At 67.9% G+C, this 112,643-nt stretch carries 105 protein-coding genes and 1 tRNA gene; 69 read left to right on the top strand and 37 right to left on the bottom strand.

The window, feature by feature from the left end; genetic code table 11:
• Positions 1–4: 4 nt before the first annotated feature.
• The 29 genes from MKD50_RS14190 to cyoD all read left to right on the top strand — a co-directional run bounded on the left by MKD50_RS14190 (position 5) and on the right by cyoD (position 27,397).
• Positions 5–1,009: an NAD(P)H-quinone oxidoreductase gene (locus tag MKD50_RS14190; protein ID WP_240073960.1), complete on the top strand. Its 1,005-nt coding sequence runs from the start codon at positions 5–7 to the stop codon at positions 1,007–1,009.
• A 69-nt stretch (positions 1,010–1,078) separates the two neighbouring features.
• The gene (tpiA, locus tag MKD50_RS14185) at positions 1,079–1,822 is read left to right on the top strand and encodes a triose-phosphate isomerase (RefSeq protein WP_256461659.1); all 744 of its coding nucleotides are present in this window, start codon (positions 1,079–1,081) and stop codon (positions 1,820–1,822) included.
• Positions 1,823–1,874: 52 nt separating this feature from the next.
• On the top strand, positions 1,875–2,249 hold the full coding sequence (gene secG / locus MKD50_RS14180) for a preprotein translocase subunit SecG (RefSeq protein WP_252667382.1): 375 nt from the start codon (positions 1,875–1,877) through the stop codon (positions 2,247–2,249).
• Positions 2,250–2,436: 187 nt separating this feature from the next.
• Positions 2,437–2,521: transfer RNA gene (locus MKD50_RS14175), tRNA-Leu, on the top strand.
• A gap of 166 nt (positions 2,522–2,687) precedes the next feature.
• Positions 2,688–3,047, top strand: a complete 360-nt coding sequence (locus MKD50_RS14170; protein ID WP_010809131.1) for an NADH-quinone oxidoreductase subunit A — start codon at positions 2,688–2,690, stop codon at positions 3,045–3,047.
• Positions 3,048–3,053: 6 nt separating this feature from the next.
• Positions 3,054–3,536, top strand: coding sequence for a NuoB/complex I 20 kDa subunit family protein (locus tag MKD50_RS14165; protein ID WP_011297145.1), 483 nt, complete (start codon positions 3,054–3,056; stop codon positions 3,534–3,536).
• A gap of 1 nt (position 3,537) precedes the next feature.
• Positions 3,538–4,137, top strand: a complete 600-nt coding sequence (locus MKD50_RS14160) for an NADH-quinone oxidoreductase subunit C (protein ID WP_115708774.1) — start codon at positions 3,538–3,540, stop codon at positions 4,135–4,137.
• A gap of 9 nt (positions 4,138–4,146) precedes the next feature.
• Positions 4,147–5,400, top strand: a complete 1,254-nt coding sequence (locus tag MKD50_RS14155) for an NADH-quinone oxidoreductase subunit D (RefSeq protein ID WP_115706415.1) — start codon at positions 4,147–4,149, stop codon at positions 5,398–5,400.
• 185 nt (positions 5,401–5,585) lie between these two features.
• Complete coding sequence (gene nuoE, locus MKD50_RS14150; protein ID WP_010809128.1) at positions 5,586–6,083, top strand: NADH-quinone oxidoreductase subunit NuoE; 498 nt, start codon at positions 5,586–5,588, stop codon at positions 6,081–6,083.
• 1 nt (position 6,084) lies between these two features.
• Positions 6,085–7,380, top strand: coding sequence for an NADH-quinone oxidoreductase subunit NuoF (gene nuoF, locus MKD50_RS14145; RefSeq protein ID WP_092314050.1), 1,296 nt, complete (start codon positions 6,085–6,087; stop codon positions 7,378–7,380).
• Between the two features lie 12 nt (positions 7,381–7,392).
• A complete protein-coding gene (nuoG, locus tag MKD50_RS14140) occupies positions 7,393–9,759 on the top strand; it encodes an NADH-quinone oxidoreductase subunit NuoG (protein ID WP_252667381.1) in 2,367 nt (788 codons plus the stop codon).
• A 21-nt stretch (positions 9,760–9,780) separates the two neighbouring features.
• Positions 9,781–10,845 carry an NADH-quinone oxidoreductase subunit NuoH gene (nuoH, locus tag MKD50_RS14135; protein ID WP_115679827.1) on the top strand — a complete coding sequence of 355 codons (1,065 nt, stop codon included), beginning with the start codon at positions 9,781–9,783 and terminating at the stop codon, positions 10,843–10,845.
• Between the two features lie 71 nt (positions 10,846–10,916).
• The gene (gene nuoI / locus MKD50_RS14130) at positions 10,917–11,408 is read left to right on the top strand and encodes an NADH-quinone oxidoreductase subunit NuoI (protein WP_022534067.1); all 492 of its coding nucleotides are present in this window, start codon (positions 10,917–10,919) and stop codon (positions 11,406–11,408) included.
• Between the two features lie 175 nt (positions 11,409–11,583).
• Positions 11,584–12,228: an NADH-quinone oxidoreductase subunit J gene (locus tag MKD50_RS14125; RefSeq protein WP_115706417.1), complete on the top strand. Its 645-nt coding sequence runs from the start codon at positions 11,584–11,586 to the stop codon at positions 12,226–12,228.
• Positions 12,229–12,244: 16 nt separating this feature from the next.
• Positions 12,245–12,550: an NADH-quinone oxidoreductase subunit NuoK gene (gene nuoK, locus MKD50_RS14120; RefSeq protein WP_029044763.1), complete on the top strand. Its 306-nt coding sequence runs from the start codon at positions 12,245–12,247 to the stop codon at positions 12,548–12,550.
• A gap of 58 nt (positions 12,551–12,608) precedes the next feature.
• Positions 12,609–14,696 carry an NADH-quinone oxidoreductase subunit L gene (gene nuoL / locus MKD50_RS14115; protein ID WP_115706418.1) on the top strand — a complete coding sequence of 696 codons (2,088 nt, stop codon included), beginning with the start codon at positions 12,609–12,611 and terminating at the stop codon, positions 14,694–14,696.
• A gap of 27 nt (positions 14,697–14,723) precedes the next feature.
• Entirely contained in the window at positions 14,724–16,190 is a 1,467-nt protein-coding gene (locus MKD50_RS14110) for an NADH-quinone oxidoreductase subunit M (protein ID WP_115706419.1), read from the top strand.
• A gap of 18 nt (positions 16,191–16,208) precedes the next feature.
• Positions 16,209–17,684, top strand: coding sequence for an NADH-quinone oxidoreductase subunit NuoN (nuoN, locus tag MKD50_RS14105; protein WP_240073964.1), 1,476 nt, complete (start codon positions 16,209–16,211; stop codon positions 17,682–17,684).
• 13 nt (positions 17,685–17,697) lie between these two features.
• Positions 17,698–18,006, top strand: coding sequence for a DUF2818 family protein (locus MKD50_RS14100; protein WP_115662595.1), 309 nt, complete (start codon positions 17,698–17,700; stop codon positions 18,004–18,006).
• 44 nt (positions 18,007–18,050) lie between these two features.
• Positions 18,051–18,713 (top strand): NUDIX domain-containing protein, encoded by a 663-nt coding sequence (locus tag MKD50_RS14095; protein WP_240073965.1) that lies wholly within the window; start codon positions 18,051–18,053, stop codon positions 18,711–18,713.
• 117 nt (positions 18,714–18,830) lie between these two features.
• Positions 18,831–19,286, top strand: a complete 456-nt coding sequence (locus MKD50_RS14090; RefSeq protein ID WP_252667380.1) for a DUF1178 family protein — start codon at positions 18,831–18,833, stop codon at positions 19,284–19,286.
• Between the two features lie 93 nt (positions 19,287–19,379).
• Positions 19,380–20,582 carry an acyl-CoA dehydrogenase family protein gene (locus MKD50_RS14085; RefSeq protein WP_252667379.1) on the top strand — a complete coding sequence of 401 codons (1,203 nt, stop codon included), beginning with the start codon at positions 19,380–19,382 and terminating at the stop codon, positions 20,580–20,582.
• A gap of 13 nt (positions 20,583–20,595) precedes the next feature.
• A complete protein-coding gene (locus MKD50_RS14080; RefSeq protein ID WP_252667378.1) occupies positions 20,596–21,714 on the top strand; it encodes an acyl-CoA dehydrogenase family protein in 1,119 nt (372 codons plus the stop codon).
• 156 nt (positions 21,715–21,870) lie between these two features.
• On the top strand, positions 21,871–22,314 hold the full coding sequence (locus MKD50_RS14075) for a MaoC family dehydratase (RefSeq protein WP_115706425.1): 444 nt from the start codon (positions 21,871–21,873) through the stop codon (positions 22,312–22,314).
• Positions 22,315–22,346: 32 nt separating this feature from the next.
• The gene (locus tag MKD50_RS14070) at positions 22,347–22,823 is read left to right on the top strand and encodes a MaoC family dehydratase (RefSeq protein ID WP_115706426.1); all 477 of its coding nucleotides are present in this window, start codon (positions 22,347–22,349) and stop codon (positions 22,821–22,823) included.
• Between the two features lie 605 nt (positions 22,824–23,428).
• A complete protein-coding gene (cyoA, locus tag MKD50_RS14065; RefSeq protein ID WP_115706427.1) occupies positions 23,429–24,391 on the top strand; it encodes a ubiquinol oxidase subunit II in 963 nt (320 codons plus the stop codon).
• A gap of 14 nt (positions 24,392–24,405) precedes the next feature.
• Positions 24,406–26,379: a cytochrome o ubiquinol oxidase subunit I gene (cyoB, locus tag MKD50_RS14060; protein WP_240073969.1), complete on the top strand. Its 1,974-nt coding sequence runs from the start codon at positions 24,406–24,408 to the stop codon at positions 26,377–26,379.
• Between the two features lie 5 nt (positions 26,380–26,384).
• Positions 26,385–27,029 carry a cytochrome o ubiquinol oxidase subunit III gene (cyoC, locus tag MKD50_RS14055; protein WP_018005463.1) on the top strand — a complete coding sequence of 215 codons (645 nt, stop codon included), beginning with the start codon at positions 26,385–26,387 and terminating at the stop codon, positions 27,027–27,029.
• The gene (gene cyoD, locus MKD50_RS14050) at positions 27,029–27,397 is read left to right on the top strand and encodes a cytochrome o ubiquinol oxidase subunit IV (RefSeq protein ID WP_115706428.1); all 369 of its coding nucleotides are present in this window, start codon (positions 27,029–27,031) and stop codon (positions 27,395–27,397) included. The genes cyoC and cyoD overlap by 1 nt, the downstream gene beginning before the upstream one ends.
• 66 nt (positions 27,398–27,463) lie before the next feature.
• Here cyoD and MKD50_RS14045 read toward each other — a convergent pair whose 3' ends face one another.
• Entirely contained in the window at positions 27,464–29,518 is a 2,055-nt protein-coding gene (locus tag MKD50_RS14045; protein ID WP_240073971.1) for a gamma-glutamyltransferase family protein, read from the bottom strand.
• Positions 29,519–29,972: 454 nt separating this feature from the next.
• Between MKD50_RS14045 and urtA the strand changes: the two genes are divergently transcribed.
• The 13 genes from urtA (at position 29,973) to ureG (ending at position 41,631) form a co-directional block, all read left to right on the top strand.
• On the top strand, positions 29,973–31,229 hold the full coding sequence (gene urtA, locus MKD50_RS14040) for an urea ABC transporter substrate-binding protein (RefSeq protein ID WP_115706430.1): 1,257 nt from the start codon (positions 29,973–29,975) through the stop codon (positions 31,227–31,229).
• A 101-nt stretch (positions 31,230–31,330) separates the two neighbouring features.
• Entirely contained in the window at positions 31,331–32,983 is a 1,653-nt protein-coding gene (urtB, locus tag MKD50_RS14035) for an urea ABC transporter permease subunit UrtB (protein ID WP_252667377.1), read from the top strand.
• Positions 32,983–34,182 carry an urea ABC transporter permease subunit UrtC gene (gene urtC / locus MKD50_RS14030; RefSeq protein ID WP_252667402.1) on the top strand — a complete coding sequence of 400 codons (1,200 nt, stop codon included), beginning with the start codon at positions 32,983–32,985 and terminating at the stop codon, positions 34,180–34,182. Before urtB ends, urtC begins: the two co-directional genes overlap by 1 nt.
• Entirely contained in the window at positions 34,179–35,027 is an 849-nt protein-coding gene (urtD, locus tag MKD50_RS14025; protein WP_115706433.1) for an urea ABC transporter ATP-binding protein UrtD, read from the top strand. The genes urtC and urtD overlap by 4 nt, the downstream gene beginning before the upstream one ends.
• A gap of 2 nt (positions 35,028–35,029) precedes the next feature.
• The gene (gene urtE / locus MKD50_RS14020) at positions 35,030–35,722 is read left to right on the top strand and encodes an urea ABC transporter ATP-binding subunit UrtE (RefSeq protein WP_252667376.1); all 693 of its coding nucleotides are present in this window, start codon (positions 35,030–35,032) and stop codon (positions 35,720–35,722) included.
• Between the two features lie 27 nt (positions 35,723–35,749).
• The gene (locus tag MKD50_RS14015) at positions 35,750–36,619 is read left to right on the top strand and encodes an urease accessory protein UreD (protein WP_252667375.1); all 870 of its coding nucleotides are present in this window, start codon (positions 35,750–35,752) and stop codon (positions 36,617–36,619) included.
• Positions 36,620–36,658: 39 nt separating this feature from the next.
• A complete protein-coding gene (locus MKD50_RS14010; RefSeq protein WP_018005472.1) occupies positions 36,659–36,961 on the top strand; it encodes an urease subunit gamma in 303 nt (100 codons plus the stop codon).
• 50 nt (positions 36,962–37,011) lie between these two features.
• The gene (locus tag MKD50_RS14005; protein ID WP_115706436.1) at positions 37,012–37,623 is read left to right on the top strand and encodes a HupE/UreJ family protein; all 612 of its coding nucleotides are present in this window, start codon (positions 37,012–37,014) and stop codon (positions 37,621–37,623) included.
• Positions 37,624–37,634: 11 nt separating this feature from the next.
• Complete coding sequence (locus tag MKD50_RS14000) at positions 37,635–37,940, top strand: urease subunit beta (protein ID WP_062797820.1); 306 nt, start codon at positions 37,635–37,637, stop codon at positions 37,938–37,940.
• Entirely contained in the window at positions 37,940–39,655 is a 1,716-nt protein-coding gene (gene ureC / locus MKD50_RS13995) for an urease subunit alpha (RefSeq protein WP_252667374.1), read from the top strand. Before MKD50_RS14000 ends, ureC begins: the two co-directional genes overlap by 1 nt.
• Positions 39,656–39,671: 16 nt before the next feature.
• Positions 39,672–40,295, top strand: a complete 624-nt coding sequence (gene ureE, locus MKD50_RS13990) for an urease accessory protein UreE (protein ID WP_252667373.1) — start codon at positions 39,672–39,674, stop codon at positions 40,293–40,295.
• Positions 40,295–40,987, top strand: a complete 693-nt coding sequence (locus tag MKD50_RS13985; RefSeq protein WP_252667372.1) for an urease accessory protein UreF — start codon at positions 40,295–40,297, stop codon at positions 40,985–40,987. Before ureE ends, MKD50_RS13985 begins: the two co-directional genes overlap by 1 nt.
• 14 nt (positions 40,988–41,001) lie before the next feature.
• Positions 41,002–41,631, top strand: a complete 630-nt coding sequence (gene ureG / locus MKD50_RS13980) for an urease accessory protein UreG (protein WP_240073983.1) — start codon at positions 41,002–41,004, stop codon at positions 41,629–41,631.
• Here ureG and MKD50_RS13975 read toward each other — a convergent pair.
• Entirely contained in the window at positions 41,628–42,047 is a 420-nt protein-coding gene (locus MKD50_RS13975; protein ID WP_240987598.1) for a helix-turn-helix domain-containing protein, read from the bottom strand. The genes ureG and MKD50_RS13975 overlap by 4 nt on opposite strands.
• Before the next feature lie 296 nt (positions 42,048–42,343).
• Between MKD50_RS13975 and MKD50_RS13970 the strand changes: the two genes are divergently transcribed.
• Positions 42,344–43,189 (top strand): hypothetical protein, encoded by an 846-nt coding sequence (locus MKD50_RS13970; RefSeq protein WP_252667371.1) that lies wholly within the window; start codon positions 42,344–42,346, stop codon positions 43,187–43,189.
• A gap of 35 nt (positions 43,190–43,224) precedes the next feature.
• Here the strand turns inward: MKD50_RS13970 and MKD50_RS13965 are convergent, their stop codons facing one another.
• Both MKD50_RS13965 and MKD50_RS13960 read right to left on the bottom strand, forming a co-directional pair.
• Positions 43,225–43,917: a glutathione binding-like protein gene (locus MKD50_RS13965; RefSeq protein ID WP_115706444.1), complete on the bottom strand. Its 693-nt coding sequence runs from the start codon at positions 43,915–43,917 to the stop codon at positions 43,225–43,227.
• A 166-nt stretch (positions 43,918–44,083) separates the two neighbouring features.
• Positions 44,084–45,346, bottom strand: coding sequence for an acyl-CoA dehydrogenase family protein (locus MKD50_RS13960; RefSeq protein ID WP_252667370.1), 1,263 nt, complete (start codon positions 45,344–45,346; stop codon positions 44,084–44,086).
• A 178-nt stretch (positions 45,347–45,524) separates the two neighbouring features.
• Between MKD50_RS13960 and MKD50_RS13955 the strand changes: the two genes are divergently transcribed.
• Together MKD50_RS13955 and MKD50_RS13950 are read left to right on the top strand one after the other, a co-directional pair.
• Positions 45,525–46,463, top strand: a complete 939-nt coding sequence (locus tag MKD50_RS13955) for a LysR family transcriptional regulator (RefSeq protein WP_012352371.1) — start codon at positions 45,525–45,527, stop codon at positions 46,461–46,463.
• A 253-nt stretch (positions 46,464–46,716) separates the two neighbouring features.
• Complete coding sequence (locus MKD50_RS13950; RefSeq protein ID WP_252667369.1) at positions 46,717–47,931, top strand: CAP domain-containing protein; 1,215 nt, start codon at positions 46,717–46,719, stop codon at positions 47,929–47,931.
• 19 nt (positions 47,932–47,950) lie between these two features.
• Here the strand turns inward: MKD50_RS13950 and MKD50_RS13945 are convergent, their stop codons facing one another.
• The 3 genes from MKD50_RS13945 to MKD50_RS13935 form a co-directional block, all read right to left on the bottom strand.
• Positions 47,951–49,147, bottom strand: a complete 1,197-nt coding sequence (locus tag MKD50_RS13945) for a hypothetical protein (RefSeq protein WP_252667368.1) — start codon at positions 49,145–49,147, stop codon at positions 47,951–47,953.
• Positions 49,144–49,758 carry a sigma-70 family RNA polymerase sigma factor gene (locus MKD50_RS13940; protein ID WP_115706586.1) on the bottom strand — a complete coding sequence of 205 codons (615 nt, stop codon included), beginning with the start codon at positions 49,756–49,758 and terminating at the stop codon, positions 49,144–49,146. Before MKD50_RS13940 ends, MKD50_RS13945 begins: the two co-directional genes overlap by 4 nt.
• A 76-nt stretch (positions 49,759–49,834) precedes the next feature.
• The gene (locus MKD50_RS13935; protein WP_252667367.1) at positions 49,835–51,553 is read right to left on the bottom strand and encodes a vWA domain-containing protein; all 1,719 of its coding nucleotides are present in this window, start codon (positions 51,551–51,553) and stop codon (positions 49,835–49,837) included.
• Positions 51,554–51,755: 202 nt separating this feature from the next.
• Here MKD50_RS13935 and ggt point away from each other — a divergent pair, with 202 nt between their 5' ends.
• Complete coding sequence (gene ggt, locus MKD50_RS13930; RefSeq protein WP_252667366.1) at positions 51,756–53,636, top strand: gamma-glutamyltransferase; 1,881 nt, start codon at positions 51,756–51,758, stop codon at positions 53,634–53,636.
• A gap of 184 nt (positions 53,637–53,820) precedes the next feature.
• Here the strand turns inward: ggt and MKD50_RS13925 are convergent, their stop codons facing one another.
• The 4 genes from MKD50_RS13925 to MKD50_RS13910 form a co-directional block, all read right to left on the bottom strand.
• Positions 53,821–54,897: a phosphotransferase gene (locus MKD50_RS13925; protein ID WP_252667365.1), complete on the bottom strand. Its 1,077-nt coding sequence runs from the start codon at positions 54,895–54,897 to the stop codon at positions 53,821–53,823.
• Positions 54,898–54,953: 56 nt separating this feature from the next.
• On the bottom strand, positions 54,954–55,682 hold the full coding sequence (locus MKD50_RS13920; protein WP_252667364.1) for a histidine phosphatase family protein: 729 nt from the start codon (positions 55,680–55,682) through the stop codon (positions 54,954–54,956).
• A 73-nt stretch (positions 55,683–55,755) separates the two neighbouring features.
• On the bottom strand, positions 55,756–56,535 hold the full coding sequence (locus MKD50_RS13915) for an oxepin-CoA hydrolase, alternative type (RefSeq protein ID WP_240074005.1): 780 nt from the start codon (positions 56,533–56,535) through the stop codon (positions 55,756–55,758).
• Positions 56,536–56,586: 51 nt separating this feature from the next.
• Positions 56,587–58,110, bottom strand: a complete 1,524-nt coding sequence (locus MKD50_RS13910) for a 3-hydroxyacyl-CoA dehydrogenase (protein WP_252667363.1) — start codon at positions 58,108–58,110, stop codon at positions 56,587–56,589.
• A gap of 187 nt (positions 58,111–58,297) precedes the next feature.
• Between MKD50_RS13910 and MKD50_RS13905 the strand changes: the two genes are divergently transcribed.
• The gene (locus tag MKD50_RS13905) at positions 58,298–58,942 is read left to right on the top strand and encodes a glutathione S-transferase (RefSeq protein WP_240074009.1); all 645 of its coding nucleotides are present in this window, start codon (positions 58,298–58,300) and stop codon (positions 58,940–58,942) included.
• A gap of 137 nt (positions 58,943–59,079) precedes the next feature.
• Here the strand turns inward: MKD50_RS13905 and MKD50_RS13900 are convergent, their stop codons facing one another.
• Positions 59,080–60,252 (bottom strand): pyridoxal phosphate-dependent aminotransferase, encoded by a 1,173-nt coding sequence (locus MKD50_RS13900; protein WP_240074010.1) that lies wholly within the window; start codon positions 60,250–60,252, stop codon positions 59,080–59,082.
• Positions 60,253–60,325: 73 nt separating this feature from the next.
• On the bottom strand, positions 60,326–60,874 hold the full coding sequence (locus MKD50_RS13895) for a PIN domain-containing protein (protein WP_252667362.1): 549 nt from the start codon (positions 60,872–60,874) through the stop codon (positions 60,326–60,328).
• A 49-nt stretch (positions 60,875–60,923) separates the two neighbouring features.
• Between MKD50_RS13895 and yaaA the strand changes: the two genes are divergently transcribed.
• Both yaaA and MKD50_RS13885 read left to right on the top strand, forming a co-directional pair.
• Positions 60,924–61,709, top strand: coding sequence for a peroxide stress protein YaaA (gene yaaA, locus MKD50_RS13890; RefSeq protein WP_252667361.1), 786 nt, complete (start codon positions 60,924–60,926; stop codon positions 61,707–61,709).
• 38 nt (positions 61,710–61,747) lie between these two features.
• Positions 61,748–62,881, top strand: a complete 1,134-nt coding sequence (locus MKD50_RS13885) for a M14 family metallopeptidase (protein ID WP_115706456.1) — start codon at positions 61,748–61,750, stop codon at positions 62,879–62,881.
• A gap of 82 nt (positions 62,882–62,963) precedes the next feature.
• Here MKD50_RS13885 and MKD50_RS13880 read toward each other — a convergent pair whose 3' ends face one another.
• The 3 genes from MKD50_RS13880 to MKD50_RS13870 all read right to left on the bottom strand — a co-directional run bounded on the left by MKD50_RS13880 (position 62,964) and on the right by MKD50_RS13870 (position 65,899).
• Positions 62,964–63,761: a BspC domain-containing protein gene (locus MKD50_RS13880; protein ID WP_371925344.1), complete on the bottom strand. Its 798-nt coding sequence runs from the start codon at positions 63,759–63,761 to the stop codon at positions 62,964–62,966.
• A 249-nt stretch (positions 63,762–64,010) separates the two neighbouring features.
• Positions 64,011–64,898 carry an N-formylglutamate amidohydrolase gene (locus tag MKD50_RS13875; protein WP_115706457.1) on the bottom strand — a complete coding sequence of 296 codons (888 nt, stop codon included), beginning with the start codon at positions 64,896–64,898 and terminating at the stop codon, positions 64,011–64,013.
• A gap of 14 nt (positions 64,899–64,912) precedes the next feature.
• Positions 64,913–65,899, bottom strand: a complete 987-nt coding sequence (locus tag MKD50_RS13870) for a tripartite tricarboxylate transporter substrate binding protein BugE (RefSeq protein ID WP_252667360.1) — start codon at positions 65,897–65,899, stop codon at positions 64,913–64,915.
• 130 nt (positions 65,900–66,029) lie between these two features.
• Between MKD50_RS13870 and MKD50_RS13865 the strand changes: the two genes are divergently transcribed.
• Positions 66,030–66,938 carry a LysR substrate-binding domain-containing protein gene (locus tag MKD50_RS13865; RefSeq protein WP_252667359.1) on the top strand — a complete coding sequence of 303 codons (909 nt, stop codon included), beginning with the start codon at positions 66,030–66,032 and terminating at the stop codon, positions 66,936–66,938.
• Positions 66,939–67,045: 107 nt separating this feature from the next.
• Here MKD50_RS13865 and MKD50_RS13860 read toward each other — a convergent pair whose 3' ends face one another.
• The 3 genes from MKD50_RS13860 to MKD50_RS13850 are packed head-to-tail and all read right to left on the bottom strand — an operon-like array spanning position 67,046 to position 69,757.
• On the bottom strand, positions 67,046–68,221 hold the full coding sequence (locus MKD50_RS13860; protein ID WP_115706460.1) for a vWA domain-containing protein: 1,176 nt from the start codon (positions 68,219–68,221) through the stop codon (positions 67,046–67,048).
• Positions 68,222–68,250: 29 nt separating this feature from the next.
• On the bottom strand, positions 68,251–68,853 hold the full coding sequence (locus tag MKD50_RS13855; RefSeq protein ID WP_115706461.1) for a GNAT family N-acetyltransferase: 603 nt from the start codon (positions 68,851–68,853) through the stop codon (positions 68,251–68,253).
• Positions 68,854–68,869: 16 nt separating this feature from the next.
• Positions 68,870–69,757, bottom strand: a complete 888-nt coding sequence (locus MKD50_RS13850; protein WP_115706462.1) for an AAA family ATPase — start codon at positions 69,755–69,757, stop codon at positions 68,870–68,872.
• A gap of 543 nt (positions 69,758–70,300) precedes the next feature.
• On the opposite strand from MKD50_RS13850, the gene MKD50_RS13845 reads away from it, so the two are divergent.
• Both MKD50_RS13845 and MKD50_RS13840 read left to right on the top strand, forming a co-directional pair.
• Positions 70,301–70,648 (top strand): c-type cytochrome, encoded by a 348-nt coding sequence (locus tag MKD50_RS13845; protein WP_115679871.1) that lies wholly within the window; start codon positions 70,301–70,303, stop codon positions 70,646–70,648.
• A 10-nt stretch (positions 70,649–70,658) separates the two neighbouring features.
• Positions 70,659–71,057: a c-type cytochrome gene (locus tag MKD50_RS13840; protein ID WP_018005503.1), complete on the top strand. Its 399-nt coding sequence runs from the start codon at positions 70,659–70,661 to the stop codon at positions 71,055–71,057.
• A gap of 75 nt (positions 71,058–71,132) precedes the next feature.
• On the opposite strand, the gene MKD50_RS13835 is transcribed toward MKD50_RS13840, so the two are convergent.
• Complete coding sequence (locus MKD50_RS13835) at positions 71,133–72,083, bottom strand: FAD:protein FMN transferase (RefSeq protein ID WP_371925346.1); 951 nt, start codon at positions 72,081–72,083, stop codon at positions 71,133–71,135.
• Positions 72,084–72,453: 370 nt separating this feature from the next.
• Here MKD50_RS13835 and nosZ point away from each other — a divergent pair, with 370 nt between their 5' ends.
• The 6 genes from nosZ to MKD50_RS13805 all read left to right on the top strand — a co-directional run bounded on the left by nosZ (position 72,454) and on the right by MKD50_RS13805 (position 80,653).
• Positions 72,454–74,394, top strand: coding sequence for a TAT-dependent nitrous-oxide reductase (gene nosZ, locus MKD50_RS13830; RefSeq protein WP_252667357.1), 1,941 nt, complete (start codon positions 72,454–72,456; stop codon positions 74,392–74,394).
• A gap of 69 nt (positions 74,395–74,463) precedes the next feature.
• Positions 74,464–77,070, top strand: coding sequence for a 4Fe-4S binding protein (locus tag MKD50_RS13825; protein WP_252667400.1), 2,607 nt, complete (start codon positions 74,464–74,466; stop codon positions 77,068–77,070).
• Positions 77,067–78,353 carry a nitrous oxide reductase family maturation protein NosD gene (locus MKD50_RS13820; RefSeq protein ID WP_252667356.1) on the top strand — a complete coding sequence of 429 codons (1,287 nt, stop codon included), beginning with the start codon at positions 77,067–77,069 and terminating at the stop codon, positions 78,351–78,353. Before MKD50_RS13825 ends, MKD50_RS13820 begins: the two co-directional genes overlap by 4 nt.
• Positions 78,328–79,275 carry an ABC transporter ATP-binding protein gene (locus tag MKD50_RS13815; RefSeq protein ID WP_240074042.1) on the top strand — a complete coding sequence of 316 codons (948 nt, stop codon included), beginning with the start codon at positions 78,328–78,330 and terminating at the stop codon, positions 79,273–79,275. Before MKD50_RS13820 ends, MKD50_RS13815 begins: the two co-directional genes overlap by 26 nt.
• The gene (locus MKD50_RS13810; RefSeq protein WP_252667355.1) at positions 79,272–80,108 is read left to right on the top strand and encodes an ABC transporter permease; all 837 of its coding nucleotides are present in this window, start codon (positions 79,272–79,274) and stop codon (positions 80,106–80,108) included. The genes MKD50_RS13815 and MKD50_RS13810 overlap by 4 nt, the downstream gene beginning before the upstream one ends.
• Entirely contained in the window at positions 80,108–80,653 is a 546-nt protein-coding gene (locus MKD50_RS13805; protein WP_115706468.1) for a nitrous oxide reductase accessory protein NosL, read from the top strand. The genes MKD50_RS13810 and MKD50_RS13805 overlap by 1 nt, the downstream gene beginning before the upstream one ends.
• A gap of 55 nt (positions 80,654–80,708) precedes the next feature.
• Here the strand turns inward: MKD50_RS13805 and aroG are convergent, their stop codons facing one another.
• Together aroG and MKD50_RS13795 are read right to left on the bottom strand one after the other, a co-directional pair.
• Positions 80,709–81,788 carry a 3-deoxy-7-phosphoheptulonate synthase AroG gene (aroG, locus tag MKD50_RS13800; RefSeq protein ID WP_115706469.1) on the bottom strand — a complete coding sequence of 360 codons (1,080 nt, stop codon included), beginning with the start codon at positions 81,786–81,788 and terminating at the stop codon, positions 80,709–80,711.
• A gap of 165 nt (positions 81,789–81,953) precedes the next feature.
• A complete protein-coding gene (locus tag MKD50_RS13795; protein WP_240074043.1) occupies positions 81,954–82,145 on the bottom strand; it encodes a hypothetical protein in 192 nt (63 codons plus the stop codon).
• A 155-nt stretch (positions 82,146–82,300) separates the two neighbouring features.
• Here MKD50_RS13795 and MKD50_RS13790 point away from each other — a divergent pair, with 155 nt between their 5' ends.
• Positions 82,301–83,356, top strand: coding sequence for a class I SAM-dependent methyltransferase (locus MKD50_RS13790; RefSeq protein ID WP_240074045.1), 1,056 nt, complete (start codon positions 82,301–82,303; stop codon positions 83,354–83,356).
• 126 nt (positions 83,357–83,482) lie between these two features.
• On the opposite strand, the gene tldD is transcribed toward MKD50_RS13790, so the two are convergent.
• The 3 genes from tldD to MKD50_RS13775 form a co-directional block, all read right to left on the bottom strand.
• Positions 83,483–84,943 carry a metalloprotease TldD gene (gene tldD, locus MKD50_RS13785; RefSeq protein WP_252667354.1) on the bottom strand — a complete coding sequence of 487 codons (1,461 nt, stop codon included), beginning with the start codon at positions 84,941–84,943 and terminating at the stop codon, positions 83,483–83,485.
• A 95-nt stretch (positions 84,944–85,038) separates the two neighbouring features.
• Positions 85,039–85,866 (bottom strand): carbon-nitrogen hydrolase family protein, encoded by an 828-nt coding sequence (locus MKD50_RS13780; RefSeq protein WP_252667353.1) that lies wholly within the window; start codon positions 85,864–85,866, stop codon positions 85,039–85,041.
• Between the two features lie 17 nt (positions 85,867–85,883).
• Entirely contained in the window at positions 85,884–90,215 is a 4,332-nt protein-coding gene (locus tag MKD50_RS13775; RefSeq protein WP_252667352.1) for a YhdP family protein, read from the bottom strand.
• Between the two features lie 261 nt (positions 90,216–90,476).
• Between MKD50_RS13775 and glnE the strand changes: the two genes are divergently transcribed.
• The gene (gene glnE, locus MKD50_RS13770; RefSeq protein ID WP_501993630.1) at positions 90,477–93,347 is read left to right on the top strand and encodes a bifunctional [glutamate--ammonia ligase]-adenylyl-L-tyrosine phosphorylase/[glutamate--ammonia-ligase] adenylyltransferase; all 2,871 of its coding nucleotides are present in this window, start codon (positions 90,477–90,479) and stop codon (positions 93,345–93,347) included.
• A complete protein-coding gene (gene rrtA, locus MKD50_RS13765; protein ID WP_115706474.1) occupies positions 93,337–93,981 on the top strand; it encodes a rhombosortase in 645 nt (214 codons plus the stop codon). Before glnE ends, rrtA begins: the two co-directional genes overlap by 11 nt.
• A 3-nt stretch (positions 93,982–93,984) precedes the next feature.
• Here the strand turns inward: rrtA and MKD50_RS13760 are convergent, their stop codons facing one another.
• The 4 genes from MKD50_RS13760 to MKD50_RS13745 all read right to left on the bottom strand — a co-directional run bounded on the left by MKD50_RS13760 (position 93,985) and on the right by MKD50_RS13745 (position 99,018).
• A complete protein-coding gene (locus MKD50_RS13760; protein WP_252667350.1) occupies positions 93,985–95,613 on the bottom strand; it encodes a rhombosortase-dependent MprA family serine protease in 1,629 nt (542 codons plus the stop codon).
• A 150-nt stretch (positions 95,614–95,763) separates the two neighbouring features.
• A complete protein-coding gene (locus tag MKD50_RS13755; protein ID WP_252667349.1) occupies positions 95,764–96,210 on the bottom strand; it encodes a hypothetical protein in 447 nt (148 codons plus the stop codon).
• 68 nt (positions 96,211–96,278) lie between these two features.
• Complete coding sequence (gene recN, locus MKD50_RS13750) at positions 96,279–98,033, bottom strand: DNA repair protein RecN (RefSeq protein WP_252667348.1); 1,755 nt, start codon at positions 98,031–98,033, stop codon at positions 96,279–96,281.
• Between the two features lie 67 nt (positions 98,034–98,100).
• A complete protein-coding gene (locus tag MKD50_RS13745; RefSeq protein WP_018006940.1) occupies positions 98,101–99,018 on the bottom strand; it encodes an NAD kinase in 918 nt (305 codons plus the stop codon).
• Between the two features lie 114 nt (positions 99,019–99,132).
• Here MKD50_RS13745 and hrcA point away from each other — a divergent pair, with 114 nt between their 5' ends.
• From hrcA to MKD50_RS13730, 3 genes are all read left to right on the top strand, one after another.
• Positions 99,133–100,167 carry a heat-inducible transcriptional repressor HrcA gene (gene hrcA, locus MKD50_RS13740; protein ID WP_115706478.1) on the top strand — a complete coding sequence of 345 codons (1,035 nt, stop codon included), beginning with the start codon at positions 99,133–99,135 and terminating at the stop codon, positions 100,165–100,167.
• A 106-nt stretch (positions 100,168–100,273) separates the two neighbouring features.
• Complete coding sequence (gene hemH / locus MKD50_RS13735; protein ID WP_252667347.1) at positions 100,274–101,389, top strand: ferrochelatase; 1,116 nt, start codon at positions 100,274–100,276, stop codon at positions 101,387–101,389.
• Positions 101,386–101,781, top strand: a complete 396-nt coding sequence (locus tag MKD50_RS13730) for an RNA-binding S4 domain-containing protein (RefSeq protein ID WP_252667346.1) — start codon at positions 101,386–101,388, stop codon at positions 101,779–101,781. The genes hemH and MKD50_RS13730 overlap by 4 nt, the downstream gene beginning before the upstream one ends.
• Before the next feature lie 62 nt (positions 101,782–101,843).
• On the opposite strand, the gene MKD50_RS13725 is transcribed toward MKD50_RS13730, so the two are convergent.
• Positions 101,844–102,017 (bottom strand): hypothetical protein, encoded by a 174-nt coding sequence (locus MKD50_RS13725; protein ID WP_172582621.1) that lies wholly within the window; start codon positions 102,015–102,017, stop codon positions 101,844–101,846.
• A 275-nt stretch (positions 102,018–102,292) separates the two neighbouring features.
• Here MKD50_RS13725 and grpE point away from each other — a divergent pair, with 275 nt between their 5' ends.
• Positions 102,293–102,868 carry a nucleotide exchange factor GrpE gene (grpE, locus tag MKD50_RS13720; RefSeq protein WP_240074055.1) on the top strand — a complete coding sequence of 192 codons (576 nt, stop codon included), beginning with the start codon at positions 102,293–102,295 and terminating at the stop codon, positions 102,866–102,868.
• 104 nt (positions 102,869–102,972) lie between these two features.
• On the top strand, positions 102,973–103,404 hold the full coding sequence (locus tag MKD50_RS13715; RefSeq protein ID WP_240074057.1) for a thioredoxin family protein: 432 nt from the start codon (positions 102,973–102,975) through the stop codon (positions 103,402–103,404).
• Positions 103,405–103,417: 13 nt separating this feature from the next.
• Here MKD50_RS13715 and MKD50_RS13710 read toward each other — a convergent pair whose 3' ends face one another.
• Both MKD50_RS13710 and MKD50_RS13705 read right to left on the bottom strand, forming a co-directional pair.
• Positions 103,418–104,713 carry a phospholipase A gene (locus MKD50_RS13710; RefSeq protein WP_115706483.1) on the bottom strand — a complete coding sequence of 432 codons (1,296 nt, stop codon included), beginning with the start codon at positions 104,711–104,713 and terminating at the stop codon, positions 103,418–103,420.
• A 133-nt stretch (positions 104,714–104,846) separates the two neighbouring features.
• Positions 104,847–105,278 (bottom strand): DUF1841 family protein, encoded by a 432-nt coding sequence (locus MKD50_RS13705; protein WP_252667345.1) that lies wholly within the window; start codon positions 105,276–105,278, stop codon positions 104,847–104,849.
• 94 nt (positions 105,279–105,372) lie between these two features.
• Here MKD50_RS13705 and MKD50_RS13700 point away from each other — a divergent pair, with 94 nt between their 5' ends.
• Both MKD50_RS13700 and MKD50_RS13695 read left to right on the top strand, forming a co-directional pair.
• Positions 105,373–106,311: a DMT family transporter gene (locus tag MKD50_RS13700; RefSeq protein ID WP_115706485.1), complete on the top strand. Its 939-nt coding sequence runs from the start codon at positions 105,373–105,375 to the stop codon at positions 106,309–106,311.
• An 88-nt stretch (positions 106,312–106,399) separates the two neighbouring features.
• Positions 106,400–106,987: a malonic semialdehyde reductase gene (locus MKD50_RS13695; RefSeq protein WP_252667344.1), complete on the top strand. Its 588-nt coding sequence runs from the start codon at positions 106,400–106,402 to the stop codon at positions 106,985–106,987.
• Positions 106,988–107,060: 73 nt separating this feature from the next.
• Here the strand turns inward: MKD50_RS13695 and MKD50_RS13690 are convergent, their stop codons facing one another.
• From MKD50_RS13690 to MKD50_RS13680, 3 genes are read right to left on the bottom strand one after another with little or no spacing between them, the layout of a single operon-like run.
• Positions 107,061–107,786 carry a Coq4 family protein gene (locus MKD50_RS13690; RefSeq protein WP_252667343.1) on the bottom strand — a complete coding sequence of 242 codons (726 nt, stop codon included), beginning with the start codon at positions 107,784–107,786 and terminating at the stop codon, positions 107,061–107,063.
• A 16-nt stretch (positions 107,787–107,802) separates the two neighbouring features.
• The gene (locus MKD50_RS13685) at positions 107,803–108,783 is read right to left on the bottom strand and encodes an alpha/beta fold hydrolase (protein ID WP_252667342.1); all 981 of its coding nucleotides are present in this window, start codon (positions 108,781–108,783) and stop codon (positions 107,803–107,805) included.
• Positions 108,780–110,333 carry a flavin-containing monooxygenase gene (locus tag MKD50_RS13680; RefSeq protein WP_240074069.1) on the bottom strand — a complete coding sequence of 518 codons (1,554 nt, stop codon included), beginning with the start codon at positions 110,331–110,333 and terminating at the stop codon, positions 108,780–108,782. The genes MKD50_RS13685 and MKD50_RS13680 overlap by 4 nt, the downstream gene beginning before the upstream one ends.
• 84 nt (positions 110,334–110,417) lie before the next feature.
• Here MKD50_RS13680 and MKD50_RS13675 point away from each other — a divergent pair, with 84 nt between their 5' ends.
• Entirely contained in the window at positions 110,418–111,095 is a 678-nt protein-coding gene (locus MKD50_RS13675; protein WP_252667341.1) for a TetR/AcrR family transcriptional regulator, read from the top strand.
• Here MKD50_RS13675 and nth read toward each other — a convergent pair.
• On the bottom strand, positions 111,064–111,708 hold the full coding sequence (gene nth, locus MKD50_RS13670) for an endonuclease III (RefSeq protein WP_115706490.1): 645 nt from the start codon (positions 111,706–111,708) through the stop codon (positions 111,064–111,066). The two genes, MKD50_RS13675 and nth, sit on opposite strands and share 32 nt — an antisense overlap.
• Positions 111,705–112,544, bottom strand: a complete 840-nt coding sequence (gene rsxB, locus MKD50_RS13665; protein ID WP_256503728.1) for an electron transport complex subunit RsxB — start codon at positions 112,542–112,544, stop codon at positions 111,705–111,707. The genes nth and rsxB overlap by 4 nt, the downstream gene beginning before the upstream one ends.
• Positions 112,545–112,643 lie beyond the last annotated feature (99 nt).

The following is a 112,643-nucleotide window of genomic DNA, read 5'->3' as shown; positions in this document are numbered from 1 at the left end:
AAGCATGCAAGCCATCGAGATCCGCGAATACGGCGCCCCCGAAGTCCTCCAGCTGACCGAGCGGCCCGATCCCGTGCCCGCCGCGGGCGAGGTGCTGATCCGCGTGGCGGCCGCCGGCGTGAACCGCCCCGACGTTTTCCAGCGGACCGGCAACTATCCGGTGCCGCCGGGTGCCTCGGACCTGCCCGGCCTGGAAGTGGCGGGCGTGGTGGTGGGCGGCGACCTGTCGCATGCCGATAACCGCTTTGGCCTCAAGGTGGGTGACCGCGTCTGCGCGCTGGTGCAGGGCGGCGGCTACGCACAGCTGTGCACAGCGCCGCTGGCGCAGGTATTGCCGGCCCCTGACGGCCTCAGCGATATCGAAGCAGCCGCGTTGCCGGAAACCTTCTTCACGGTGTGGAGCAATGTGTTCGATCGTGGCTACCTGGGCCAGGGCCCGCGCGGCAAGGACGAAACGCTGCTGATCCAGGGCGGCTCCAGCGGCATCGGCACCACCGCGATCCAGATCGCCAAGGCGCTGGGCTACAAGGTGTTCGTCACCGCCGGCACCGACGACAAGTGCAAGGCCTGCGAAGACCTCGGTGCCGATCGCGCCATCAACTACAAGACCCAGGACTTCGTTGCCGAAGTGGCCACGCTGACCGGCGGCAAGGGGGTCGACGTGATCCTCGACATGGTCGCCGGCCCGTACCTGGCGCGCGAGCTCAAGTGCATCGCCGACGATGGCCGCATCGTCATCATCGCGCTGCTGGGCGGCGCCAAGGCCGAGATCCCGCTGGGCGACATCCTGCGCCGGCGCATCACCGTGACCGGCTCGACGCTGCGTCCGCGCCCGGCATCGTTCAAGGGCAAGATCGCCGCGGCGCTGCACCAGCAGGTCTGGCCTCTGCTGGCGGCCGGCAAGATCAAGCCGGTGATCCACCAGGTGTTCCCGGCCGCGCAGGCGGCCGACGCGCACCGGCTGATGGAGTCGAGCGAGCACATCGGCAAGATCGTGCTGACCTGGTAAATCGGCGGGCGTAGCGCCTTGCCCCTGCCACACGCTACAATAGCGGGTTTGATTTGGGAGGGGCACCTCGTGAGACAAAAGCTCGTCATCGGCAACTGGAAGATGCACGGCAGCCTGGCTGCCAACGCGGCACTGCTGGAAGGCATCAAGGCTGGCGCTGGTGTGGCCGGCGCGACGCTGGCGGTCTGCGCGCCGTTCCCCTATCTTGCACAATGCCAGGCGCTGCTGAATGGCTCCGAAGTGGCCTGGGGTGCACAAGACGTATCGGCGGAGGCGCGCGGCGCCTTCACCGGCGAAGTGGCGGCGTCCATGCTGGGCGAGTTCGGCTGCAGCTATGTGCTGGTCGGCCACTCCGAGCGGCGCACCTACCATGGCGAGACCGACCAGGCCGTCGCGGCCAAGGCGCTGCGGGCACTGGAGTTCGGCATCGTCCCGGTGGTTTGCGTCGGCGAAACCCTGGCCCAGCGCGAGGCGGGCGAGACCGAGGCCGTGGTCGGCCGGCAGTTGCAGGCGGTGCTGGAAGCGCTGACCGTGGAGCAGCTGGGCCGGGTGGTGCTGGCCTATGAGCCGGTGTGGGCCATCGGCACGGGCAAGACCGCCACCAGCGCGCAGGCGCAGGCGGTGCATGCCTTCCTGCGTGGCCAGGTTGCCGCGCGCGATGCGGGCGTGGCCGGACGCATGGCAATCTTGTACGGCGGCAGCGTCAAGCCCGACAATGCGGCCGAACTGTTTTCGATGACCGATATCGACGGGGGCCTGATTGGCGGCGCCTCGCTCAAGTCGGAAGATTTTCTCGCGATCGGCAACGCCTGAATGCCGGCCGTTCCGATCGACCGATCAGGCAAGTAACGCTTATTTAAATCAAATGGCAATCTTCAAGACTTTGTTGGTGGTGCTGCAGGTGTTGTCGGCGCTGGGCGTAATCGGCCTGGTGCTGATCCAGCATGGCAAGGGCGCCGATGTGGGCGCGGCCTTTGGCTCGGGCGCCTCCGGCAGCCTGTTCGGCGCCACCGGCTCGGCAAACTTCCTGTCGCGCACCACCGCCGTGCTGGCCACGCTGTTCTTCGTGTGCACGCTGGCGCTGACGTTGCTGGGCAACTACAAGCCCGCTGCGTCGCTGGGTGTGATGGGCGCCGCCCCGGCCTCGGCGCCCGCCACGGCAGGCGCATCGGCCCCGGCCGCAGCCCCGGCTGCTGCTGCAGACGCTTCTTCGCCCGCAGCCCCCGCTGTACCGAAATAATCCGTTTGCCTTGCAGCGGATTCCTGAGTTTTTTTGCAGTTGTGCGTTGAACAAAGCAAGAAATTTGGGTTAGAATGCAAGGCTTGAAACGATTCCCCAGCGATGGGTTCCGCGCAAAGACGAAAGCCTTTGTAACGGACCTGAAGGGCCTCAAAACCCGGCGCCAGGCAATATTGTTTCTCCCCCAGCCGACGTGGTGAAATTGGTAGACACGCTATCTTGAGGGGGTAGTGGCGAAAGCTGTGCGAGTTCGAGTCTCGCCGTCGGCACCAAACAACTTGATCGGAGTCCCTGGCCGGGCAATGCACCCGCGCATGGGGCTCCGGCAGTCCGCAAGGCGGCGCGCCGTGATTCTCATGGCTTAGCGCCTGGGGTGGGCAACAGGACGCCGCTTCAGCTGGTGCTGTTGACAACATTCCAGATAAGGCTGGCCGTACCTTGAATCTCGAAGCCTACTTCCCCGTTCTCATCTTCATCATCTTCGGTGTCGTGCTTGGCGTGGCACTGATGTCGATCGGTCGGATCCTCGGTCCGAACAAGCCCGATCCCGCGAAGCTGTCTCCTTACGAGTGCGGCTTCGAAGCGTTCGAGGACGCGCGCATGAAGTTCGACGTGCGCTACTACCTCATCGCCATCCTGTTTATCCTGTTCGATCTCGAAACCGCCTTCCTGTTTCCCTGGGGTGTTGCCCTGAGGGATATCGGCTGGCCGGGTTTCATCGCCATGGGCGTGTTTCTGCTGGAATTCATCGTGGGCTTCGTCTACATCTGGAAAAAGGGCGCGCTCGATTGGGAGTGATGTGAAATGGCAATCGAAGGCGTTCTCAACGAAGGCTTCGTCACGACTACCGCTGACAAGCTGATCAATTGGACCCGCACCGGGTCGCTGTGGCCGATGACGTTCGGCCTGGCCTGCTGTGCCGTGGAAATGATGCATGCCGGCGCCGCGCGCTACGACCTGGACCGCTTCGGCGTGGTGTTCCGCCCGTCGCCGCGCCAGTCGGACGTGATGATCGTGGCCGGCACGCTGTGCAACAAGATGGCCCCCGCGCTGCGCAAGGTCTACGACCAGATGGCCGAACCGCGCTGGGTGATCTCGATGGGCTCGTGCGCCAACGGTGGCGGCTACTACCACTATTCGTACTCGGTGGTGCGTGGCTGCGACCGCATCGTGCCGGTGGATATCTACGTGCCGGGCTGCCCGCCGACGGCCGAGGCGCTGATCTACGGCGTGATCCAGCTGCAGAACAAGATCAAGCGTACCAACACCATCGCGCGCAAGGGCTGAAATGGCGAAGCTCGACATCCTGAAGGCCGCGCTCGAGAAGGCTCTCGGCAAGCGCGTGCAGAAACTGATCGAGGCGACCGGCGAACTGACGCTGATCGTCAAGGCCGGCGACTACCTGGAAGCCGCGCGCATCCTGCGCGACGATCCCTCGCTGCGCTTCGAGCAGCTGATCGACCTGTGCGGCGTCGACTATTCCGAATTCGGCGACGGCGCCTGGGACGGCCCGCGCTTCGCCGCCGTCTCGCATCTGCTGTCGGTTACCCACAACTGGCGCCTGCGCCTGCGCGTGTTCGCTCCGGAAGATGATTTCCCGGTGGTGGCCAGCCTGATCGACGTGTGGAACTCGGTGAACTGGTTCGAGCGCGAAGCCTTCGATTTTTACGGCATCGTGTTTGACGGCCATCCGGACCTGCGTCGCATCCTGACCGACTACGGTTTCGTCGGCCATCCGTTCCGCAAGGATTTCCCGGTCTCCGGCTACGTCGAGATGCGCTACGACCCCGAACAGAAGCGGGTCATCTACCAGCCGGTCACGATCGAGCCGCGCGAAATCACGCCGCGCGTGATCCGCGAGGACAAGTACGGCGGTTTGGAGCACTGAGAACGCGCCATGGCAGACATCAAGAATTACACCCTGAACTTCGGCCCGCAGCATCCGGCCGCGCACGGCGTGCTGCGCCTGGTGCTGGAATTGGACGGCGAAGTCATCCAGCGCGCCGACCCGCATATCGGCCTGCTGCACCGTGCCACCGAAAAGCTGGCCGAACAGAAGTCCTGGATCCAGAGCGTGCCCTACATGGACCGCCTCGACTACGTGTCGATGATGGTCAACGAGCACGCCTACGTGATGGCGATCGAGCGCCTGCTGGACGTCGAAGTGCCGGTCCGCGCGCAGTACATCCGCGTGATGTTCGACGAGATCACCCGCATCATGAACCACCTGATGTGGATCGGTGCGCACGCTCTCGACGTGGGCGCGATGGCGGTGTTCCTGTACGCCTTCCGCGAGCGCGAAGACCTGTTCGACATGTACGAGGCGGTGTCGGGCGCGCGCATGCACGCGGCCTACTATCGTCCGGGCGGCGTCTACCGCGACCTGCCTGACACGATGCCGCAATATCGCGCCTCGAAGATCCACAACGAGCGTGCCATCAAGGCCATGAACGAAGCGCGTTCGGGCTCGCTGCTGGACTTCATCGAGGACTTCACCAACCGCTTCCCGAAGTACGTCGACGAGTACGAGACGCTGCTGACCGACAACCGGATCTGGAAGCAGCGCCTGGTGGACATCGGCGTGGTCAGTCCGGAACGCGCGCTGCAGATGGGCTTTACCGGCCCGATGCTGCGCGGCTCGGGCATCGAGTGGGACTTGCGCAAGAAGCAGCCGTACGAGGTGTACGACAAGCTCGACTTCGACATCCCGGTGGGCGTGGGCGGCGATTGCTACGCGCGTTACCTGGTGCGCGTGGAAGAGATGCGCCAGTCCAACCGCATCATCAGGCAGTGCATCGAATGGCTGCGCCGCAATCCGGGCCCGGTGATCACCGATAACCACAAGGTGGCGCCGCCCTCGCGCGTGGACATGAAGTCCAACATGGAAGAACTGATCCACCACTTCAAGCTGTTCACCGAAGGCATGCACGTGCCCGAAGGCGAAGCGTATGCAGCGGTGGAACACCCGAAGGGCGAGTTCGGCATCTACGCGATCTCGGACGGCGCGAACAAGCCGTACCGCCTGAAGATCCGTGCGCCTGGCTTCCCGCACCTGGCCGCGCTGGACGAAATGGCCAAGGGACACATGATTGCTGACGCGGTAACGATCATCGGCACGCAAGACATCGTCTTCGGCGAGATCGACCGCTAATCACGGACCGCCGGCCCGGACGACGATCCGGGCGCTTTCCGAGGGGCTCCGCCGGGCGGAGCGGCCCCGGAAGACCCGCGGCGGACCGGCAAGGCCTAAGGCCCGCCGGCGGAACGGCAGCGACGGCTGCAAACCTGCGGATGGACGCCCAGTGGCGCTGCCTCCGCCGTTTTACTGCAATGACCATGCTATCAGCAGAAGCTCTCAAGGAAATCGATCGCGCGATCGCGAAGTATCCGGCCGACCAGAAGCAGTCGGCCGTGATGGCGGCGCTTGCCGTGGCACAGGGCGAGGTGGGCTGGGTTTCCCCCGAAGTCATGCAGTTCGTCGCCAGCTACCTCGAGATGCCGCCCGTGTGGGTGGAAGAGGTGGCGACCTTCTACAACATGTACGACACCAAGCCGGTGGGCAAATTCAAGCTCGCCGTCTGCACCAACCTGCCGTGCGCCCTGTCGGGCGGCGAGCGGGCTGGCGAGTACCTGAAGCGCAAGCTCGGGATCGACTACAACGAGACCACCGCTGACGGCTGCTTTACCCTGAAAGAGGGCGAGTGCATGGGCGCTTGCGGCGACGCGCCGGTGATGATCGTCAACAACACCCGCATGTGCAGCTTCATGAGCGACGACAAGCTCGACGCGCTTGTCGACGAGCTGAAGGCCGAAGCCGCCAAGGGGGGCAAGTAACATGACCAGTCTGCACGACCGCCATATCCAGCCGCTGATCCTGGCCGGCCTGGACGGCAAGAATTGGCACCTGGAAGACTACGTCAAGCGTGGCGGCTACCAGCAACTGAAGCGCATCCTGACCGAGAAGATCCCGCCCGAGCAGGTGATCGCCGACGTCAAGGCCTCGGGCCTGCGTGGCCGCGGCGGCGCGGGCTTCCCGACCGGCCTGAAGTGGAGCTTCATGCCGCGCACGTTCCCGGGTCAGAAATATCTGGTCTGCAATACCGATGAAGGCGAGCCCGGCACGTTCAAGGACCGCGACATCATTCGCTACAACCCGCATTCGCTGATCGAGGGCATGGCCATCGGCGCGTACGCGATGGGCATCACCGTGGGCTACAACTACATCCACGGCGAGATCTGGAACGAGTACAAGATCTTCGAGGAAGCCCTCGAAGAGGCGCGTGCGGCCGGCTTCCTGGGCGACAACATCCTGGGCTCGGGCTTCAGCTTCCAGCTGCACGCCCACCACGGCTATGGCGCCTACATCTGCGGCGAGGAAACCGCGCTGCTCGAATCGCTGGAAGGCAAGAAGGGCCAGCCGCGCTTCAAGCCGCCGTTCCCGGCCAGCTTCGGCCTGTATGGCAAGCCGACCACCATCAACAACACCGAGACCTTCGCCGCGGTGCCGTTCCTGCTGGCGGTTGGCCCGGAAAACTACCTGAAGCTGGGCAAGCCGAACAACGGCGGCACCAAGATCTTCTCGGTCTCGGGCGACGTCGAGCGTCCCGGCAACTACGAGATTCCGCTGGGCACGCCGTTCGCCAAGCTGCTGGAGCTCGCCGGCGGCATGCGCGGCGGCAAGCGCATCAAGGCGGTGATCCCGGGCGGCTCCTCGGCGCCGGTTGTGCCGGGCGACCTGATGATGGCGTCCGACATGGACTATGACTCGATCGCCAAGGCCGGCTCGATGCTGGGCTCGGGCGCGGTGATCGTGATGGACGAGACGCGCTGCATGGTCCGCTCGCTGCTGCGCCTGTCGTACTTCTATTTTGAGGAATCGTGCGGCCAGTGCACGCCGTGCCGCGAAGGCACCGGCTGGCTGTACCGCATGGTCAATCGCATCGAACACGGAGAAGGGCGCCAGGAAGACCTGGATTTGCTCAACAACGTCGCGGAAAACATCATGGGCCGCACCATCTGCGCGCTCGGCGATGCCGCGGCGATGCCGGTCCGCGGCATGCTCAAGCACTACTGGAAAGAGTTCGAATATCACGTCGAACACAAGCAGTGCATGGTTCCGGCCTACATCTAAGCGTGGCAGAACATGGTTGAACTAGAGATCGACGGCAAGAAGGTTGAGGTTGCTGAGGGCAGCCTGGTGATGGAAGCGGCCCGCAAGCTGGGCACCTACATCCCGCACTTCTGCTACCACCGCAAACTGTCCATCGCGGCCAACTGCCGCATGTGCCTGGTCGAGGTCGAGAAGGCCCCGAAGGCGCTGCCTGCCTGCGCCACGCCGGTGACCCCCGGCATGAAGGTCTTCACCAATTCGGAGAAGGCGGTCAAGGCGCAGAAGTCCGTGATGGAATTCCTGCTGATCAACCACCCGCTGGATTGCCCGATCTGCGATCAGGGCGGCGAGTGCCAGCTGCAGGACCTGGCCGTGGGCTACGGTGCCTCGGAGTCGCGCTACAAGGAAGAGAAGCGCGTGGTGTTCCACAAGAACGTGGGCCCGCTGATCTCCATGGAGGAGATGACCCGCTGCATCCATTGCACCCGCTGCGTGCGCTTCGGCCAGGAAGTGGCCGGCGTGATGGAGCTGGGCATGCTCAACCGCGGCGAGCACTCCGAGATCACCACCTTTGTCGGCAAGACCGTCGACTCGGAACTGTCGGGCAACATGATCGACCTGTGCCCGGTCGGCGCGCTGACCAGCAAGCCGTTCCGCTACTCGGCCCGTACCTGGGAACTGGCGCGCCGCAAGTCGGTGTCGCCGCACGACGGCCTGGGCGCGAACCTGGTGGTGCAGACCAAGAACCAGCGCGTGATGCGCGTGCTGCCGCTGGAAAACGAAGACATCAACGAGTGCTGGATCTCCGACAAGGACCGCTTCTCGTATGAAGGCCTGAACAGCGCCGACCGCCTGACCCGCCCGTTGCTGAAGCAAGGCGGCGAATGGATGGAAACCGACTGGCAGACCGCGCTGGAATACGTAGCCAATGGCCTGGCCGGCATCAAGCGCGAGCATGGCGCCGACCAGATCGCCGCGCTGGCCAGCCCGCACAGCACGCTGGAAGAACTGTTCCTGCTGGGCAAGCTGGTGCGCGGCCTGGGCAGCGACAACGTCGACTTCCGCCTGCGCCAGTCAGACTTCTCGGGCGCGCTGAAGGGCGCGCCGTGGCTGGGCATGCCAGTTGCCGACGTGACCACCCTGCAACGCGTGCTGGTGATCGGCTCGTCGCTGCGCAAGGATCATCCGCTGCTGGCCTCGCGCCTGCGCCAGGCTGCCAAGAAGGGTGCCCGCGTGGCCGTGCTGGGTGCCGGCGGTGAAGACCTGCTGATGCCGGCGACCCGCATCGACGTGGCGCCGTCCGGCTGGACCGCCGCACTCGCCGGCGTGGCCCGTGCCGTGGCCGCCGCCAAGGGCATTGCCGCGCCGGCCGGCACCGATGGCTTCGACGGTGGCGACGCCGCTGCCAAGGTGGCGGAAGCGCTGCTGCAGGGCGAGCGCCGTGCCGTGTTCCTCGGCAACGAGGCGGTGCGTCATCCGCAGTTCTCGGCGCTGCATGCGCTGGCACAGTGGATTGCTACCGAGACCGGTGCGACGCTGGGCTTCCTGACCGAAGCGGCCAATACCGTCGGCGGCTACATCGCCGGCGTGCTGCCGAAGCAAGGCGGCGCCAACGCGCAGGCAATGCTGGACGCACCGCGCAAGGCCTACATCCTGCTGAACACCGAGCCGGAATTCGACACCGCCGATCCGGGCAAGGCCCTGGCCGCGCTGGCGCAGGCCAACACCGTGGTGGTGCTGTCGCCGTTCCGTTCGGAAGCGGCAATGCAGTACGCCGACGTGATCCTGCCGGTCGCGCCGTTCACTGAAACCTCCGGGACCTTCGTCAACTGCGAAGGCAAGCCGCAGAGCTTCAACGGCGTGGTGCGTGCCCTGGGCGAGTCGCGTCCGGGCTGGAAGGTGCTGCGCGTGCTGGGCAATCTGCTGGACGTCGCCGGCTTCGACTACGAAACCGCCGAGTCGGTGCGTGCCGAAGCGCTGTCGGCCCCGGTCGAGGGACAGCTGGACAACGCCACCGATGCGCCGATCCGCGTGGCCGCCGCTGCCGCCAACGGCATCGAACGCATCGCCGACGTGCCGATCTACCACGCCGACCCGATCGTGCGGCGCGCCGACTCGCTGCAGCTGACCGCTGCCGCGCGCCGCGCCATGCAGATCGCGCTGCCGGCCGACCTGTTTGCCCGCCTCGGCATCCAGTCGGGCGACCCGGTCCGCGTCACGCAAGGGCAGGGCAGCGTGGTGCTGCCGGCCGTGCTCGAAGCCACGCTGCCGGCCAACACCGTGCGCGTGCCGGCGGCAACGCCGGCGGCCATGGGCCTGGGCGGCATGTTCGGCACGGTCACCGTAGAGAAGGCCATCGACCTGGCTCCGGCCAACACCGGCGCCGCCGTCACGGCGTAAGAACAAGAGCGAGAAGAAGACATGATTGACTGGATTACCTCGCAAGGGCAGGGCGTACTGGGCGCGTACTGGACGCCGCTGTGGATCCTGATCCGCGCCGTGCTGATCGTGGTGCCGCTGCTGCTGTGCGTGGCTTACCTGATCCTGTGGGAGCGCAAGCTGATCGGCTGGATGCACGTCCGTCTGGGCCCGAACCGCGTCGGTCCGCTGGGCCTGCTGCAGCCGATCGCCGACGTGCTGAAGCTGCTGCTCAAGGAAGTCATGATGCCGACGCAGGTCAGCCGCGGCATGTACCTGATCGCGCCGCTGATGGTGCTGATGCCTGCCGTCGCGGTCTGGGCCGTGATTCCGTTCCAGGCCGAAGTGGTGATGGCGGACGTCAACGCCGGCCTGCTGTACGTAATGGCGATCAGCTCGGTCGGCGTCTACGGCGTGATCCTGGCCGGCTGGGCCTCGAACTCCAAGTACGCCTTCATCGGCGCCATGCGTGCCGCGGCACAGATGGTGTCGTATGAAATCGCCATGGGCTTTGCGCTGGTGACGGTGCTGATGGTTGCCGGCAGCCTGAACCTGTCGGCCATCGTCAACGGCCAGAACACGGGCTACTTCGCCGACATGGGCATCAACATCCTGTCGTGGAACTGGCTGCCGCTGCTGCCGATGTTCGGCGTCTACTTCATCTCGGGCGTGGCCGAAACCAACCGCCACCCGTTCGACGTGGTGGAAGGCGAATCGGAAATCGTGGCCGGCCACATGATCGAATATTCGGGCATGGGCTTCGCGCTGTTCTTCCTGGCCGAGTACATCAACATGATCATCATCTCGGCCATGACCGCGCTGATGTTCCTGGGCGGCTGGGCGCCTCCGTTCTCGAGCGTGGTCACCAACGCGGTCCCCGGCTTCTTCTGGCTGCTGGTCAAGGTTTTCCTGCTGCTGTCGGTCTTTATCTGGATCCGTGCCTCGTTCCCGCGCTACCGCTATGACCAGATCATGCGCCTGGGCTGGAAGGTGTTTATTCCGCTGACCGTGGTGTGGCTGATCATCGTGGCGATCTGGATCAAGTCGCCGTGGAACATCTGGCACTGAACAGCCAAGCGACGGTGCGGCGCTGCAATGCGGCAGCGCGCACCGCGTGGAAATACTAGGAAGCAATCGTCATGCTGCTCGCCATCAAGGACTTCTTCAACAGCCTGCTCCTGAAGGAACTCTTCAAGGGCATGGCGCTGACCGGCCGCTATCTCTTCGCGCGCAAGGTCACCGTCCAGTTCCCGGAAGAGAAAACGCCGATCTCGCCGCGCTTCCGTGGCCTGCACGCGCTGCGCCGCTATCCGAACGGCGAAGAGCGCTGCATTGCCTGCAAGCTGTGCGAGGCGGTGTGCCCGGCGCTGGCCATCACCATCGAGTCGGACGTGCGCAACGACGGCACGCGCCGTACCACCCGCTACGACATCGACCTGACCAAGTGCATCTTCTGCGGTTTCTGCGAAGAGGCCTGCCCGGTCGACGCCATCGTGGAAACGCAGATCCTGGAATACCACGGCGAGAAGCGCGGCGACCTGTACTTCACCAAGGACATGCTGCTGGCAGTGGGCGACCGCTACGAGCCGCAGATCGCGGCGGCCAAGGCTGCCGACGCCAAGTATCGCTGACCGGCGCACGCGCCAAACGGCAGGGCGGCCACCCGTAACTCACCTGGCCGCTTCTGCCACCGAATTTGAATACGGTCCCTTCAATGCGAGGGGCCAAAGCAAGGATGCCGCGGGAGCGGGCCACCCGAAGGGGAAGGCCTGTGCCGGACGGCCCTGAGAGGATCCGATAGGAACCATGGAACTCACGACCACCATCTTCTATGTCTTTGCGCTGGTGCTGGTGCTCTCCGCACTGAAAGTCATCACTGCGAAGAACCCGGTGCATTCCGCACTGTTCCTCGTGCTGTCGTTCTTCACGGCCGCCGCGATCTGGATGCTGCTCAAGGCGGAATTCCTCGCCATCCTGCTGGTGCTGGTCTATGTCGGCGCGGTGATGGTGCTGTTCCTGTTCGTGGTGATGATGATCGATATCGACATCGAGCACCTGCGCCGCGACTTCTGGACCTACGTGCCGATGGCCTCGATCGTGGGCGCGCTGATCATCGCCGAGATGGCGATCGTGCTGGTGCGCAACTTCATCGGCACCACCGCGCCGGTGGTGGCCAGCGGTTCGCAGGAGCCGGGGTATTCGAACACCGCCGCGCTCGGCAAGCTGATCTACACCGACTACATCTACGCCTTCGAAGTGGCCGGCATCATCCTGCTGGTGGCGATCATCGCCGCGGTCGCGCTGACCCTGCGCCGCCGCAAGGACACCAAGGCCCAGGACGTGTCGGCGCAGCTGCGCACCCGCCGCGACGAACGCGTGCGCCTGGTGCCGATGCAGGCCGAAGCCCAGAACCCGCAGACGGAAGCCGCGGCTGCCGCCAATAAGAACTAAAGCCCGGAGAAACGCTGTGCTCTCTCTCGCCCACTTCCTCGTGCTCGGTGCGATCCTGTTTGCGATCAGCATCGTCGGCATCTTCCTGAACCGCAAGAACGTGATCGTGCTGCTGATGGCGATCGAACTGATGCTGCTCGCGGTGAATATCAACTTCGTCGCCTTCTCGCATTACCTGGGCGACCTGGCTGGTCAGGTTTTCGTTTTCTTCATCCTTACGGTGGCCGCCGCCGAGTCGGCAATCGGTCTGGCAATCCTGGTGGTGCTGTTCCGCAACCTGGATACGATCAACGTGGACGACATGGACACCCTGAAGTACTGATCCGTGCCGTACTACGCAGATAACCAAGACTCTCCGACCGCACACCACTAAGCGTCCTATGGCAACCACGCTCAACCCCAACCTGCTGCTTGCGATTCCGCTGGCGCCGCTAGTCGGCTCCGCGATCGCCGGCCTGTTCGGTACCAAGTTCTTTGGCCTGTTTTCCTCGGAGTCGCGCGGCGGCCGGATGTTGGCCCACACCTCGACCATCCTGGGCGTGGCCATTGCCTGCGTGCTGTCGGTGATGGTGCTGCTCGACGTGATGAACGGCGCGGGCTACAACGGCACCGTCTACGAGTGGATGGCGATCGGCAGCCTGAAGATGGAGGTCGGCTTCCTGGTCGACTCGCTGACGGCGATGATGATGGTCGTGGTGACCTTCGTCTCGCTGATGGTGCATATCTACACCGTCGGCTACATGGACGGCGACCCCGGCTACAACCGCTTCTTTGCCTACATCTCGCTGTTCACCTTCTCGATGCTGATGCTGGTGATGAGCAACAACTTCCTGCAGCTGTTCTTCGGCTGGGAAGCGGTGGGCCTGGTGTCGTACCTGCTGATCGGCTTCTGGTACACCCGCCCGACGGCGATCTTCGCCAACATGAAGGCGTTCCTGGTCAACCGCGTCGGCGACTTCGGCTTCATCCTCGGCATCGGCCTGCTGCTGGCCTACGCCGGCAGCATGAACTACACCGAAGTATTCGCCGCGCGCGACCAGCTGGCTACCGTGGTTTTCCCGGGCACCGACTGGATGATGATCACCGTCGCGTGCATCTGCCTGTTCATCGGCGCGATGGGCAAGTCGGCGCAGTTCCCGCTGCACGTCTGGCTGCCCGACTCGATGGAAGGCCCGACCCCGATTTCGGCGCTGATCCACGCGGCCACCATGGTGACCGCCGGCATCTTCATGGTCGCGCGCATGTCGCCGCTGTTCGAGCTGTCGGACACCGCGCTGTCGTTCGTGCTGGTGATCGGCGCCATCACCGCGCTGTTCATGGGCTTCCTGGGCATCATCCAGAATGACATCAAGCGCGTGGTGGCGTACTCCACCCTGTCGCAGCTGGGCTACATGACCGTGGCGCTGGGTGCTTCGGCCTACTCGGTGGCGGTGTTCCACCTGATGACGCACGCCTTCTTCAAGGCGCTGCTGTTCCTGGGCGCGGGCTCGGTCATCATCGGCATGCACCACGACCAGGACATCCGCAACATGGGCGGCCTGCGCAAGTACATGCCGATCACCTGGATCACCTCGCTGGTGGGTTCGCTGGCGCTGATCGGCACGCCGTTCTTCGCGGGCTTCTACTCCAAGGACTCGATCATCGAGGCCGTGGCCGAGTCGCATATCGCCGGTTCGGGCTTTGCCTACTTCGCCGTGCTGGCGGGCGTGTTCGTCACCGCGTTCTACTCGTTCCGCATGTACTTCCTGGTGTTCCACGGCAAGTCGCGCTGGGGCCAGAACCATGCCCACCAGCACCATGAGGGCGACCACGAGGACGAGGAAGTCTCGCACGACCATCATCACGGCCTCGCCGCCGGCGAGACGCCGCATGAATCGCCTTGGGTGGTGACGCTGCCGCTGGTGCTGCTGGCGATCCCGTCGGTGATCATCGGCGCCATCGCGATCGAGCCGATGCTGTTCGGCAACTTCTTCAAGATGGGCATCGCGTTCAAGGACGTCATCTTCGTCGGCGAGAACCACCACGCCATGAAGGAACTCGAGGAAGCCTTCCACGGCTGGGTGCCGATGGCGATTCACTCGCTGACCACACCCGTGCTGTGGCTGGCCATCGCCGGTGTGGTGCTGTCCTGGTTCTTCTACATGAAGCGCCCGGATATCCCCGAGGCCATCGCCAATCGCTTCTCCGGGCTGTACAAGCTGCTCGACAACAAGTACTACATGGACGCCATCAACCAGGCCGTGTTCGCTCGCGGCGCACGCCTGCTCGGTACCGGCCTGTGGAAGGGCGGCGACCAGAGCCTGATCGACGGCCTCTTCGTCAACGGCGCGGCGCGCGTGGTGGCATCGTTTGCTTCGGCCAGCCGCTACCTGCAGTCGGGCTATATCTACCACTACGCGTTCGCGATGATCGTCGGCATGCTGGTGCTGCTGACGCTGACGATCACGGGCGTGATCGGCACCAAGTGATAGGCACCAAGTAAGGAAAACATAGAAATGGTTCTGTCTTTCTCAATCTGGCTGCCTGTCTTTTTCGGCCTGCTGATCCTGGCCTTCGGCTCGGACCGCAGCCCCGGCTTCGTGCGCTGGATGTCGCTGTTCGGCTCGATCGCCAGCTTCGTGGTCACGCTGCCGCTGGTGTTCAACTTCGACCGCGCCACCGCGGCGATGCAGTTCGTCGAGAAGGCGAGCTGGATCGAGCGCTTCAACATCCACTACCTGCTGGGCGTTGACGGCCTGTCGATGTGGTTCGTGGTGCTGACGGCCTTCATCACCGTGATCGTGGTGATCTCGGCCTGGGAAGTGATCACCGAGCGCGTGGCCGAGTACATGGCCTCGTTCCTGATCCTGTCGGGCCTGATGGTGGGCGTGTTCTGCGCGCTCGACGGCATGCTCTTCTACGTGTTCTTCGAAGCCACGCTGATCCCGATGTACATCATCATCGGCGTCTGGGGCGGCCCGAACCGTGTCTACGCGGCCTTCAAGTTCTTCCTGTACACGCTCGCGGGCTCGCTGCTGACGCTGGTCGCGCTGCTGTACCTGTACAACAAGACCGGCACTTTCGACATCCTGCAATGGCACCAGGCCAAGCTGTCGATGAACGAGCAGATCGCGCTGTTCCTGGCCTTCTTCGTCGCCTTCGCGGTCAAGGTGCCGATGTGGCCGGTGCACACCTGGCTGCCCGACGCCCACGTCGAGGCGCCGACCGGCGGCTCGGTGGTGCTGGCCGCGATCATGCTGAAGCTGGGTGCCTACGGCTTCCTGCGCTTCTCGCTGCCGATCGCGCCTGACGCCAGCCACTACCTGGCCCCGTTCATCATCACCATCTCCCTGATCGCGGTGATCTACATCGGCCTGGTGGCGCTGGTGCAGGCCGACATGAAGAAGCTGGTGGCGTATTCGTCGATCGCCCACATGGGCTTCGTCACGCTGGGCTTCTTCATCTTCAGCGACATCGGCGTCGAAGGCGGCATCGTGCAGATGATCTCGCACGGCTTTATCTCGGGCGCGATGTTCCTGTGCATCGGCGTGCTGTACGACCGAGTGCACTCGCGCCAGATCGCCGACTACGGCGGCGTGGTCAACACCATGCCGAAGTTCGCCGCGCTGTCGGTGTTCTTCGCCATGGCCAACTGCGGCCTGCCGGCCACCTCCGGTTTCGTCGGCGAGTTCATGGTGATCCTGGGCGCGGTCAAGTTCAATTTCTGGATCGGGCTGCTGGCCGCCACCGCGCTGATCCTGGGCGCCGCCTACTCGCTGTGGATGGTCAAGCGCGTGATCTTCGGCGACGTCGTGCACCAGCATGTGCGCGAGCTGGCCGACCTGAACACGCGTGAGTTCGTCATGCTCGGCCTGCTGGCCCTGATGACGCTGTACATGGGCCTGCACCCGAAGCCCTTTACCGACGTGATGCACCCGTCCGTGGTCAACCTGCTGCAGCACGCGGCGCAGTCGAAGCTGTAATCGGGGAGAGATATCAACATGCAACCGTCCTCGACACTCGCCCCCGTGGCGCCGATCATTTTCCTGGCGATCGCCATCGCCGCGATCAACTGGATCGACCTGGCCCGCGGCAAGGGCAGGCAGAGCGTGGCCTACCCGCTGTCGCTGCTGACCACGCTGGTGCTGACCGCCTGGTTCGGCCTCAACGCCGCCACCGGCGAGACCCACTACGCATTTGCCAACCTGGTCGTGATCGACCCGATGGCCAACGTGCTGTCGGCGTTCTGCGCCGCCGGCCTGTTCGTCACGCTGGTCTATACGCGCCGCTACCTGGCCGAGCGCGACATGTTCGCCGGCGAGTTCTACATGCTGGCGCTGTTCACGCTAGGCGGCCAGATCGTGATGATCACCGGCAACAACTTCCTGACCCTGTACCTGGGCCTGGAACTGCTGTCGCTGTCGTCGTACGCGCTGGTGGCGCTGCGGCGCGAGTCGCGCGTGACCTCCGAATCGGCAATGAAGTACTTCGTGCTGGGCGCGCTGGCTTCGGGCTTCCTGCTGTACGGCATCTCGATGATGTACGGCGCCACCGGTTCGCTGAACCTGGGCGAGGTGTTCCGCGCGGTCGAGTCCGGCCGCATCAACACCACCATGCTGGCCTTCGGCGTGGTCTTCATCGTCGCCGGCCTGTCGTTCAAGCTGGGTGCCGCGCCGTTCCACATGTGGATTCCGGACATCTACCAGGGCTCGCCGACCGCGGTGACGCTGCTGATCGCCGGTGGCCCGAAGGTGGCGGCGTTCGCGCTGTTCATCCGCGTGCTGGTAGAAGGCCTGCTGCCGCTGGCCAGCGACTGGCAGATGATGCTGGTGGTGCTGTCGATCATCTCGCTGGCGATCGGCAACCTGACCGCGATCGTGCAGAGCAACCTGAAGCGGATGCTGGCGTACTCGACCATCTCGCACATGGGCTTCGTGCTGCTGGGCCTGCTCTCGGGCGTGGTCGCCAACAAGGCCGACGGTGCCGCCGATGCCTACAGCTCGGCGATGTTCTACTCGGTCACCTACCTGCTGACCACGCTGGGCACCTTCGGCATCATCCTGCTGCGCACCAGCAAGGGCTTCGAGGCGGAGACCCTGGAAGACCTGAAGGGCATGTCGCGCCGCAACCCGTGGTTTGCCTTCCTGATGCTGGTGATGATGTTCTCGCTGGCGGGCATCCCGCCGACGGTGGGCTTCTATGCCAAGCTGGCGGTGCTCGACGCGGTGGTCAAGGCCGGCATGACCTGGCTGGCGGTGGTGGCGGTGCTGTTCTCGCTGATCGGCGCGTTCTACTACCTGCGCATCGTCAAGCTGATGTACTTCGATGCGCCTGCCGGCGAAGAGCAACTGGAAGCTACTTTCGGCCTGCGTTCGATGCTGAGCGTGAACGGCGCCGCGGTGATCCTGCTGGGCCTGTTCCCGGCCGCGCTGATGAACCTGTGCTACCAGGCCATCCGCTCGACCCTGGGTTCCTGATCCGCCACGCAAAATGAGCGCCTCCGCAAGCGGCTGGTTTGTCATCCTGCTGGCACTGGTCTGTGCGAACCTGCCGTTCGTCAACCAGCGCCTGTTCGTGGTGATCCCGCTGCGGCAGGCGCGCAAGCCGCTGTGGCTGCGCCTGCTTGAACTGATTGTCTGGTTCGGGGTGGCGGGCGCCGCCGGCTTTGCGGTGGAAGCCAACCTGGGCGGCACGTTTGCGCAGGGCTGGCAGTTCTACGCCATCACCGCTTGCATGATGCTGGTGTTCGCCTTTCCCGGCTTCACCTGGCAATACCTCGTCAAACACCGCACGGCCTGAAGCCGGTCTTGTCGGCGCCGGGCCCTGCCTGATCCGGAGCGTCCATGACCGACAAGATCCCACGCGGTACCCAACTTTCCGCCGCATCCGCAGGCCTGTCCGCGAACCACGAGAGCGACGACGCACTGAAGGAAGTGTGCGTGGCGTCGGCCACCGTCCATCGCGGCAAGTTCCTTACCCTCAAGCAGGACATCGTCAGGCTGCCCGACGGCAAGCAGACCGGGCGCGAGTACGTGGTCCATCCCGGCGCGGTGATGATGATCCCGCTGTTCGACGACGGCAGCGTGCTGATGGAACGCCAGTTCCGCTACCCGGTCGGCGAGGTGATGCTGGAATTCCCCGCCGGCAAGCTCGATCCCGAGGAAGGCGCGCAGCGCTGCGGTGAGCGCGAGCTGCTCGAGGAAACCGGCTACCGCGCCACGCGCTGGGACTACCTGACGCGCATCCATCCGGTGATTTCCTATTCGACCGAATTCATCGATATCCTGCTGGCACGCGACCTGACGCATGGCGAGGCACAGCTCGACGACGGCGAATTCCTGGAAACCTTCATCGCGCCGGCCGGGCAGGTAATAGACTGGGTGCGCAGCGGCCGCATCACCGACGTAAAGACCATCATCGGCGCGTTCTGGCTCGAAAAAGTGATCTCTGGTGCGTGGCAGCCAGGCGAACAGCCCATGCCGGTGTATGGCTCGGCACAACGGTGACCGGGCGCGCGAAGGCGCCGCTGAGTAGTTCCGAACGGTCGTTCTAAAAAATTTAGCACGACCGTTCACAAAATTTGGATTCGCGGATAATATAGCTTTTGACGGGCTGGAAAGATCATGAAGGTGCTCGACCTGCGCTGCGCGCATGACCATCGTTTCGAGGGCTGGTTTGCCTCGGAGGAAGAGGCGCAGTCGCAAATCGCGCGCGACCTCGTCCAATGCCCGGTCTGTGGCAATCACGCCGTGACGCGACTGCCGAGCGCGCCGCGCCTGAACCTGTCAGGCGCGACCGCGCCGAAGGCTGCGGTCAAGCCGGCGCAGCCAGCGGCAACCGCCGCGGCGCCGGCGGCACTGCAAGCGCTGTACATGAAAGCAGTGAAGCAGGTGTTGGCGCAGACCGAGGACGTTGGCGATCGCTTTGCCGAGGAGGCAAGGCGCATGCACTATGACGAGGCGCCGGAACGCGGCATCCGCGGCTCGGCCTCGCCGGAGGAGGTGCAGGCGCTGGCCGAGGAGGGCATCGATACTTTTCCGCTCGTGGTGCCGGATGCGCTGAAGCAGACGGCTCACTGAATTGCGTCCTGTGCCCGTTGCTGTCGGCGCATGACGCGCAGGCAGAACAAACCGCCGGCGGCCCGCGCCATGCCGGCACCACTGGAGACGGGCATGGATCTCAACTACTCGGCGTCCGACGACGCCTTCCGCGAGGAAGTGCGTAGCTGGCTCGAAGCCAACTTGCCGGCGGACATCCGCGGCAAGATTCTCAACCACCGCCGTCCGAACCGCGACGACCTGGTGCGCTGGCACAAGCTGCTCGCCGGCAAGGGCTGGTCGGCGCCGCACTGGCCGGTGCAGTACGGCGGCACCGGCTGGAACGCCACCCAGCGCCATATCTGGGACGAAGAGAATGCCCGCGTCGGCGCGCCCGGCGTGCTGCCGTTCGGCGTGGCGATGGTCGCGCCGGTGATCATGAAGTACGGCAACGAGCAGCAGAAGTCGTACTACCTGCCGCGCATCCTCGACTGCACCGACTGGTGGTGCCAGGGCTATTCGGAGCCGGGCTCGGGTTCGGACCTGGCCTCGCTGAAGACCCGCGCGGAACTGACGTCCGACGGCAAGCACTACATCGTCAACGGCCAGAAGACCTGGACCACGCTCGGCCAGCACGCCGACATGATCTTCTGCCTGGTGCGCACCGATCCCGAGGCCAAGAAGCAGGAGGGCATCTCGTTCCTGCTGATCGACATGAAGACCCCGGGCATCACCGTGCGCCCGATCATCATGCTCGACGAAGAGCATGAAGTGAACGAAGTCTTCTTCGACAACGTCAAGGTGCCGGTCGAGAACCGCGTCGGCGAAGAGAACAAGGGCTGGACCTACGCCAAGTACCTGCTCGGCCACGAGCGTACCGGCATCGCCCGCGTCGGCAACTCCAAGCGCGAGCTGGGCTTCCTGAAGCGCGTGGCGCGCCAGCAGCAGAAGAACGGCAAGCCGCTGCTGGAGGATCCGGTGTTCGGCGCCAAGGTGGCCGCGCTGGAAATCGAGCTGATGGCGCTGGAGATCACCGTGCTGCGCGTGGTGTCGAGCGAAGCGGCGGGCAAGGGCCCCGGCCCCGAGGCGTCGATGCTGAAGATCAAGGGCACTGAGATCCAGCAGCTGCTGACCGAGTTGATGGTCGAGGCCGTCGGCCCGTACGCGCAGCCGTTCGACACCCCCTACCTGGAGTGCGAGACCGAGCACGCGGTGACCGGCTACGACGACGCCGCGCCACTGGCGGCGTACTACTTCAACTATCGCAAGACCTCCATCTACGGCGGGTCCAACGAAATTCAGAAGAACATCATCAGCCAGATGATTCTGGGGCTGTGAGGAGACACGCATCATGAACTTCAATCTCAGCGACGAACAGAAGCAGCTGGCCGACGCCGTCCGCCGTTTCATCGACAAGGACTACGGTTTCGAGGAGCGCAAGAAGCGCTATGAAAGCGCTGCCGGCTACGGCGAGGCCGCCTGGGGCGCGCTGGCCGAGCTCGGCCTGACCGCGCTGCCGGTGCCGGAAGCGCAGGGCGGCTTTGCCGGCAAGGCCCTGGACATGATGGTGGTGCAGCAGGAACTGGGCCGCGGCCTGATCGTCGAGCCCTACCTGGCCACCGTGGCGGGCGCCTACGCGCTGGGCCTGGCCGGCGGCCAGGATGCGCTGCTGGAGCAGGTGGCCGGCGGTGAACTGAAGCTGGCGCTGGCTTTCAACGAGCCGCAGGCGCGCTATGAGCTGAACAACGTCCGCGTTACCGCGCGCGACGGCAAGCTCAATGGCCGCAAGACCGTGGTGGTGCATGGTGGCCAGGCCGACCGGCTGATCGTGTCGGCGCGCAGCAGCGGCGGCGATGCCGACCAGGATGGCATCTCGCTGTTCCTGGTCGATGCCAAGGGCGCGGGCGTCAGCATCAAGGACTACCGCACCATCGACAACCTGCGCGCCGCCGATATCACCTTCCAGGACGCGCCCGCGCAATTGCTGGGTGAAGCCGGCAAGGGCTTCGCGCTGGTCGAGCAGGTGGCCGACTATGCCGCGGTGCTGCTGTGTGCCGAGGCCGTGGGCGTGATGGACACGCTCAACGCCGCGACCCTGGAATACGCCAAGACGCGCCAGCAGTTCGGCATGCCGATCGCGCGCTTCCAGGCGCTGCAGCACCGCATGGTCGAGATGTTCATCCACGCCGAGCAGTCGCGCTCGATCACGCTGCTGGCCGCGGCGCGATTTGAAGAGGCGACGCCCGAGCAGCGCCGCCGCTACGTGTCCGCCGCCAAGGCGCGCGTAGGGCAGGCCGCCCGCACGGTGGGCCAGGAGGCGGTGCAGATCCACGGCGGCATGGGCGTGACCAACGAACTGCCGGCCGCGCACATGTTCAAGCGGCTGACGATGATCAACACCAGCTTCGGCGACGTCGATCATCACCTGGGCCGGTTCGCCGCCCAGCCGGGGTTCCAGGAAGCTGCCTGATCCGGCCAGTCCAGTCAAAACCGCGCTGCAGTCCAGGCGCGGTTTTTTTCTTTGCGCGCTGTTAGGGGCGGGTTCGGCAAATACGGACGCGCGCGCCAGCCTGCCATGCGATGATCGTGCGGACAAGTCAACCGCATCCACAACGGAGACACCCCCATGCTGTATTTCGAGGATTTTGAAGTCGGCAGCCGCCGTGAACTGGGCTCCTACCTCGTCACCGAGGAAGAGATCCTGAGCTTCGCGCGCCAGTACGATCCGCAGCCGTTCCATATCGACAAGGAAGCCGCCACCAGCAGCATCTACGGCGGGCTGATCTCGAGCGGCTGGATGACGTGCTCGATCATGATGCGCCTGCTGGTGCTGAGCACCACCGGCAAGTCGGCCAGCATGGGCTCGCCCGGCGTCGACGAGATCCGCTGGCTCAAGCCGGTCTATGCCGGCGACACGCTCACCGTCGTGCTGAATGTGCTCGACAGCCGGCCGTCGCAGTCCAAGCCGGACCGCGGTGTGGTCCATACCCAGTGGGAGGCCACCAACCAGCGCGGCGAGCTGGTGTGCACCGTCAAGGGCATGGGCATGTACGGCCGCCGGCCCGCCTAACCACACTTAACCGTCACGAGGAGACGATCGACATGCGTACCATCGCAACACTGGAAGAACTGGAAGGGCTGCAGGGGCAGGAAGTCGCGGTCAGCGACTGGATCGAGGTGACCCAGCAGCAGGTCAACCAGTTTGCCGAGGCCACCGGCGACCACCAGTGGATCCACATCGACGTGGAGCGTGCGAAAAAGGAATCGCCCTATGGCGGCCCAATCGCGCACGGCTTCCTGACGCTGTCGCTGCTGCCCAAGTTCATGCACAACGCGCTCAGCATGCCGTCCAAGATCGGCGTCAACTACGGGCTGAACCGCGTGCGCTTCACTGCACCGGTGCCGGTCGGCAGCAAGCTGCGCGCGCGCATCAAGCTGCTCAAGGTCGAGCGCCTGGACCCGCTGCCGAAATCCCCCGAACTGGTGGGCGCGCAGTCCACCTGGGAGGTCACGATCGAGCGCGAGGGCAGCGAGCGCCCGGTGTGCATCGCGGAATCGATCACGCGCCGTTACGGCTGAGCCGCGGCGTCGTATGCGGCACTGCGACAATATGCCACAGTGCCGTGTCGCACCCCGGAGAGCCGCGCAAAGCGCGGCTTTCTGCATATTTACCTGCGTTTTTGTGGTGTTGACGTGGATCAAGGACAGCGCGGTGCACCAATGTGCGGATTGTCCGTTTAAATGAACAGTGTGTTCTGTAGCGTTGGGTTTACCCCTAATGTTGCGTTGCGGTACAGTCGCGCCCACGATGTTTTACGTGTTGCGCCCCCCGGCCGAAAACCGCGCCTGCCCTAACGGCAGGTCCGTCGGGAGGCGCAAAAGCCTCGTATTCCAACGCTACCCGGCCGCTGTACTGAGCCGGGACCGTTCGCGGTTTCGGCCACCAGGTGCCGCAGCGCCGGCAAGGTCCCACAGGGCCTGCAGCGCGCGCAGTCAGTTGTCCTTCCGTGTTCATGGCGTTGCAAGGCCGCATGGTCCTCCGGCGTTAGATCCGCCGCCCGACCGCAACGCCAGCTAAGGACACGTCCTTCCGGTTTTCCCATAGCCCCACGCCTCTTGCGCGAGCATCAGGCGGTTTAGCCACGCTTTTGCCCAAAGCGCGGTGTAACCAAACCAGTCGTGACATGAAGAAACCCATACTGCCGCGTTGGACGCGGTTCCTGCCCTGCCTCGGCCTGCTCCTGCTGGCCGGCTGCAACATGACGCTGCTCGACCCGAAAGGGCAGGTCGGCGTCGACATCAAGAACATCATCCTGATCGCCACCTGGCTCATGCTGCTGGTGGTGGTGCCGGTGATCGTGCTCACGCTGGTGTTCGCGTGGAAGTACCGCGCGTCCAATACCCAGGCGCGCTACGAGCCGGACTGGTCGCACTCGACCGCGATCGAAGTGGTGGTGTGGCTGATCCCGTGCCTGATCATCATCGCGCTGGGCATCATCACATGGAAGTCCTCGCACGACCTGGATCCGTACAAGCCGCTGGAATCGAACAAGAAGCCGGTCACCATCGAGGTGGTCGCGCTGAACTGGAAGTGGCTGTTCATCTATCCGGAACTGAAGATCGCCACCGTCAACCAGATCGCGTTCCCGGTCGACACCCCGGTGAACTTCAAGATCACCTCGGATTCGATCATGAATTCGTTCTTCATCCCGCAACTGGGCAGCCAGGTGTACGCGATGGCGGGGATGGAGACCAAGCTGCACCTGATCGCCAACCATGCCGGCTCGTATGACGGCGTGTCCGCCAACTACAGCGGCGGCGGCTTCTCGGGCATGAAGTTCAAGGCCGACGCCATGTCGAACTACGAGTTCGACCAGTGGGTGGCCAAGGTTCGCGCTTCGTCGACCGAACTGGGCGTCGACGGCTACAAGACGCTGGCACAACCCAGCGAGAAGGAGCCGGTCACGTACTACGGCAAGGTGGAAGACCAGCTCTTCCACAACATCCTGCACAAGTACATGGGCCACGGCGGTGCCGCACTGGCCGCCGACGGGTTCAAGGGCGGCCCGATCTGCACGTCGCGCAACACCCTCGGTGAAGAGCAGCTGTCCTTGACCACGCCGGCCGCGCAGCCGGCAGGCGCGTAATCCTGGGAGCAATGATGTTTGGCAAGTTGAGTTTGTCGGCGATTCCGTTTCATGAGCCGATCATCATGGTCGTGCTGGCCGGTGTCGCCCTGGGCGGTGCCGCGCTGCTGGGCGCGATCACGTATTTCAAGAAGTGGGGCTACCTCTGGAACGAGTGGTTCACGTCCGTCGATCACAAGAAGATCGGCGTGATGTACTGCCTGGTGGCGCTGATCATGCTGCTGCGCGGCTTTGCCGACGCGGTCATGATGCGCACCCAGCTGGCGCTCGCCACCAATGGCGCCACCGGCGTGCTGCCGCCCGAGCACTACGACCAGATCTTCACCGCCCATGGCGTGATCATGATCTTCTTCGTGGCCATGCCGCTGATGACCGGCCTGATGAACCTGGTCGTGCCGCTGCAGATCGGCGCGCGCGACGTGGCCTTCCCGTTCCTGAACACGCTGTCGTTCTGGCTGTTCGTGGCGGGCGCCATGCTGGTCAACATCTCGCTGGGCGTCGGTGAATTCGCCAAGACCGGCTGGCTGGCCTACCCGCCGCTGTCGGGCCTTGATTACAGCCCGGGCGTAGGGGTGGACTATTACCTCTGGAGCTTGCAGATTTCAGGCCTGGGCACCTTGCTGACCGGCGTGAACTTCCTGGTGACGATCCTGCGCATGCGCGCTCCTGGCATGACGCTGATGCGCATGCCGGTGTTCACCTGGACCGCGCTGTGCACCAACGTGCTGATCGTCGCCGCCTTCCCGGTGCTGACCGTGACCCTGGCGCTGCTGGGCCTGGACCGCTACCTCGGCATGCACTTCTTCACCAACGACGGTGGCGGCAACGCCATGATGTACGTGAACCTGATCTGGATCTGGGGCCACCCCGAGGTGTACATCCTGATCCTGCCGGCGTTCGGCATCTTCTCTGAAGTCATCGCCACGTTCTCGGGCAAGAAGCTGTTCGGCTACAAGGGCATGGTGTACGCGACCGCCGCGATCATGGTGCTGTCGTTTATCGTGTGGCTGCACCACTTCTTCACGATGGGCTCGGGTGCCAACGTCAACGCGTTCTTCGGCATCACCACCATGATCATCTCCATCCCGACCGGGGTGAAGATCTTCAACTGGCTGTTCACCATGTACCGCGGCCGCGTGCAGATGACCTCGCCGGTGCTGTGGACGCTGGGCTTCATGATCACCTTCGTGATCGGCGGCATGACCGGCGTGCTGATGGCGGTGCCGGCGGCCGACTTCGTGCTGCACAACAGCCTGTTCCTGATCGCCCACTTCCACAACGTGATCATCGGCGGCGTGCTGTTCGGCTACCTGGCCGGCATCACCTACTGGTGGCCGAAGGCGTTCGGCTTCAAGCTGAACGAGCGCCTGGGCAAGGCTTCGTTCTGGTGCTGGCTGGTGGGCTTCTACTTCGCCTTCATGCCGCTGTACGTGCTGGGCCTGATGGGCATGACCCGCCGCCTGAACCATACCGACAACCCGGCCTGGACGCCGTGGCTGTACCTGGCCGTGGTGGGCGTGGTGTTCGTCGCGCTGGGCATCTTCTTCCAGGTGCTGCAGATCGTGGTGTCGATCCGCGACCGCAAAAAGCTGGCCGACGTGACCGGCGACCCGTGGGGCGGCCGCACGCTGGAGTGGGCCACCTCGTCGCCGCCGCCGTTCTACAACTTCGCGCACACCCCGGTGGTGCGTGACCTGGACGCGTTCGCCGACATGAAGGCACGCGGCGAGACCCTGCCGACCGAAGGCTACGAGAAGATCCACATGCCCAAGAACACGGGCGCGGGCTTCATCATCGGCGCCTTCAGCCTGGTGTTCGGCTTTGCCCTGACCTGGCATATCTGGTGGCTGGCCATCGTTGGCCTGGTGGGCATGGTGTGGGCGTTCATCCACCGCAGCAACGACGACCATATCGACTACTACGTGCCGGCCACCGAGGTCGAGCAGATCGAAACGCGCCATCTGCAGCGCATTGCTTCGCAAGCCTGAGAACCATGTCGACTCAAGTCCTAGACCGCATCCCCGCGCAGGCAGGCGCCCCGGCTCACGCCGGCGCGCACGGCCATGACCATGCGCACCACGATACCAGTGCCAATACGGTGTATGGCTTCTGGATCTACCTGATGAGCGACTGCATCATCTTCGCCGGACTGTTCGCGGCCTTCGCCGTGCTGCGCGGCGAACTGGCAGGCGGCCCGTCGGCGAAGGAGCTGTTCGAGCTCAACTACGTGCTGGTGGAGACCTTCATCCTGCTGTTCTCCTCGATCACGTACGGCATGGCGATGATCTCGCTGCAGAACCGCAGCCTCAAGCACGTGCAGACCTGGCTCGGCATTACCTTCCTGCTGGGCCTGGCGTTCATGGCGATGGAAATCAACGAGTTCCACCACCTGATCGCCGAAGGCGCCGGCCCCGGCCGCAGCGCGTTCCTGTCGTCGTTCTTCACGCTGGTCGGCACCCACGGCCTGCACGTCGCCAGCGGCATGCTGTGGATGATCGTGCTGATGTGGCAGCTCGGCAAGAAGGGCATCACCCCGACGCTGAGCAAGCGCCTGATGTGTCTGTCGCTGTTCTGGCACTTTCTGGACGTGGTCTGGATCGGCGTGTTTACCGTGGTCTACCTGATGGGACATCTGTGATGGCACAACACAACGCACCGGCGGCGCACGGCGCCCACGACTCGCACGCGCACGACAGCCACGCTGGCAGCCACGCCAGCTTCAAGGGCTACGCGATCGGCTTCATCCTGGCCGTGATCCTGACGGTGATCCCGTTCAAGATCGTGATGGACGGCACCATGGACAAGGGCACCATCCTGTGGACCATCCTCGGCATGGCCGTGGTCCAGATGATCGTGCACCTGAAGTACTTCCTGCACCTGGACTCTTCGTCCGAACAGCGCAGCAACGTGATCGCGCTGCTGTTCACGGCGCTGATCCTGGTGATCGTGGTGGCGGGTTCGCTGTGGATCATGCACAACCTGAACGCCAACATGATGGTGATGTAAGGACCGGCGTCCTGGCATCGAAAAAAAGGGGCCCCGCGGGGCCCCTTTTTTTTTGCCGCGACTTCGTCAGGGCTTGAACGTATCCCCCAGTACCACGCCCTCGCGCCGCGGATCGGCACCGCCCACCAGCACCGCCGAGCCGCCGATGGTGGTGCGGATGATGGCGCTCAGCCCGCTGGACTGCGCCGCCGTATTGACGGTGTGGCCCAGGTTGCGCAGGCCCTTGACAAGCGGGTCGTTGTCGCCCGGCAGGCCGCCGGCCGGCGTGCTGGTGTCGACATTGGGGTGCTCGCCGCCGACGATCATGGCCGAGCCGGCGCCGTTGGAGCCGCCGAAGTCGATCATCGACACCGCCTGCTGCGCATCCATGCCCCAGTCCAGCGCAGCCACCAGCGTCTTGGCCACGTACTGGATGATGGTGGCGCCGCCCGGCGAACCGGTGGTCATGTAGAAGTCGCCGCGCGAGCCGTCGCCATTGCGCCTGAACACCAGCGTCGGCGCCATCGAGCTGCGCGGGCGCTTGCCCGGCTGCAGCCGGTTGGCCACCGGCACCCCGCCCGGCGCCGGATCGGCATTGAAGTCGGTCAGCTCGTTGTTGAGCAGGAAGCCGTTGGTCATGTGGTACGAGCCCAGGCCCGACTCGATGGTGGTCGTCATCGCCACCACGTTGCCGTACTTGTCATGCAGCGACAGGTGCGTGGTGCCGCGCTCCTCCACCATCGACGGCGCCAGCGGCACGTCGCCGAGGTTGCCGGCCGCCACCGGCGTAACCATCGAGCCGGTGGTGCTGATCAGGCTGGCGCGCTGGCTCAGGTAGGCTTTGTTCAGCATGGTGTCCGAGGTGCCGCCGGGCAACGGAATGAAGTCGGTGTCGGCCACGTACTTGTTGCGGTCGGCATAGGCCAGGTGGCCGGCCTCGCCCATCAGGTGGACGCCCAGCACGCTCGGGCGGCCGCCGTTCTGGTCGACCAGCGTGGGCTTTTGCGCCGCCATGTCGAAGTTCTCGACGATGCCCAGGATCTGCGCCACCGCGATCCCGCCCGATGACGGCGGCGGCATGCCGCAGACCTCGTACTGCCGGTAGGTGGTGCACACCGGCGTGCGCTTCTTGGCCTGGTAGTTGGCCAGGTCGTCCAGCGTGGTCACGCCCGGCGTGGTGTTGCCGTCGTAGGTGGTCTGGATCTTGGCGACGATGGCCTGGGCGATCGGGCCGTTCTTGTAAAAGGCGTCGGCGCCGCCCGCGGCGACGGCGGTGAAGACCGTCGCCAGCGCGGGATTGCGCAGCACGGTGTTGACCGCGCGCGGGGTGCCGTCCGGATTCAGGAAATAGGCGGCCATCTCCGGATCGCGCTTGATATTGGCGACAGTGGCGCTGTCCGAGATCGCGGCGGCCATGCGCGGCGGGATCGCAAAGCCGTCGGTGGCCAGCTTGATCGCCGGCGCGAACAGTTCCTTCCAGGCAGTCTTGCCGTAGTCGCGGTGAGCCAGCTCGAGCACGCGCAGCGTGCCCGGGGTGCCAATCGAGCGGCCGCTGCGCACGGCATTGGGCAGCGGCGTGGTCTGGTCGGCCGTGGACTTCCAGCGCAGGTAGTTTTCGTCAGCCGCGGCCGGTGCGGTCTCGCGGCCGTCGTAGGCGGTGACCTGCCGGGTCGTCGCGTCGTAATGCAGGATGAAGGCGCCGCCGCCGATGCCGGACGATTGCGGCTCGACCAGGTTCAGCACCATCTGCGCCGCCACGGCGGCGTCGATCGCGGTGCCGCCGGCCTTCAGCACGTCGCATGCCGCCTTGGTCGAGACCGGGTTGTTGGTCACCGCCATATAGGTCTTGCTGTAGACCGTGACCTTGGGCGCATAGCCGGTCGCCTGCTCAGGCGCGTTGGGGTCGCCCGGCAGCACCACGGCCTGGCCGCCGGTGCTGCCGTCCAGCTCGCAGCCGGCGGTAGGCGTGACCGTGGGCGGCGGGGGCGGCGGGGGCGTATCGTCGCCGCCGCCGCAGGCGCCCAGTGTCAGCGCCAGCGCCGCCAGGGCCAGCTTGCCGCGGCGCTGGCGCCAGGGTGGGGTGGCGCGCAACCGGGGCTGCGGCTCGGCGGAAGATGTATGGGGGTCGGCAGCGTACGGCATGGTTTCCTCCTTCCTTTTTTGTGGGTCCGGGAAATGCCATGGCCGGGTCGTCAGGCTGGGCCGCGGCCATCTTCCACCGTAGTGCCGCAGCGCTCCGGTCTTAATCATTGAATGTACGGATTTACATGCATTCGAATCCGGGTTTAAGCGCCCGCTTAATCGGCGCGGGCCAGGGCGCAGGCACGCCGGCGCTTGCCAATGGCGCCACGGTGGCGCAAGCCGGTTCCGGCAATGTGCGCCATGCACCGGGATCGGACGCGGCGGCCGGCACGCACTGTCGCAGTGCGCTGATTCGCTGCACGGCGATGGTGCGCACGCGCCCGGCAGCCGGCATCCGGCCCCGCGCACCGCCTGTAGCCGCGCCGCGCGCACGATATCGCCGTGGCACGCTAGTTGCAGATGCATCACCCCGGGGAGCGTAGTCCCTGACCAACACCATAAACGGGAGCTGCAGATGCAACGACGTGACATGCTGAAGCTGTCGGCGATAGCCGCCGCGGCGATGATCGGTACCAGCCCACTGGCGCTGGCGCAGTCCAAGGAGCCGATCAAGGTCGGCATCCTGCATTCGCTGTCCGGCACCATGGCGATCTCGGAAACGTCGCTGAAGGACGTGGCGCTGATGACCATCGACGAGATCAACAAGAGCGGCGGCGTGCTCGGGCGCAAGCTGGAACCGGTGGTGGTGGACCCGGCGTCGAACTGGCCGCTGTTCGCCGAGAAGGCGCGCCAGCTGGTCAGCAAGGACAAGGTCGCGGTGACCTTCGGCTGCTGGACCTCGGTGTCGCGCAAGTCGGTGCTGCCGGTCTACGAAGAGCTCAACTCGCTGCTGTTCTACCCGGTGCAGTATGAAGGCGAGGAGATGTCGAAGAACGTCTTCTACACCGGCGCGGCGCCCAACCAGCAGGCCATCCCCGCGGTCGAATACCTGATGAGCAAGGAGGGCGGCGGCGCCAAACGGTTCTTCCTGCTCGGCACCGACTATGTCTACCCGCGCACCACCAACAAGATCCTGCGCGCCTTCCTGAAGAGCAAGGGCGTGGCCGACAAGGACATCGAAGAGGTCTATACCCCGTTCGGCCACAGCGACTACCAGACCATTGTCGCCAATATCAAGAAGTTCTCGCAGGGCGGCAAGACCGCGGTGATCTCCACCATCAACGGCGATTCCAACGTGCCGTTCTACAAGGAGCTGGGCAACGCCGGGCTCAAGGCCAAGGACGTGCCGGTGGTGGCCTTCTCGGTCGGTGAAGAAGAGCTGCGCGGCATCGATACCAAGCCGCTGGTGGGCCACCTGGCCGCATGGAACTACTTCATGTCGGTCAAGAACCCCGAGAACGACGCCTTCCGCAAGCAGTGGGCGGCCTGGGTCAAGGCCAACAACCTGCCCGGCGGCGACAAGCGCGTGACCAACGACCCGATGGAAGCCACCTACGTGGGCATCCACATGTGGGCGCAGGCGGTGAAGAAGGCCGGCAGCACCGATACCAACAAGGTGCGCGCAGCCATGTATGGCCAGACCTTCAAGGCGCCGGACGGCTTCACCCTGACCATGGGCGAGAACCACCACCTGTACAAGCCGGTGATGATCGGCGAGGTCAAGGGCGACGGTCAGTTCGCGGTGGTGTGGAAGACCCCGAAGGCGGTGCGCGCGCAGCCGTGGAGCCCGTTCATCGCGGGCAATGAAGGCAAGCCGGACAAGGCGATGTAAGGAGCGGTCGCCTGCCGCTATTCGGCTCCCCTCTCCCACAGCGTGGGAGAGGGGAGCACACCCCCAGTCTGGTTATCCACCATCGTCACTTGCCAGCCCTCATGTGCCATTCGATATCCCTTCCCGCCAAGCTGTGGCTGCGTGCCTTGCTCGCAGCGTTGCTGCTGGCCTCGGCACCGTGGGCCGGCGCACTGACGCAGGCCGACCTGAAGCCGCTGGCCGAAGACGACTTCGATGCCAAGACTGCCGCGCTGTCCGCGGTGGCCAAGGCATCGCCAGCTGAAGCCGCGCCGATCCTGAAGGCCCTGCAGGATGACGCCCTGCAGTATGCGCCGTCGGCCGGCATGGTGCGCCAGGATGGCGACAGGCTGGTCGATGCGATCAGCGGCAAGCCGGTCACGGTCAAGGCCGACGAGCTCGAGTCGCTGACCCTGAACAACAGCCTGCGCGCGCTGGTCGACAGCGCCGCCAGCAGCCTGCTGCTGCAGTCGCCAGACATCGCGGTGCGCGCGCAGGCGGTGGCCACGCTGCGCGACCAGCCCGAAAGCGCGTCGCTGGCGGCGGTGGAAGCCGCGCGCAAGACCGAGGCCGATGCCGGCCTGCGCGCCAGCCTGGACGTGATCTGGGCCAATCTGCTGCTGGCCGGGGCGTCCGCTTCCGACGCTCTTGCCTCGCGCGAGGCGCGGCTCGAAGCCATCCGCATCCTGGCCAGGGACAGCAACCCTCAGAGCCGCCAGAAACTGGCGCCGCTGCTCGAGCGCGACAGCGCCGGCCGCTACCGCGAGCCCGACGGCAGCGTGCGCCTGGCCGCGCAGCAGGCGCTGGACACGCTGCAGGGCGACCAGCGCCGCGCCGAACTGATCGGCAACCTGTTCGCCGGGTTGAGCCTGGGCAGCGTGCTGCTGCTGGCCGCGCTCGGACTCGCCATCACCTATGGCCTGATCGGCGTGATCAACATGGCGCACGGCGAATTCCTGATGATCGGCGCCTATGCCACCTACGTGGTGCAGTCGCTGTTCCGCGCCCATGCGCCGGGCGCGCTCGACTGGTATCTGCCCGCGGCGCTGCCGGCTTCGTTCCTGGCAGCCGCCGTGGTGGGCTTCGTGCTGGAACGGCTGGTGCTGCGCCACCTGTACGGCCGCCCGCTGGAAACGCTGCTGGCCACCTTCGGCGTGAGCCTGCTGCTGATGCAGGCGGTGCGCACGCTGTTCGGCGCGCAGAACGTGGAAGTGTCCAACCCCGCATGGATGAGCGGCGGCTTCGAATGGCTGCCGGGGCTGGTGATCCCGTACAACCGCGTGGTCATCATCCTGTTCGCGCTGGCGGTGGTGGCGGTAGCGTGGGCGGTGCTCAACCGCACGCGGCTGGGCCTGTTCGTGCGCGCGACCACGCAGAACCGCACCATGGCCGCGTGCGTGGGCGTGCGCACCTGGCAGGTCGACAGCTATGCCTTTGCCTTCGGTGCCGGCATCGCCGGGCTCGGCGGCTGCGCGCTGTCGCAGATCGGCAATGTCGGTCCCGATCTGGGCCAGGCCTACATCATCGATTCGTTCATGGTGGTGGTGCTGGGCGGGGTGGGGCAGCTCGCCGGCACCATCGTCGGTGCCTTCGGGCTGGGCATCCTCAACAAGTTCATCGAACCCTTCTATGGCGCGGTGCTGGCCAAGATCCTGGTCCTGGTGCTGATCGTGCTGTTTATCCAGAAGCGGCCGCAGGGACTGTTCGCGCTCAAGGGGCGCAGCGCGGAGGCATGATGCAGCGATTCCAACCGAACTCTTCCGCAGCACCGTTCCGGCTGGCAGTGCCCGAACGCCAGTCGCTGTTTTCGCCGCGCGGCTGGATCGCGCTGCTGGCGCTGACGGTAATCGTCGGCATCGGCGTGCCGGTGTGCGCGCTCCTGCTGCCGGAGGGCCATCCGCTGCACCTGTCGGCGTATGCACTGACGCTGGTCGGCAAGATCATGTGCTTCGCGCTGGCGGCGATCGCGCTCGACCTGGTATGGGGCTACTGCGGCATCCTCAGCCTCGGCCATGGCCTGTTCTTCGCGCTGGGCGGCTATGCCATGGGCATGTACCTGATGCGATCGATCGGGCGCGAAGGCGTGTACCAGAGCGACCTGCCGGACTTCATGGTGTTCCTCGACTGGAAGCAGCTGCCATGGTTCTGGCACGGCACCGATCACCTTGGCTATGCGCTGTTGCTGGCGCTGCTGGTGCCGGGCGTGCTGGCATGGCTGTTCGGCTTCTTTGCCTTCCGCTCGCGCATCAAGGGCGTGTACCTGTCGATCATCACGCAGGCGATGACATATGCGGCGATGCTGCTGTTCTTCCGCAACGAGACCGGCTTCGGCGGCAACAACGGCTTTACCGACTTCAAGCGCATCGCCGGCTTTGCCATCGCCGCACCGCAGACGCGCACGGCGCTGTTCGTGCTGACCTTCCTGGCGCTGCTGGCCGGCTTCATCGCCTGCCGCTACATCGTCACCTCGAAGCTCGGCCGCGTGGTCACGGCGGTGCGCGACGCCGAGATGCGCGTGATGTTCTCCGGCTACAACCCGCTCGGCTACAAGCTGTTCGTGTGGACCTTCTCGGCGGTGCTGTGCGGCATCGCCGGCGCGCTGTACGTGCCGCAGGTCGGCATCATCAACCCGGGCGAGATGTCGCCCGGCAACTCGATCGAGATGGCGGTCTGGGTGGCCGTGGGCGGGCGCGGCACGCTGGTCGGGCCGGTGATCGGCGCGTTCCTGGTCAACGGCGCCAAGACGCTGTTCACCGCGCACTTTGCCGAATACTGGCTGTTCCTGCTGGGCGCGATGTTCGTGCTGGTGACGCTGTACCTGCCCGACGGGGTGACCGGCCTGTGGCAGCGGTGGCGCGCGGGCCCCGCGCAGGCAGCCGCGCAAGAGCCGGTGGCCACGCCGGCGGTGGCGGGTCGCAGCGGAGGTGAAGCATGAACCCCGCACTCGAGCACGGCCAGGCCGAAAGCGGCGATGCCACCGGCCTGGGCCGCATCGTCGAGCCGGGCACCATCGACGTGTCGCATGGCCCGATCCTTTATCTCGAGGACGTCACCGTGCAGTTCGACGGCTTCCGCGCGCTGAACCAGCTGAACCTGTCGATCGACCACGGCGAGCTGCGCTGCGTGATCGGCCCCAACGGCGCCGGCAAGACCACCATGATGGATGTCATCACCGGCAAGACCGGGCCGCGCAACGCCAATGTCAGCGGGCGCGTGTTCCTGGGCCAGACCATCGACCTGATGCGGATGACCGAGCCGCGCATCGCGCAGGTAGGCATCGGGCGCAAGTTCCAGAAGCCCACCGTGTTCGAGCAGCACGCGGTGTGGGAGAACCTGGAGCTGGCGATGCAGGCCGACAAGCGCTGGTGGTCGTCGCTGCGCGCGCGGCTGACCGGCGAGGGACATCGCCGCATCGAGGAGACGCTCGCGTTGACCGGCCTCGAGGCCGAGGCCTACCGGCCCGCCGGGCTGCTGTCGCACGGGCAGAAGCAGCGGCTGGAGATCGGCATGCTGCTGATGCAGCAGCCACAGCTGCTGCTGCTCGACGAACCCGTGGCCGGCATGACCGATGAAGAAACCATGCAGCTCGCCAGCCTGCTCAACGGCCTGCGCGGCAGCTGCTCGATGATGGTGGTGGAGCACGACATGGAGTTCGTCGCCGCGCTGGCGGGCGCCGCCGGCAAGGTCACGGTGCTGGCCGAGGGCAGCGTGCTGGCCGAAGGCACGCTCGACAGCGTCAAGCGCGACGAGCGCGTGATCGAATCCTACCTGGGGAGATAGGCATGCTGCAGGTCAATGCACTGAACCAGTACTACGGCGGCAGCCATATCCTGCGCAACGTCAGCTTCGAGGTGCCGGCGGGCAAGCTGACCACGCTGCTCGGCCGCAACGGCGTCGGCAAGAGCACGCTGCTGAAATGCCTGATGGGCGTGGTGCCGACGCGCAGCGGCAGCATCCACTGGGACGGCAAGCCGCTGGAGAAGAAGGCGCCGTACGAGCGCGTCGCGGCCGGCCTGGCCTATGTGCCGCAGGGGCGCGAGATCTTCCCGCGGCTGACGGTCGAAGAGAACCTGCTGATCGGCGCCGCCAGCCGCGCGCGGCCGGCGGGCGTGCCGGGGCGCATCTACCAGTTGTTTCCGGTGCTGCGCACCATGCGGCTGCGCCGCGGCGGCGACCTGTCCGGCGGCCAGCAGCAGCAACTGGCGATCGGGCGCGCGCTGATGAGCGAGCCGCAACTGCTGATCCTCGATGAGCCGACCGAAGGCATCCAGCCCTCGATCATCCAGGACATCGGTCGCGCATTGCGGCTGCTGGTCGACGAATTCGGCATGACGGTGCTGCTGGTCGAGCAGTACTACGAATTCGCGCGGCACCTTGCCGACCACTATGTGGTGATGAGCCGCGGCGAAGTGGTGGCGCGCGGCGCCGGCGCCAGCATGGAGCAGGACGGCGTGCGCGAGCTGATCGCCGTGTAAGGCGCGCGCAAGTTCCGTTCGCCATCGATGCGCCATCCCGATTTTCCTTCGTCCCTCGCCATGCCGGCGGCGTGGCAGGCCACGCTGCACCTGCGCTTTGCGCCGCGCGGCGAACGCACCGTGCTGACCGAGCGGCGTCACCGGGGCCCGCTGCTGGTGCAGAAGCCGTTGTATCCGGAAGGGGGCATCTGCCACGCGGTAATCCTGCATCCGCCGGCCGGCGTGGCCGGCGGCGACAGCCTGGAGATCGACGTGACGGTGGAGGCCGGCGCGCATGCGGTGCTGGCCACGCCGGGCGCCACCAAGTGGTACAAGTCGCTCGGCCGCGACGCGGCCCAGCGGGTGCGGCTGGCGGTGGGCGAGGGCGCGCGGCTGGACTGGCTGCCGCAGGAGAACATCGTCTTCGACGACGCGCGCGCGCGCATTTCCACCGTGCTCGACGTCGCGCCGGGCGGCAGCGCGATCGGATGGGATGCCGTGGTGCTCGGCCGGCAGGCATCGGGCGAGCAGTGGGCGCGGGGTGCGCTGTGGCTGGATACGCGCATCGGCGCCGGCGAGCGCGCGCTGTGGATCGAACAATCGCAGATCGAGGCGGCATCGCCGCTGCGCCATGCGCGGCCCGGGCTGGACGGGCTGAACGTGCTGGGCACGTTGTGGGCCGTCGGCGCAGCCGCCACGCAAGACCTCGCCGAAACGCTGGCCGGGCGGCTGACTTATACGCCGGCGTTGCGCGCCGGCTTGAGCTGCCTCGCCGCCAACGGCCAGTCGATGCTGCTGCTGCGCGTGCTGGGCCGGCACATGGAAGCGGTGCGCCACGTCATGACCGATACCTGGCAGGCGCTGCGCATGCCGCTCCATGGCGTCGCGGCGCAACCGCTGCGGCTGTGGGCGACGTAGCGCGCCGATACGCAACCGAACATCAAACAGGAACGAGAGATGGAACTGACGCCGCGCGAGAAAGACAAGCTGCTGATCTTCACCGCCGCGCTGCTGGCCGAGCGGCGCAAGGCCCGCGGCCTGAAGCTGAACTACCCGGAAGCCGTGGCGCTGATCACCGCCGCGATCATGGAGGGCGCGCGCGACGGCCGCACCGTGGCGGAGTTGATGCACGAAGGCACCACGGTACTGACGCGCGACGACGTGATGGATGGCATCGCAGAGATGATTCCGGAAATCCAGGTGGAAGCGACGTTTCCCGACGGCACCAAGCTGGTGACCGTGCACCATCCCATCGTCTGAGCCTTCGCCGCGACCAACGCTTCGAACAACTAATGCACCCGAGAGCCGACATGACCCGTACCGCCTGCCTGCGCCTTGCCCTTGGCGCCACCCTGACCGTTGCCGCCACCGCCGCGCTGGCGCACCCGGGCCACGATGCCGCCACCGTCGGCGCCAGCCTGTGGGCCGGCCTGGCGCATCCGTTCACCGGGGCCGACCACCTGCTGGCGATGGCCGCGGTGGGCGTATGGAGCGCACTGGTGGCGCGCTCCGCCGCGGATACGCTGCGTCTGCCGCTGGCCTTCGTGGGCTTGATGCTGGTGGGCGCCGCGCTCGGGCTCGGCGGCATGGCGCTGCCCGCGGTGGAGCCGATGATCGCGGCTTCGCTGCTGGTGATCGGCCTGCTGCTGGCGCTGCGCGCCAAACTGCCGGCGTCGGCCGGCACGCTGCTGGTGGGCGGCTTTGCCGTGTTCCACGGCTATGCGCATGGGGTGGAATTGCCCGCCAGCGCCGGCGCGCTGCCGGCGGTGCTGGCCTACGTGGGCGGGTTTGCCGCGGCCACCATGGCGCTGCACCTGCTGGGTATCGGCGCCGGCACGCTGTTGCGCCGCCGCGCCGGCTGGCTGGCGCGCGCGGCCGGAGCCGGCGTGGCGCTGTACGGCGCCGGCCTGCTGGTGGCCTGAGGAGGACCGTCATGATCCCCGGTGAACTGATGCCCGCCGACGGCGAGATCGCACTCAACGTCGGCCGCGCCACCGTCAGCGTGACGGTGGCCAATACCGGCGACCGGCCGATCCAGGTCGGCTCGCACTTCCACTTCTACGAAACCAACGCGGCACTGGCGTTCGAGCGCGAGGCCGCGCGCGGTTTCCGCCTGAACATCGCCGCGGGCACCGCGGTGCGGTTCGAGCCCGGGCAGACCCGCACCGTGGAACTGGTGGCGCTGGCGGGCGACCGCATCGTCTACGGCTTCAACGGCAAGATCATGGGAGCGCTGTGATGGCATCGATTTCCAGACAGGCCTATGCCGAGATGTTCGGCCCCACCACCGGCGACCGCCTGCGGCTGGCCGATACCGGCCTGATCATCGAAGTCGAGAAGGACTTCACCATCTATGGCGAGGAAGTGAAGTTCGGCGGCGGCAAGGTGATCCGCGACGGCATGGGGCAGAGCCAGCGCATGGCCGGGGACTGCGTCGACACCGTGATCACCAATGCGCTGATCGTCGACCACTGGGGCATCGTCAAGGCCGATATCGGGCTCAAGCACGGGCGCATCGCGGCGATCGGCAAGGCCGGCAATCCCGACATCCAGCCCGGCGTCACCATCGTGGTCGGGCCCGGTACCGAGGTGATCGCGGCCGAGGGCATGATCGTCACCGCCGGCGGCATCGACAGCCATATCCACTTTATCTGCCCGCAGCAGATCGACGAGGCGCTGATGAGCGGCGTCACCACCATGATCGGCGGCGGCACCGGGCCCGCCACCGGCACTTTCGCCACCACGGTGACGCCTGGGCCCTGGTACATGGAGCGCATGCTGCAGGCGGCCGATGCCTACCCGATGAATATCGGGCTGCTGGGCAAGGGCAACGCCAGCCAGCCGGGGCCGATCCTGGAGCAGGTCGAAGCCGGCGCCATCGGCCTGAAGCTGCATGAAGACTGGGGCACCACGCCGGCGGCGATCGACACCTGCCTGTCGGTGGCCGACGCGACCGACACCCAGGTGGCGATCCACACCGATACCCTCAACGAGGCCGGCTTCGTCGAGGCCACCATCGCCGCGTTCAAGGGCCGCACCATCCATACCTACCACACCGAAGGCGCCGGCGGCGGCCATGCGCCGGACATCATCAAGGTGTGCGGCGAGGCCAATGTGCTGCCGTCGTCGACCAACCCGACGCGCCCGTACACCATCAACACGCTGGACGAGCATCTCGACATGCTGATGGTGTGCCACCACCTGGACCCGTCGATCGCCGAGGACATTGCCTTCGCCGAAAGCCGCATCCGCCGCGAGACCATCGCTGCCGAGGACATCCTGCACGACCTCGGCGCGTTCTCGATGATCTCGAGCGATTCGCAGGCGATGGGGCGCGTCGGCGAAGTCATCATCCGAACCTGGCAGACCGCGCACAAGATGGCGGCGCAGCGCGGCAAGCTGCCGGGCGATCCGCACGACACGCGCGGCGGGCACGATAACTTCCGCGTCCGGCGCTATGTTGCCAAGTACACCATCAACCCGGCGCTGACCCACGGCATCGCGCATGAGGTGGGCTCGGTCGAAGTCGGCAAGTGGGCCGACCTGGTGCTGTGGCGGCCCGCGTTCTTCGGCGTCAAGCCCAGCCTGATCCTGAAGGGCGGCATGATCGCCGCGGCCGCGATGGGCGATCCCAACGCATCGATCCCGACGCCGCAGCCGGTGCACTACCGTCCCATGTTTGCCTCAGCCGGCGGCGCGCTGCATCGTTCGTCGCTGACCTTCGTCTCGCAGGCGGCGCTGGCGGCCGGCATCGGCGAACGCTACGGGCTGGCCAAGACCCTTGCCGCGGTGCGCGGCACCCGCACCGTCAGCAAGCGCGACATGGTTCACAACGACTGGCAACCGCACGTCACGGTCGACCCCGAGACCTATCAGGTGGTTGCCGACGGCCAGCTGCTGAACTGCGAGCCCGCCACCGAACTGCCGATGGCGCAGCGTTATTTCCTGTTTTGATGGGTGCGGAATTGCCATGCTGAAGATCGATAAACACCTGACCGCGCCGCACGGCATCGCCAGCGTGCTGGTGCGCCGCGCACCCAAGCTGGTGCTGCCGTTCGCCGACCGCAGCAAGAGCCGCCTGCGCGCCGTGCTCGACAACGGCACCGACGCCGCGCTGTTCCTGCCGCGCGGCACCGTGCTGCGCGGCGGCGACCTGCTGGTGGCCGAAGACGGCAGCTTCGTCGAAGTCCAGGCCGCTGCCGAGTCCGTGCTGGAAGTGCGCGCACAAGACCCGCACGCGCTGATGCGCGCGGCCTACCACCTCGGCAACCGCCACACGCCGGTGGAGATCGGGCGCGACTACCTGCGGCTCGAATATGACGCGGTGCTGGCCCACATGCTGCAACGGCTGGGCGTGCAGGCGAAGCGCGCCGAACTGCCGTTCGAGCCGGAGGCGGGGGCCTATGGCGGCGGGCACAAGCACGGGCACGACGCGACCTTCGCGGAGGATTATGCGGCGGCGCAGGCGGTGTTTGAGGAGCATCATGGGCACTCGCACTCGCACTCGCACTCGCACTCGCACTCGCACTCGCATGGTCATGATGGCGAGCATGTCCATGGGGAGGGAGTCATCGCGAAGCGAGGCGTCGTCTGATGACCCACCTCCACCAACTCATCTCCCTTCTGCACCTCGCGTCCCCCGCCTTGCCCATCGGCGGCTTCAGTTATTCGCAAGGTCTCGAGGCCGCAATCGAATGCGGCAGCGTGCATGACGCCCCGACCGCCGAGCGCTGGATCTACGACAACCTGCGGCATGTCCAGGCGCAATGCGAGGCGCCGCTGTGGCTGCTGCTACATCGCCACTGGCAGGCGGGCGACGCCGCGCAGGTGCGAACCTGGAACGACTGGTTCCACGCCACCCGCGAGACCTCCGAGCTGCGGCTGGAGACAGAGCAGATGGGCTGGTCGCTGGCCCGCCTGATCGCGCAGATGGAGTGGGGCACGCCGGTATTGCGCGACACGCTGGCCGCGCTGTCGCCGGTATGCCTGCCGACCGCGTTCACCGCCGCCTGCGTGGCGCTGCAGATCGGTGCGCGCGACGGCCTGGCGGCCTACTGCTTCAACTGGGCCGAGAACCAGGTGGCCGCGGCGATCAAGGCGGTGCCGCTGGGGCAGGTGGCGGGGCAGCACATGCTGCGCCGACTGCATGGCGCCGTGCTCGAGACCGTCGAGGAAGCCGGCCGCCGCGTCGAAGCCACGCCGCCGCAACTGTCGACGTTTTCCCCGATGCTGGGCCTGCTGTGCGCACGCCACGAAACGCAGTACTCCCGGCTGTTCCGATCCTGAACCAACACCGCACCATGACCCACGCCCGTACCAAGAAGAACCCTCCGCTGCGCGTCGGCGTCGGCGGCCCCGTCGGCTCCGGCAAGACCACGTTGCTGGAAATGCTGTGCAAGTCGATGCGCGACCGCTATGACCTGGTCGCGATCACCAACGACATCTACACCAAGGAAGACCAGCGCCTGCTGACCATTTCCGGTGCGCTGCCGGCCGAGCGAATCCTGGGCGTGGAAACCGGCGGCTGCCCGCACACCGCGATCCGCGAGGATGCATCGATCAATCTGGAAGCGGTGGATCGCATGCTGGCGCGCTTCCCGGATGCCGACGTGGTCTTCATAGAGTCCGGCGGCGACAACCTGGCCGCGACCTTCAGCCCGGAACTTTCTGATCTTACGATCTACGTGATCGACGTCGCCGGGGGCGAGAAGATTCCTAGGAAGGGCGGGCCGGGCATCACCAAGTCCGACCTGCTTGTGATCAACAAGACCGACCTGGCGCCGTATGTGGGCGCATCGCTGCCGGTGATGGAAAGCGATGCGCGCAAGATGCGTGGCAGCCGGCCGTTCGTGATGGGCAGCGTCAAGTCGGGACAGGGGCTGGACCAGGTGATCGGCTTCATCGAACGGCAGGGCATGCTGGGGCTCTAGCCTTCCGGGGGCGCGTCGGCATCGGGTGCGGGCCTGGTGCCGGAACTGCCGTGCCCGAGCGCCGGGCGGAAGCTGCCCTTGCCCGCCAGCGCCCGCGCCACCGCGGCCACCAGGTTCAGCTCGGGCTCGGTCAGCTCGGCCATGTGGTGCATGGTGGCCTCGATCGCCGCGCGCTGGCGGTTGCCGAACGGCGCGCGCGCTTGCTCGACTTGCAGCTGGCTGGCGTCGTGGCGGCTGAAGTCGAGCATCTCGGCGGTGGGCACGGCGAGGGTCTCGGCGAGCCTGCAGATGTTGGCCAGCGCCAGGTTGCGCTTGCCGCTTTCAATGCCGCTCAGATACGAGCGCGACAGTCCGCTTTCAAGCGAAAGGGTCTCCTGGGACCAGCCTCGTTGCTTGCGTAGCCAGGCGAGATGCAATCCGAAAAGTCTGAGATTTCGAGAGGTCATGGGTTCAACAAAAGTTCGGAGTGGTCTGAGGCTAAGGGTTTGACCTTGAGCCCACGACAACTTATCCTCATCCTCACTATCGGTGTCCGATCCGCAAATTGAGGGGCGCGCCAGGCCATGGCGCGGCACGATGGCATCAACCGGGCGGCGCTGCTTCGCAGCGCCGTGCCAGACGGGTTATCGCGCCAGACCGGGCGTCACGCCGCCACGCGTGCGCCGGCTGCGCGGACAGGCGCAGCGCGCCTGTCCCCCTGCAGGGGATTGCCATGCAGATCTTCACGCTGTTCGAGGCGCGCATGCGCGCCATCGATGCCGACCGCCACGCACCGTCGGATTTCCTTCCCGGATTCCAGCCACGCCTGCTTGCCGCCGCTGCCGGTGTTGGTTGCACCTGCGACTACGTCTTCCTCTGCGCCGGCGAGCGCCAGCCCGAATTTTCAGCGGATTGCCATGAATGGTGGGGTTGCCTGCGCGGTGGCCTGCGGCTGTCTTCGCCCGGCCGCGGCAGCTTGCTGGTCGGCGGCGGCGAACTGTTCGCGCCCGCGCCCGGCGTGCCGATGCAGGTGCAGGCGGTCGCCGACACCATCCTGGTGCGCGCGGTGCCGCAAGGCGCGGCCGAGGCCTCGCGTCCCGTGGCGATGCCCGCGGGCGCGTGGCAGTGCGCGCTGGGCGCCATTGCCCCCGTCGGTGCCGGGGCCGATGCCGATGGCGTGGCCGCGCCGCATGCGCTGGCGGATGTGTTGGAAGCGGATGACTGGCAGGCGCAGCAGGGCATGCGCCCGGAGTTCGTGCAGCTGGATGGCTCGGTGGATGACTGGGGCCGGCACCTGCAGGCGCGCGGCCTGCGCTGGGCGCTGTGCTACCGGGGCGCGCTGGCCCTGCACTGGCATGGCGCGCTGGTGCGCAGCGGCGGTGACATGGCCTTCCTGCAGCCCGGCGCGCTCTACGCGCCGGACCCGCATGAGCCATGCCGGCTCGACGTGCTGGTGCCGGGCGCCGGGCTGCTGTGCTGCTTCGGCGCGGGCGCTGCGCCGCATGATGGCGTGGACGCCCGCGGCGGCCGGCGCGCGGATGGCCACGCCGTGGCGCGCTCGGCGCTGGCGCTGGCCTGATGACCGCGGCCGCCGCCGTGGCCGCCGCTTGCCTTTCAGTGGCGCTTGTACTGCGTGGCGCCGAACAGCACTTCGCGCGCCTTGTCGTCCTGCAGCGCCTTGCGCGCGCTGGCCAGCACCTCCACGCCGCGCTTGACCGCGGGACGCTCGGCGATCTGGTTGAACCAGCGCTTCAGGTGCGGGTAGTCGTCCAGCTCCACGCCCTGGTTCTGCCAGCTGCGCAGCCACGGGAAGGTGGCGATATCGGCAATGGTGTACTGCTCGCCGGCCAGCCATTCGTGCTTCGACAGCTGCGTGTCGATCACGCCGTACAGGCGCTTCGCCTCATTGGTGTAGCGGTTGACCGCGTACTCGATCTGCTCGGGCGCATAGATGCGGAAGTGGTGCGCCTGGCCCAGCATCGGACCCACGCCGCCCATCTGGAACATCAGCCACTGCAGTGTCTCGTACTTGCCGCGCACGTCCTCGGGCAGGAACTTGCCGGTCTTGCCGGCCAGGTAGAGCAGGATCGCGCCCGATTCGAACAGAGAAATCGGCTTGCCGTCGGGGCCGTCCGCGTCGACGATGGCGGGAATCTTGTTGTTGGGGCTGATCTTCAGGAAGTCCTCGCCGAACTGGTCGCCGGCGCCGATGTTGATCGGGTGGACCCGGTACTCCAGTCCGCACTCCTCCAGCATGATGTGGACTTTGTGGCCGTTGGGCGTGGCCCAGGTGTAGACGTCGATCATTGCAGGGATCTCCTGGCTGCATTCATGGGAACGGCCACATCAACCACCGACGTGGCGAACCGCGCGATTTAAGCACAGAAGAAAAAAACGCGCAGGCCGGCTGCGCGTTTTCCACAATGCCGGCAGGGGCGGGGCCCCGCCGGCGCTTCCGGGTGCTCCGGGGCGCTCAGAAGCCGCGCGCCACCGGCATCTTGATGCTGTCCGGGTTGACGTTCATGTGCTTGGCCAGCTCCAGCTTGGCGATGGCGTTGCGGTGCACCTCGTCCGGACCGTCGGCCAGGCGCAGCGTGCGCTGATGCGCCCACCAGCTGGCCAGCGGGAAGTCGCTGGAAACGCCGGCGGCGCCGTGGACCTGGATGGCCCAGTCGATCACCTTCAGCGCCACGTTGGGGGCCACCACCTTGATCATGGCGATCTCGGCCTTGGCCACCTTGTTGCCGACCGTGTCCATCATATACGCGGCCTTGAGCGTCAGCAGGCGCGCCATCTCGATCTCGCAGCGGGCTTCGGCGATGCGCTCCTGCGTCACGCCCTGGGCCGACACCGGCTTGCCGAACGCCACCCGCGACAGCGCGCGCTTGCACAGCAGTTCCAGCGCGCGTTCGGCCACGCCGATGCTGCGCATGCAGTGGTGGATGCGGCCCGGGCCGAGGCGGCCCTGCGCGATCTCGAAGCCGCGGCCTTCGCCCAGCAGGATGTTCGAGACCGGAACCCGCACGTTCTTCAGCTCGATCTCCATGTGGCCGTGCGGCGCATCGTCGTAGCCGAATACAGGCAGGAAGCGCTTGATGGTGATGCCCGGGGTATCGGCCGGCACCACGACCATCGACTGCTGCTCATGGCGGCCGGCCTCGGGATCGGTCTTGCCCATCACGATATAGACCTTGCAGCGCGGGTCACCGGCGCCCGACGACCACCACTTGGTGCCGTTGATCACGTAGTGGTCGCCATCGCGCTCGATGCGGCACTCGATATTGGTGGCGTCCGACGAGGCCACCGCCGGCTCGGTCATCAGGAAGGCCGAGCGGATCTCGCCGGCCAGCAGCGGCTCGAGCCACCGGTCCTTCAGTTCTTCCGACGCGTAGCGCTCCAGCGTCTCCATGTTGCCGGTGTCCGGGGCGGCGCAGTTGAAGACCTCGGCCGACCAGGGCACCCGGCCCATGATCTCGCACAGCGTGGCGTATTCCAGGTTCGACAGACCTTGCGGCGCGCGCGGCGAGCGCGGCAGGAACAGGTTCCACAGGCCGGCTTCGCGCGCCAGCGGCTTCAGTTCCTCGATCACCTTGGTGGGGATCCAGGCGTTGCCGGCGCGGCGGTTGGCGTCGATCTCCTCGGCGAAGCGCTTTTCGTTCGGATAGATGTGCTGGTCGAAGAAGGCCAGCAGCTTGGCCTGCATCTCCTTGACCTTCGGGCTGTACTCGAAATCCATGTGGTCTCCTCGCTACGGGATCGGTGGGCGCGGGCGGCCGCCGGCGCCGGTTGGCTGGGTCTTCGGGCAATAAACCTTGCCGATGCAATGCACTCTATCTGAAAGCCGGTAATTAGAAAAATGAATTTTCTGGATTTGCCAGTATCAATCCCCTGCATTCCGTGCCAGAATCACCAGCATGCAGCTCTCCCGCATCGACCTCAACCTCTTCGTCGTGTTCGACGCCATCTACAGCGAAGGCAGCATCACGGCGGCCGCGCGCCAGCTCAACCTGACGCAGCCGGCGGTCAGCCATGCGCTGGGGCGGCTGCGCACGCTGTTCGACGATCCGCTGTTCGAGCGGCGCGGGCAGGGCATGGCGCCCACACCGCTGGCCCGCTCGCTGGCGGCCGAGGTACGCAGCGCGCTGCAGTCGTTCGCGCGCACGCTGCAGGACACGCCGCACTTCGATCCCACCAACACCGTGCGCCGGTTCACCATCGGCATGCGCGACGCGCTCGAGTCGACGCTGCTGCCGCCGCTGATGAGCCGCGTCACCGCGATGGCGCCGCAGGTGGAAATTGCCGCGATCCGCTTCGACCGGCGCGAGATGGAATCGGAACTGCTGGCCGGCACGCTCGACGCTGCGCTCGACATCCTGCTGCCGGTGTCGCCGGCGATACACCATGCCCCGTTCATGGCCGACCCGATGGTGGTGCTGGCACGGCGCGATCATCCGCTGGTGAAGAAGGAACTGACGCTGGAGCGCTACCTCGCGGCCGAGCACGTCCACGTGTCGTCGCGCCGCCGCGGCGCCGGCCTGGAAGACCAGGCCTTGCATCGCATGGGCCTGACGCGGCGCGTGCGGCTGCGCTGCCAGCACTACGCCGCGGCGTGCCGCGTGGTCAGCTGCACCGACCTGCTGGCAACGCTGCCGCTGCGCTATGCGCGCATCGCCAACGAGCCCTATGCCAACCGGCTGCTGTCGCTGCCGTTCAAGGTGCCGTCGCTGGAACTGCACCTGTACTGGCACGCGGGCGGCGAGAACGACGGCGCCAACCGCTGGCTGCGCGAGCAGCTGATGGCGGTAATGGCCTCGCTCGGCAGCGGCATGGCCGACGTGGCCGCGGCGGGCTGACGGCGCTCGACCCACCCTGCCACAGCGCGAATTCCGTTCACGTGCGGCGCGCGCGGGTCACACGTAAGCAATTGTTCGCGGGCTAGACCCTCGCGGTTTCGGCCCATACCATCGTCCCGTCTTTCTGCCCCCGGCAAAGCCACGGCGAGCCCGTCCTGCATGGTGCCCGCGATGGTTGTCGCGCCGGCCGTCCGCGCTCGCGGATCCCCCGGGCAGACCAATTCGCCGAACTCCACCACGACGACTCAGACCGATGATTGGGAAACGCTTGCCTGCCGATTGCCCTTCCACGCCGCCGCGCAGCGCGCGGCACACCACGCTGGCCCTGACCACGCTCTGTACCGCCGCGGCGCTGGCGCTGGCCGCCTGCGGCGGCGGCGATGGCGGCGACGGTGGCACCACAGCCAGTGCCGCGCCCGACGGATCGACCCCGGCCGGCGCGCAGGCCAGCGCGCCCGCTGGCGGACAGAGCGCAGCCACGTCGCCGTCGCCGACCTCCCCGACCGGCTCCGCCACCACTACCACGGCAGGGGCCTGCTACACCGTCAGCGGTCCCGCACCCGCCGCCGCGCCGGGCAGCGGCATCGCGCTGCTGCCGGCGCGCGGCAGCGCGGTCGGCAACTACCGCGTGCTGGAAGAGCCGCGCACCGCCGGCCTGTGCTACGCCAACTATCGCCGCGAGCAGGTGGGCCTGCCGCCGCTGGCGGCGCGCGACCCGCTCAATGCCGCCGCGCAGGCGCATACCGACTACATGCTGGCCAACGCCACGCTGACGCACGACGAAAGCAGCGGCAATCCGGGCTACACCGGCGCCACCGCCCACGAGCGCATCCAGGCCGCCTATCCGACCGATGCCACCGCCGAAGTGGTGGCCGGCGCCAACCGCTGGACCTCGGTGGCCAATGCGCAGTTGTCGATGTCGCCCAAGGACGCGCTGGTGTCGGACCTGGTCGATGCGCCGTTCCACCGCGCCGCGCTGCTGGGCAGCTATGGCTCGGCCGGCAGCGGCTTTGCCGAGCGCGTGGGCGCCAACGGCAGCGGCACCTCGGCCAGCTACTACCAGACCGTCGACCTCGCCGACCGGGTCAAGGGCGGCAGCGACAACCAGATGGTGGCCTATCCGTTCGATGGCCAGAACGACGTGCCGGCCAACTGGGTCAACACCGAAAGCCCCAACCCGGCGCCGGGCTATGAAAACCGCACCATGGGCTACCCGGTGTCGCTGCAGGCGATCAATGCCTCGCTGCAGTTCGATGCCGACAACTTCGTCATCACCGATGCGCAGGGCAGCAACGTCGACTGCATCAAGGTCGACAGCCGTTCCTCGGGCCTGAGCAGCGCGGCGCGCGGCCTGGCGGTGTGCACGCCGGTGGCGCCGCTGGCCAGCCAGCAGCGCTATACCGTGCGGGTCACGGGCCGGCTCGGCGCGCAGCCGGTGGAGCTGAGCTGGTCGTTCACCACGCGCTGACCATCAGCCCGCGGCGCGCTCATTGCGGTGCGCCTGGCGGCAACGCTCCACGCAGCTCGATCCGCACCTGGCCCGGCGCCAGCGCGGGGTCGGGCTGCACCGCAACCGGCACGGGCGGGCGCTGTCCCGCCGGCATCGCCTGCCACAACCGTTGCGCCCATTCCCGGATCTCCACATGGTCGGGCTCGGCTGCCCACAGCCTGAGCGGCGCTGCCGTGCCCAGGCGTGCCGCGATGGCCGCGGGATCGTCCTGGGTCGAGACCGTGAGGGCGGACGCCGCAGCTGGTGCACGCGCGGCCATCGCCGGGGCGGCCTCGCGCGCATAGGCGGACGGTGCGGCAGGCGCGGGCGCTGAGGGTGCGGCCTGCGCGATGGCGGCGTCAGCGGGTGCGCGCGGTGCGGCAGCGATCGCCGGCGGAGGCGGCGCGGACGGGCTCGCTTGTGCCGGCGCCTCGCTGTCCGGCACGGGTTCGCGCGGAACGCTTCGGCTCGTCTCCGTGTCGGGTGCCGCGCGAGGCGCAGGGCGGGCCGCAGGCGGAGTTGCCCTGGCGGCTGGCGCTGCGGGTTTGGCAGGCGGTGCTGCGGCGGTTTCCGGCAAGGCCGGCGATGGCGCCGTCGACGCTGCGGGCGTTGGCGCGGGCGCGGCCATCTCGGCCGACGCCATCTCTGCGGTTCCCTTTGGCAACAGCGCGCCATCGTCGAGCTGCCGCAGCACGATGCTGGTGGTCAGTCCGGCCACCGCCGCGACGCTGGCGACCAGTCCGAGCGAACGCCACCACCGGCGCGCGCGCGCGGCATGGGGGGACGGCTCCATCGTCGAGGGTCGTGCGGCGTTTCGTGTTGAATCCGCAGCCTGTGCCCGCAGCCACGCCGCTGCATCCGGACCGAGGCGTGCGCCGAGCACGTCCTCCGCGGCGGCGCCCGCGGCCACCCGTGCCAGCACCGCATCGCGCCGCGCCGACTGGGCCGCCTGCAGGCGCGCGGCTTCTTCCAGCACGGCCGCGGCCAGCGCCGGCGGCGCGGCAAAGGGCAGCGCCGCGGCATCGGCCTGCCGGCGCCCGGCGTCCTGCTGCGCGGCGCGCGCCGCCGCAAGCACGGCGGCTTCCAGGGCCGCCGGCGGCGGGTAGGGCGGAAGTGCTTTCAGCAGTGCCGAAAGCCGGTCCTCGCCCGCGATGAAACGTTCGGCCGCCTGCGATGCGGCGTTGCGCGCGCTCATGGCCCCGACTCCGGCACCCTGCCGGCCAGGTCCGCGCGCAGGCGCGCGAACGCATAGCGCAGCCGGCTCTTCACGGTCTCGAACTTCTCGCCCAGCATCGCGGCAATTTCTTCGACGCTCATATTGCTGAAGAAGCGCAGCACCACCACTTCGCGCTGCGCGACCGGCAGCTGCAGCAGCGCGCGATGGACGTGCTGCGCATGCTGGCGCAGCTGCAGTTCCGTTTCCGGCGACAGGTCGTCGGCGGGCAGCTCGGGCAGGTGGTCGTCGAGCGCGTCGCGCTGGCGCGCATCGGTGCTGCGCACCTGGTCGAGCCAGGCGTTGCGCGCGATCTGGAACAGGAAGGTGCGGAACGCCGCGCTCGGCTGGTAGTCGCCACAGCGGGTCATCAGCTTGAGCCAGGTCTTCTGCGCGAGGTCCTCGGCTTCGCCGGTATTGCCATGGCACAGCCAGGCCAGGTAGTTGTAGAGGCCGGCGTTATGCCGGCGGAACAGTTCGGTGACCGGCTGCTCGATGATGCCGCCCGCGACCAGCAGCATCAGGTCGTGGTCCGGCAGCGTGCGCAGCGCGTCGACGGGAGCAGCGGATGGGGCGGGGGCGGAAGGCTGCATGCGCCCGAGTATAGGAGAGCGCAGGGCGGCGCGACAGTCCGCGCCATCCTGCGCCGGCTGCGCGCCGCGGTGCGGCTCAGCGTGCCGCATGCCCGGCCGTTGCGCCGCCATGAGAGGCGGCCGGCGTTGCGGTGGCCAGGCTCTGCGCCAGGTCCACCAGCTTGACGAACTCGCCGCGGTAGCCGAAGCGGTCGGCGCCGCGCGCGCCTTGCGCCAGCGCCCGCGCGTCGGCGTAGCGCCAGTCGCCGGTGAACTTGCCGCCGCGCAGTACCTGGCCGAAGCCGGCCACCGCCGCGGCAAAGCGGAAGTCGTCGTCGCCCTGGGCCAGCGGGCGCAGCGCCTGCCGCGCCACGGTGACATCGAGCAACTGGCTGGTGCTGGCCTCCGGCAGCTTGAAGCGCAGCCGCACATGCGCCAGTTCGCCATCGCGCCCCGGCGCCGGCGCCGCGCGCTGGTAGCGCAGCGGGTCGACCAGGCCGGGCTGCCCCGCCAGCGTCAGCTCGTACAGCGCGGTCACGGTATGGCCTGCGCCGATATCGCCGGCATCGACCTTGTCGTTGTTGAAATCCTCGCGCGCCAGCATGCGGTTCTCATAGCCGATCAGCCGGTACTCGGTCACCGTGGCCGGGTTGAACTCGACCTGGATCTTGACGTCGCGTGCAATCGTGGCCAGCGTCGAGCTGACCTCGCTGACCAGTACCTTGTTGCCTTCCATCAGGTTGTCGATGTAGGAGTAGGCGCCGTCGCCGGCATCGGCCAGCTGCTCCATCAGCTGCTCGTTGTAGTTGCCGGTGCCGAAGCCCAGCGTCGACAGCGACACCCCGGACTTGCGCTTGTCCTCCACCATGCTCCTGAGCTGGCGGAAGTCGGTCACGCCCACGTTGAAGTCGCCGTCGGTGGCGAGCAGCACGCGGTTGATGCCGCCGGCGATATAGCTCTGCTGCGCGGCCTGGTAGGCCAGCGCAATGCCGCTGGCGCCGGCGGTGCTGCCGCCCGCCACCAGCTGCTCGATGGCCGCGCCGATGGCGGCCTTGTCGCAGCCCGGCGTGGGCGGCAACGCCACGCGCGTGCTGCCGGCGTAGGTGACCAGCGTGATGCGGTCCTGCGCGCGCAGCTGGTTCACCAGCAGCTTGAGCGAGGACTTCAGCAGCGGCAGCTTGTCCGGCGAGTTCATCGAGCCCGATACGTCGACCAGGAACACCAGGTTGGCCGCGGGCAGCGCGCCGCTGGCCACGTCCTTTCCCTTGATGCCGATGCGCAGCAGCACATTGGACGGGTGCCAGGGCGCCGGCGCCAGCGCGGTGTGCACGGCGAACGGGCGGCCGTCGGCGGGCTGGGCATAGTCGTAGGGGAAGTAGTTCAGCAGTTCTTCCACGCGCACGGCATCGGCCGGCGGCACGCGGCCGGCATTGAGCAGGCGCCGCACGTTGCTGTAGCTGCCGGTATCGACATCGATGCTGAAGGTGGACACCGGCGCCTGGGACACCAGCCGGACGCCGTTCTCGTCGATGGCGGCGTAGCGTTCGCGCTCTTCTGGCGCGGGTGCCGGCAACCGGTAAGGGTGCGGCATTGCCAGCGTGGCGTGCGGTTCGATGCTGTGCATTTCCGCGACGGCTTTGGACTGCGCGGTCCTGGCCGCGTGGTCGCGGTCGGCAAGCGGCGCCGGAGCAATCGCTGGCGCAACGGGCCGGGAGGCCTGCTCGGGCAGCGGCGGCGAAGGGCCGCCGCATGCGGCCAGCGCGAGCGCCAGGGTGGCGGCAAGGCTGGACAAGAAGACCGGTGCACGTGGTTGCATGTTGTTCTCCTGGAAGGCCGCGGGCAGGGCGCCGGCATGACGGCCTGTCGATGTAACGGGCCACGCGGGCCGGCGGGGTCGAGGCGGGTGAAATATTTAGCCGCCGGCTGTCCGATACGGAGTTGCGCTCGCCAGACTTCCGTCCTCGCGGGATGCACCGATCGCCACTACAATCGTTGGATCCTTCTGCCGGAGATCTCGCATGGCTATCCCTGACCTCACTTCGATGGCGTGGCGCGGCGCGCTGGCGCTGGCCCTGTCGGCGCTGCTCGGTGCCTGTGGTACCCCGGGCGGAAGCACGGCCACGCTGGCCGCTCCCGCTACGCCGGCAGCAGCGACTCCGCCGGCGGCGATGCCGCCGGCGCCGGAGGTGGCGTCCGGTTACCGCGCCGGCATGGCTACGGTCTACGCGCAGCGCCATATGGCAGCCGCGGCCAATCCGCTCGCCACCGAGGCCGGCCGCGCCATGCTGCGCCAGGGCGGCTCGGCCATCGATGCGGCCATCGCCATGCAGGCGGTGCTGACGCTGGTCGAGCCGCAGGCCACCGGCATCGGCGGCGGCGCCTTCATCATGTACTGGGACGGCAAGAACGTGCAGGCCTTCGACGGCCGCGAGACCGCGCCTGCCGGCGCCACCGAGAACCTGTTCATGCGCCCTGACGGCAAGCCGATGTCGTTCAGCGAGGCCCAGATCGGCGGGCGCTCGGTCGGCATCCCGGGCGTGATGCGCGCGCTGGAGATGGTCCACCGCAAGCATGGCCGCCTGCCCTGGGCCAGGCTGTTCCAGCCCGCCATCGAGCTGGCGGAAAAGGGCTTCCCGATCTCGCAACGGCTCTACACGCAGGTCGCGGCCGACAAGTTCCTGGCCGGATCGCCGGAGATGGCCGCCTACTTCCTCGATGCCCAGGGCAAGCCCAAGCCGGCCGGCACGGTGCTGAAGAACCCTAAGCTGGCGCAGACGCTGCGCGACATTGCCAGGCGCGGCGCGGGCGTGCTCTACGGCGGCCCGATCGCGCGCGACATCGTGGCCAAGGTCAACAACGGCAGCAATGCCGGCTCGCTGTCGCTGGCCGACCTGGGCAGCTACCGCGCCAAGCAGCGCGTGCCGGTGTGCACCGACTACAAGCGCTATAAGGTCTGCGGCATGCCGCCGCCGTCGTCGGGCGGCATCGCCATTGCGCAGATCCTCGGCACGCTGCAGGCGCTGGAAACCAAGAATCCCAAATACGCGCTGGCGGCGCTCAAGCCACAAGCCGTGAACACGCCGGCGCAGCTGGAAGCCCATCCCGACGCCGTCCATGCGATTGCCGAGGCCGACCGCCTGGCCTATGCCGACCGGGGCCTGTACGTCGCCGATGCGGACTTCGTGCCGGTCGACGTCAGCGGCATGGTCAACCCGTCCTACCTCGCCGCGCGCGCCGACCTGATCGGCGAGCAGAGCATGGGCAAGGCCCAGCCGGGCACGCCGCCGGGCGCCACGCTGGCCTACGCGCCGGACCGCTCGCCGCCGCGCGTTTCCACCTCGCAGATCGTCGCGGTCGACGACCGCGGCGGCGCCATTTCCATGACCACCACGATCGAGTCGTACTTCGGCTCGCATCTGATGGTGCGCGGCTTCATGCTCAATAACCAGCTCACGGACTTCTCCTTCGTGCCCAGCGAAAACGGCAAGCCGGTGGCCAACCGCGTGCAGCCGGGCAAGCGCCCGCGCTCGTCGATGGCGCCGACGCTTGTGTTCGACCGCCAGAGCGGCCAGCTGCTGGCAACGGTCGGTTCGCCGGGCGGCTCGCAGATCATCGAGTACGTATCCAAGGCCCTGGTCGGCATGCTCGACTGGAACCTGGACCCGCAGGCGGCGATCGGCATGGGCAACTTCGGCAGCCGCAACGGCCCGACCGAAGTCGAGCAAGGTCTGGTGTCGCCGGGGCTGGTGCAGGCACTGCAGGCGCGCGGCCACCAGGTGACGGCGATCGAAATGACCAGCGGCACGCAGGCCATCGTGCGCCGCCAGGGGCCGGATGGGAAGATGGTGTGGGCCGGAGGGGCGGATCCGCGGCGGGAGGGGGTGGCGTTGGGGGATTGAGGCGGACGTTGAATTGCCGTCCCGGCACCGCCGGTTTGCTCCCCTCTCCCGCTTGCGGGAGAGGGGCAGGGGGTGAGGGCAGGCGCCGGCATACCACCGGCAATACTCTGTGGAAGCTCCCGCCCTCACCCCAACCCTCTCCCGCACGCTGGAGAGGGAGTACACAGCCGGCAGCCCTCAGCCCTCAGCCCTTCGCCTTCTTCGCATACTCCCACCCCATCTCTGCCATCGGCCGCGCGCGCTTGCCCGCGTCGGTGGCCTGCGCCGACGAGGCGGTGCCGTCGACCACGCGCTTCATGATGCCCTGCAGGATGCCGGCGATGCGGAACATGCTGAAGGCCAGGTAGAAGTTCCAGTCGCCGGTGATGGGGCGGCCGGTGCGCTGCTCGTACAGGCGGCGGTAGCTGGCTTCATCGGGGATGCCGAGCGCGGCGAAGTCGAGGCCGGCGATGCCGCGGAACTGGCCCGGCGCGATATGCCAGCTCATGCAGTGGTAGCTGAAGTCGGCCATCGGGTGGCCCAGCGTGGACAATTCCCAGTCCAGCACCGCCAGCACGCGCGGCTCGGTCGGGTGGAACATCAGGTTGTCGAGGCGATAGTCGCCATGCACGATCGAGGTGAGGTCGGCGTCCTGCTGCGGGATATGCTGCGGCAGCCAGTCCATCAGCGCGTCCATGGCCGGGATCGATTCGGTCTCGGACAGCTTGTACTGCTTGGTCCAGCGTTCGATCTGGCGCTGGAAGTAATTGCCGGGCTTGCCGTAGTCGCCCAGGCCGATGGCGTTGTAGTCGACCGAGTGCAGCGCGGCGATGACGCGGTTCATCTCGTCGTAGATGGCGCTGCGCTCGGCCGTGCCCATGCCCGGCAGCGACTGGTCCCACAGCACGCGGCCGGCGACGAATTCCATGATGTAGAAGGCGCGCCCGATCACGGATTCATCCTCGCACAGCGCATACATGCGCGCCACCGGCACATCGGTGCCGGCCAGCGCGGCCATCACGCGGTACTCGCGTTCGATCGCGTGCGCCGACGGCAGCAGCTTGCTCTTGGGGCCGGGCTTGGCGCGCATCACGTAGGTCTGCCCCGGCGTCGCCAGCTTGAAGGTCGGGTTGGACTGGCCGCCCTTGAACTGCTCCACGGTCAGCGGGCCGGCAAAGCCCTCCACGTGCTGGCGCATCCAGGCTTCCAGCGCGGCAGTGTCGAAACGCTGCTGCTCGGCCACCGGGCGCGTGCCTTCGAAGTGCGATACGTTGCTGGTCATGCTGTCTCCGTTGGTTTTCTGTTCGGGTTCGATGAGGAAATCGGGGGCGGGAAAGCTCAGCCGGGCGGCTGGCGTCCGCGCAAATACTGGTGCAGCAACACTTCCATGGTGGTATGGCGCGAGCCGCTGTGCACGGGCGTGGGCGGCGAATAGTTGGTCATGCGCACCACCCAGTCGAGCGGGCCGTCGCCCATGTCGAGCACATTGATGCAGCCGGCGGTCTGCAGCAGCGAGCCGAAGAACACGCGCCGCCCGCAGGTGATGGCCTGCGACAGGATGGCGCGGTTGGTGCCGCCATGCAGCACCATCAGCACGGTATCCCAGTCGGGGTCGTCGCGCAGGCGCGCCAGCGCGGGCAGCACGCGGTCCAGGAAGGCACCGATGGTCTCGCCGTTGAGAAAGCGCTTGGCTTCGGGCACTTCGCCTTCGAAGGCGCCGACGAAGGCATCGCGCAGGTCCTCGCTGGCGATCGCGGCCAGGTCGCCACCGCGGATTTCCTGCAGTTCCGGCCAGACTTCGGGGGCGATGCCGTCCATCGCCGGCAGCTCGGCCAGCACGCGTTGCGCGGTCTCGACCGTACGCGGCAGGCCGCTGACGATGACGCGGTCGAAGCGGATCTGCTCCGCGGCAAAGGCGCGGCCGGCGGCGGTGGCCTGCATGCGGCCGGTCTCGTTCAGCGGCACCAGCTCGGGCAGGGCGGTGCGGCGGCCGGCGTCGTCGAAGTAGGACACGGCACCATGCCGCATCAGGTAGATGCGGCGACGCGAGGACGGCGGCAATTCCATGCGTGGTCTCCTTGCATTGTGCCGGCATGCCCGTCTGCGCGGGCTCGCCGTGTGGATGATCCGCCCGCGCGGATCAGCGGTATTGCGGCTTGCGCTTCTCCAGGAAGGCGCTGATGCCTTCGCCGCCGTCGGGGTGGTGAAGCGCGGCGACGAAGCTGTCGCGCTCGGCGAGCAGATGCTCGGCGCGCGACGCGGTGGCAGCATGATTGATCAGCGCCTTGATGCGGCCCACCGCATGCGGCGACTGCCGCGCCAGTCCCGCTGCCAGGCGCAGCGCTTCGTCCAGCGCCTGGCCCGGCCCGGTAACGCGGTTGACCAGCCCGAACTGCGCCAGCCGGTTGGCGTCGACCGGCTTGCCTTCCATCATCAGTTCGCTCGCCAGCGGCCGCGGCAGTGCGCGTGCGATCTCGTACGAGCCGCCGCCGTCCGGCGTCAGGCCCACCGACACGTAGGCCATCACGAACTTGGCATCGCTCGCCGCCACCACGAAATCGCAAGCCAGCACCACCGAGAAACCCGCGCCGGCGGCCGCGCCTTCCACTGCCGCGATGATTGGCTTGGGAAACGCGTGCAGCGACTCGATCCAGCCGTTCAGCAGCGCGATGCTGGCGGCCTGCACCTCGGGCGGCTGGCTGCGGTTGCCGAGCAGCCGGTTCAGGTTGCCGCCGGCGCAGAAGATGCCGTCGGCGCCGGTGATGATGACCGCGCGCAGCGAGTCATCTGCCGCGGCCTGTTCCAGCGCCTGCTGCGAGGCCGCATAGATGTCCGGGTGCAGCGCATTGCGCGCCTCCGGGTTCGAGATGGTCAGCACCAGCGTCGAATCAACGCGGCGGGAAAGCAGCTGTGCGGGCATGGGCGGGGGCGTGGTGAGGGCTTGGTGGGGACTGAGCGGACGACGGGCCGGTTACTGCTCTTCGGCCAGCAGCGACAGGCCCAGGCCGGCACGGCGCCACAGCCACGGGCTCGGGCGATAGCGCATGTCGCCGGTCAGCGCTTCCATGTTGCGCAGCGTTTCCAGCACCAGTTGCGGACCTACCGCGTCGCCGAGCGCCAGCGGGCCCTTGGGGTAACCCAGGCCCAAATTCACGGCCAGGTCGATGTCGGCCGGCGTGGCGATGCGCTGCTGTGCGATATCGCTGGCGATATTGATGATGCAGCAGAGCACGCGCTGGGCAACGAAGCCGGCGGAGTCGCGGATCACCGTGACCGGCACGCCGTCGCTGGCGAACAGGCCATGCGCGGCGTCGCGTGCGGCGGCGCTGGTGGCCGGCGTGGTCATGAGCGTGCGGCGCTTGGTGGCCTCGAACGGCAGCAGCGTGTCGATGGCGACGGTGCGGGCCGGGTCCAGGCCCTGCTGCAGCGCGCTGGTGGTGGCGTCCAGGCCCAGCGGCGTGACAATGATCAGCGCGTCGGCCGAGGGCTGGTTGCCGCCTTCCGGAGTCACACCCAGCGCGCCCAGCAGCTTGGTGACCATGGCATGGCCGCGCTCGCTGGCGTGGCTGACCCACACGCTCGACGGGCGCGCGGCCGGCGCCGCGGCGGCGGCCGGAACCTGCTTCTGGCCGTCGGCGTAGGCGTAGAAGCCGGCGCCGGCCTTGCGCCCGATCAGCCCGCCGACCGCGCGGATGGCGGTGATCGGCGACGGACGGTAGCGCGGCTCCTGGTAGAACTGGTTGTAGATCGATTCCATCACCGGGTGCGACACATCCAGCCCGGTCAGGTCCATCAACTCGAACGGCCCCATGCGGAAACCGGCCTGCTCGCGCATGATGTTGTCAATGTCGGCAAACTCGGCCACGCCTTCCTGCGCCGCCTTCAGGCCTTCGATATTCATGCCGCGGCCGGCATGGTTGACGATAAAGCCCGGCATGTCCTTGCAGCGCACCGGCGTATGGCCCATGCGGCGCGACAGCGCCATCAGCGCGTCGCCCACCGCCGGGTTGCCGGACAGGCCGTCGATGACCTCGACCACCTTCATCAGCGGCACCGGGTTGAAGAAGTGATAGCCGGCGATGCGGCCGGGGTGCTTCGAACCGACCGCGATCGCGGTGATCGACAGCGACGAGGTGTTCGAGGCGATGATGGCGTCATCGCGCAGGATGGCTTCGAGCCTGGCCACCAGGTCACGCTTGACCTCCAGCTTCTCGACGATGGCTTCGAGCACCATGTCGCAGCCGGCCAGGTCTTCCAGCGCGCCGCACGGCTTGACGCGGGCCAGCGTGGCCTCGGCGTCGGCGGCGCTGAGCTTGCCCTTGTCGGCGAGCTTGGCCAGCGTGTCCTGCAGGTACTTGCGCGCGGCTTCCACCGCCTGCGGGTTGGCGTCGTACAGGTTGACGGTCAGGCCTGCCTGCGCGGCGATCTGCGCGATGCCCCGGCCCATGGCGCCGGTGCCGACGATACCCAGCGTATCGATGGTGAAAGTGCTCATCATTCGTCCCAAAAGTTGTGGTTAAATTAGCACGATCGTACGTTTTTTGCACCTTCCGCGACAGACCGGCGGGGCAGGCCGCGTGCGCTGATCGGCCAGCCGGTTCACTGCAGACGCCGGATGGTCCACAATCCCCCGTTCCACGCGATTCGATGCGGGAACCCATCCCATAACGGAGACAGACGACATGCTGAAGCTCTGCGGATTTGCCGCCAGCAATTACTACAACAAAGTGAAGCTGGCGCTGCTGGAAAAGAACGTGCCGTTCGAAGAGGTGCTGGCCTGGATCGGCGAGACCGACCCGGCGGCGACGCCCGCGGGCAAGGTGCCCTACATCATCACCGAATCCGGCCCGCTGTGCGAGTCCGAGGCCATCGCGGAATACGTGGAAGCAGCCTACCCGCAGACGCCGCTGCTGCCGGCCGACCCGTACCAGGCGGCCAAGGTGCGTGAGATCATCGTGTTCCTGGAGCTCTACCTGGAGCTGACCGCGCGCGAACTGTACCCGGAGGCCTTCTTCGGCGGCAAGGTCAGCGACGGCGTCAAGGAGCGCCAGCACAAGCTGCTGAGCCGCTATATCCCCGCCTTCGCCAGCCTGGCGAAGTTCTCGCCGTACATCGCCGGCGACCGCTTCACGCTGGCCGATTGTGCCGCCGCGGTGCACCTGCCGCTGGTGTCGTCGTGCACCAAGATCATCTACGGCACCGACATGCTGGCGGAGCTGCCGGTCAAGGACTACCTGAAGACGCTGTCGCAGCGGGAGTCGGTGCAGAAGGTCAATGCCGACCGCAAGGCGAATACCGAGCTGATGATGAGCCGGAACAGGAAGTAAGAGGTTCGACCAAGCGGCTCGGCTTGCCACTTGTGTGCTCCCTCTCCCGCTTGCGGGAGAGGGGAGCAAACCGCCGAATTTGAGAAAGCCCTCACCTGCAAGAACGCCCGCAATTTGCGGGCGTTTCCGTTTTCTGCTTAAAGCTTCCCCAACCGCTCCAGCGCCAGCGCCAGCGTCTCTTCCTTCTTCGCAAAGCAGAACCGCACTACGCCCGATTCACGCGGCTGCGAGTAGAAGGCCGAGACCGGAATCGCGGCCACGCCGATCTCGCGCGTCAGCCACATGGCAAAGTCGGCCTCGCTCAGGTCCGAGATCGCGGAATAATCGACGCACTGGAAATACGTGCCGTCCGACGGCAGCAGCTTGAAGCGCGAGCCCGCCAGCCCCGCGCGGAAAAAATCGCGCTTGGCCTGGTAGAACGCCGACAGCTGCAGGTAGGGCGCGGCATCGGCCATGTAGTCGGCCAGGCCGTGCTGCACCGGCGTATTCACCGTGAACACGTTGAACTGGTGCACCTTGCGGAACTCGGCCATCAGTGCGGCCGGTGCGGCGACGTAACCCACCTTCCAGCCGGTCACGTGATAGGTCTTGCCGAAGCTCGAGATGACGAAGCTGCGGCGCGCCAGTTCGGGATGGCGCGACACCGATTCATGCTGCTGGCCGTCGTAGACCATGTGTTCGTAGACCTCGTCCGACAGCAGCAGGATGTCGGTGCCGGCCAGGATCTGCGCCAGCTGGTCCATGTCGCCCGCGCGCCAGATCGTGCCGGTGGGGTTGTGCGGCGTGTTGATGAGGATCATGCGCGTGCGCGGCGTGATCGCGGCGGCGAGCTTGTCGAAGGGCACGCGGAACGCGGGCGCTTCCAGCGCGACCGGCACCGCGGTGGCGCCGGCCAGTTCGATCGCGGGCAGGTAGCTGTCGTAGCACGGCTCCAGCACGATGACCTCGTCGCCCGGGTGCACCGCGCACAGGATCGCTGTCAGGATGCCTTGCGTGGCGCCCGCGGTGACCGTGATCTCGGTGTCCCAGCTGTACTGGTGGCCATACAGGCTGGCGATCTTGGCGGCGATGGCCTGGCGCAGGCGCGGCACGCCCGCCATCGGCGGGTACTGGTTATGGCCGGCGCGCATGGCACCGGCTACGGCATCGACGATGCTCGGGTCGCAGTCGAAGTCCGGGAAGCCCTGGCCCAGGTTGACCGCGTTCTTTTCGGCGGCGAGCGCCGACATCACGGTGAAGATGGTGGTGCCGACGTTGGGCAGGCGCGACGGCGGCGGCGTCAGTGGGGCGAGCGTGGTGTCTGCGGACATAGAGCGCGAGTCAATGCAGTGGGAACGGTAGGCAGGCGTGCGGCGGCGCAGGGCGGCGCCGCGAGCCGCCATTCTAAAGCGGATCGGCGGCCGCGGCCGGGACCAGCGCGGCCAGCCAGGCGCCGAACGCCGGCGGCGTCATCACTTCCACGCCGCTGCTGCGGCGCAGGCGGCTGCGCAGCTTGAGCACGGCCTTGTCCTTAGACACCAGGCAGGCGGCGCCGGCAAAGTGCGCCAGCTCGACAAACTTCTGGTCGTCTGTGTCCTTGCAGCGCGGCAGGCGCAGCGCGTCGCAGTCCGCCTCCGGCGGTGCCGCTTCGAGGCTGGCGAGGCGGTCGACGGTGGCCAGCGCGGCGCCGATATCGACTTCAAAACGGGCAAATTGCGGATAGGCCAGCACCCGGCGCAGTTCCTCGCGGCAGTCGGCGCGGATCACCGGGGCGATGGTGCCGGCTTCCAGCGCGGCGCGGATCGGCTCGACGTGCGGGTCCTGGAAGACCAGCAGGTCCACCCAGATATTGGAATCCAGCACCACGCGCGGCGCGGATGTGATGCCGGCGGGGCGGGCGGCGTCCCCGGCAGTGCCGGCGGGCGGGTTGGTTGCGGTGGTGTCGAGGCGCATTCGCTACAATCTGGGCTTGTTTGTCCTTGGCTACTGCCGCGATTTTGCCATGCTCATCGTTTTGTCTCCCGCCAAGTCGCTGGACTACGAGACTCCCGCCCGCCTCAAGACCCACACGCTGCCGCGCTTCATCGACCGTTCGGCCACGCTGATCGAACGCCTGCGCCAGCTCGCGCCACAGGACGTGGGCGCGCTGATGGACATCTCCGACAAGCTCGCGGTGCTCAACGTGACGCGCTACGCCGACTGGTCGCCAAGCTTTACCGCGGCCAACAGCAAGCAGGCGGTGCTGGCCTTCAACGGCGATGTCTACGACGGTCTCGATGCGAAATCGCTGTCGACCGAAGAGCTTGGCTTTGCGCAGAAGCACCTGCGCATCCTGTCCGGCCTGTACGGCGTGCTGCGCCCGCTGGACTGGATGCAGCCGTACCGGCTCGAAATGGGCACGCGCCTTGACAATAACGCCGGCAAGGACCTGTACGCGTTCTGGGGCGACGACGTCACGCACATGCTCAACGCCGACATGGCCGAGCTCAAGCAGGAGGGCGCGCCGGTGCTGGTCAACCTGGCCTCGGAAGAGTATTTCAAGGTGGTGCGGGCCAAGGTGCTGCAGGCGCGCATCGTCACGCCGGTGTTCGAGGACTGGAAGGGCGGCCGCTACAAGATCATTTCGTTCCACGCCAAGCGCGCGCGCGGCACCATGGCCCGCTACGCGGTAACGCACCGCGTGACCGAGCCGGAGAAACTCAAGCGCTTCGCCGAAGACGGCTATGCCTTTGACCAGGCGGCCTCGGACGCGACCCGCTGGGTATTCCGCCGCCGCCTCGAAGACTGACCACGCGTCCTCAACCCATCGCCACGAGACCGCCAGCCATGCTGCATATCTCTTCGCATTTCGATTCCGGTGCCATCGAGGTCGAGGCGCTCGACCGCGCCGACGATATCCGCCTGCGCATCCGTGCCGATTCGCACGCCGAGTTCCGCCAGTGGTTCCACTTCCGTTTGCAGGGCGCGGCCGGGCAGGCCTGCCGCATGCATTTCCTGAACGCGGGCGACTGCACCTATCCGGACGGCTGGCGCGACTACCGCGCGGTGGCGTCGTACGACCGCGCCAACTGGTTCCGCGTGCCGACGCGTTTCGACGGCCAGGTGATGACGGTGGAAGTCACGCCCGAGCACGACAGCATCTGGTTCGCGTATTTCGAGCCTTATCCGGACGAGCGCCACCTGTCGCTGCTGGCGAGCTGCCAGCGCTCGCCCCTGGCGCGGCTGTCGCACCTGGGCAGCACCGTCGACGGGCGCGACATGACGCGCGTCACCATCGGCGAGCCGGGACCGGGCAAGTCCACCATCTGGATGATCGCGCGCCAGCACCCGGGCGAGAGCATGGCCGAGTGGTTCGTCGAGGGCGTGCTGCAGCGGCTGACCGGCACCGGCGTGTGGGCCGGCGACCCGGTCGCGCGCAAGCTGCTCGAGCGCGCGGTGTTCCATATCGTGCCGAACATGAACCCCGACGGCTCGGCGCGCGGCAACCTGCGTACCAACGCCGCGGGCGCCAACCTGAACCGCGAGTGGATGGCGCCGAGTCCGGAGTCCAGCCCCGAGGTCTATCACGTGCGCCGCGCGATCGAAGCCAGCGGCTGCGACATGTTCTTCGATATCCATGGCGACGAGGGCCTGCCGTACAACTTCGTCGCCGGCAGCGAGATGCTGCCGGGCTTCACCGAAGCGCGCCGGCGCGAGCAGCAGCGCTTTATCGAGGCCTTCAAGCGGGCCTCGCCGGACTTCCAGGACGTGCACGGCTACGCCGCCAGCAAGTACAACGCCGACGCGCTCAAGCTGGCGTCGAAGTACATCGGCCATACCTTCGGCTGCCTGGCGCTGACGCTGGAGATGCCGTTCAAGGACAACGCCGACCTGCCGGATCCGGCGGTCGGATGGAATGGCGCGCGCAGCGCGCTGCTGGGAACGGCGATGCTGCAGGCGATACTGGATTATCTGGGCTGAGCCGAGGCATCGGCACGCTGGTGGTTGTCTCCCCTCTCCCACAAATGGGAGAGGGGAGAACCCAAGCGCTAGCGCGGAGGCCCTACTGCTTCTTCTTGCTCTTGCTGCTCGCCTTGGCCGACGTCGACTTGGCAGAGCCCGACTTCACCGACTTCGATGCCGAGGCCTTGCCGGACTTCGACGCCGTGCTCTTGCCCTTGGCCCCCTTGCGGCTCTTGCTGGCCGACGTGTTCGTTGCGGTGGGTACCGCCGGCGCGGCCGCGGGCTCGCTGATGGTGGCGCCGCTGCTGTCGAGCAGCTCGTACGCCAGCATCATGCCGTCGTCATAGCCGCAGCGCACCTTCACCGGCTGCCAGTCGTCGCTGCCCTTGCGCTTGTGCGCGGTGGCGGCGAAGGTGACCACCGAGCTGACCGGCACCGCCTGCTTGCCTGGCGAGAAACGCCCGCTCCAGGGTTCGGTGGCGGCTTGCCCGGCGGCGAGCGCGCCGGTGGGGATCTTCAGCGCATCGTAGGTGGCCGAGCGTGGCACCACCCAGCTGGCGTGCGCGGCGCAGTCGGCCACGTCGCTGCTGGCGTTCTCGGTCTTCATCAGCTGCTCGCGCATGCGCGCGCGGTACTCGGACAGGCTGACGCGGCCGCGGTCGGGCAGGTTGATGGTCTTGGTGGGAGGCGAAGCGGAGACTACCGGGGCGGGGATAGCGGCGGGGCGGGCTGGTGCTGCGGCGGTTGCTGCGGTTGCGGGGGCCGGCGCCGGGCTGGCGGCGGTGCCGGCGGCCTCGTCCGGCAGGTTGGCGCAGCCTGCCAGCGCGAGCGCACCGGCTACGGCGGCCGCCACCATGCGCAGCCCGCTGCCGAGCATTGCGGAGATTCGTCGGATCACGGTGTTAGCGTTGTGAGCGTGTGTGCTTGCCTGGGATTGCCTGCCGGCGCCAGGGGCCGGCAGCCAGGATGGGTTCGCAAAGGATTGCCATGATAGAGGAAACCCATCTGCCAAAGTTCCTAAATCTTGTTACCCATTCTTCTAAAGCCTGGCCGACACGCTACCGCCCGCGCGAAGTGATCCCGGCGCGGGCTCGCAGTTTCCGGAGCAGACCCGGCGGCGCAGCCGGGCCGGATATCGCTGGGGTTTTCAGGCCACGCGCGACGGCATCGCGCGCGTAAAGCGCAGCAGTTCGTCGAGCAGGCTGTTCAGGTCGTGCCGCAGCTTGGCAAAGCCGGCGGTATGCGTGAGGCCGGTCTCGTCCATGTAGAGCTTGCGGTTGACCTCCAGCTGCAGGCTGTGGCGGCCGGCCTGCGGCTGCCCGACCACGCGCACGATCTCGACGCCCTTGTACGGGTGGTTGCGCCAGACCTCGTAGCCCATCTCCTTGAGCAGTCCCTCGACGCGGTCGGTGAAGCGCTTGTCGCAGGTGGTGCCGTCGCGGTCGCCCACGACGAAATCCGGATGCTCCAGTCCGGGGAATTCGGTCGCGAACGGCGCGGCGTGGCTGGGCATCGAGTGGCAGTTGATATGCCAGGCGCTGCCATGGCTGGCGACGGCGTGCTCGGCCAGCTTCTGCAGTTGCGCGTAGTAGGGCAGGTAGCAGCGTTCGATGCGCGCCTGCACCTCGGCCACGCTCAGCTTACGGTCGTAGATGGCTTCGCCGGTGTCCAGCACGCGCCAGACCAGGCCCTTGCCCAGACGGGTCTTGGAGGTGTCCTGCCTGGCGCCGGGCCAGGGTGCGTCGAGCAGGGCTTCGTCGATTTCCTCGAGCGCGCGGTTGGCGTCGAGGTAGCTGCGCGGAAAGCCCGCGCAAAGCAGCGGGATGCCGCGCGCCGGGGCGCCGGCGTAGAGCTCGTCGACGAAGGTGTCCTCGGCCTGGCGCAGCAGCGGCAGCGGCAGCGCGGGATCGGGGCGGAAGTCCGTCGGGTACGTGGTCGCGCTGTGCGGCGAGTCCAGGAACAGCGCCGCGGGCTCGCCCTCGGGCTGGTACAGGCAAAACGGACTGTCCGCGATGGTTCGGTCGGTGTCGGTCATGGTGTGCGGTGCGTTCAGTCGAGCGAGATTTTGGCGGCGGCGGCGACGCGCTTGTTCTTGGCGACTTCGGTCTTGATCTGCGCGGCAAAGTGCCCCGGGGTGTCGCCCACCGGCGTGGCGCCGAGCTTCTCCAGCTTGGCCTTGACTTCCGGCAGTGCCAGCACCTTGACCGCGGCGGCATGCAGCTTGTTCTGCAGGTCGGCCGGCAGGTTGGCCGGCGCGATCAGGCCGAACCAGGCGGCGTCGTTGACTTCGCCGAGGCCGAGTTCGGCAAAGGTCGGCACATTGGGCAGCGCGGCCACGCGCTTGGGCGCTGCCACCGCGAGCGCGCGCAGCTTGCCGCCCTCGATGAAGGGCAGCGACGACGGCAGGTTGTCGAACAGCACCTGCACCTGGCCGGCCAGCGCGTCGTTCAGCGCCGGGCCCACGCCCTTGTACGGCACGTGCAGCAGTTCGGTCTTGCTGCTCAGCTTGAACAGTTCGCCCATCATGTGCGAGACGCTGCCATTGCCGGCCGAGCCATAGGCCAGCTTGCCGGGCTGCGCCTGCGCCAGCGCGATGAACGACTTCATGTCGGAGGCCTTGACCGACGGGTGGATGCTCATCACGTTCGGCACCGAGGCCAGGTTGGTGATGGGGGTGAAGTCCTTGGTGGCATCGTAGGACAGGCGCGGGTAGACCGCCGGGTTGATGCCGTGGGTCGAGGCCGTGGCGATGCCCAGGGTATAGCCGTCCGGCGCGGCCTTGGACAGGAAGGTGGTGCCGATGCTGCCGCCGGCGCCGCCGCGGTTGTCGACCACCACGGCCTGGCCCAGCTGCTGGCCGAGCTTGTCGGCGACGATGCGCGCGACGATGTCGGTGGTGCCGCCGGCGGGGAACGGCACCACCAGCGTGATCGGCTTGGTCGGGTAGCCCGACTGGGCGGCGGCGCTGAACGACAGGCCGGTGGCGAGGGTGGCCGAGGCGGCAGCCAGGACGCGGAGAAGGTGGCGACGTTGCATGATCTTTGTGGCGAAAGGTATCAAGGAAGAGACAAAGGCGTTTTCACGATTCTGCTCGTGCAAGCAGGACCCTCGCAAACGAAATAAAATCCCTAGCTCATTCCATTTGGTCGTGAAGTAGAGGTGATTTATGCGACGCCTATGTCCGTCGCTGACCGAGTTGCACGCCTTCGAGGCCGCAGCGCGCCACAACAGCTTTACCGTAGCCGCCCGCGAGCTGCATGTCACGCAGGGCGCGGTCAGCAAGCAGGTGCGCAGCCTCGAGGCCTATCTCGGCGTCGAGCTGTTCCAGCGGGTGCGCCAGCGGCTGGTGCTGACCCCCGCGGGCGAGCGCTACCTCGAGCGCATCGCGCCCAGCCTGAACGAGCTGGAGGCCGCCACGGTGGAATTGATGGCGGGGCAGGGGCGGGGCGGCGTGCTGCATATCGCCAGCATGCCGACGCTGGGGGCCAAGTGGCTGATCCCGCGCCTGCCGCAGTTCTTCGCGCGCCATCCGGAGGTGACGCTGGAGTTCGTGCCGCATGCGCAGGGCTACGATTTTTCCGAACCCGACCTCGATGCCGCGATCCGCTTCGGCGATGGCGTCTGGCCTGGCAGCCTGGCCGACTACATGACCGGCCGCGAAGTCTTGCCGGTATGCCGGCCGGGCCTGCTCGCATCCGAGCCCGATGGCGTCGCGCCGACGCCGGCGGCGTTGCTGCGCTATCCGCTGCTGCACCACACCACCGTGCCCGAGGCCTGGCCCGACTGGTTCGCCACGCTGGGGTTGCCCACGCGCGATGCCTGGAGCGGCGCGCGTTTCGACCAGTTTTCATTGCTGACGCAGGCGGCGCTGTCGGGGCTGGGCATCGCCCTGATCCCGCGCTGCCTGATCGAGGCAGAGCTGGCCAGCGGCGCGCTGGTGGTGGCACATCCCGCGCAAGTGCTGGCAAAGAAGGGCTATTACCTGTGCTATCCGGAGCAGAAGCAGCACCTGCCGGCGCTGCGCACGTTCAGGGCGTGGGTGATGGAGGGGGCGGACCTGGCGCGGCCTGGGTGAGTCAGAGGTTGCAGCATGCCGGTGGTTTGCTCCCCTCTCCCGCGCGCGGGAGAGGGGAGCCTTATTCGCGCGGCGTTGGGTGCGGCGCGCGTTGCGCGTTTCAAGTCCTACTTCGACAGCACCTTCATCGCCTGCTCCAGCCCCGCCAGCGTGACCGGGAACATCCGGCCCTTCATCAGCTGGTTGATCACCGTGATCGACTGCCGGTACTGCCACAGCCCTTCGGGTTCGGGGTTGAGCCAGACGAAGTGCGGGAACTGCTCGGTCATCCGGTTCAGCCACACCGCGCCGGCCTCGGCGTTGTTGTACTCGACCGAGCCGCCGGGCTGCAGGATCTCGTACGGGCTCATGGTGGCGTCGCCGACGAAGATAATCTTGTAGTCGGGCGTGTACTTGTGCAGCAGGTCCCAGGTCGCCAGCTTCTCGGCGTGGCGGCGACGGTTGTTCTTCCACACGTAGTCGTACAGGCAGTTGTGGAAGTAGTAGTACTCGAGGTGCTTGAACTCGGTCTTGGTGGCCGAGAACAGTTCCTCGACGCGCTTGATGTGGTCGTCCATCGAGCCGCCCACGTCCATCAGCATCAGCACCTTGACCTTGTTGTGGCGCTCGGGCCGCAGCTTGATGTCGAGCAGCCCGGCGTTGGCCGCGGTGGAGTGGATGGTGTCGTCGAGGTCCAGCTCGGTGTCGGCGCCTTCGCGGGCGAAGCGACGCAGCCGGCGCAGCGCGACCTTGATATTGCGCGTGCCCAGTTCGACCTGGTCGTCATAGTCCTTGTAGCTGCGCGCCTCCCACACCTTGATTGCGGTGCGGTTGCCCTTGGACGGGCCGCCGATGCGGATGCCCTCGGGGTTGTAGCCGCCATGGCCGAACGGCGAGGTGCCGCCGGTGCCGATCCACTTGTTGCCGCCCTCGTGCTTTTCCTTCTGTTCCTCGAGCAGCTGCTTGAGGCGCTCCATCAGCTTGTCGAGGCCGCCCATGGCCTCGATCTTTGCCTTTTCCTCGGGCGACAGCTCGCGCTCCAGCGTCTTCTGCAGCCAGTCGAGCGGAATGTCGGACTTCCAGTCGACCAGGCTCTCCACGCCCTTGAAGTAGGCAGCGAAGGTCTGGTCGAACTTGTCGAAGTGCTTCTCGTCCTTTACCAGCGTCATCCGCGACAGGTAGTAGAACTCGTCGATGGAGGGCGAGATGACCTGCGCCTTGAGCGCTTCCAGCATGGTCAGGTATTCCTTGACCGACACCGGCAGCTTGGCGTGGCGCAGCGAGAAGAAGAAATCGATCAGCATGGTGCCTCGCTTTCAGTCGGCGCGGCGCGTCAGCGCGGCCGCTCGAGCTGGAATTGCAGGTGTTGCCGCACCGCCGGCCATTCGCTGGCGATGATCGAGAACACCACGGTGTCGCGCAGCGTGCCGTCCGGCATGCGCATGTGGTTGCGCAGCACGCCGTCCTGCCTGGCGCCAAGGCGGGCGATGGCGGCGCGGCTTTGCTGGTTCATCCAGTGCGTGCGGAATTCCACCGCGATGCAGTCGAGCTGGTCGAAGGCGTGGCCCAGCAGCATCAGCTTGCACTCGGTGTTCAGCGGCGTGCGCTGGACCCGGCGCGCATACCAGGTCGAGCCGATCTCGACGCGCCGGTTGGCCGCGTCGATATTCATGTAGGTGGTCATGCCGGCCAGCGCGCCGGCCGCGTCGCGCACCGCGAACGGCAGCATGGTGCCGCGCTGCTGCAGGTCCAGGCGCCGCGCGATCTCGGCCTCCATGCGCTCGGGCGCCGGCACGCTGGTGTACCACAGCTTCCACAGCTCGCCGTCGGCGCAGGCGGCGCGCAGGCCGTCGGCGTGCTCGGGGCGCAGCGGTTCCAGCGTGGCATGCCGGCCCGCCAGGGTCACGGGTTTGGCAAAAGCGGTCGTGTCCATCATCGGCTTGGCCGTGCGCTCAGCGGTTGGCGCGGTTCATGAACACCAGGCGCTCGAACAGGTGCACGTCCTGCTCGTTCTTCAGCAGCGCGCCGTGCAGCGGCGGGATCGCGGCCTTCTTGTCCGGGCTCTTCAGCGCCTCGGGCGGGATGTCTTCGGCCATCAGCAGCTTGAGCCAGTCGATCAGCTCGGACGTCGACGGCTTCTTCTTCAGGCCCGGCAGGTTGCGCATCTCGTAGAACGATTCCAGCGCCGCGGCGACCAGCTCGCGCTTGATGCCGGGGTAGTGCACGTCGACGATCTGCTGCATCGTCTCGGCATCGGGGAACTTGATGTAGTGGAAGAAGCAGCGGCGCAGGAAAGCGTCGGGCAGTTCCTTCTCGTTGTTCGAGGTGATGATCACCAGCGGACGGTGCTTTGCCTTGACCAGCTCGCGGGTCTCGTAGACATAGAACTCCATGCGGTCGAGTTCGCGCAGCAGGTCGTTGGGGAATTCGATGTCGGCCTTGTCGATCTCGTCGATCAGCAGCACGACTTGCTCATCGGCCTCGAAGGCCTGCCACAACACACCCTTGACAATGTAGTTGCGGATGTCGTGAACGCGGTCGTCGCCCAGCTGCGAGTCGCGCAGGCGCGATACGGCGTCGTACTCGTACAGGCCCTGCTGTGCCTTGGTGGTCGACTTGATATGCCATTGCAGCAGCGGCATGCCCAGCGCGGCGGCGACTTCCTCGGCCAGCATGGTCTTGCCGGTGCCGGGCTCGCCCTTGATCAGCAGCGGGCGCTGCAGCGTGCGCGCGGCATTGACGGCCAGCTTGAGATCGTCGGTGGCAACGTACTGGTCGCTGCCTTCGAAGCGGACCGGCTGGGAGGAGGCTTGGGCTGAAGCGTTGGCGGTGTTTGACATGAGGCAACCTGAGGTGGCGGCCGCTCGCGGGGGAGGGCCGGGTTGGCGTGCTGGGCGCGGTCTCTTCGCGCTGTGATGCGCGCTTTCGTTATGGAAACAACAGGGTCCGTGGCGGGCGCCCGCGTGCCGTTGGCGGAGCGTGGGCGAACGGTCGTGCGGATTCCCGGGATGGGCCAGTATAAAAGACCTTTGCGGTTCGTGTTGGCGCGCGCCGACAGGGTTCCGCCGATGCCGGCCGCTGGCTGGACTGGCAGGTGCCGGCTGCGGTACAATGCGGCGGTTTGACGCGCCCCCACGTCCAGTTCTCCAGTATCCGGCAGTCCGCGTTCAGAAGTCCCTGCGGCCCTTCCGGGTCGCGGCGATTGCGCGAGGTGGTTCCAGAATGGTGTTCCACACCCCGGCAAACCGACCGGATGCGACATCTCTGGCGGGTTGCACCCCGGCCAACCGACTGGCTGCCCTGGTTGCTCCGCAGAAGCATTCTGAAACCGTCTCCGCCCGGCAGGGCAGGTCACACGGTTTAACTTCCAATCCGCAAAGACAATGAAAAAGCTCCTCACGATGGTGGTGCTGGGCGCGGCTGCAACGGCCGTGCAGGCACAGGAAGTCAAGGGCAATGGAGACGCTGCCAAGGACAAGGTTGCAATGTGCATCGGGTGTCACGGCATTCCGGGCTACCGCGCGTCCTTCCCCGAGATCTATGAAGTGCCGCTGCTGGGCGGCCAGAGCGCCAAGTACATCGAGAACGCGCTGAAGGCCTACCAGAAGGGCGAGCGCAAGCACCCCACCATGCGCAGCATCGCCGCGACGCTGACCGAGCAGGACATCGCCAATGTGGCGGCCTACTACTCGCAGCAGAAGGCCGATACGCAGAACAATTCCCTCAGGTAAGAGACCCCACATGAAGACGCTCAAGACGCTTTCGTTCGCGCTCGGCGCACTCGTGCTGGGTGCTGCCGCCATGCCGGCCTCGGCCGCAGACCTTGCCAACGGCAAGACCCTGGTCGAAAAAGGCAACTGCGTGGCCTGCCATGGCGCCGGCATGAACAAGCCGATTTCGCCCGACTACCCCAAGCTGGCCGGCCAGCATGCCGACTACCTGTATCACGCGCTGATGTCCTACCAGGTGTCGGGCAATGCGCTGGTGGGCCGTTCCAACGCGATCATGGCCGGTCAGGTCAACGCCAACCCGGCGGTCACCGGCAAGGATGGCAAGCCGCGCCCGTTCACGCGCAAGGAACTGAAGGACATGGCCGCCTACATCGAGTCGCTGCCGGGCGACCTGGTGCTGAAGAAGTAACGGCCGGCGGCGCTGGCCGCAGGCAAGCAAGCCGCTTCGCTGGAAGCGGCTTTTTTTTCGTCCGCGGCGAGGGGTTCAGGCCAGCCGCAACCTTTGCGCCATGCCAGCGGACATCCATCGGCCGCCGTCACCCACGATCAGCCCGTCGATGGCGGCGTTGTCGCTGGTAAGCCGTGCCCAGGCCGCCCGGCCGGTCACCATCAGCGCGGCGCCGAGCCCGTTGACGGCCGCCACGGTCGGCGCCACCAGCGTCACCCCGTGCGGCCCGGCCGACGGCAGGCCGGTGGCGGGATCGAGTACATGGTGATAGCGCCGGCCGCCGGCGACAAAGCAGCGCTCGTAGTCGCCCGACGACGCCACCACGGCGTCGCTCACCAGCAGTACGCCCATCAGCCGTGCCGGCGCGAGCGGGTCGCGCAGGCCGATGCGCCAGTCGCGCCCCTGCAACTGGCCCATGGCCAGCACATCGCCGCCGCCATTGATCATCGCATTGGCCAGTCCGTGGCGCCGCAGCACCTGCATGCCCGCATCGAGTATCGGCAGCTTTGCTATGCCGCCGAGGTCCAGGCGCATGCCGGCGCGGGCCAGCATGGCCTTGCCGCGGCGGGCGTCGAGCCGCACTTGCCGGTAGTCCACCAGTGGGCGCTCGCGCGCCAGTTCCGCGGCATCGGGCAAGCGGTTGCCATCCGCGCCGAAGCGCCAGCCGGCGAACGCTCCGACGGTGATATCGAAGGCACCACGCGATCGTGCCGAAACGGCCGCGGCGGCCTGCAGCACCGTCATCAATTCCGGCGAGACGTGCACTGAGTGGCGCCCCGCCGCGCGCTGCAGCGCGTTGACCTGGCTGTCAGGGCGATAGCGGCTCATCAACTGCTCCAGCCGCGCCATCTCGGCAAAGGCCGCGGCGATGGCGGCCGGCACCGCGCCGTGGCAGTTGTCCTGCACGACGATGTCGACGCGCGTGCCCAGCAAGCGGCGTGATGCACGCGTGACCGAGGGATCGGCCAGCGCAGGCCGCACGAACATCCCGGTGGCGAGCAGCGGCACGCTCGCGGCGCTGCGGACGAGGGCGCGGCGCCTGCGGTCGATGCGGTCAATTTGGTCGATGTGGGGTAGGGAAGGCTGTGCAGGCAGTAGGGTCTTGAAGCGCATGACGAGGGAGGTATCGATCGCGAAAGCGGCGGTAAGCCTTGCCGTGCCGCCATTCTGTCCGCGTCGCCGGAGAAAAACATGCATCGATAATGAATATTCAAGAGAACCATGACGATCATCAACCTCGATCGCGCCAACTGCTTCGACCATCTGTAGCCGGCAGCAGCAAGCCACCACAAGACAACACCAGCAGCAAGCCGGCGGAGCGGACTCCGCCTTTGCCATGACGGTTCGAGGAACGAAGATGACCAGGCATACGCAGCATCCCCTGCCAACCCACGATGCACCGGCTGCGCCCGGACGGCGGCGCTTCATCAATACCGCGGCGCTCGCCGGCCTTGCCGGCGTGGCGGCCTGCACCGACAACGGCGCCGCGCCGGTCGTGACCACGCCTGCCAGCGGCGCCGGTGCCCACGCCGGCCATGCCGGCAATACGGCCACCACGGTGCACCTGAAGCCCGGCGAGCTGGACACCTATTACGGGCTGTGGAGCGGCGGCCATGCCGGCGACATGCGCGTGCTGGGGCTGCCCTCCGGGCGCGAGCTGCATCGGATTCCGTGCTTCGTGCCGGACGCGCTGACGGGGTGGGGCATCACCAATGAATCGAAGCGCGTGATGGGCACGCGCGCGGACGGCAGCCTGCAGTACACCGTCGGCGATACCCATCACGTGCATGCTTCGTACAAGGACGGCAACTACGACGGCCGCTATGCCTGGATCAATGACAAGATCAATGCGCGGCTGGCGCGCATCCGGCTCGACTACTTCATCTGCGACAAGATCACCGAGCTGCCCAATGTGCAGGGCTTCCACGGCATCTTCCCGGACAAGCGCGATCCCGTCGACGCCAGCATCAACTACACCACGCGCGTGTTCTGCGGCGCCGAGTTCGGCGTGCCGCTGCCCAATGCGCCGACCGAGGACGGCAGCAAGTACCGCTCGCTGTTCACCTGCGTCGACGCCGAATCGATGGCGGTGCGCTGGCAGGTGCTGATCGACGGCAACTGCGACCTGGTGGCGACCTCGTACGACGGCAAGCTGGCCGCGACCAACCAGTACAACGTGGAAATGGGCGTGCGCTTCGAGGACATGATGTCGGCCGAGCGCGATGCCTGCCTGTTCTTCAACATTGCCCGCATCGAAGCAGCCGTGAAGGCCGGCAAGTTCAGGACCATCGGCGATTCCAGGGTGCCCGTGGTCGACGGCACGCATGCCGCCAACCAGGACCCGGTCACGGCGCTGACCGCCTATGTCTCGGTGCCCAAGAACCCGCACGGCGTCAACGCCAGCCCCGACCAGAAGTACTTTATCTGCGCCGGCAAGCTGTCGCCGACCGGCACGGTGATCGAGCTGGCCCGGGTGCTGGATTGGTTCGACGGCAAGCTGGCCAAGCTGGACGACGCCATCGTGGCTGAAGTCGAGCTGGGGCTGGGGCCGCTGCATACCGCCTTCGACGGCCGTGGCAACGCCTACACCACGCTGTTTCTGGACAGCCAGGTGGTCAAGTGGAACATCGACGCGGCGATCCGCTTCCACCGGGGCGACAAGAGCGCCAAATACGTGGTCGACCGGCTGGATGTGCAATACCAGCCCGGCCACCTCAATGCCTCGCAATCCGAGACCGTCGCCGCCGACGGCAAATTCCTGGCGGTAGGTTGCAAGTTTTCCAAGGACCGCTTCCTGCCGGTGGGTCCGCTGCACGCCGAGAACGAGCAGCTGATCGACATCTCCGGCGACAAGATGGTGCTGCTGGCGGACCACCCCGTGCACAGCGAGCCGCACGATTTCATCATCTTCCGGCGCGAGCTGCTGCGGCCGAAGCAGGTCTACGCGCTCGACGATTTCCCGCTGGCGATCAAGGATGCGCAGCAATCGGGCGTGTTCCGCAACGGCCGCAAGGTGACGGTGAAGCTCACCTCGCAGGCGCCGGTGTTCAGCCTGCGCGAGATCAGGTTGAAGCGGGGCGACGAGGTCACGCTGATCCTGACCAACCTCGACAAGATCGAGGACCTGACGCACGGCTTCGCCATCCCCAAGTACAACATCAACTTCATCGTCAATCCGCAGGAGACGGCGTCGGTAACCTTCGTCGCCGACAAGCCCGGTGTGTTCTGGTGCTATTGCACCCACTTCTGCCACGCGCTACATCTCGAGATGCGCAGCCGCATGATCGTCGAGGCCTGAGACGGCCTGGCGTAGCGCTGCGGGCGGCGCATCGGCCGTGCGCAGCGCTACGCCTGCTGCCTTTCCATGATGCACGCTATCTTCAAAGGAATGATCGCGGCCCTGGCCGCGTGGCTGCTCTCGCTTGGTCTGGTGTCGCCGGCGCATGCGGGCGCCTACGAGGCCGAGCTGCCGCCGCAGCTCGCCACCGCAGCCGACCTGTGCGCGCTGGTGCCGTGCGCGCAAGTTCTGCCCGGCGCCACGCATTTTTCGGCGCGCATGGGCCAGCCGCCCTATGTCGAGGGCTATCGCACCGGCCCCGGCGGCACGCGCGAGCTGTTCGGCTACGTCATGCTGTCCACCGACATCACCGATACCCCGGCGTATTCGGGCAAGCCGGTGGTGACGCTGATCGGCATGGACGCGCAGGGCCGCTATGCCGGCGTCAAGGTCCTGAAGCATTCGGAGCCGATCCTGCTGCTGGGGATCCCGGAATCGGCGCTGCTCGATTTCAACCGGCAGTACGTCGGCAAGTCGGTCGCCGACAAGATCGAAGTGGGGCAGTCGCGACCCGACGAAGGCGTGGTCGGCGTCGATGCGATTTCGGGCGCCACGGTAACGGTGATCGCGCAGAACCAGGTGCTGACCACGGCGGGTGCGGCGGTGGCGCGGCAGGTCGGCATACTGGCGCCAACCCAACGCGCGCCGGCGCGCTTCGTTGAAAGCGGCACGCACTACAGCTGGCCGCAACTGGTGGCGATGGGCGCGGTGCAGCGCCTGCTGGTGCAGCCCGCGCAGGTCGGCCTGCCGGGTGGCGGCGGCCCGTTTATCGAGCTGTGGTTCGGCGACCTCAACCATCCCGATCTCGCGCGCAGCGTGCTGGGCGATGCCGGCTGGCAGGGCCTGCGCGCACAGCTGCGTCCGGGCGAACACGCTATCTTCGTGATCCGCACCGCCGGCACCGAGTCGTTCAAGGGCTCGGGCTTCGTGCGTGGCGGCATCTATGACCGGGTGCAGGTGCGCCAGGACGCCGACGCCTTCACCTTCCGCGACCTCGACTACCTGAACCTCTATGACGTGGCCGCGCCGGGGGCGCCCGCGCCGACCGAGTCGGCGATCTTCGTGATCCGTTCGCCGGCGTTCTCGGCGGCGTATCCCTGGAAGCTGTCGTTCCTCGGCAACCGGGTCGATCGCGCCACCGGCACGCGCAGCTTTGCCAGCTTCGACGCGCCGTACTGGTTGCCAGCGGCGCTGCTGCAGGGCGGGCGCCCTCGCATCGACGCGCCGCAGGCGCCGTGGCGCAAGGTCTGGCGCCGGCAGGCCGGCGCCATCGCGCTGTTCGTGGCGCTGCTGGGCGCAGTCACGCTGGTCTACGCGCTGCGCGACCGCCTGACGCGGCGTGCCACCCACAAGCACAAGTGGCCGGTCAATGCGTTCAAGTACACGGCCTGGGCCATCAGCATCGTCTTCGTGGGGTTTGGCGCGATGGCGCAGCCTTCGGTGACGCAGGTGCTGACGTGGTTCCACGCGCTGCTGCTGCGCTGGGACTGGGCCTTGTTTCTGAGCGATCCCTTTATCTTCTGCTTCTGGATCTTCATCATCGTCACGGTGCTGCTGTTCGGGCGCGGGCTGTTCTGCGGCTGGCTGTGCCCGTTCGGCTCGCTGTCCGAGGCGCTCTACAAGCTCGGCCGTTTGCTGGGGCTGAAGCGCTGGCAGCGGCAGTTGCCGCGGCGCTGGCACGACCGGCTCAAGCGGGTCAAGTACGGCGTGTTCTTCGGGCTGCTGGCGGTGTCGGTGTTCTCGATGGGGCTGGCCGAGCGGCTGGCGGAGATCGAGCCGTTCAAGACCACCTTCCTGGTCGGCATCGCCAACCGCGCGTGGCCCTACGGGCTGTTCGCGTGCGCGCTGCTGGCGCTGTCGCTGTTGATCGAACGTCCCTACTGCAAGTACCTGTGCCCGCTCGGCGCGGCGCTGGCAATGCCAAGCACGTTTCGCTGGTTCGGCCTGCGGCGCAAGCCTGACTGCAACCGCTGCAAGGCGTGTGCGGTGGGCTGCGGCGCACAGGCGATCGATGCCGATGGCCGCATCGACCAGCGCGAGTGCCTGCATTGCCTCGACTGCATGGTGCTCTACACCGATACGCACGGCTGCCCGCCGCTGGCGCGCGAGCGCAAGCGGCGCGAGCGCGACGGGCTGCCGCTCACGCCGGTGGGGCGCGACGGGTATTTCATTCCGCTGGTGCCGGTAACGGCCGCCGCGGCACAACCGTCGGGCCCCGATCCGCGCATGGCGACCGATCCCGTGACGCCGCCCTACGCCGCCACCAAGGGCGCCTCGCGCTGCTTAGCCGAGCTGTGGGACCACCTGTGGCCCTGGAGCGGGCAAGGCTGGCGCTCCGCCGCGGCGTTGCAGCTGGCGGGGGTGGCGGTCGCGCTGGCGGCAACCGTGGCGTGGGCGCTGGCGGCCAGCGGACAACTGCGCGCCGGCGCGGTGATCGGCTGGTGGCTGGGCTGGAGCCTCTACGAGGTGCTGATTCGCCTGTCGGCAAAGCGCTATGTCAAGGATGGCCCGTGGTGGCGCGGCCGCTACCGGCGCGCCACCGTGATGGACATGCTCAGCTATGTCGGCTTCAAGAACCTGCTGGTGGGCGCCATGATGTTCCTGACGCTGAAGGCGATGGGGATGCTGGCCGCATGAAGCTGCTGTCCGGTATCGCCTTCCTGTGGCTTGCGTGCGAGCCAGGCTGCGTGCAAGCAGCCACCTGGCGCGTGCAGCCCGGCCAGTCTCTGCAGGCGACGATCGATGCCGCTGCTGCCGGCGACACCATCGAGATCGCGCGCGGCCACTACACCGGCAACTTCACCGTCGCCCGGCCGCTGGTGCTGCGCGGCATCGCGCGGCCGACGCTCAGCGGTGCTCTGCGCGGCGATACGCTGCGCATCGCCGCGCCCGACGTGACGGTCGAGGGGCTGATCGTGCGCGACTCCGGCGACAGCCTGAAGGACCAGAACGCCGGCATCTACATCCAGCCCGGCGCGCACCGCGCGGTAGTGCGGCACTGCGAGCTGACCTACAACCTGTTCGGCCTGTGGATCGAAAAGGCCGACGAGGTCCGCGTCGAAGCCAACACCATCACCGGCAAGCGCGACTACAACTCGGCGCAGCGCGGCAACGGGATGCAGCTCTACAACACGCGCGGCGCGCGCATCCTCGACAACCACATCAGCTTCGTGCGCGACGCGCTCTACGTCGACGTCTCGCACCATGCCGTGTTTCGCGGCAACCGGCTGCACCATAGCCGCTACGGCACTCATTACATGAACTCGTACCACAACCTGTGGGAAGACAACGACAGCTACCGCAACCGCGGCGGACTGGCGCTGATGGAAGTGCGCGACCAGGTGGTGCGCAACAACCGCACCTGGGCCAACGCCGACCACGGCATCATGCTGCGCACGCTGCAGGACTCGGTGATCGAGGGCAACGTGGTCGCGCACAACCAGCGCGGCTTCTTTATCTACGATGTCGAGTATGCGCAGCTGCGCGGAAACCTGGTGCTCGGCAACGCCATCGGCGTGCACCTGTCGGCAGGATCGACGCGCAACGCGGTGCAGGGCAATGACTTCATCGGTAACCGCGAGCCGGTGCGCTATGTCGGCGCGCGCGACGAGGCCTGGGGCGGACGCAAACCGTCCGAGCGCGCGCAAGGCAACTACTGGAGCAACTACCTGGGCTGGGACCGCGATGCCGATGGCGTGGGCGATATCCCGTACCGGGCCAATGACGTGGTCGACCGGCTCAGTTGGCGCTATCCGGGCGTGGCGCTGCTGCTAGGCAGCCCGGCGCTGCAAGCGCTGCGGCTGGCGGGGCGCCAGTTTCCGGTCATCCGTGCGCCGGGAGTGGTCGACGAATATCCGCGCACGCGCCCGGCCCGCGCCGACTGGAGGCAATGGCATGAGCCGGCCGACGCCAGCCGCTGAACCGGCCATGGATGCCATCGTGCTGTCCAACGTCAGCAAGCACTTCGGCGCGCTGCGCGCCGTCGACGATGTCAGCCTGAGCGTGGGGCAGGGCGAGCTGCTCGGGCTGATCGGCCATAACGGCGCGGGCAAGAGCACGCTGTTCCGGATGATGCTGGGCCTGTTGCCGCCGACGCACGGCACCTTGCGCGTGGCCGGTGCCAACGTGGGCGGACGCGCCTTTCGTGCGGCACGCCGCGGCATCGGCTACCTGCCCGAACATCTGGTGCTCCATGACAACCTGAGCGGCCTGGAGACCCTGCGCTTTTTCGCGCGGCTGAAGGGCGTGAAGGCGGAAGCCTGCGCGCCGATGCTCGACCAGGTGGGCCTGTCCTCCGCGGCCGCGCGTCCGGTGCGCGAATATTCGAAGGGTATGCGCCAGCGGCTGGGCTTTGCGCAGGCGCTGCTGGGCGCCCCGCGCGTGCTGTTCCTGGACGAGCCGACCAACGGCCTGGACCCCGCCGCGATCCGCGACTGCTACGCCATGCTGAACGCGCTGCGCGCGCGCGGGGTGACCATCGTCATCACCTCGCACATCCTGGCCGAGCTGCAGCAGCGCATCGACCGCTTTGCCATCCTGTCCGCGGGCCGGCTGCAGGCCGCCGGCAGCCTCGAGGCGCTGCGCATCCGGGCCGGCCTGCCGCTGACGCTGGTGCTGCGGGTGGAGGCGGGCGCGCGCGACGAGGCGCTGCGCCGGCTAAGCGCGCTGCCTGCGCTGGAGATCGACAGTGCGCTGCCCGACGCACTGACGGTGCGTTGTGCGCCCGCCGCCAAGATGACGGTGCTGGCGGCGCTGCAACCGCTCGCCGGCCGGCTGCTGGACCTGCAGATCCGCGAGCCGTCGCTCGAGGATCTTTTTCTCGGAATGAAGGGGCAAGCATGAGCGAGTGGTTCGACGCCCGGCAGGTGGCCACGCTGGCCGGCAGGGAATTCCGCGACCGCATGCGCAACCGCTGGGTGCTGGCGGTAGCCGCGGTGTTCACGGCGCTGTCGCTGGCGATTGGCTACTTCGGTGGCGCGGAGCAGGGCGTGCTGGGCCCGCGCTCGCTGGAGTTCGTCATCACCAGCCTGGCCAGCCTGGTGATCTACCTGGTGCCGATGATCGCCCTGATGCTCGGCTTCGACGCCGTGGTGGGCGAGCGCGAGCGCGGCTCGCTGGACCTGCTGCTGTCGCTGCCGCTGACGCGCGGCGAGTTGCTGCTGGGCAAGTACCTCGGCCTGGCCGCCGCGCTGGTGCTGGCCACGGCCGGCGGCTTTGCGCTGATGGCGTTGCTGCTGGCGCGCCAGTTCGGCTGGGCGGGGCTGTATCACACCCTCGGCTTCATCGCCAGCGCGGTGCTGCTCGGGCTGGCGTTCCTGAGCCTGGCGCTGTGGCTGTCGGTGCTGAGCCGCGACCGCGCGCAGGCATCGGGTCTGGCGATCGGTCTGTGGTTCTTCTTCGTGCTGGTGTTCGACCTGTTGCTGCTCGGCATGCTGGTCGCCGGCAGCGGCGCGGGCGAACAGCACGCCGCCACCGACTGGATCGCGTGGCTGCTGTTGCTCAACCCCGCCGACCTGTTTCGCATCGTCAATGCCTTTTCACTGGACCAGCTGCGCAGCGCCGGGGGCGTTGCCAGCATCGTGCCGCCCGCGCTGGCCAGTCCGTGGCCGACCGGCGCGGCGCTGCTGGCGTGGATCGCCGTGCCGCTGGCCCTTGCCGCCAGGAGTTTCCGCTGATGTGTACCCCGCTGTGTACCCCGTTCTCATGGCCTCGACGCCACCTGTTGCTGACGCTTGCCGGCAGCGCCGTGCTGCTCGCCGGCTGCGGCCGCAAGGCGCAAGCCCCGGCACAGCCGCAGGAGTTCGACGCCGCCACCGCGTGCGCGCTGGACGGCATGCTGCTGGCCGATTACGCCGGGCCCAAGGCGCAGGTGTTCTATGCGGGCGAGGCGCGCCCGCACTGGTTCTGCGATACGGTGGAGATGTTCCACGCGCTGCTGCGGCCGGAGCAGGTGCGGCCGGTGCGCGCGGCCTTCGTGCAGGACATGGCCCGCGCCGACTGGGAGCGGCCGCGCGGGCACTGGTTCGACGCCAGCACCGGCATCTACGTGGCTGGCAGCCGGCGCCACGGATCGATGGGGCCGACGCTGGCCAGCTTCAGGACGGAAAGCGATGCGGCCGCCTTCGCTGCCCGCCATGGCGGGAAACTGCTGCGCTACGCCGAGGTGACGCCGGACCTGGCCGACCTCAGCGGCGGCGCCATGCACGACAGCCGGATGTAGCACGGCGGGCTGAGTGCCCGCCGTGGTGGCTTCAGTCGTTGCTTCCGTCTGCGCTTCAGTTGCCGCTGCCCGACACCAGCCGGCGCTGGCGCACGGACTCGGCCAAGCCCTCGAGCACCTTGACCGAGTCGTCCCAGCCGATGCAGGCATCGGTCACCGACTGGCCATAGGTCAGTTCATCGACCGGCTGGCCCTGCACGTGGTCCTGGCGGCCGGCCACAAGATGCGATTCGACCATCACGCCGATGATGCGCTGGTCGCCGGCGGCAATCTGGCGGCCGATGTCGGCGCACACCGGAATCTGGTTCTCGTGCTTCTTGCTGCTGTTGGCGTGCGAGGCGTCGATCATCAGGCGCGAGGCGAGCCCGGCCTTGGCGATGGCGTCGCACGCTTCCTGCACGCTGGCGGCGTCGTAGTTGGGCGCCTTGCCGCCGCGCAGGATCACGTGGCAGTCCTCGTTGCCCGAGGTCGACACGATCGCCGAGTGTCCGCCCTTGGTCACCGACAGGAAATGGTGCGGCTGCGACGCGGCCTTGATCGCGTCGACCGCGATCTTGACGTTGCCGTCGGTGCCGTTCTTGAAGCCGACCGGGCACGACAGTCCCGACGCCAGCTCGCGGTGCACCTGCGACTCGGTGGTGCGCGCACCGATCGCGCCCCAGCTGACCAGGTCGGCGAGGTACTGCGGGCTGATCATGTCGAGGTACTCGGTGCCGGTGGGCACGCCCATTTCGCTGATGGTCAGCAGCAGCTCGCGCGCGGTGCGCAGGCCGTCGTTGATCTTGAAGCTGCCGTCCATGTGCGGGTCGTTGATCAGACCTTTCCAGCCCACCGTGGTGCGCGGCTTTTCGAAATACACCCGCATCACGACCTCCAGCTCGCCGGCGAAGCGCTCGCGCTGCACCTTGAGCAGCTTGGCGTATTCGAGCGCGGCGCGGGTATCGTGGATCGAGCACGGGCCGATGATGACGATCAGGCGGTCATCCATGCCGTGCAGGATGCGGTGCATGGCCTGGCGCGCGCCGTAGATCACGTCCGAAGCCTGTTCGGAGCAGCCGAACTCGCGGATCAGGTGCGCGGGCGGCAGCAGCTCCTTGAGTTCGCGGATGCGCAGGTCGTCGGTGTTCTTCAGCATGATGGCTCCAGGATTCTTGTGAGGTCGTGAGTGTGTGGGAAAACAAAGGGGTATAAAAAAACCGCCAGGGTCGCTGGCGGTTTTTTTTGTATTCGGGGCGCTGCTTACAGCCGTCCCTCCCTATCCGCCAGCGGTGTGAGATCGCCAAAAAAGTAAAAGTAAAACTTAGCGGACATGGCGGGAAAAGGCGTTGGCTTGGGTCAGCTTGAAACGATTTGCTTCGCGGGCGCTGGATTTATGCTGCACTGCGTGGCAGAAAGGCAGGAAATTGCGCGCCGCTTCGATTATTTTCGTTGCGCATTGGCCGAGGGCCGCGCGACGAAGCATCTTTATAGCGCCTTTTGCCAGGGTTGGCAAGTGTCGCCGCAGCCATGCCGTGCGCTGGCGCACCAACCCGCCTTGCATTTCGGCTAGACCTTGCGAGCCCGGTGCCGCCGCCGCTTTTCGGCTTTTCCAGGTAGGGCCGATGGCTATATTGGAAGCGGGGAGCCGTGCGCACGGGGAGGTGCATCATGAGCGTCGATGAAGCGAGGCTGAATGCCTTCATGGAAAAATTCGTCGGCGATATCGGGGCGGTGATGCATGCCGCGACCGTGGTCGTCGGCGATGAACTCGGGCTGTACAAGGCGCTGGCGGAAAAGCCGATGACCGTCGCCATGCTGGCGACCAAGACCCATACCGACGAGCGCTACCTGCGCGAATGGCTGTCGGCGCAGGCGGCCAGCGGCTATGTCGACTATGACGCGGGTTCGGGGCAGTTCAGCCTGAACGAGGAGCAGGCCTATGCGCTGGCGCAGGAAGGCAGCCCGGCATTTATCCCGGGCGCGTTCCAGATCGCCGTGGCGCAGTTCCGCGCAATTCCGAAGATGATCGACATCTTCCGCAATGGCCGCGGACTGGGCTGGCACGAGCACGACCCCGCGCTGTTCCACGGCACCGAACGCTTCTTCCGGCCCGGCTATGCGGCGCATCTGGTGTCGGAATGGATTCCCGCGCTGGACGGCATGACGGCGCGGCTCAAGGCCGGGGCCATGGTGGCGGACGTGGGCTGCGGCCATGGCGCGTCGACCATCATCATGGCGCAGGCATTTCCGGCGTCGCGCTTTGTCGGTTTCGACTACCACGAGCCCTCTGTGCGCCATGCGGCCGAGGCCGCGCGCCGCGCCGGCGTGGCCGAGCGCGTGCGTTTCGAGGTGGCCAGCGCCAAGGACTATGGCGGCAACGACTATGATCTGGTGGCGGTGTTCGACTGCCTGCACGACATGGGCGACCCGGTTGGCGCGGCGCGACACGTGCGCGAGAGCCTGCGCGCCGACGGCGCCTGGATGATCGTCGAACCCTTTGCCAACGATGCGCTGGAGCAGAACCTGAACCCGGTGGGCCGGGTGTTCTATTCCGCGTCGACCTTCATCTGCACGCCGGCATCGCGCTCGCAGGAAGTCGGCCTGTGCCTGGGCGCGCAGGCGGGCGAGACGCGCATGCGCGCGGTGGCGGAGCAGGCGGGCTTCCACGGCTTCCGGCGCGCGGCGCAGACGCCGTTCAATCTGGTGTATGAAGTGCGGCCGTGAGGGGTGTGGCCGTGAACTGCGGCGTTGCTGCTTGCCGCCTGGTTACTCCCTCTCCCGCGTGCGGGAGAGGGAGAACACCTTGCCTTGGCTAGTTCGTTCGGTGTGGGCCTATTGAACTCCGTTCTTTTAGGCCGTGCCGCCCACCGTCATGTTCTCGATGCGCAGCGTCGGCTGGCCCACGCCCACCGGGACGCTCTGGCCTTCCTTGCCACACACGCCTACACCGGAGTCGAGGCGCATGTCGTTGCCGATCATGGTCACGTCCTTGAGCGATTCCGGGCCGTTGCCGACCAGGGTCGCGCCCTTGACCGGGTAGGTGATCTTGCCGTCCTCGATCATATAGGCTTCGCTGGCCGAGAACACGAACTTGCCGTTGGTGATGTCGACCTGGCCGCCGCCGAAGTTGACCGCATACAGGCCCTTCTTGACGCTCGCGATGATTTCCTGCGGGTCCTTGTTGCCATTGAGCATGTAGGTGTTGGTCATGCGCGGCATCGGCAGCGCGGCATAGCTCTCGCGGCGCGCGTTGCCGGTGACCGGCATCTTCATCAGGCGCGCGTTGAGGGTGTCCTGGATATAGCCGCGCAGGATGCCGTCCTCGATCAGCGTGGTGCACTGGGTCGGGTTGCCTTCGTCGTCCAGGTTGAGCGAGCCGCGGCGGTTGGCCAGCGTGCCGTCGTCGACCACGGTCACGCCCTTGGCCGCGACGCGTTCGCCCATGCGGCCGGCGAACGCCGACGAGCCCTTGCGGTTGAAGTCGCCTTCGAGCCCGTGGCCGACCGCCTCGTGCAGCAGCACGCCGGGCCAGCCCGGGCCCAGCACCACGGTCATGGCGCCGGCCGGAGCCGGACGCGCATCCAGGTTGACCAGCGCCGACGACACCGCCTCGTCCACGTACTGCTGCAGCAGGTCGTCGGTGAAATAGCCGTAGGCATAGCGGCCGCCGCCGCCGGACGAGCCGATCTCGCGGCGCCCCCCCTGTTCGGCGATCACCGTGACCGAGACCCGCACCAGCGGGCGCACGTCGGCGGCGATCACGCCGTCGCTGCGCGCCACCAGCACCACGTCGTACTCGCCGGCCAGGCCTGCCATGACCTGCACCACGCGAGGATCCTTGGCGCGCGCCATGCGCTCGATGCGCTCCAGCAGCGCCACCTTTTCCGCCGCGCTCATCGAGTCGAGCGGGTCGTTGGGCGTGTACAGGTTGCGCCCCGCGTGCGTGGCCAATTCGCCGGCGACCTTGACGCGGCCGCTGCCGGCCTTGCCGATGGTGCGCGTGGCGGCTGCCGCCTGCGACAGCGCGGGCAGGCTGATTTCATCCGAATACGCGAAGGCGGTGCGGTCGCCCGAGACCGCGCGCACGCCCACGCCCTGGTCGATGCTGAAGCTGCCCGACTTGACGATGCCTTCCTCCAGGCTCCAGGCCTCGTTGCGGGTGTACTGGAAGTACAGGTCGGCGTAGTCGACCTTGTGCGTGAAGATATCGGCCAGCACGCGCTGCAGCCTGGCTTCGTCCAGGCCGTACGGCGCCAGCAGCAGTTGCTGCGCGGTGGCCAGGTTGCGGATTCCGAGATCGCCGGCGTTCATGAGAGGTCCTTTTTTCCTTGGGCCGCGCGGGCTGGCCGGCGCGGCAAACAATCCTGTGGGCGAGGGCGCCATCGGCCCCCGCGCTTGCGTACATGCTACAGCACCCGGTGCTGCAATGCCGGCAGGTTCTGCCGGACTTCCTCCAGCCGCGCCGGGTCGATCACGCCGCCGACCACGCCTTCGCCTTCGGGCAGCATCGCCAGCACTTCGCCCCACGGGTCCACCAGCATCGAATGTCCCCAGGTGCGCCGGCCGTTCTCGTGCTTGCCCCCTTGCGCCGCCGCCAGCACATAGCACTGGTTTTCGATGGCGCGGGCGCGCAGCAGGATTTCCCAGTGGGCCTGCCCGGTGGTGTAGGTGAAGGCGGCCGGCATCAGTATCAGGCTGGTGCCGCCGTCGGCGGCCAGGCCGCGGTACAGCTCCGGAAAGCGCAGGTCATAGCACACCGACATCGCCACCCGGCCGCAGGGCGCATCGAAGCTGACCGGCGTGCGCCCGGCCAGGATGGTGCGCGACTCGTCATAGCTTTCGGTGCCGCGGGTGAAACCGAACAGGTGGATCTTGTCGTAGCGCGCGATGCGCTCGCCGCGCGGGTTGAAGGCGAGCGAGGTGTTGTACACGCGCTGCGGGTCGTCGCACCACATCGGCAGCGTGCCGCCGACCAGCCAGATGCCATGGCGGCGCGCCGCGTCGGCCAGGAACTGCTGCACCGGGCCGTCGCCGTCGTGCTCGCGCACGGCCACCTTGTCGGATTCAGCGCGGCCCATGATGCAGAAGTACTCGGGCAGCAGCACCAGCTCGGCACCGCCGGCGGCGGCCTCGGCGATGCGCGCCTCGGTGCGCGCCAGGTTGGCGTCAAGCGAGGTGCCGGTGACGGTCTGGACGGCGGCAACGCGGAACGGGGCAGGGCTGGCTGGTGTCATGGGGGCGGCATCTTCTTCTAGCGCGGGAAGGCCGGATCCGCGCGGTTGTCGAAGGTCGGGCCTTGCGCCTTATTGTCCTCCACTTTGCCGACCTGTGGGTTGGCCCAGCTGCCCGAGATGCGGTAGTGCTGGGTGAACATCTTGGAGAACTCGTCGGCGAACAACAGCTGCGCGGCGAGCGTGCCGATGCCCAGCGCCGGATTGATAAAGGCCGCGGCGATCGACGTGGTGGTGGCGTTGATGCGCGGCACCACCTCGACGCGCAGATCCTGGGTCTCGCGCAGCAGGTTGGCGGTGCCGCTCATGCTGGCGATGATCTGCGGGCTGCGCAGCTTGAAATCCTGGATGGTACCGACGCCGTTCTCGATGGTGCCGCTGCCGGTGATGCGGTCGAACAGCAGCCCGCGCCCCGAGAGCGTGCGGAAGTCCAGCGTGGCAAAGCGCAGCAGGCCCTGCAGGCTGAGCACGCCCAGCAGGCGGGCCGCGCCCGGCTCGACGCTGAGGATCTGGCCGTTCTCCAGGTCCAGCGACAGCTTGCCCGTCAGCGTCGGATAGTCGATCGACAGCGGCGAGCCGCGCCACGCCACGCGGCCTTCGAGCTTGCCCTTGCCGTCGCTGAGGGTATGCGGCAGCCCCAGCCGGTCCAGCGTCGCGCCGGCATCGCGCACGTCGATGGCGAACGACAGCAGCGTGCGGCGCTCGGCGCTGGCGTCGGCGCGCAGGCGGCGCGGCACGCGCCAACTGCCGTTGCCGGTCAGGGTGGCACCGGGCTGTTCGATCTGCAGCTTGTCCAGGGTCCAGACCGGATCGGTGCCGCCGGTACTGGTCTCGGTATGCGCCTTGACCTCGAGCTTGCCGAAGTCGTGGCCGCGCAGCATGAACTGGTCGGCGACCAGGTCGATCGCCGGCAAGGTGTCGATGCTGCTCGCCAGCGCATCGACCACGTTGTGCTCGTCGCTGGCATCGGGCACGTTCAGGCGCGCCAGGCGCAAGCGCAGAGAACCGGCGGCAGCCGTCGCGCCCGGGCGCCATTGCACCGCGCCGGCAACCTGGCGCGACTCGACCCTGGCGTTCCAGCCGTCGGCCTCGCGGCTGGCGTCGAGCACGACCTCGTCGAGCGTGCGGCCCATGCCGTGCAGCGTGCGTGCGCGCAGCGCGATGCGGCTGGGCAGGAACGGCGAGGGCTGCTCGTCGGCCCCCGCGCCGCCAGCACCACCGGCGAAGGTCGCGCGCCAGGCATCGATATCGAGCTGGTCGAAGGTGGCCCCGGCACTGACGCCCGCGGCCGGCAACGGCGCCGCCTGCTGCACGCCGATGCCGCCCGCCAGCACTTCCAAGCCGTTGCCGCCATCGCGGCGCAGCAGGTAGCGGGCGTTGAGCACATTGCCCAGCTGCAGCGCCAGTTCGTCGGTGCCGGCGCGCGCGGCATTGGCCGCAGGCGCGGCCGGGCGTAGTTCGACGCGCAGCGGCAATGCGGGCGCGGCGGCCTTGGCCAGCGGCGCCGGCAGCTGCAGCGCCATGCCGTTGAGCTCGGAGTTCAGCTGGACCTGCATCTGCCGCTCGCGCACGCCGATCACCGCGCTGTAGCCGGTGGTGCCTTCCAGCCGCGCCGCCAGCGGCGCCAGCGCCGTGCCCGCGGCAGCCTCGCGCAGCCCGGCGGCCGAAGCCTGGCCGCTGGCGTTCACGCGCGTGGCGCCGTCCGGCTGCGTGCCGCCGGCAAGGCGCAGCTCGCCGCCAAGAAAGCGCGCGCGAATGTTTTCCAGCCCGAAGCCATGCTCGTTGAAGGTAATGACGCCGCTGGCATTGCCCAGCAGCGGCAGTTGCGGGCTGAGCACGACATCGTTGCCGGGAAAGCGGAAGCGGCCATCGACCCTGGCCGCGTCGGCGTGTTCCAGCGGCATCTCGAGCTTGAGCTTCAGCTCGCCGTTGCCGCCCGCCCGGGCCGCATCGGCCACGTGTCCGGTCCACTCGCGCACCGGCGAGGCGTTGATGTAGCGTACGAAGCCTTGCACTGGCCCGGTGGCGCTGCCGTCGATGGCGAGCTTGCCGCGCGGGCTCAGGTCGTCGATGCGGCCGCTGACATCGTGCAGCGTGACGCCGGCAATGTCCTGCACCGTGGCCCGGCGCGCCAGGAAGGTCATGCCGCCGCGGTCGAACACCACGCGCCCGGCGATGTCGGTGAACACCGGCCATGACGATGCGCCGGGGGTGCCGTGCGCCGGCTCGTGGCTCGCGTCATGCGGTGCGATCTGGTAGCTGACGTGTTCGATCGGGACCTCGACGCGGAACTCGCCCGCCTGCTCGCGCGGTGCCTGGAACGGGAAGTGCGCGAGGTCGCCGCGCAGCACGAAGCTGACCCCGGCCGCCTCGCCGCCGGTGAGCGCGCCGGACAGGTAGTGGCGGGTGCCGGCGGGAATGCTCAGCGGCAGGTAGCGCGGCACCCGCGCCACTTTGGCGCGGGTCATCTCGCCGGCCAGGTCGGCGATGCCCGAGACGCCGTCGCCGCCTTCGCGCCAGGTGCCGCGCACCGAGCCGGCGGCGTCGGCATTGGCAAAGCGCACGCTCTCCAGCGTCACCGCGAGCTTGCCGTCGCGGCGCTGCCAGCGCACGTCGCCGCCGATCTGGTCGAACCCCAGGCGCGGGTCTTCGAACAGCCCCGGCAGCACCAGCGCCGCGTCATTGCCCTCGAAGCGCGCGCTGCCCTGCTGGTCGTCGAGGGCGAAGGTGCCGGACAGGCGCGCGAAGCCCGGCGTGCCCAGCCGCGGATGCCCGGCGTTGTCGAGCGCCGGCACCGCGGGCTGCCCGTTGATCGAGACCTCGCGCAGCGTGCCCTGGATGCTGTAGTGGGGCTTGCCGCCGCCACGCTCGAGCATGCCGGTGCGCGCGCGGGTCCAGCTGACGTTGAGGTTGTCGATGTGCCCCGCCGGCTGCAGCGCGCGCAACTGGCGCAGCAGCGCGGTATCGATCGGCATCGAGGTGGCCAGCGCGCGCACCGTGTTCAGGTCCAGCGAGGGCGCCTTCAGCGAGAACTTGTTCAGGGTGCCGTCCTTGGCCCGGGCCCAGCCGATAGCCACCTTGCGCATGCCTTCGCGCCAGCTGCCGTCGGCCACCGCGGGCGCGTTGCCGGCATCGGGCACTGCCGGCTGCTGGGCCTGCTGCGGCTGGAGGGGCTGCCATAGCAGCGTGTCGACGGTCAGCAGGTTGCTGCCGTCGCGCTCGGTCCGGTGCAGCAGCAGAGCCTGCGCGTTGGCCAGCCGCAGCGGCGCGGCGGCGCCGGCCAGTTGCAGGTCGACGCCGCTGGCGCGCAGCCGGGTCTGGCTGCGCACGATGCGCCCCTGGCGGAATTCGATGCTGCCGTCGGTGCTGAAGGTGCCGCTGGCGACGCGCTCGAACATCGCCAGGTAGCGCTGCAGCACCGGCAACTGCAGCTGGCCGAGGTCCCAGGTGGCCTGGCCGGTCCAGTGGCGCCAGTTGCCGGCGCTGTGCAGGTAGTCGTCGCGGAAGGTCGAGCGCACCTCGAGCGGGCGCGGGCCCAGCGCGGGCGAGCGCGCTTCCAGGTGGAAGGTGTGGCGCGCGCCCTCGCGGCGCGTGTCGAGGCGGATCTCGCCGATGTCGAGCCGGGGCAGGCGCGCCTTCTCGTCGAGCCAGCGCAGCTTGCCGTCGGACAGCGCCACGCGCCCCTGCGACATCAGCCAGCCCAGGAAGCGGTCGTCGTCCTGCTGGCCGCCGGTGGCGTCGACCATCATGCCTGCGACCAGCAGCCGGCCCTCGGGCGTGCGGCGCACCAGGATGTCGGTGCCGCTGGCGCTCAGGCTGACGAACTGCAGGTTCATGCTGATGAGCGAACGCCACGCCAGCTTGCCGTCGAGGGTGGCGGCCGACAGCAGCGCGCGCTGCTGGCCGTCCACCGCGCTCAGGCCGCGCGCGCGGAAGGCGGGGTGCCAGCCGTCCCAATAAGTATCGAGCGAGCCGATCCTGACCTGCGCCGACAGCGCCTGCGAGCCGCGCTGTTCCAGCCACTCGCGCGCGGCCGAGGCCTGCGGCCACAGCACGAAGCGGATCAGCAGCCCGGCCGCCAGCGCCAGCACGGCCAGCACCAGCGCCACGCGCACCAGACCGCGGCCCAGGGCGCGCCAGAACGGATGGCGCACGGCCGCCGCGACCGCGCGCGCACTGGCGCGGGCCAGTGCCCCGGCGCGCGCCCACGCGCAGCTCCGCCGGGGGGCGTCGGGGGCGTCAATGCCAAGGGAACCGGTGGGCGTAGCGGGCAGCGTGGTGGCGGCCTCGTGCCCGCCCGCGCCGCCATTGGGGGGAGAACCGTCAGCGGGTTGTGGGGCGCGGCTGGACATGCGCAGATTATCCGACAATACTAGCCGCTCTCCAATCTGGTGCCCGGCCGGCTAAAACAAGAAATGCGCAAGCTGCGCGCACCGCGGCGGGGTACCCCTGGCCGCACCTTTCGCACCTTTGCTCGCATTTCAAATACTGGAATGACTGCCTCTGATCCGACGAGTTCCGCCGCTGGCGACGCTGCTGACCAACATGGCGCGCGCGCCACACCGGAACCCGCCCATGCGGCGTCCGTCGCACCGGGGCAGGGCCCCGGCACCATGGCCGCCGGCGCCTTTGCCGTCACCGCGGCGCAGGCGCTGCAGCCGGATGGCGAAGGCGCCCGGGCAGGCGGCGACGTATTGTACTCGGCCGCGTACTCGCACTACGCGCGGCGCGTGCTGCAGGCCCGTCCGGAACTGCCGGAAATCCTCGCCGCCGCGGTGGCGCAGCCTCTTACGCGCGCCTGGATGGCAGCACGGCTGCAGGCGCTGCATGCGCCCTCGGCCGACGCCGAGGACGCCGCCAAGCGCGCGCTGCGCCGGCTGCGCGCCGAGGTCATGTGCGCGGTGATCGAGCGCGACCTGCGCGGCCTGGCAACGCTGGGCGAGGTCACCGGGGCCATGACCGATCTCGCCGAACTGGCGATCCAGCACGGCCTGGCGGTGTTGGGCGACGATCTTGCCGCCACCTTCGGGCGCCCGGTCGGCGCGCACAGCGGCGAGGTGCAGGAGCTGGTGGTGGTGGGCATGGGCAAGCTGGGCGGGCGCGAGCTCAATGTCTCGTCCGATATCGACTTGATCTTCCTCTACGACGAGGATGGCGAGACCCAGGGCGGCCCGCGCACCCTGTCCAACCACGAGTACTTCATCCGCCTGGGCCGCCGCCTGATCAACCTGCTCGCCGACGTGACCGCCGACGGCTACGTCTTCCGTGTCGACATGCGCCTGCGTCCCAACGGCGATGCCGGGCCGCTGGCCTGCAGCCTGGGCATGCTTGAGGAATACCTGGTGGTGCAGGGGCGCGAGTGGGAGCGCTACGCCTGGATCAAGGGCCGCGTGGTGTCGGCGCTGGACTCGCCCCATGCGCAGCGTACCGCCGGCCTGCTGGCGCGGCTGACGTCGCCGTTCGTGTTCCGGCGCTACCTGGACTACGGCGTGATCGCGGCGATCCGCTCGCTGCACGCGCAGATCCGCAGCGAGGCCGCCAAGCGCAGCGGCGGCCTGCCCGGGCACGGTGTCAACCAGCGCTCGTTCAATATCAAGCTGGGCCGCGGCGGTATCCGCGAGATCGAATTCATGGCGCAGGTGTTCCAGCTGATCCGCGGCGGCCAGGATCCCGCGCTGCGCATCCGGCCGACGCTGGAGGTGCTGGCGGTGGCGGTCGGGCGCGGCCTGCTGCCCGCCGGCCAGGCCGCACAGCTGGGCGATGCCTACCGCTTCCTGCGCCAGCTCGAACACCGGCTGCAATACCGCGACGACGCGCAGACGCACCACCTGCCCACTGCACCGGACGAGCAGCAGGCCGTGGCGCGGATGATGGGCTGCGCCGACTGGCCGGCCTTGCTGGCGCGGCTTGCCGAGCTGCAGGAACCGGTGGCGCAGCAGTTCGAAGCCACCTTTTCCGACCCCGACGCCGGCCCGTGCGAGGCCCTGTGGCCGGACATCGTCATGGAAAACAGCGCCGCGCGCGCGCAGGACACCCCGCGCCAGGACCCGTCGCAGACCGAAGCCGACAGCGCGGTGCCGTGCCAGCGGCTGCAGGCCGCCGGCTTTACCGACTGCAATGCGCTGCTGGACCGGCTGCGCGCGATCGCCGCGTCGCTGCGTTACCGCGCGCTGTCCGAAGCCAGCCGCGCGCGCTTCGACCAGCTGGTCAACCGCGCGCTCGACCTGGCCGCGCGCCAGGACGATGCCGACAGCACCATCGGACGCTTTATCGACTTCCTCGAGGCGATCAGCAGGCGCGCCTCTTACCTGTCGCTGCTGTCCGAATACCCGCAGGCGATGGATCGCGTCGCGCAGACGCTGCATGCCTCGCGCTGGGCCGCGGCCTACCTGACGCGCCATCCGCAGCTGCTCGACGAGCTGCTCGACAGCGACGCGCTGGCCGGCGCGCCCGACTGGGCCGCGTTCCGCAAGCGCCTGCATGAACGGCTGCTGGCCGCGGAGGGGCAGGTCGAGCAGCAGATGGACATCCTGCGGCGCGAGCACCATGCCGAGACCTTCCGCGTGCTGCTGCAGGACCTGCAGGGGATGCTGACGGTGGAGCAGGTGGCCGACCGCCTGTCCGACCTGGCCGATGCCATGCTCGACGCGACGCTCGAAACGGTGTGGCGCCAGCTCGCCACGCGCCACCGCGAGGTGCCGCGCTTCGCCGTGATCGCCTATGGCCGGCTGGGCGGCAAGGAGCTGGGCTATGCCTCGGACCTGGACATCATCTTCCTGTACGACGACGAGCACGAGCGCGCGCCCGAGGTCTATGCCGCCTATGCGCGCCGTTTGATCACCTGGCTCACCAGCCATACCGCGGCCGGCGCGCTGTTCGACGTCGACACGCGGCTGCGCCCCAATGGCGCGGCCGGCCTGCTGGTGACCAGCTTCGACGCGTTTCGCCGCTACCAGCTGCGCGAGGGCGACAACACCGCGTGGGTCTGGGAGCACCAGGCGCTGACGCGGGCGCGCTTCTGCGCCGGCGACGCCGCCATCGGCGCGCGCTTCGAGGCGCTGCGCGACGAGGTGCTGTGCCAGGAGCGCGACGCCGCGGCGCTGCGCGGCGAGATCGCGCAGATGCGCCGCAAGGTTGCCGAAGGCCATCCCAACCCCACCGACCTGTTCGATCTGAAGCACGATCGCGGCGGCATGGTCGATATCGAATTCACGGTGCAGTACCTGGTGCTGCTGCATAGCCGCGCCCATCCGCAGCTGACGCGCAATGCCGGCAATATCGCGCTGCTGCGCGAAGCCGGCGAGCTGGGCCTGATCGATGCCACGCTGGCGCTGGCGGTGGGCGACGCCTACCGGCTGTTCCGCGCGCGCCAGCACCAGATGCGTCTCGACGGCCAGGTCCATGCGCGCGTGGCGCCGGCATCGATGGCCGCGCAGACCGCGGCGGTGCGAACGCTGTGGCGGGCCGTGTTCGGTGACGACTGAGGCCGCCAGCGCGCCGGCGCCGGCCGGCGCATCGTGGCCGGGGCTGCTGGCGGCGGTTGCGCTGGTATGGTCGCTGTCGGCCGCCTTCACCTTTCTTCCCTGGTGGCACGCGCATGGCCTGTACCTGCGCGATGCGGTGCGGGTCGACGGCCAGTGGTGGCGCCTGGCCACGGCGATGTGGGTGCACCTGGATGGCCATCACTGGCTGGCCGACATGCTCGCCGCCAGCGGCGTGCTGGCGATCTGCGCGCGCGTGGCGCGGGTGCGCAGCCTGCTGCTGGTGCTGGTGGCGTGCGGCATCGCGGTGCAGCTGGTGCTGCTGCGCGTGCCGGCGATTGCCTGGTACGGCGGGCTCTCGGGCGCGCTGCACGGGCTGGCGCTGTGGGGCGCGCTGGGGCTGCTGCGCGCGCCGGGACTGGCGCGCGTCACCGGCGTGCTGCTGTGCCTGGGCGTGCTGGCCAAGGTCTGGGTGGAACAGTCGTGGCTGGCGCCGGTGGTGTTCGATCCGGCGTGGGGCTTCGGCGTGGTGCGCGTGGCGCATGCGGCCGGCGCCGTGGCCGGCCTGATGTGCTGGGTGTTGCAGGAGTGGTGGCTGGCGCGGCGGCCGGCGCGCAGCAACGGCGCGGCCGCCTGAGTGCTAGCCCCGGCGCCGCAGCGCGAAGCTGAACAGGCCCGCCACCGCGAGCAGCAGCGCGCTCCACAGCGGCACCGCGCCGCCGCCGCCGTCATCCGCGGCCGGCGCCGGCGCGGCCTGCACCGGCGGCATGCCCAGCGCGGCCAGCAGCGCGCCGTCGGCATCGAGCAGGCCCGCGCCGCACACTCCCGGATTGGTCGTGCAGAAGGTGCCGGACGGATGCGGACGCGCCGAGCTCTTCAGCGCCGCGGTGACCTGCGCGGGCGTCAGCGAGCCGTTGAGCGTGAACATCATCGCTACCACGCCCGAGACCATCGGCGCGGCGAAACTGGTGCCCGCCGACGACGCCACCACGTAGTTGCCCAGCGACGTTTTGCCATCGTTGCTCGTCGTGCGGATCACCGATGGCGTGACCGTGCAGCGGCCGTCGACCACCTGGGAGTTGCCACAGCCGCCGCCCGGTGCGCTGATCGCCACCTGCGGGCCGACGTTGGCATAGCTGGCGTTCTCGCCGTCGTTGGCGTGCGCGGTGACCGCGATCACGCCGCTGCAGTCGGCCGGCGCCTCGACCGCGCCGCGGTTGTTGCCGGCCGCGGCCACCACCACCACGCCGCGCGCATTCAGGTCGTTGACGGCTTGCTGCTCGATGCTGCTGCAGCTGCCGCCGCCCAGGCTGATATTGACCACGCGCGCCGGCGTCGGGTTGTCCGGCACGTTCGGCACCGGCAGGCCGCCAGCCCAGCGCATGCCGTCGACGGTGTCTGACAGCAGCGCGCCGCAGCGTCCGGAGACCCGCACCGGCAGGATGCGCGCGTTCCAGTCGACGCCCGCGATGTCGCGCGCGTTGTTGGTCTGCGCCCCCAGCACGCCGGCCACGCGCGTGCCATGCCAGCTGTTGTTGGTAGGATCGGGCGTGGGCGTGCTGCTGCCCGGGCAGGTGAAGCCGGCCGGCAGGTTGTCGCCGGCATCGGTCGGGTCGCCGTCGCGGCCGTCGCCGTCATTGGAGACCGTGGTGGTGCTGATGAAGTCGTACCCGGACAGCAGCCGCCCTTGCAGGTCGGGATGGGGCAGGATGCCGGTGTCGACCACCGCCACCACCATGCCTGTACTGCCCCGGGTGCGGTCCCACGCGCGCGGCAGGTTGACGCCGCCGACTGCGGTGCCGGTGCCCTTCAGGTACGGCTGGTTGACCTGGAACTCGGGATCGTCGGGCAGGGTGTCGTGCAGCCGCAGCCAGCGGTCGGGCACGGCATCGGCCACGCGCGGATCCTGGCGCAGCCGTGCGGCCGCTGCTTCGGGATCGGCGGCATGGGCGTCGGCCACCTGCAGCAGCTGCAGGTTGCCGCCCATGGCGCGCCGTGCCGACAGGGCGATGCCGGTGCGTTCGCTCAGCTGCTTGAGGGCTTCGGCGGCAGCCGGCGACTTGACGGCGCCGCTGCCATCGACCGCGCTGGCGCCGTCGCGCCAGCGCACGATGATGTGGCCGGTATAGGCCGGTGCGGACTGCGCGCCGGCCGCGAGTGCCGTGCCGGTCGGGACCGCGCCGCATGCAGCGGCGGCGGCCAGGGCGATGACCCGCCAGCGGCGGGCCGCGAAGCTGCGGCGGAACACGGACAGCGCGGATTGCGGCATGGATTTCTCCTCCCTGGGGCGTAGCGCGCTCGGGCCGGGCCGGCGCGTGGGCATGTTATGTAGCGAATACGATCCAGCCGGGTTGTGCAAGGGCGGTGTTGTTTTCGTCCCCGTTCGTTAATGCCGCATTCCGTACGGGTCAGCTCCGCCTCAGCGCGCGGGCATGTCGCGGCTGGTGGGAATATTGCGGCTGGGCTTGAGCAGCCGGTCGGGTTCGGCGGTCTCGATGCGCGGCGTGGCGCGCAGCGTGTCGACGGCCTGGTCGAGGGTGTCGTCGGCCGATGGCGAGATCGCCGTGACCAGCCAGACTCCGCCCGACATCGGCCGCTTGACCACGTAGCGGATCGGACCCTTGATCTCTGCCAGCAGCTTGCCGGCGTCTTCGGACAAGTCCACCGCGGGCGGCTTGAAGCGGACCATGATGTCGCCAAGCGCGCGGTCATCGCTGATGCTGCCCGGCGGCGGCGCCGAAGCCTTGTGCTGGGCCTGGCAGGCGGACAGCGCCAGCAGTGCGGCCGAGGCGGCGGTGGCAATGGCCAGCACAGCGCGCAGCGAGGCGCGCGGGCGGTGGTCGGTGGGCGGCGCTGGGCGGGTCATGGGGAAAGCTCCTGTCGATAAATAAATTGGCGCGGTGCCACGCAAGGCCGCTCAATGTGGCGCGAACCTTAGCCGGCGGCGGCGGCGCGGCGGCCGCGCTTGCCGTCCTTGCCCGCGCGCGCGGACTGGCCGGCGCCGCTGTCGGCCATGCCCTGCGCCAGCATCTCTTCGGCATGTTGCAGCGTCGTGGCGGTGACGGTGGCGCCGCCCAGCATGCGCGCGGTCTCGACCACGCGTCCGGCCGGGTCGAGCACGCGGATGCGCGAGCGCGTCACCGAAGCGTCGGCCTCGGCCGTGGTTTCCTTGCTGACCAGCAGATGGGTGCCGGCCTGCGCCGCCACTTGCGGCAGGTGGGTCACGCACAGCACCTGGCGCGCGCAGCCGAGTTCCTGCAGGCGCCGGCCCACCACCTCGGCGACCGCGCCGCCGATGCCGGTGTCGACCTCGTCGAAGATCAGCGTGGGCGTGGGCGAGGCTTCGCTGGTGATCACCGAGATCGCCAGGCTGATGCGCGCCAGTTCGCCGCCGGAGGCTACCCGGGCGAGCGGGCGCGCGCTGACGCCGGCGTGGCCGGCAACCAGGAACTCGACCTGCTCGAGGCCGTAGCTCTGGCCTTCGTCGAGCGCATTGAGCGCCGCGACAAAGCTGCCGCCCGCCATCGACAGGCCCTGCATGGCGTCGGTGACCGCGCCGGACAGCGCCTGCGCGGCTTGCTGGCGAGCATGGCTGAGATGCTGCGCCAGCGTCAGGTAGGCGGCCTTGGCCGCGGCCTCGCGCGCCATCACCTTGTTCAGGTCCTGCGCGGCCTGCAGGTCGTCGAGCTGCTGGCGGCGCGCGACCAGTTCATCGGCGAGCTGCTCGGGCGGCAGGCGGTATTTGCGCGCGGTGGCGTGCAGCGCCTGCATGCGCTCTTCCACAGCCTGCAGCCGCTCGGGATCGAGCTCGAGCCGGTCGACATAGCGCGTCAGCGAATGCGCGGCTTCCTCGGCCTGCACCTGCGCCGGCTCGAGTGCGGCCAGCACGTCGCGCAGCGCGGCGTCGACATCGGCGAGCTGCTGCAGCCGGTGCACGATGCTATTGAGCGCCGACAGCACCGAGCCGTCGGCCTCGGACAGCGCCTCGAGCGCGGCGCGGCTGCCGTCGATCAGGCCGGCGGCGTGCGAGAGCCGGTTGTACTCGGACTGGATCTCGTCCCATTCGCCCGGCTGCGGGTTGAGCTTGTCCAGTTCCCCCACCTGCCATTCGAGCCGTTCGCGCTCGAGCTGCATCTCGCGCGACTGGTGCTCGACCGCTTCGCGCTGGCGCACGCAGGCACGCCAGGCGCGCCAGGCCTCGGCCACCGCGGCGGCCTGCTGCGTCAGGCCGGCGTGGGCGTCGAACAGCAGCCGCTGCGCATCCGGGCGCAGCAGTTGCTGATGCGCGTGCTGGCCATGGATGTCGACCAGCTGGTCGCCCACTTCGCGCAGCTGTGCCAGGGTCGCGGCGGCGCCGTTGATAAAGGCCTTGCTGCGGCCGCCGGCATCGACCGTACGGCGCAGCAGCACGGTCGGCACGCCGCCGTCTTCTTCGCTGTTGAGCTCGCGCTCGGCCAGCCACGCATCGAGCGCGGGATGGGTCGAGAAGGTGGCGCTGACGCTGGCGCGCGGCGCGCCTTCGCGCACCACGCCGGCATCGGCGCGCTCGCCCAGCACCAGCGCCAGGGCATCGATCAGGATCGACTTGCCGGCGCCGGTCTCGCCGGTGAAGACGGTAAAGCCGGAGGCGAAGTCCAGGTCGAGGGTGTCGACGATGACGAAATCACGGATGGACAGGCTGCGCAGCATCGTGGCGGGGAAGGGTGGTCGGTCCGATGAAGGGTCGGGCTCGGGCTGAGGGGCGGCTGGATGGCGCTCAGAGGCGGTTGTCTTCGGACGGGTATTCGTGCCAGTGCAGCTTCTTGCGCAGCGTGGCGTAGTAGTTGTAGCCCACCGGGTGCAGCAGGTTGATGGTCTTCTGCGAGCGCCGCACCACGATGCGGTCGCCCGGCAGCAGCGAGGTCAGGGACTGCATGTCGAAGTTGACGCTGGCGTCGCGCGCGCTCGCCACTTCGATCGTGACCTCGGCGTCGTGCGGCAACACGATCGGCCGGTTCGACAGCGCGTGCGGGGCGATCGGTACCAGCACCACGCCCGACAGCGTGGGATGCAGGATCGGCCCGCCGGCCGACAGCGCGTAGGCAGTGGAGCCAGTGGCGGTCGACACGATCAGGCCGTCGGAACGCTGGTTGTACATGAAGTGGCCGTCGACCGAAACCGCCAGCTCGACCATGCCGGAGATGCCCGAGCGGTTCACCACCACGTCGTTCAGCGCCAGCGCCGAGAAGATGTCCATGTCGTCGCGCACCACGCGCGAGGCCAGCAGCAGCCGGGTCTCGGACTCGTAGCGGCCGTCGAGCATGTCGGGCAGCACGGTGTGCGCGTCTTCCAGCGCAATATCGGTCATGAAGCCGAGCCGCCCGTGGTTCACGCCGATCAGGGGCACGTCATAGCCGGCGAGCTGGCGCGCAATGCCCAGCAGCGTGCCGTCGCCGCCCAGCACCACGGCCACGTCGGCCTGCGTGCCGATCTCTTCGGCGGACAGGGCGGGGTAGGCGGTCAGCCCGGTGGCCAGCGCGGTCTCGCGCTCGAACACCACATCCTGGCCGTTGCGCAGGATATAGGAGGCGATCTCTTCCAGCGGCCCTTCGATGCCGGCGGTGGAGTACCTGCCCACCAGGGCGACGGTCTTGAATGGAGTGCGCACGGCGCTGGCTTTGGCTGGGGCGGACATGCCGGGATTAGACCATACCGCCGTGACGGTTGTCAGCAGGCGCTGGCGGCCCATCCCGCGGCACATCGGGCCGGTCCGCCAGAAGGTCCAAAACTTGCGTAAAATCGGGGCATCATGGATGAACGTTCCAAAACGCTGCTCAAGACCCTGATCGAGCGCTACATTGCCGAAGGCCAGCCGGTCGGTTCCCGCACCCTGTCCAAGTACTCGGGGCTGGACCTGTCGCCGGCGACGATACGCAATGTGATGTCCGATCTCGAGGAAATGGGTTTTATCGCCAGCCCGCACACCTCGGCCGGCCGCATCCCGACGCCGCGCGGCTACCGGCTGTTCGTCGACTCGATGCTGACCGCCAAGCCGCTCGAGCGCAACGCCGACCTGGCCGAGCTGACCGGGCAGATCCAGGACCAGCTGGGCGGCCAGCAGCTGGGGCCGCAGCGCATGATTACCGCGGCCGCGCGCACGCTCTCGAACCTGTCGCACTTTGCCGGCGTGGTGATGACGCCGCGACGCGCGCAGGCGTTCCGGCAGATCGAGTTCATGCGGCTGTCGGACAAGCGCATCCTGCTGATCATCGTCAGCCCCGAGGGCGACGTGCAGAACCGCATCATCCAGACCGAACTCCCCTACACGCCGGCGCAGCTGATCGAGGCTGCCAATTTCTTCAACTCGCACTATGCCGGCATGAGCTTCGACACCGTGCGCAGCCACCTGCGGCTGGAGCTGCAGGACCTGCGCCGCGACATGTCGCAGCTGATGCAGGCCGCGGTCGAGGCCGGCAGCGCCGCCGAGGACGAGGACGACGACCACGTCTATATCAGCGGCGAGCGCAAGCTGCTCGAAGTCGACGACCTGGCCTCGAGCATGGACAAGCTGCGGCGCCTGTTCGACGTGTTCGAGCACAAGACCAGCCTGCTGCAGCTGCTGGACGTGTCCAGCCATGCGCAGGGCGTGCAGATCTTTATCGGCGGCGAAAGCCGGCTGGTGCCGATCGAAGACATGGCGGTGATCACCGCGCCGTACGAGGTCGACGGGCAGATCGTCGGCACACTAGGGGTGATCGGCCCCACCCGCATGGCCTACGAGCGTGTGATCCCGATCGTCGACATTACCGCGCGGTTGCTGTCGAGCGCGCTGAGCCAGAACTAGTGGTCCGGCGTTCCGGTCTGAACGACGGCGCCAGTCCCGCCGCGCGAGCCCGGCGCCGCTGCGCCGCGCCCGTCCCATCCCGGCATCGCGCCATCCCGGAAGCGACATGACGTTTTCTCCCGAACCGGCCTACCAGCACGGCCAGGCGCCACGCACGGCGATCCTGCTGGTCAACCTGGGCACACCCGATGCTCCCACGCCGAAAGCGGTAGGGCGCTACCTGAGGGAGTTCCTGTCCGATCCGCGCGTAGTGGAAATCCCGCGCGCGGCCTGGCTGCCGCTGCTGTACGGCGTGATCCTGCCGCTGCGCTCGCGTGCGTCGGCGCTCAAATACGAATCGATCTGGCTGCGCGAGGCCCATATGACGGGCTCGCCGCTGCTGGTCTACAGCGAGCGCCAGGCGCACGCGCTGCAGCGGCTGCTGCACCAGAACGGCCACGACGTGACGGTGGCGTGCGCGATGCGCTACGGCAACCCGTCGATCGCCTCGGTGATGGAAGCGCTGCGCCGCCAGGGCTGCGAGCAGGTGCTGGTGCTGCCGATGTATCCGCAATACTCGGGCACCACCACGGCCACCGCCTTCGACGAGGTGTTCCGGGCGCTGGGCCAGTGGCGCAACCAGCCCGAGCTGCGGCTGGTCAAGCATTTCCATGACCATCCCGCGTATATCTCGGCGCTGCAGCAGCAGGTCGCGACCTACTGGAGCCGGCACGGCATGCCGGATTTCGGCCAGGGCGACAAGCTGATCCTGTCGTTCCACGGCGTGCCGCGGCGCACGCTGGAACTGGGCGATCCCTACCACTGCGAGTGCCTGAAGACCGGCCGCCTGCTGGGCGAGGCGCTGGGCCTGCAGCCGGGCCAGTACCAGGTGACGTTCCAGTCGCGCTTCGGCAAGGCCGAGTGGCTGCAGCCCTATACGGCGCCGACGCTGGCGGAGCTGGGCAAGGTCGGCGCCGGGCGCGTCGATGTGTTCTGCCCTGGCTTTCCGGCGGACTGCATCGAAACGCTGGAAGAAATCGCCATGGAAGGCCAGACTGAGTTCAAGGTCGCGGGCGGCAAGGAATTCCATTTCATTCCGTGCATGAACGATGCCGCGCCGTGGGTCGCGGCGATGGCGGAGATCGCGCTGCAGCACCTGCAGGGCTGGCCGCTGGCCACGCCGCATGCGCATGAACTGGAAGCGCGGCGCACGCGTGCGCAAGCGCGGGGAGCGGCGGCATGAACGTGGATTTCGAGGCGGATGCGCGCCAGCGCATCGACAAATGGCTGTGGTGCGCGCGCTTCTTCAAGACCCGCTCGCTCGCGGCCGAAGCCGTGGAGCGCGGCAAGGTGACCGTCAACGGCCAGCTGTGCAAGAACTCGCGCGAGGTCAAGCCCGGCGACAAGGTTGCGCTGGAGGCACACCAGCAGCGCTGGGAGTTCGAAGTGAAGGGCATCGCCGCGGCGCGCGGGCCGGCGCCGGTGGCGCAGACGCTGTACCAGGAAAGTGCCGAGAGTCAGTCGCGCCGGGCCGCCGACGCTGAGCGCCGGCGCCTGCAGCCCGAACCCTCTGCGCAGATCCAGGGGCGCCCGACCAAGCGCGACCGCCGCCGCATCGACGACTTCAACGGCTGAGATGGCAGCGCGGCGGCACCGTTGCCGGTGCCGCCGCGCGATGGATCGCCAGGTGGGGCAGCTTATTCCTGCGCGACGTCCTGGCTGACGAAGGGAACGATGTAGTGCTTGAACACCGCCTTGCCGCTGCCATACTCCGTATCGCGCGGGGTAAAGGCGCCGGACAGGCAGATAAAGGCGGTCATGACCGCCAGTGCGGCCACGAGGCACAGCGTCACGACTGGTAGCTTATGCATGGCCAACCTTTCGGAAGCGGCACAAAAATGAACCATCTCCTGGGCCCTCGACATTTTTGTCATTTTTCTTACTAAGAATCTTAGTGAGGGCATCGGCGCAAAGCAATAAGGCGTCGATTGCAGCAGGCCAGGCTTTGTAACCGTGTGTTTCGGCGTCGCGCCGGCGCCACTCTTGAAATGCGGCGAGCTGCCACCACCTGCATCGGACACACGCCGATTTACCACCCGCGGCCAGCCCCACGGCGGGCCGCGACACTGCATTGATACGGATCGACATGGAAGACCAGAAGCAGACGCCATCCAACCAGACTGCGACGCCTGCGGGCGATGAGGCGGCCAGCACCGCCACCGCCAGCCCGGAGACCGGCGCGCCCGAAACTGCGGCTACCGCCGTGGACGACGTGGCGGCCCAGCTGGCCGCCCTGGAAGCCAAGGCCAGCGAGCATTACGACCTGTACATGCGCGCCGTTGCCGAAGGCGAGAACATCCGCCGGCGGGCGCAGGACGATGTCGCCAAGGCGCACAAGTTCGCCATCGAGAACTTTGCCGACAACCTGCTGCCGGTCATGGACAGCCTGCAGGCCGCGCTGGCCGACGGCTCCGGCGATATCGCCAAGCTGCGCGAAGGCGTGGAACTGACCGCGCGCCAGCTGGCCGCCGCCTTCGAGCGCGGCAAGATCGTCGAACTCAATCCGGTGGGCGAGAAGTTCGACCCGCACCGCCACCAGGCCATCTCGATGGTGCCGGCGGACCAGGAGCCCAATACCGTGGTCACCGTGCTGCAGCGCGGCTACACCATTGCCGACCGCGTGCTGCGCCCGGCCCTGGTCACGGTCGCGGCGCCGAAGTAAGCCGCCGGCCCTGCCGTCACGGCCCGACGCCCGGTGCCTGCCGGCCCGGGCGTTCGTCATTGGGAGCGCGCCTCATCCGGGGCGAAGCGCATCAGGAGCGAACCATGAGCACCGAACCGCAAGCCGACGCGCCGGACCCGTCCGCGGCCCCGCATCTCGACCACCGCGCCTTTGATGCCTTTGCCATGCGCGAGGTCGACGACGCCACCATCGACGCCGCCATCGCCGCCGCCGGAGACGCGCTGGTGTGCGTGTTCTTCTGGGGCGTGGACTGCTTCAACTGCGAAATGGCCAAGAAGGCCATGCTGGCCAATCCCGGACCGGTGCGCGCGCTGGAACTGCACTGGCTGCATGCCAACGTCTATGCGCACCCGCAGCTGGGACGGCGCTTCGGCCTGCACGGCATTCCGGTGTTCATGTTCTTTAAGAACGGCAAGAAGCTGGGCCGCGCCACCGGCTGGCACGGCCACGGGCAGTTTGCCGCGGCCGTCGCCAATGCCCGCCTGAAGGCCAGCGGCAAGCCGCTGGCGGGCTAACGCAGGCCTGGCTTCAGCGCGTCAGCGCGTAGCCGATGCGGAACTGCCACGGCAGCTTGTGGTTATAGTCGAGCAGGCTCTCGCCATAGCCGACAAAATATCCCGCCATCAGGTAGCCGGCCGTGCCGGGGATCAGCCGCGCCATCGGGTAGGTCAGCTGCGCGTCGACGCTGCCATACCACTTGCGCGTGCCCTTGCGCAGCGTCGCCGAGAACTCCCATGAGTCCGGCCGCCCATAGGCGATGCCCAGATCCATGAAGCCACGGTAGTGGGCGATGTCCGGGTTGTCGGCCTTTTCCACATAGGCGTAGAGCTTGGGCGCCACGCGCCAGTGCCAGTCGTTCTGGTCGCCGAAATAGAAGGTCGGCTTGACGAACACCGTGTTGATGCTGCGCGATTCCACGCCGTTGCGGCCGTTGGATTCATGCTCCAGGCCGGTGGCCAGCGACATCCGGCTGATCACGCTGTTGCGTACGCCGGTATCCGACAGGTAGTAGAACAGGCTGGGCCGGTAATTGGTGTCGCGGAACGGCGCCGAATCTTCGTTCAGGTCCCACAGCGAGAACTGGGTGTAGCTGAAGTAGAGGTTATCGAACAGGCGCTTCGACGCAGGATCCTCGCCCTCGAAGATGCGGTACTTGAAGCTGAACTGGAACTTGGCGTTGGCGCCACCGTGCGCGCCGACCATGAAGTACATCGGGTCGTGGAACGATAGCCGGGCGCTGTCGCGCAGGTCGGCCGGGGCGGGGGCCGTGGCCGCGGCCGTGGTGATCCCCGTCACCGGGACGGGCGCGCTGTCGGCGGGTTCAGGGCTGTCCACGGTGGCCGGCACCTGGCTGGCCACCGGCGGCGTCGACGTGGCCGCCTCGCCCGGCTGCGGCAGCCGGTTCAGCGTGACCAGCACCGGCGCAGCGTCGATGCCGGTGGCATCCAGCCGCACCTGGCCGCGCAGCGCCGGCGGCAGCGCCACCGTGTAGCGGATGGCGCGATGCTCGCCACGGCGCAGGTTGACCACGGCGGGGCCGGAGACTTCGCGCCACAGCACCAGCCGCACCGGCGCCTGCATCTCGCCGGAGGCGGTCACTTCGAGTGTGTCGGGAATACGGTAGCGGCGCGTGGTGTTATCGGCCGACACCACCAGGGTCAGCGTCAGCGGCTGGTTGCCGTCGATCACGCGAGGCGGCTGCAGCAGCGCCACGCCGGCATGGCCGGTCAGCGGCCAGGCCAGCATCAGCGACAGGCAGAGCGGGGCGACGGCACGGCTGGCTGGCGCCAGGCGCTGCCGCGAGAAAAAGGCAGTAGGGGGCATGAAGATGCGCGACGTTGCCGGGTGATGGCAACGTAACTAGGGAAAACTCGGAGACAAAGCCTATCACGCATGCCCGCGACGGCTTGTGAGGAATTGTACGCTGCACTTTTTTTGGCGTACCGGTGGGGCGCTGTCAGCGGTTGGCGCGGCGCTTGACGCAGTCGACGTAGTGGTCGCCGTCCGGCGGCTGGCCGGTGCGCTGTGACTGCCACAGCATTTCGCCCAGGCATTCCATCACCTGGTGCTGGGCTTCGTGCGGGGAATCGAGCCGGCGCGCCAGCGCCTCGTAGGCCTGGCGGATGCCGCGCGGCTGGTCGACCGAGACCTGTTCCGAGATCGACAGGTGCATCGCCAGGTGCAGGAAGGGATTGGTCTGGCCTTGCTCGGGGGTATAGTCGTGCGCCAGCGCACCTTCGGTGTCGCGCAGCAACTCGTGGTACTCGGGGTGCTCGCCGATCCAGTCGACGGCGATGGCTTCCAGCGGGGTCAGCACGCCGCCTGCGATCTGCTTCTGCCAGGCATCGCAGAAGAACCGGCGGACTTCTTCTCGTGAGGGATTGAACATGGTGGCGCCATTGTAGACGACGGGGCCTGCCCTTGCCGGCGCTTGCCGCGATGGCGCCAAGTAGAATGCGGGATCGCCGACCCCTGCCTGCACGATGACCGCATCCGCCCCCACCGCCCCGACCGCAGCCCGCGACAAGCTGGCCGGCGTGCTGCTGATCGCGGTCTCGGCAAGCGCCTTCGGCGCCATGGCCATCTTCGCGCGCTTTGCCTACGCCGCCGGCGCGGACGTGTACGGGCTGCTGCTGGTGCGCTTCCTGCTGGCCGCGGCGGCGCTGGCGTGGGTGATGCGCACGCGCGGTATCGCGCTGCCGCCGTGGCGGCGCGTGCTGGCGCTGGCGGCGATGGGGGGCATCGGCTATGTCGGCCAGTCGTTCTGCTTCTTCAGCGCGCTCAACCATGCGCAGGCCAGCCTGGTGGCGCTGCTGCTGTACCTGTACCCGCTGTTCGTGACCATCCTCGCCGCCATCTTCCTGAAAGAGCGGCTGACCACCGCCGCGGTGGTGGCGCTGGTGCTGTGCTCGGTGGGCGCCGGGCTGACGGTCGGCGGCGGCGCGGGCTCGCCGCTGGGGATTGCGCTGGGGCTGGCGGCGGCGGTGATCTATTCTGTCTACATCATCGTCGGCGCGCGCCTGACCGCCGGCGTCAACCCGATCGCCACCACCACCGTGATCTGCACCGCGGCGGCGCTGGTCTACGGCGCCGTCGGCGTGCTGCGCGCCGGCGCAGGCACGCCGCCGCAGTTTCCGGCCGATGCCGGCGGCTGGCTGGCGCTGGCGGGGATCGCGCTGCTGTCGACCGTGCTGGCGATCCTGACCTTCTTTGCCGGGCTGCAGCGGCTGGGCGCGGCGCAGGCGTCGATGCTGTCGACGCTGGAGCCAGTGGTCACCGTGGTGCTGGCGGCCCTGCTGCTGGGCGAGCAGATCGGCGCGGCGCAGGCGCTCGGCGGGGGCCTGATCCTGGCGGGGGTGCTGTGGCTGACCCGCCGCGGCAGCGCGCCGGCGCCAGCGCGCGCCGACATGCAAGGGAATTGAACGGGTTGCTCAAAGGCGCTGTCGTGAAGCGCGCCGGCGCTTGGGTACAATCGCGCCTTCTCTCACCTCCCGTACGGAAAGGACGCGCATGTCCCAGATCGACCACGCCGCGCTGGCGCAACTGTTCACCGAAGCCCGCACGCACAACGTGTGGCAGGACCGCCATGTGGACGATGCCGTGCTGCACCAGATCTATGAAGCGATGAAGTTCGGCCCGACCGCTGCCAACAGCAGCCCCGCGCGCATCGTGTTCGTCAAGAGCGCCGCCGAAAAGGCGCGCCTGGTGGACTGCGTCTCGGCCGGCAACGTCGACAAGACCCGCTCGGCCCCGGTGACCGCGATCATCGCCTTCGACACCGCCTTCCACGACCAGTTGCCCAAGCTGTTCCCGCACGCCGATGCCCGCTCCTGGTACGCCGGCAACGACGCCAAGATCGCGCGCGATGCGCTGATGAACAGCTCGCTGCAGGGCGGCTACTTTATCCTCGCGGCGCGCGCGCTGGGCCTGGACTGCGGCCCGATGGGCGGCTTCGACGCCGACAAGGTCAACGCGGCGTTCTTCCCGGACGGCAATTGGCAGGTCAACTTCCTGTGCAATCTGGGCTATGGCGTGGCCGACAAGCTGTATCCGCGCGGCCCGCGCCTGTCGTTCGACGAAGCCTGTCGCATCGTCTGAGCGCGCCCGGCGCCGGCGAAAGAAAAAGCGACCCGCGGGTCGCTTTTTTTTGGAGGTTAGGCTGGCGCGTCGATCAGGCGGTCCATTGCTGCAGCGGATTGCAGGCCAGGTAGCGGCGCGGCTCGCAGATCCCGAGTCGCGCGCGCGCCGCGTCGATCGGTTCGTGCAGCAGCTTCTCGTAATCCTCGCCCAGCAGCCAGCCGGCGCGGCGGCCCAGCCGGTAGCCCTCGAGCACGGCGCGCGCAAAGGCCAGGCTGCCGGTCACGCGCAGGCTCTTCAGCGACGCCGCGATGGCGATGAAGGCCCAGCCCTTGCCGCCGGTCTGCGCATAGCTGAACGCCACCAGCGCGGCTTCGCCCAGGCTTTCGTCGGCGCGGTAGCCGGTCAGCACATGCCAGATGTCGTGGATGTCGCGCGTGCGCCGGCCAAACCACAGGTAGGCGTCTTCGAGCACCGGCTCCTGGTCCAGGTTCGACACCTTGGCAAGCCCGTCCGCACTGTATCCGGTCTGTTCGAGGAAGGCGCGATAGGCAGCGCCGACCGTGCCCGGCGCGAAGCCGGCCACGTAAGCGGGATCGGACAGGCGCTCGGCCAGTTCGATGCGCTGGTAGACCATGCGGCGCCCGTCGTGCGTGGCCAGCAGGCGGCTGAAGTTGCGCGGCATCGACGGGCCGTTGAGCGCGCGCATGATGCGGAATACCTGCTCGGTGTCGTTGCCGTCCGCCATCAGCTTGCGCACGGCGCGCAACGCGGCAAAGACATCCTGCTTGTAGGGGTTGGAACCCGTCGTGGTGGTCATGGGCGGTCTCCCGGGATCAGGCAAATTGAGGCGGCCGCGGCGCGGACACCTGCATGCGCGCGGCGGCGGCGCGCACGAAATCGACGCTGGTGTCGATGGCGGTCACCGGCAGCATATGCCCGCCGCCGACCAGGGTCAGCGTGGCACCCGGCACCTTGGCCACCAGCGCTTCGCCATGCTCGGCGAAGTCGAGGATGCGGTCGTCGCGGCCGTACAGCACGCTGACCGGCACGCGCAGCGTGCCGTAGTGGCGCAGCAGCGCCGGCAGGCTGTGCGCGGCGCCGTTCAGGTCCTCGGATGCCGCCAGGAAATGGCGCGGGCGCAGGGCCAGCAGGCCGCCGCCGCGGGTCGGGAAGTCGTCCGGCACCGGGTCGGGGCCGAACACGATGTCCATGACCTCGGCGCGATGGCGGATCGACATCGGCACCACCAGGGTCCAGGCCAGCAGCCGGCGTTGCCATGCGCGCGGCACGGTCATGGCCCGGAACACCGGCGAGATCTCCCTGGGCGGATGCGTCAGCGGCGCGATCAGCGCCAGGCCGCCGACGCGTTCCGGATGCCGGATCGCCAGCGCCAGCGCAATCGCGCCGCCCAGCGAATGGCCCACCACCAACGGCTGGTCCAGGCCAAGCCGGTCGCACAGCGCGGCGAGCGCATCGGCCTGGGCGGGCAGGTCGGCGGCGCTGCCGGGCGTGCGCGTGGAATGGCCCGCGCCGGGGCGGTCGACGGCGATGACGCGGAAGCTCTCCGCCAGCGGCGCGATCATGCCGTAGCCGAAGTTCTCGAGCTGGCCCGACAGGCCGTGCACCAGCAGCAGCACCGGGCCTTGCCCGCGCTCCACCACATGCAGGCGCGCGCCGGGCACGTCGATAAAGCGGCCCGGCGGCGGCATCGCGGCTTCGATGCGGCGGGCGGTGCGCCACGTGTACAGCCATAGCGCGGCGCCGGACAGCAGCAACGCCAGCAGCACGGCCAGTGCGATGAGCGCCACGGTCATGGCTGCACCTCACTGGCGGCGACCGCAGCGACCGTGCTGGCGCCCATTGCCTCCTGCGCGTTACGCGGCTCGCGTCGCGCCGGCGGCGCGCCGAACTGCAGCACGCCGTCGGCGATGCGGCCGTGTCGGATCGTCAGCAGGTCTTTCAGGTAGTTCTGGTGCACGCGCCACGGCTTGCGGTCGCCCTGGCGCGGCAGCACGCCGGCGGCGCGCTGCACATAGCCCGAGGTGAAGTCCAGGAACGGCGTCGGCTGCACCGCGGCGGGCGCGCGCGGCACCGCGATGCGGTGGCCATGGCGGTCCATGTGGCGCAGCAGGCGGCAGACGTACTCGGCCGTCAGGTCTGCCTTGAGCGTCCATGAGGCGTTGGTGTAGCCGAACGCCAGCACCAGGTTGGGCACGTCGCTGAGCATCATGCCCTTGTAGGCCAGGCATTCGGCGGGGCGGCGCGGCTGGCCGTCGACGCTGAGCGCAATGTCGCCCAGCATGTTCAGCTTCAGCCCGGTGGCCGTCACCACGATATCCGCGTCCAGCGACTTGCCGCTGGCCAGCTCGATGCCGGCTTCGGTGAAGCGCTCGATGGTGTCGGTCACCACCGAGGCGCGGCCCTCGCGCAGGGCGCGGAACAGGTCGCCGTCGGGCACCAGGCACAGGCGCTGGTCCCAGGGCTTGTAGCGCGGCGTGAAATGCGTCGCCACGTCGAAACCCGACGGCAGCTGCGCCGCCGCCATGCCCACCAGGCGCGCCTTGACGCGTTCCGGCCGGCGCCGCGCCAGCTGGAAGAAGGTCATGCCGAGCAGCACGTTCTTCCAGCGCGTGGCGGCGTAGGCCAGCCGCTCCGGCAGCATGCGGCGCAGCGCGCGCGCCATGGCGTCTTCGCCGGGGCGCGTCACGATATAGGTAGGCGAGCGCTGCAGCATGGTCACGTGCGCCGCGCTGGCAGCCATCGCCGGCACCAGCGTGACCGCGGTGGCGCCGCTGCCGATCACCACCACGCGCTTACCGGCGTAGTCGAGCGACTCGTCCCAGAATTGCGGATGCACGATGCGGCCGCGAAAACGGTCCTCGCCGTCGAACGCAGGACGATGAGCCTCGGCATAGCTGTAATAGCCAGCGCAGACATAGAGCAGGCGCGCGCGCAGCCGCACCCGGCTGCGGTCGGCGCCGCGTTCGGCTTCGACGGTCCAGCACGCGTCGGCGCTGTCCCACGCCGCGCTGACCACGCGGTGGCCGAAGCGGATCTGGCGCGTGATGCCGGCTTCCGCGGCGGTCTCGCCGATATAGGCGCGGATCGAGGGGCCGTCGGCGATGGCCTTGGCGCCGCGCCAGGGCTTGAAGCGGTAGCCCAGCGTGTACATGTCCGAGTCCGAGCGGATGCCGGGGTAGCGGAACAGGTCCCAGGTGCCGCCGATGGCGTCGCGCGCCTCGAGGATGGCGTAGCGCTTGCCGGGGCAGCGCCGTTGCAGCTGGCGCGCCGCTCCGATGCCGGACAGGCCCGCGCCCACGATCAGCACATCGAGAACTGCGTCATCGGAACTGGCATCGCGCATGGGGGCATCCGGTCAGTGACACTTCTGACAACATAGATTGTCAGAAGCGATCCGGCAAGTTTTCTGACCATAGGGAATGTCATAATGGCGCGCATGACCCCCGAGTTGACTCCCGCGCGCCGCTATCGCGGCGCCGAAGCCGAAGAGCGCCGTGCCCAGCGCCGCGCGCAACTGATTGCCGCGGCCGTGCAGGTCTACGGCGAGCGCGGTTACCAGAACGCCACCGTCAAGGCCGTGTGCGAGGCCGCGGGCCTGACCGAACGCTATTTCTACGAGTCATTCGCCAACAGCGAGGCCTTGCTGCTGGCATCGTTTCAAACGGTGACGCACCGCCTGCTGCACACCCTGGTGCAGGCGGGCGAGGCCGCCGGCCACGACGGCGCGCAACGGGCGCTGGCGATGTTGCGCGCCTATTTCGGCGCGCTGCAGCGGGAACCGCGCTCGGCGCGGGTGTTCCTGGTGGAAATCCGTGGCGTCAGCAAGCTGGTTGACGGCGCGCTGGCCGATTCGCTGGATGAATTTGGCGGGCTGCTGGCGCAGGCGCTGCTGCCGCCGGGGCGCGAGCGTAACCCGCTGCTGACGGCGGGCGTGGCGGGCGGCGTGGTCCACCTTGCGGTGCGCTGGATCCGCCACGGCTACAGTCCCGAAGTCGACGTGGTCGCGCGCACCGCGCTGCAGTTGGCGCTGGTGCTGGCACACGAGCCCAAGCCTGCGCCCGAGCCGGCCGCGGCTACAGCTGTGGCGCCGGGGTTTTCTCCCTGAACTCGCACAGCGTTTCGATCGCGCAGTGCCAGCATTCCGGCTTGCGCGCCTTGCACACGTAGCGGCCGTGCAGGATCAGCCAGTGATGCGCATCGTGCAGGAATTCATGCGGCACGCACTTGAGCAGCTTCTGCTCGACGATGTCGACGTTCTTGCCCGGCGCCAGGCCGGTACGGTTGGAGACCCGGAAGATGTGCGTGTCGACCGCGATGGTCGGTTGGCCGAACGCGGTGTTGAGCACCACGTTGGCGGTCTTGCGCCCCACGCCGGGCAGCGCTTCCAGCGCTTCACGCTGCGCCGGCACCTTGCCGCCATGGCGCTCGACCAGGATGCGGCAGGTCTCGATCACATGCCTGGCCTTGGTCTTGTAGAGGCCGATGGTCTTGATGTACTCGCTCAGGCCGGCTTCGCCCAGCTCCAGCATCTGCCGCGGGGTATGCGCGACAGGGAACAGCCGGCGCGTGGCCTTGTTCACGCCCACGTCGGTGGCCTGCGCCGACAGCAGCACGGCGATCAGCAGCTCGAACGGCGAGCTGTACTCCAGTTCCGTGGTCGGGGCCGGATTGACTTCGCGCAGCGTCTCGAAGATGGCACGGCACTTGGCAGCGTTCATGATTCTTTCTTCGGGTCGTTGGCCGGGTCCTGGGGATCGTCCTGCCGCGGCGTCAGCCCGGCGCGTGCGCGCCGCGCTTCCGCGGCATCGATCTGCGCCTGCACCGCGGCCGACACGTTGTCGGTATTGCGTGGCCGCGCGGCCTGCTGCTTCTGCCGTGCGCGTTCGATCGCGGCCTGGATGATGGCGCGCTTGCGTTCCTGCGCGGCGCGCTCGGCGTCGTTCCCGGGCGCTTCGGCCTGCACCGCGGCGAGCTTGGCGGCGGCCTTGGCGGCCAGGCGCGCATCGTTTTCCTCGCGCTCGCGCACCAGCCGCGCGTTGCGCGCGAGGTAGCGCGCCTGCGCGGCATCGGCCTGCGCCTGCGACCACGCCTCCCAGCCGGTGCGCGTGCCGGTGACGGGGATCATGTCGATGCAGTCTACCGGGCAGGGCGGCACGCACAGGTCGCAACCGGTGCACAACTCGGGGATCACGGTATGCATCTGCTTGGCGGCGCCGGCGATGGCGTCGACCGGGCAGGCCTGGATGCAGAGCGTGCAGCCGATGCACAGGCTCTCGTCGATGCGGGCGACGGCGCGCGGCTGCTCGCTGCCGCGCTCCGGGTCGAGCGGCAGGGGTTCGGTGCCGAGCAGCGCAGCCAGGCGCAGGATCCCCTGCGCGCCGCCGGGCGGACAACGGTTGCAGGAGGCTGCGCCGCTGGCCATGGCCTCGGCATAAGGGCGGCAGCCGCTGAAGCCGCACTTGGTGCACTGGGTCTGCGGCAGCAGCGCCTCGAGACGGTCGGCGAGGGACTTGACGGCTGGATTCACGGCAACGGACAGCAATTCAGGGGACAAGAGCAGGGTCAAAATAGCCCGCCGGCAGCCGCACCGGCAGCCGCGCCAGCGCGGCGCAGCCACGGGCAAAGCACGATATTTGCGCGACGCTGTGAGCGG

It is taken from the genome of Cupriavidus mimosae (genome assembly GCF_023952485.1).
GTDB classification, from domain to species: domain Bacteria; phylum Pseudomonadota; class Gammaproteobacteria; order Burkholderiales; family Burkholderiaceae; genus Cupriavidus; species Cupriavidus taiwanensis_C.
The sequence above is the reverse complement of the archived record's forward strand: the minus strand, read 5'-3'. Positions and strand labels throughout refer to the sequence as shown.

Coding starts and splice junctions, on each gene's coding strand:
- MKD50_RS14190 (WP_240073960.1), top strand. CDS start 5: ATGCAAGCCATCGAGATCCGCGAATACGGCGCCCCCGAAGTCCTCCAG.
- secG (WP_252667382.1), top strand. CDS start 1,875: ATGGCAATCTTCAAGACTTTGTTGGTGGTGCTGCAGGTGTTGTCGGCG.
- MKD50_RS14165 (WP_011297145.1), top strand. CDS start 3,054: ATGGCAATCGAAGGCGTTCTCAACGAAGGCTTCGTCACGACTACCGCT.
- MKD50_RS14160 (WP_115708774.1), top strand. CDS start 3,538: ATGGCGAAGCTCGACATCCTGAAGGCCGCGCTCGAGAAGGCTCTCGGC.
- MKD50_RS14155 (WP_115706415.1), top strand. CDS start 4,147: ATGGCAGACATCAAGAATTACACCCTGAACTTCGGCCCGCAGCATCCG.
- nuoE (WP_010809128.1), top strand. CDS start 5,586: ATGCTATCAGCAGAAGCTCTCAAGGAAATCGATCGCGCGATCGCGAAG.
- nuoF (WP_092314050.1), top strand. CDS start 6,085: ATGACCAGTCTGCACGACCGCCATATCCAGCCGCTGATCCTGGCCGGC.
- nuoG (WP_252667381.1), top strand. CDS start 7,393: ATGGTTGAACTAGAGATCGACGGCAAGAAGGTTGAGGTTGCTGAGGGC.
- nuoH (WP_115679827.1), top strand. CDS start 9,781: ATGATTGACTGGATTACCTCGCAAGGGCAGGGCGTACTGGGCGCGTAC.
- nuoI (WP_022534067.1), top strand. CDS start 10,917: ATGCTGCTCGCCATCAAGGACTTCTTCAACAGCCTGCTCCTGAAGGAA.
- MKD50_RS14125 (WP_115706417.1), top strand. CDS start 11,584: ATGGAACTCACGACCACCATCTTCTATGTCTTTGCGCTGGTGCTGGTG.
- nuoL (WP_115706418.1), top strand. CDS start 12,609: ATGGCAACCACGCTCAACCCCAACCTGCTGCTTGCGATTCCGCTGGCG.
- MKD50_RS14110 (WP_115706419.1), top strand. CDS start 14,724: ATGGTTCTGTCTTTCTCAATCTGGCTGCCTGTCTTTTTCGGCCTGCTG.
- nuoN (WP_240073964.1), top strand. CDS start 16,209: ATGCAACCGTCCTCGACACTCGCCCCCGTGGCGCCGATCATTTTCCTG.
- MKD50_RS14100 (WP_115662595.1), top strand. CDS start 17,698: ATGAGCGCCTCCGCAAGCGGCTGGTTTGTCATCCTGCTGGCACTGGTC.
- MKD50_RS14095 (WP_240073965.1), top strand. CDS start 18,051: ATGACCGACAAGATCCCACGCGGTACCCAACTTTCCGCCGCATCCGCA.
- MKD50_RS14090 (WP_252667380.1), top strand. CDS start 18,831: ATGAAGGTGCTCGACCTGCGCTGCGCGCATGACCATCGTTTCGAGGGC.
- MKD50_RS14085 (WP_252667379.1), top strand. CDS start 19,380: ATGGATCTCAACTACTCGGCGTCCGACGACGCCTTCCGCGAGGAAGTG.
- MKD50_RS14080 (WP_252667378.1), top strand. CDS start 20,596: ATGAACTTCAATCTCAGCGACGAACAGAAGCAGCTGGCCGACGCCGTC.
- MKD50_RS14075 (WP_115706425.1), top strand. CDS start 21,871: ATGCTGTATTTCGAGGATTTTGAAGTCGGCAGCCGCCGTGAACTGGGC.
- MKD50_RS14070 (WP_115706426.1), top strand. CDS start 22,347: ATGCGTACCATCGCAACACTGGAAGAACTGGAAGGGCTGCAGGGGCAG.
- cyoA (WP_115706427.1), top strand. CDS start 23,429: ATGAAGAAACCCATACTGCCGCGTTGGACGCGGTTCCTGCCCTGCCTC.
- cyoB (WP_240073969.1), top strand. CDS start 24,406: ATGTTTGGCAAGTTGAGTTTGTCGGCGATTCCGTTTCATGAGCCGATC.
- cyoC (WP_018005463.1), top strand. CDS start 26,385: ATGTCGACTCAAGTCCTAGACCGCATCCCCGCGCAGGCAGGCGCCCCG.
- cyoD (WP_115706428.1), top strand. CDS start 27,029: ATGGCACAACACAACGCACCGGCGGCGCACGGCGCCCACGACTCGCAC.
- MKD50_RS14045 (WP_240073971.1), bottom strand. CDS start 29,518: ATGCCGTACGCTGCCGACCCCCATACATCTTCCGCCGAGCCGCAGCCC.
- urtA (WP_115706430.1), top strand. CDS start 29,973: ATGCAACGACGTGACATGCTGAAGCTGTCGGCGATAGCCGCCGCGGCG.
- urtB (WP_252667377.1), top strand. CDS start 31,331: ATGTGCCATTCGATATCCCTTCCCGCCAAGCTGTGGCTGCGTGCCTTG.
- urtC (WP_252667402.1), top strand. CDS start 32,983: ATGCAGCGATTCCAACCGAACTCTTCCGCAGCACCGTTCCGGCTGGCA.
- urtD (WP_115706433.1), top strand. CDS start 34,179: ATGAACCCCGCACTCGAGCACGGCCAGGCCGAAAGCGGCGATGCCACC.
- urtE (WP_252667376.1), top strand. CDS start 35,030: ATGCTGCAGGTCAATGCACTGAACCAGTACTACGGCGGCAGCCATATC.
- MKD50_RS14015 (WP_252667375.1), top strand. CDS start 35,750: ATGCGCCATCCCGATTTTCCTTCGTCCCTCGCCATGCCGGCGGCGTGG.
- MKD50_RS14010 (WP_018005472.1), top strand. CDS start 36,659: ATGGAACTGACGCCGCGCGAGAAAGACAAGCTGCTGATCTTCACCGCC.
- MKD50_RS14005 (WP_115706436.1), top strand. CDS start 37,012: ATGACCCGTACCGCCTGCCTGCGCCTTGCCCTTGGCGCCACCCTGACC.
- MKD50_RS14000 (WP_062797820.1), top strand. CDS start 37,635: ATGATCCCCGGTGAACTGATGCCCGCCGACGGCGAGATCGCACTCAAC.
- ureC (WP_252667374.1), top strand. CDS start 37,940: ATGGCATCGATTTCCAGACAGGCCTATGCCGAGATGTTCGGCCCCACC.
- ureE (WP_252667373.1), top strand. CDS start 39,672: ATGCTGAAGATCGATAAACACCTGACCGCGCCGCACGGCATCGCCAGC.
- MKD50_RS13985 (WP_252667372.1), top strand. CDS start 40,295: ATGACCCACCTCCACCAACTCATCTCCCTTCTGCACCTCGCGTCCCCC.
- ureG (WP_240073983.1), top strand. CDS start 41,002: ATGACCCACGCCCGTACCAAGAAGAACCCTCCGCTGCGCGTCGGCGTC.
- MKD50_RS13970 (WP_252667371.1), top strand. CDS start 42,344: ATGCAGATCTTCACGCTGTTCGAGGCGCGCATGCGCGCCATCGATGCC.
- MKD50_RS13965 (WP_115706444.1), bottom strand. CDS start 43,917: ATGATCGACGTCTACACCTGGGCCACGCCCAACGGCCACAAAGTCCAC.
- MKD50_RS13960 (WP_252667370.1), bottom strand. CDS start 45,346: ATGGATTTCGAGTACAGCCCGAAGGTCAAGGAGATGCAGGCCAAGCTG.
- MKD50_RS13955 (WP_012352371.1), top strand. CDS start 45,525: ATGCAGCTCTCCCGCATCGACCTCAACCTCTTCGTCGTGTTCGACGCC.
- MKD50_RS13950 (WP_252667369.1), top strand. CDS start 46,717: ATGATTGGGAAACGCTTGCCTGCCGATTGCCCTTCCACGCCGCCGCGC.
- MKD50_RS13945 (WP_252667368.1), bottom strand. CDS start 49,147: ATGAGCGCGCGCAACGCCGCATCGCAGGCGGCCGAACGTTTCATCGCG.
- MKD50_RS13940 (WP_115706586.1), bottom strand. CDS start 49,758: ATGCAGCCTTCCGCCCCCGCCCCATCCGCTGCTCCCGTCGACGCGCTG.
- MKD50_RS13935 (WP_252667367.1), bottom strand. CDS start 51,553: ATGCAACCACGTGCACCGGTCTTCTTGTCCAGCCTTGCCGCCACCCTG.
- ggt (WP_252667366.1), top strand. CDS start 51,756: ATGGCTATCCCTGACCTCACTTCGATGGCGTGGCGCGGCGCGCTGGCG.
- MKD50_RS13925 (WP_252667365.1), bottom strand. CDS start 54,897: ATGACCAGCAACGTATCGCACTTCGAAGGCACGCGCCCGGTGGCCGAG.
- MKD50_RS13920 (WP_252667364.1), bottom strand. CDS start 55,682: ATGGAATTGCCGCCGTCCTCGCGTCGCCGCATCTACCTGATGCGGCAT.
- MKD50_RS13915 (WP_240074005.1), bottom strand. CDS start 56,535: ATGCCCGCACAGCTGCTTTCCCGCCGCGTTGATTCGACGCTGGTGCTG.
- MKD50_RS13910 (WP_252667363.1), bottom strand. CDS start 58,110: ATGAGCACTTTCACCATCGATACGCTGGGTATCGTCGGCACCGGCGCC.
- MKD50_RS13905 (WP_240074009.1), top strand. CDS start 58,298: ATGCTGAAGCTCTGCGGATTTGCCGCCAGCAATTACTACAACAAAGTG.
- MKD50_RS13900 (WP_240074010.1), bottom strand. CDS start 60,252: ATGTCCGCAGACACCACGCTCGCCCCACTGACGCCGCCGCCGTCGCGC.
- MKD50_RS13895 (WP_252667362.1), bottom strand. CDS start 60,874: ATGCGCCTCGACACCACCGCAACCAACCCGCCCGCCGGCACTGCCGGG.
- yaaA (WP_252667361.1), top strand. CDS start 60,924: ATGCTCATCGTTTTGTCTCCCGCCAAGTCGCTGGACTACGAGACTCCC.
- MKD50_RS13885 (WP_115706456.1), top strand. CDS start 61,748: ATGCTGCATATCTCTTCGCATTTCGATTCCGGTGCCATCGAGGTCGAG.
- MKD50_RS13875 (WP_115706457.1), bottom strand. CDS start 64,898: ATGACCGACACCGACCGAACCATCGCGGACAGTCCGTTTTGCCTGTAC.
- MKD50_RS13870 (WP_252667360.1), bottom strand. CDS start 65,899: ATGCAACGTCGCCACCTTCTCCGCGTCCTGGCTGCCGCCTCGGCCACC.
- MKD50_RS13865 (WP_252667359.1), top strand. CDS start 66,030: ATGCGACGCCTATGTCCGTCGCTGACCGAGTTGCACGCCTTCGAGGCC.
- MKD50_RS13860 (WP_115706460.1), bottom strand. CDS start 68,221: ATGCTGATCGATTTCTTCTTCTCGCTGCGCCACGCCAAGCTGCCGGTG.
- MKD50_RS13855 (WP_115706461.1), bottom strand. CDS start 68,853: ATGATGGACACGACCGCTTTTGCCAAACCCGTGACCCTGGCGGGCCGG.
- MKD50_RS13850 (WP_115706462.1), bottom strand. CDS start 69,757: ATGTCAAACACCGCCAACGCTTCAGCCCAAGCCTCCTCCCAGCCGGTC.
- MKD50_RS13845 (WP_115679871.1), top strand. CDS start 70,301: ATGAAAAAGCTCCTCACGATGGTGGTGCTGGGCGCGGCTGCAACGGCC.
- MKD50_RS13840 (WP_018005503.1), top strand. CDS start 70,659: ATGAAGACGCTCAAGACGCTTTCGTTCGCGCTCGGCGCACTCGTGCTG.
- MKD50_RS13835 (WP_371925346.1), bottom strand. CDS start 72,083: ATGTTCGTGCGGCCTGCGCTGGCCGATCCCTCGGTCACGCGTGCATCA.
- nosZ (WP_252667357.1), top strand. CDS start 72,454: ATGACCAGGCATACGCAGCATCCCCTGCCAACCCACGATGCACCGGCT.
- MKD50_RS13825 (WP_252667400.1), top strand. CDS start 74,464: ATGCACGCTATCTTCAAAGGAATGATCGCGGCCCTGGCCGCGTGGCTG.
- MKD50_RS13820 (WP_252667356.1), top strand. CDS start 77,067: ATGAAGCTGCTGTCCGGTATCGCCTTCCTGTGGCTTGCGTGCGAGCCA.
- MKD50_RS13815 (WP_240074042.1), top strand. CDS start 78,328: ATGAGCCGGCCGACGCCAGCCGCTGAACCGGCCATGGATGCCATCGTG.
- MKD50_RS13810 (WP_252667355.1), top strand. CDS start 79,272: ATGAGCGAGTGGTTCGACGCCCGGCAGGTGGCCACGCTGGCCGGCAGG.
- MKD50_RS13805 (WP_115706468.1), top strand. CDS start 80,108: ATGTGTACCCCGCTGTGTACCCCGTTCTCATGGCCTCGACGCCACCTG.
- aroG (WP_115706469.1), bottom strand. CDS start 81,788: ATGCTGAAGAACACCGACGACCTGCGCATCCGCGAACTCAAGGAGCTG.
- MKD50_RS13790 (WP_240074045.1), top strand. CDS start 82,301: ATGAGCGTCGATGAAGCGAGGCTGAATGCCTTCATGGAAAAATTCGTC.
- tldD (WP_252667354.1), bottom strand. CDS start 84,943: ATGAACGCCGGCGATCTCGGAATCCGCAACCTGGCCACCGCGCAGCAA.
- MKD50_RS13780 (WP_252667353.1), bottom strand. CDS start 85,866: ATGACACCAGCCAGCCCTGCCCCGTTCCGCGTTGCCGCCGTCCAGACC.
- MKD50_RS13775 (WP_252667352.1), bottom strand. CDS start 90,215: ATGTCCAGCCGCGCCCCACAACCCGCTGACGGTTCTCCCCCCAATGGC.
- glnE (WP_501993630.1), top strand. CDS start 90,477: ATGGCCGCCGGCGCCTTTGCCGTCACCGCGGCGCAGGCGCTGCAGCCG.
- MKD50_RS13760 (WP_252667350.1), bottom strand. CDS start 95,613: ATGCCGCAATCCGCGCTGTCCGTGTTCCGCCGCAGCTTCGCGGCCCGC.
- MKD50_RS13755 (WP_252667349.1), bottom strand. CDS start 96,210: ATGACCCGCCCAGCGCCGCCCACCGACCACCGCCCGCGCGCCTCGCTG.
- recN (WP_252667348.1), bottom strand. CDS start 98,033: ATGCTGCGCAGCCTGTCCATCCGTGATTTCGTCATCGTCGACACCCTC.
- MKD50_RS13745 (WP_018006940.1), bottom strand. CDS start 99,018: ATGTCCGCCCCAGCCAAAGCCAGCGCCGTGCGCACTCCATTCAAGACC.
- hrcA (WP_115706478.1), top strand. CDS start 99,133: ATGGATGAACGTTCCAAAACGCTGCTCAAGACCCTGATCGAGCGCTAC.
- hemH (WP_252667347.1), top strand. CDS start 100,274: ATGACGTTTTCTCCCGAACCGGCCTACCAGCACGGCCAGGCGCCACGC.
- MKD50_RS13730 (WP_252667346.1), top strand. CDS start 101,386: ATGAACGTGGATTTCGAGGCGGATGCGCGCCAGCGCATCGACAAATGG.
- MKD50_RS13725 (WP_172582621.1), bottom strand. CDS start 102,017: ATGCATAAGCTACCAGTCGTGACGCTGTGCCTCGTGGCCGCACTGGCG.
- grpE (WP_240074055.1), top strand. CDS start 102,293: ATGGAAGACCAGAAGCAGACGCCATCCAACCAGACTGCGACGCCTGCG.
- MKD50_RS13715 (WP_240074057.1), top strand. CDS start 102,973: ATGAGCACCGAACCGCAAGCCGACGCGCCGGACCCGTCCGCGGCCCCG.
- MKD50_RS13710 (WP_115706483.1), bottom strand. CDS start 104,713: ATGCCCCCTACTGCCTTTTTCTCGCGGCAGCGCCTGGCGCCAGCCAGC.
- MKD50_RS13705 (WP_252667345.1), bottom strand. CDS start 105,278: ATGTTCAATCCCTCACGAGAAGAAGTCCGCCGGTTCTTCTGCGATGCC.
- MKD50_RS13700 (WP_115706485.1), top strand. CDS start 105,373: ATGACCGCATCCGCCCCCACCGCCCCGACCGCAGCCCGCGACAAGCTG.
- MKD50_RS13695 (WP_252667344.1), top strand. CDS start 106,400: ATGTCCCAGATCGACCACGCCGCGCTGGCGCAACTGTTCACCGAAGCC.
- MKD50_RS13690 (WP_252667343.1), bottom strand. CDS start 107,786: ATGACCACCACGACGGGTTCCAACCCCTACAAGCAGGATGTCTTTGCC.
- MKD50_RS13685 (WP_252667342.1), bottom strand. CDS start 108,783: ATGACCGTGGCGCTCATCGCACTGGCCGTGCTGCTGGCGTTGCTGCTG.
- MKD50_RS13680 (WP_240074069.1), bottom strand. CDS start 110,333: ATGCGCGATGCCAGTTCCGATGACGCAGTTCTCGATGTGCTGATCGTG.
- MKD50_RS13675 (WP_252667341.1), top strand. CDS start 110,418: ATGGCGCGCATGACCCCCGAGTTGACTCCCGCGCGCCGCTATCGCGGC.
- nth (WP_115706490.1), bottom strand. CDS start 111,708: ATGAACGCTGCCAAGTGCCGTGCCATCTTCGAGACGCTGCGCGAAGTC.